Origin of the sequence: Citrobacter sp. Cb004, assembly GCF_030337065.1 — a bacterium.
Taxonomy (GTDB): domain Bacteria; phylum Pseudomonadota; class Gammaproteobacteria; order Enterobacterales; family Enterobacteriaceae; genus Citrobacter; species Citrobacter braakii.
In genome coordinates this window covers 173014-288356 of sequence record NZ_JAOWCH010000066.1, presented here as the reverse complement: position 1 = coordinate 288356, position 115343 = coordinate 173014, and the positions used below count along the sequence as shown (strand labels likewise).

Sequence of the window (115343 nt, the reverse complement as noted above, 5' to 3'; positions counted from 1 at the left end):
GATAAACACCCCTGCCATTGGGAGTAAAAAGTCCGATCGCCAGCTATCGATTTTACTGATCAGATAGCCAATTGAGACCACGCCAATGATTTTGCCATCGTCATCAAAGATGGGCGTTTTGGCGCGCATCGCCATCCCAATCGACCCTTTGCCGGTAATAAAGTAACTTTCCCCTCTTTCCAGCGCGCCGGGTTTGGTGAACTGCATCGGGTAGCCAATTTTTTCCGGATTTGGGTGGTAAAGGCGGACAGAATTGGTATCCCCGATAACCACATAGTCGAAGTCAGTCCCGCTCTGCAGTTTGTCGGCAATGGTCGCCAGACGCTTGTAATCACGATGCTTCACCGCCGCGATGATACTGTCGTTAGAGGCGATGATTTTGGCCTGGTTCATCGCCATATCACGGACATGCGTTGCCAGATAATCTTCAAAACTGGCGGTAAAGTATTGTGCTAACGCGGCGATAATAAAAACAGAAACGACCAAAATAAGCAGAAAGATACGCAATGGAAACGCCAGACTGCGAAAAAAAGGAAACCGTGTTTTATTTTTCTGCTCTGCCATATTTCTTCCTCAGCGACGATACCCGAAACTTATTTCTCATTGTAGTTGTAATAAAAATGTTTTATTTGCAAGTCGCGGTATAAAACAGGATCGTTGCAGATTCCCCACCTTAAATCAATTAAACAAATTAAAACCACACGCTATTTCGGAGTTAAATTAATTAAAAAACTTAAAACCATAAAACACATTAAAACCTTCTAACTTATTGTGAAATAAATCAAAAATTACCTCCAAAATACTCCTTACGATGTATGCAGCAGGGAAAAAAAGAAATACTCCGTAATAAAAAAACATTCCCTTCAATTGCAAACAAGAAGTTATCAGGTTGCTAAACAGAGCAACAAAAACAGAAACCCAGTAACAAATATAGCATCGGGGCTCTATTCACTATGTTCGGTAATAATATATTCACGCAAGTTAAACGCTCAGAAAATAAAAAGATGGCGGCTATCGCGCAATTTCTGAAAGAGAATGATTTGAGCGTTGATACAACTGTCGAAGTATTTATCACCGTCACCCGTGATGACCGCCTGATTGCCTGCGGCGGCATTGCCGGCAATATCATAAAGTGCGTCGCCATCTGCGAATCCGTAAGGGGTGAAGGCTTAGCGCTGACGCTGGCGACCGAGTTAATCAACCTCGCCTATGAGCGCCACTGTACTCACCTCTTCATCTATACCAAAACCGAGTACGAGTCGCTGTTTAAGCAGTGCGGTTTTTCTACGCTGACCAGCGTTCCCGGCATTATGGTGCTGATGGAAAACAGCACCACACGTCTGAAACGCTACGCTGAATCACTGGCGAAACAGCGCCATGAAGGGAAAAAAATTGGTTGTATCGTCATGAACGCCAACCCCTTCACCAACGGACATCGTTTTCTGATCCAACAAGCAGCCGCGCAATGTGACTGGCTGCATCTGTTTTTGGTGAAAGAAGATACCTCGCGTTTTCCGTATGAAGACCGACTGGATCTGGTGCTTAAAGGGACAAAAGACATTCCACGTTTAACCGTTCATCGCGGTTCGGAATACATCATTTCCCGCGCCACATTCCCGTGCTACTTCATCAAAGAGCAGAGCGTTATTAACCACTGCTATACCGAAATAGACCTGAAAATCTTCCGCCAGTATCTGGCCCCGGCTCTTGGCGTCACGCACCGCTTCGTCGGTACCGAGCCGTATTGCACCGTCACCTCCCAGTACAACAACGATATGCGCTACTGGCTGGAGACCCCAACGCTTCCCGCCCCACCGATTGAACTGGTGGAAATTGAGCGGCTGTGCTTCCAGGAGATGCCGATTTCTGCCTCCTGGGTGCGCAAGCTGCTGGTTAAAAAAGATCTCACGGCTATCGCATCCCTGGTCCCTGACGCCACGCTGCACTATCTGCAAAGCATGGTTGAGCGGGCCTCATCGGGTGCGGCAGTCCGCCAAAATACCCCCGCATTAGCAACAGGTGAAAAATGAAAATAAACCAGGCAGCCGTCGCAGGCACACTCGAGTCCGGTGATGTGATGATTCGCATCGCCCCACTCGATTCGCAGGATATTGACCTGCAGGTTAACAGTAGCGTCGAAAAGCAGTTCGGTGATGCCATCCGCGCCACCATTCAGGACGTTCTGTCCCGCTACAACGTACGCGGCGTGCAATTAAATGTTGATGATAAAGGCGCACTGGACTGCATTTTACGTGCGCGACTGGAAGCACTACTGGCCCGCGCTGGCGGTATTCCTGCACTGCCATGGGAGGATTGCCAGTGATTAGTGAATCTTTGCAGCAACGTAAAACCCGTACCCGCCGCAGCATGCTGTTCGTACCGGGCGCCAATGCCGCCATGGTCAGCAACTCGTTCATCTATCCGGCAGATGCGCTGATGTTCGACCTGGAAGACTCCGTCGCGCTGCGCGAGAAAGATACTGCTCGCCGTATGGTGTACCACGCGCTGCAGCATCCGCTGTATCACGACGTTGAAACTATCGTGCGCGTAAACGCCCTCGACTCCGAATGGGGCATTAACGATCTCGAAGCCGTGGTACGCGGCGGCGCTGACATCGTGCGTTTACCGAAGACCGATACCGCGCAGGACGTCATCGACATCGAAAGCGAAATCCTGCGTATCGAGAAAGCCTGTGGCCGTGAGCCCGGCAGTACCGGTCTGTTAGCCGCCATCGAATCGCCGTTAGGCATTACCCGCGCGGTAGAAATTGCCCACGCCTCCGAGCGCCTGATCGGTATTGCACTGGGTGCGGAAGATTATGTGCGTAACCTGCGTACTGAGCGCTCTCCGGAAGGGACTGAACTGCTGTTTGCCCGCTGCTCTATTTTGCAGGCGGCACGCTCTGCCGGCATTCAGGCGTTCGACACCGTTTATTCCGATGCCAACAACGAAGCGGGTTTCCTGCATGAAGCCGCACACATCAAGCAACTGGGTTTTGACGGTAAGTCGCTCATCAACCCGCGTCAGATCGAGCTCCTGCACAACCTGTACGCGCCGACACGCAAAGAGCTGGCTCACGCGCGCCTGGTCGTGGAAGCCGCTGAAGCCGCCGCTCGCGAAGGCCGTGGCGTAGTTTCCCTGAACGGCAAAATGGTCGACAGCCCGGTTATCGAGCGCGCCCTTCTGGTTATCTCCCGTGCAGAACTTTCCGGCATTCGCGAAGAATAAGGCAAAAAAATGACGCAGAAAATCGAACAGTCTCAACGCCAGGATCGCGTGGCGACCTGGAGCCGTCATGCAGAAAGTGAGCTTTCCGCTTATCAGAGCACCGCAAAAGTAGAATTACAGGCGCAAAAACCGCGCGACAAAAAGCTGTGCGCTAACCTGGAAGACGCCATTCGTCGTTCAGGTTTACAGGATGGCATGACCATCTCTTTCCACCACGCTTTTCGCGGTGGCGATCTGACGATTAACCTGGTGATGGACGCCATCGCCAGAATGGGCTTTAAAAATCTGACGCTGGCCTCCAGCTCCCTGAGCGACTGCCATGCTCCGCTGGTTGAGCACATCCGTCAGGGCGTGGTCAGCCGTATTTACACCTCCGGGCTGCGTGGCCCGCTGGCGGAAGAGATCTCCCGTGGCCTGCTGGCCGAGCCTGTGCAGGTCCACTCCCATGGCGGCCGTGTACACCTGGTGCAAAGTGGCGAACTCAGCATTGATGTGGCGTTCCTCGGCGTACCGTCCTGTGACCAGTTTGGTAACGCTAACGGCTATACCGGTAAAGCGTGCTGTGGTTCACTGGGCTATGCCCGCGTCGATGCCGAAAATGCAAAACAGGTTGTCCTGCTGACTGAACAGCTGCTGACCTATCCACATAACCCGGCCAGCATTACGCAGGATCAAGTGGATCTGATTGTACAGATCGATCAGGTCGGCGATGCGGACAAAATCGGTGCTGATGCGACACGCATGACCACCAACCCGCGTGAACTGTTAATCGCCCGTAGCGCGGCAGACGTCATTGCTAACTCCGGTTACTTCAATGAAGGCTTCTCACTGCAGACAGGAACCGGCGGCGCTTCTCTGGCCGTTACTCGTTTCCTGGAAGACAAGATGCGCAGCCGCGATATCCGTGCTGACTTCGCGCTGGGCGGCATCACCGCTACCATCGTTGACCTGCACGAAAAAGGCCTGATTCGCAAACTGCTGGACGTACAGAGCTTTGACCGTAACGCGGCTGAGTCGCTGGCCCGCAATCCAAACCACATTGAGATCAGTGCCAACCAGTATGCCAACTGGGGCTCAAAAGGCGCCTCCGTCGATCGTCTGGACGTCGTGGTGCTGAGTGCGCTGGAAGTTGATACCAGCTTCAACGTTAACGTACTGACCGGTTCTGACGGCGTACTGCGCGGCGCATCCGGCGGTCACTGCGATACTGCGGTTGCCGCTGCGCTTTCCATCATTGTCGCTCCGCTGGTTCGCGGACGCATCCCGACGCTGGTTGATAACGTCCTGACCTGCGTAACCCCGGGCTCCAGCGTAGACATCCTGGTCACTGACCACGGTATCGCCGTTAACCCTGCGCGTCCGGAACTGGCTGAACGTCTGAAAGAAGCCGGTATGAAAGTGGTGTCCATTGAATGGCTGCGCGAACGTGCACAGCAGCTCACCGGTCAGCCACGCGCTATCGAATTCACCGACCGCGTGATTGCCGTTGTGCGTTACCGCGATGGCTCGGTGATTGACGTTGTGCATCAGGTGAAGGAATAAGCCATGCGCCTGCTCCCTGAACACGCCACCCAACACGCGGTTTCGATTCCCGAGCTGCTCGCCAGCCGGGATGAGAGACAAGCAAGGCAACATGCCTGGCTGACGCGTCATCACGCGCCACTGGTCTCATTTACCGTGGTCGTACCGGGTCCGATTAAAGACAGCGCATTAACCCGTCGCATCTTTAATCACGGCGTAACCGCCCTGCTCGCGCTGGCGGAAAAATCCACCTGGATTATCAGGGAGCAAACGGCGCTGGTTTCTGCCAGCGGTCCGGAAGGTCTTTTGTCTATTGAGGCCCCTGCCCACGATCTCAAGCTCGCCACGATTGAACTTGAGCATTCACATCCGCTGGGACGGCTATGGGACATCGATGTCCTGACCCCTGAAGGGGAAATTCTGTCCCGACGTCATTTCGCACTCCCTGCCCGCCGCTGTCTGCTGTGCGAGCAAAGCGCTGCCGAATGCGCGCGGGGTAAAACCCACGCGCTTTCCGACTTACTCTCTCAGATGGAGGCTCTGCTGCATGATGCCGATTCCCGCAACATCAACCAATAACGCAGTCCTTCCTCTGGATCTGCCTGACGCTTACGCAACGCTTGCGTGGCGGGCCATGTTGACTGAAGTCAACCTGTCGCCCAAACCGGGTCTGGTGGATCGTATTAACAACGGCGCACATAAAGATATGGCGCTGGAAGATTTTCATCGCAGCGCTGAGGCAATTCAGGCCTGGCTGCCGCGTTTTATTGAATATGGGGCGTTTAGCGCACAGCTGTCGCCTGAAGATGTGTTGAAAGGACTGCGCCCACTGGGCATGGCCTGCGAAGCCGATATGTTTCGCGCCACCGAGGGGGTAAACACCCATAAAGGGAGCATCTTTTCACTGGGGTTGCTGTGTGCCGCCATTGGCCGCCTGCACCAGCTCCAACTGACTGTTACCGCTGAAACCCTTTGCTCTACGGCAGCAACATTTTGCCGTGGCCTGACCGAGCGCGAACTGCGCCAGAACAATCAACAACTCACGGCTGGCCAACGTCTTTATCAGCAACTGGGATTAACCGGCGCACGGGGCGAAGCCGAAGCGGGATACCCGCTAGTCATCCAGCATGCCCTGCCGCACTACCGCGCACTGCTGACTCAGGGCCGCGATCCTGAACTGGCGCTACTCGACACATTATTGCTGCTGATGTCTATCAATGGCGACACCAACGTGGCTTCACGTGGCGGCGCAGAAGGTCTGCGCTGGCTACAGCAGCAGGCCACAACTCTTTTGCAGCAAGGGGGGATTCGCACCCCTGCCGATCTCGAATACCTGCGCCAGTTCGACCAACAGTGCATTGAACGCAACCTCAGCCCAGGAGGCTGCGCCGATCTGCTGATCGTCACCTGGTTCTTAGCTCAGATTTCACAAGTTCATCATTATCACAATTAAAGATCCTTTCCGGAGAATCACACACATGTCTTTAGCAAAAGATAAAATATGGAAATTACTGGCCCCATTGGTCGTAATGGGCGTCATGTTTCTTATCCCTGTCCCTGATGGAATGCCCCCGCAGGCCTGGCACTATTTTGCCGTTTTCGTGGCAATGATTGTCGGGATGATCCTGGAGCCAATCCCGGCAACAGCGATAAGCTTTATCGCCGTAACGATCTGCGTCATCGGCAGCAACTATCTGCTGTTTGATGCTTCAGAGCTGGCCGACCCGGCGTTTAAAGCGGGTAAGCAAGCGCTGAAATGGGGTCTGGCAGGCTTCTCCAGCACTACCGTGTGGTTGGTGTTTGGCGCGTTTATCTTCGCGCTGGGCTATGAAGTCACCGGTCTGGGTCGTCGTATCGCGCTGTTCCTGGTAAAATTCATGGGTAAGCGCACCCTGACGCTGGGCTACGCGATTGTCATCATCGACATTCTGCTGGCGCCGTTTACACCGTCCAACACCGCGCGAACCGGTGGTACCGTATTCCCGGTTATCAAAAACCTGCCGCCGCTGTTTAAATCATTCCCGAACGATCCGTCCGCGCGCCGTATCGGCGGATATCTGATGTGGATGATGGTAATCAGTACCAGCCTGAGCTCCTCTATGTTCGTTACCGGTGCTGCACCTAACGTGCTGGGTCTGGAATTCGTCAATAAAATTGCCGGTATTCAAATCAGCTGGTTGCAATGGTTCCTCAGCTTCCTGCCGGTTGGTATTATTTTGCTGATCGTTGCTCCGTGGCTGTCCTATGTTCTGTACAAGCCAGAAGTTACTCACAGTGCTGAAGTTGCCGCCTGGGCTGGTGATGAACTGAAAACCATGGGTAAACTGACGCGTAAAGAGCTGACCCTGATCGGTCTGGTTCTGCTCAGCCTGGGTCTGTGGGTCTTTGGCGGTAAACTGATTGATGCGACCGCTGTGGGTCTGCTGGCAGTCTCGCTGATGCTGGCGCTGCACGTTGTCCCGTGGAAAGACATCACCCGTTATAACAGCGCATGGAACACCCTGGTTAACCTCGCCACGCTGGTCGTTATGGCGAATGGTTTAACCCGTTCAGGCTTCATCGACTGGTTCGCCAACACGATGAGCTCGCACCTGGAAGGCTTCTCGCCTAACGCGACCGTGATCGTTCTGGTGCTGGTGTTCTATTTTGCTCACTACCTGTTTGCCAGCCTTTCCGCACACACCGCCACCATGCTGCCGGTTATTCTGGCCGTCGGTAAAGGCATCCCGGGCGTTCCGATGGAACACCTGTGTATCCTGCTGGTACTGTCCATCGGTATCATGGGCTGTCTGACTCCGTATGCAACTGGCCCTGGCGTTATTATTTACGGCTGCGGTTATGTGAAGTCCAAAGACTACTGGCGTCTGGGTGCTATCTTCGGCGTTATCTACATCTCTATGCTTCTGCTGGTCGGCTGGCCGATTCTGGCAATGTGGAGCTAATCATTCGGGTTCCCGCCTGATGAAAATGATGCCAGTCAGCTAAACCTGACTGGCATTTTTTATGATTAAATAGATGATATTCAGAATTTATATAAGTATCCGAAATCATCATGACATCAACATGGCGTTATTCTTCGCTGCTGGCAGCACTTCTGCTCCCAGTTTCTGTAGCTCAGGCCGATGAACTTCAGGCAAAACAGTACGCTGATTTTGACAGCTACGTGCTGGCCCTCTCCTGGCAAACCGGATTTTGTCAGAGCCAACACGAGAGAAATCGTCAAGAGCCCGACGAATGTCGTCTGCAAAAAGAGAGCGCGGATAAAGCAGATTTCCTGACCGTTCACGGTTTATGGCCCAGCCTGCCAAAATCCATCGCCGCCCGTGGAGTAGACAACCGCCGCTGGATGCGCTTTGGCTGCGCGACTCGCCCTATTCCCAACCTGCCTGAAGCGCGCGCCAGCCGTAAATGCGCGGCTCCCGAAACGGGCCTGTCGCTGGAAAGCGCGGCAAAACTCAGTGCCGTAATGCCCGGTGCCGGCGGGAGATCCTGTCTGGAACGTTACGAATATGCCAAACATGGCGCCTGTTTCGGTTTTGATCCCGACGCATACTTCGGCACGATGGTACGGATGAATAATGAGGTTAAGAACAGCGAGGCTGGCAAATTCCTCGCTGAAAACTACGGCAGAACCGTCAGCCGCAGCGCATTTGACGCCGCCGTCGCTAAAAGCTGGGGCAGAGAGAACGTTAAAGCCGTGAAGCTAAGCTGCCACGGCAATCCGGCCTATCTCACAGAAATCCAGTTGTCCCTGAAAGCCGACACCATTAACCAGACGTTATCCGCACAGTCATTCTTACCGCAACCGCATCCGGGTAACTGCGGTAAACAGTTTATTATCGACAAAGTGGGATACTGAAAATAACGACCGGCGCGGCAAGCTGGCGTCGGTCCATATAGTTAGCGTTTTGAACGGGCATCCGGGCGAACTAAATCAAAGCGGTGTGTTTCACTGATCGAATAATACGCCGTTGGCCCGCCCGCACGCAGTACCGGTTTTGCTTTCGCCGTCTGGTAGATGCCGCCTTCCAGTAGCGTTTCATCAATATGAATGCCCACCACTTCTCCCAGCACCAGCCAGGTTTCAACAGGCGAACCATCAGCGGTGGTCAGTTGCAGACTTTGCGATAAACGACACTCAAAATTGACCGGGCTTTGCGCCACCCGCGGCACGCTGACTATCCGACTATCTGCCTTACTAAGCCCGGCGGCAAAAAACTCATCCTCGCCGTGAGGCAAGCTGGCTGACGTTTCGTTCATTGCACTGGCCAACTCAAGAGTCGTCAGATTCCAGACAAACTCACCGGTGTCGATAATATTCTGCACGCTGTCTTTCCAGCCGCTGCTGGCGAAACCAATAATCGGCGGGTGATAATTAAAGCAGTTAAAGAAACTGTACGGTGCAAGGTTATGCCGACCGTCGCTGTCGCGGGAGGCAATCCAGCCAATAGGGCGCGGTCCAATGATGGCATTCAGCGGGTCATGCGGTAAGCCGTGTCCTTGTGATGGTTGATAGAAATACATAGCGTTCTCTGTTGAAGTTAACATCAGCGCAGCACAAATTATGCTTCGCTCATCTCCCTGGAAAAAGAAGATCAGCGTAGAACAATCCGCTAAAGATTACGATTGAATAAAGTTGAGCAGATCGCCGTTGATCTGTTGTTTATGGGTAGTGCAAATGCCATGCGAACCGCCAACATACACCTTCAACTGCGAGTCCGGCAGTATTTGCGCCGCAACCTTTCCGCAGGTTTCAAACGGGACAATCTGATCGTCATCACCATGGATCACCAGCGTCGGGATAGTCATCCTTTTGAGATCCTCACGCAGGTCAGTTTCTGAAAACGCGTGAATACAGTCGTACAACGCTTTGATGGAACCTTGTAAGCCCTGTTCAACAAAGCTTTCACGAACGGCTTTCGACGCATTTACGCCCGGGCGGTTGTAGCCATAAAATGCAGCGGTCAGTTCATAGAAGAAAGCAGCGCGATCGTTTATCACTCCCTCACGGATGCCATCAAACACCTCTTTCGGCACACCATTTGGGTTAAAGTCTGTCTTGATCATTATGGGCGTCACCGCGCCGATTAACACCGCTTTGGCTACCCGCTGCGTTCCATGGCGTCCAATGTACCTCGCCACTTCCCCGCCCCCGGTAGAGTGTCCGACATGTACGGCATCTTTAAGATTGAGATGCGCGGTAAGTTCAGCCAGATCGTCAGCATACTGATCCATATTGTGACCATCCCAGGGTTGGGCTGAACGCCCATGCCCGCGCCTGTCATGGGCGATCACCCGAAATCCTTTCGACCCGAGGAACAGCATCTGATCCTCAAACGCATCTGCCGTCAGCGGCCAGCCATGGCTAAAGACGATAGGCTGCCCACTTCCCCAATCTTTAAAATGCAAATAGCTGCCGTCTTTCAAGGTAAGTTTGTCGTACTGGCTCATGAGATCTCCTGTCGCGGAACACTGAGTTGTTTGACGCGCCCGCAGCGAGCGCTTAAAAAGCATAATGCAAATTGGAGAACGATCGCGTTTTTCGGCTAAAATCACACCATACGCAACAATATTGATGATTTGCCTGAATGTGAACTAAATCACTTCAAACCTGGGGTAAGTCTCAGTATCATCATAAAAGCTAAACCCTTGCCGCCTGACGGTGAGGGTTTTCTTTTGGGATTATTTACCTGCGCACCCGCAGTATCGACGACATGGAGTAACAAATGTCCAGACCAACTATCATCATTAACGACCTCGATGCGGAACGCATTGACCGCCTGTTGGAGCAACCTGCGTTTGCTGGTTTACCGATTGCCGACGCCCTGAACGCCGAGCTGGATCGTGCCCAAATGTGTTCACCAGAAACCATGCCGCACGATGTCGTGACCATGAACAGCCGCGTGAAATTCCGCAATCTGAGTGATGGCGAAGTCCGTGTGCGTACCCTGGTGTATCCGGCCAATATGACTGACAGCAGCACACAGCTTTCGGTAATGGCACCTGTTGGCGCTGCACTTCTGGGCCTGCGCGTTGGCGACACCATTCACTGGGAACTACCAGGCGGAACCTCAACACACCTCGAAGTCATCGAGCTTGAGTACCAACCTGAAGCTGCGGGCGACTACCTGCGCTAACTCTGTCTTATCAAAGCCACTCGCTTTATCTTACAGGGGATGCATCCGCATCCTCTTTCCGGTTAGCCCCAACTCCTGACCCTCACCTTATCTCCTGTTCGCAAAACATAAATCTGTGTCGTGACTGACAGAATCATTTTTAATACTATGCTGATATGTGTTCATGTAATGACAAGGAGAATGTTTATGTACAACACAATCATAATGCCTGTTGATGTATTCGAAATGGAACTGAGCGACAAGGCTATTCGCCATGCAGAATTTCTGGCACAGGAAAACGGGGTTATCCATCTGCTGCATGTGCTGCCAGGCTCAGCAAGCTTAAGCCTGCACCGCTTTGCAGCCGATGTCCGTCGTTTTGAAGAGCATCTACAACACGAAGCGGAAACCCGTCTGCAAACGATGGTCGGTCACTTCAGCATCGATCCTTCCCGTATTAAACAACACGTCCGCTTTGGCAGCGTACGTGACGTCGTCAACGAGTTGGGTGAAGAGTTGAATGCGGATGTGGTCGTCATTGGATCGCGCAACCCATCAATCAGCACTCATCTGCTCGGCTCAAACGCTTCCAGCGTTGTTCGCCACGCTACTCTGCCAGTGCTGGTTGTACGTTAATAGCCTCTAATTTGCTAAAGAAAACCCCTGCCAGGTTAACGCCTGACAGGGGTGACCATGAAAACGTAATGCAGGTTGATATAATAAAGAAAACGCCTCATCTTTCTTTGATGAAACTAATGGTCAGACTCATTAAATGAATGTGTTATGCGGTTTATTGTTTCAAGAATTGACAATCTGAAAGCGTGGAAATAAAAAACCGCCAGCGGATGGCTGACGGTTTTGGCATTGCAGGTGTGTCTTACTTTTTTTATGCTACTGTCGTGCGAATCAGATAATCAAACGAACTCAATGAGGCCTTCGCGCCTTCACCGGTCGCGATGATGATCTGCTTATACGGTACGGTGGTGCAGTCACCAGCGGCGAAAACCCCCTTCACGCTGGTTTCGCATTTGGCATCGATGATGATTTCACCCATGCGATTACGCTCGACGGCACCTTCCAGCCAGTTGGTGTTTGGCAGCAGACCTATCTGTACAAAGATACCCGCCAGTTCCACACTGTGAACGTCGCCACTCACGCGGTCGCGATACTCCAGGCCGGTGACTTTGCTGCCATCGCCTTTCACTTCTGTCGTTTGCGCATTCAGAATAATATCGACGTTTTTCAGACTGCGAAGCTTATTCTGCAGCACCTGATCAGCCTTCATTTCAGGTGCGAACTCCAGCAGCGTCACATGTTCAACAATGCCTGCCAGATCAATAGCAGCTTCAACACCGGAGTTGCCGCCACCAATCACTGCAACGCGCTTGCCTTTGAACAGCGGGCCATCGCAGTGCGGGCAGTAGGTTACGCCTTTGGTGCGATACTGATCTTCGCCCGGAACGTTCATGTTGCGCCATTTCGCACCGGTGGCAATGATAATGCTGCGTGCTTTGAGCACCGCACCGGATGCCGTTTCAATCTGATGTAAACCGCCTTCCTGTGCCGCCGGAACCAGTTTACTTGCGCTCTGGCTGTCGATCACATCAACATCATAATCATCAACGTGTGCTTTCAGCGCACCCGCCAGTTTCTGGCCTTCGGTTTTCGGTACCGAGATGTAGTTTTCAATATCAACGGTATCAAGAACCTGACCGCCAAAACGTTCGCCCATCAGACCGGTGCGAATACCTTTACGTGCAGAGTACACTGCCGCTGCCGCCCCCGCAGGACCGGAACCGACAATTAGCACGTCATAAGCATCACGTTTGTTCAGCTCTTGTGCCGCACGTTTTTCTGCGCCGCTATCTACTTTCGCCACGATCTCAGTCAGCGTCATACGCCCCTGACCGAACTCTTTGCCGTTCATATACACCGCCGGAACGCCCATCACGTTGCGATCGGTAATTTCGTTCTGGAATGTACCGCCATCAATCGCCGTATGCTTGATGCGTGGATTCAGTACCGACATCAGGTTCAGCGCCTGTACCACGTCCGGACAGTTATGACAGGAAAGCGAATAATAGGTTTCAAACTCAAAATCACCGTCAAGATCGCGGATCTGCTCCAGCAACGCCTGCGCCTCTTTTGACGGATGACCACCGGTCCACAGCAGCGCCAGCACCAGGGAGGTAAACTCATGGCCCAGCGGAGAACCGGCAAAGCGCGGCCCCTGGTGAGAACCTGGATTGGTGATCAGGAACGATGGCTTGCGTACCGCCAGAGTATTGTCTTCTTTAAAGGTGACTTTTTCTGACAGTTCAGCAATTTCAGTCAGCAGTTCCTTGATTTCTGCCGATTTGGCGCTGTCATCCAGCGTAGCAATCAGCTCAACAGGTTTGGTCAGTTTCTCAAGATAAGCCTTGAGCTGGGTTTTCATATTTGTGTCGAGCATTATTCTTCCCTCTCTGAAAACATCATCATGCAAGCCGACTTTGCGGGACTGCATTAATGCAACTTGCGTCATGGTGCTGGAATGAAACAGGCGCAAACTGCGCCTGTGGAATGGCCGGATGCACTGCGTTTATCCGGCCGACAAATTATGCGACTTAAATCTTACCGACCAGATCTAAGGATGGAGCCAGAGTCGCTTCGCCTTCTTTCCATTTCGCCGGGCAAACTTCACCTGGGTGAGAGGCAACGTACTGTGCGGCTTTAATTTTACGCAGCAGGTCAGACGCATCACGGCCGATACCTTCAGCGGTAACTTCGATTGCCTGGATGATACCCTGCGGGTCTACAACGAAGGTTGCGCGGTCAGCCAGACCTTCATCTTCACGCATGTTGTCGAAGTTACGGGTCAGGGCGCCAGTCGGGTCGCCGATCATCGCGTATTTGATTTTCGCGATGGTGTCAGAGCTGCTGTGCCACGCTTTGTGGGTGAAGTGGGTGTCAGTAGATACGGAATAGACATCTACGCCCAGTTTCTGCAGTTCTTCGTAATGGTCAGCCACATCACCCAGCTCGGTCGGGCAAACGAAAGTAAAGTCAGCCGGGTAGAAGAAGAAGACGCTCCAGCGACCTTCGGTATCTTTCTCGGTTACTTCGATGAACTCACCGTTTTTGAACGCCTGGTTTTTGAAAGGTTTAATTTTGGTATTAATCAAAGACATCTGTACTTCCTCCGTGTTTTCGTTGAGAGATAAGTTAACGAAAATCTCTTCGCAGGGCTAATGCGTTTCCTTTATCAAATCAATAAGCGTTAACTAACAACCCACTCAAACTCATGTTGTGAACCTAAAGATAAAAGTAAAAAAGGCCCCCTTTGCAGGGAGCCTCATTACCCGAGCTACCCGCAGGTAACGTCAGTGCCAGCAGGGCTGGCTATGTGTTGCGCTCTACATTACCTTAACAAAGGTCGTAACAGCGATTGGGATTACATCACCCCACTCAAGAAAGGGCAATCGACAGACGGTCGATCTTACCTATGGCTGCGATAGGTTTTGCAACTTAGCCCCCTTTCCTTCTGATTTTATAAGGAAAATCAATGTTTAAACGTACCTTACTCTTAACCCTGCTTCCTGCCGTGGTGCACGCCGAAGAACTTCCTGCTCCCGTTAAAGCTATTGAGAAACAGGGCATTACTATTCTGAAACCCTTCGACGCGCCCGGTGGAATGAAGGGCTACCTGGGAAAATACCAGGATATGGGCGTTACTATCTATGTTACGCCTGACGGCAAACACGCCATTTCCGGTTATATGTATAACGAAAAAGGCGAAAACCTCAGTAATACGCTGATAGAAAAAGAGATCTACGCCCCTGCCGGGCGCGAAATGTGGCAGCGAATGGAAAAAGCATCCTGGATTCTGGACGGGAAAAAAGAGGCTCCGGTCATTGTCTACGTGTTTGCCGATCCCTTCTGTCCCTATTGCAAACAGTTCTGGCAAAAGGCTCGCCCGTGGGTGGACTCAGGTAAAGTTCAGTTGCGCACATTACTGGTTGGCGTAATTAAACCCGAAAGCCCGGCTACCGCCGCAGCGATTCTGGCCACAAAAGATCCGGCCAAGACCTGGCATGACTATGAGGCATCCGGTGGGAAAATGAAGCTAAAAATCCCGACTTCCGTCTCACCGGAGCAGATGAAAGTGTTGAATATCAATCAAAAGTTGATGGATGATTTAGGCGCCAACGTCACGCCGGCTATCTATTACATGAGTAAAGACGATACGTTACAACAGGAAGTCGGCTTACCGGATAAGGAGAAATTAAACATTATCATGGGTAATAAATAAATGTGAAAAAATGAGTGGTTGTTATCATTCCCATGTCAATCACTCATTTAAATTAACTTTTTTGGTCAAAATTACGCAACATGTGCTATTTTTAGTTTAAATTAATAATTCATTAAGCACACAAACATAAATCACAAGAATATTCACAACTTAAAATATTTCAGAATTAAATTTTTCAAAACATGACCATCACAGGAAGGTATGTATGGCTAACCTCTATGACCTTAAAAAGTTCGATCTCAATCTATTGGTTATCTTTGAGTGTATTTATCAACATTTGAGTATCACTAAAGCTGCCGAAACTTTGTATATCACCCCCTCTGCCGTTAGTCAGTCACTGCAACGGCTACGCACACAATTTAATGACCCACTGTTTATACGCTCCGGAAAAGGCCTAACGCCAACGATTATGGGGATTAACCTCCATCATCATCTTGAGAAAAACCTCAACAGTCTGGAGCAGACACTAAACATCATGAATAACTCCAGTCTGAAGAAAAAATTCGTTATTTACTGTCCACAACTGCCAACCATTATCAACATCGAGGAAGTTATTCATTTTCTCAGAGAAGACTCGCATGTCGAAATTGAGCACCATAACATACTCATCACTGCTGAAAGTACGGAAAATCTGTTGGCTTACAGAAAAGCAGATTTAGTCATTGCTACCGCTCCAGTGAGTAATCGTTCGATAATATGCTCGCCATTTAAAACTGCTGAAACAATATTAGTTTGCAACAAAAACCATCCGAGAATTAATGGAGAAAGTACGCTTGAAACAATATTAAAAGAACAGTTCACGCAACTTATCTCTGAAGATCCTGGCGTTAAAGAATACTGGCAAAAAACCAGCGCATTGCTGGCTAATCGAGATATTGGCTTCCGCAGCGACTCATTAATAACGATCATTAATATTATTTCAAACACAGATATCATAGGTCTGTTACCAAGAGATGTTTACGAACAATATATCGGCTCATTTAATTTAAAAGAGATCCGTATCGATATCCCCTTACCCAAAATAAATTTATTTTTGATGTATAACAGAGCGTCACTCAACAATACTGGCTTCGTTAATTTAATTAATAAAATAAATGATAAAAATGACCAAAGGACTAACAAGTAGAGCTTTACCTATTCATTTTATATTTTTATGAATGAAGGCAATTCAAAATAACCATGAATGTATTAAAACGTTGCACCTGGAAAAAATTAGCATATCTTATTGTCAGCATTTCTTATTGTTTTAAATAATAATTTTGATATGAGTTTAATATGTCTATTTATAAAATCCCGCTTGATCAAAACGTGCTGGACGCCGCTCTGGAGCGCATAACCTGGGCGCTGGAAACTCTGCCTCGGGTTTGTGTCTCTTTCTCCGGCGGGAAAGATTCAGGACTGATGTTACATCTGACAGCTATGCTTGCACGCCAACTGCATAAAAAAATTGACGTACTATTTATCGACTGGGAAGCCCAGTTTTCCTGCACTATTGATTATGTTGAGGCGCTTCGTGCACGTTATTCTGATGTCATCGAGCGCTTTTATTGGGTGGCTTTACCGCTCACCACCCAGAATTCACTCTCTCAATTTCAGCCAGAATGGCAGTGTTGGGAACCAGGTACTCCGTGGGTTCGCCAGCCTCCCACGGATGCCATAACCGATCCAGAGTATTTCTCCTTCTATCAACCCGGCATGACCTTTGAACAATTTGTTCGCGAGTTCGCAGACTGGTATTCAGAGAAACGTCCAGCCGGCATGATGGTCGGGATCCGCGCCGATGAGTCATATAATCGTTTTGTCGCCATTGCCAATTCGCAAAAGCAGCGCTTTGCCGATGATAAACCCTGGACCACCAGCGCCCCCGGCGGGCATACCTGGTATATTTACCCGATTTATGACTGGAAAACTGCCGATATCTGGACCTGGTTCGCAAAAACCAGAATGTCGTGCAATCCCTTATACAATCTCATGTATCAGGCCGGTGTCCCAACACGTTACATGCGTATTTGTGAGCCCTTTGGCCCGGAACAGCGTCAGGGATTATGGCTATATCACGTCATTGAACCCGAGCGTTGGGCAACCATGTGCGCCCGTGTCAGCGGTGTAAAAAGTGGCGGAATTTATGCCGGTCAGGACAACCATTTTTACGGGCACCGCAAAATATTGAAACCCGAACATTTAAACTGGCAGGAATACGCCATGCTGCTGCTCAACAGCATGCCGGAAAAGACCGCTGAGCATTATCGCAATAAAATCGCCATCTATTTGCAGTGGTATAAGAAAAAGGGCATGGACAATATCCCGCAAACTCAGGAAAAAGATATTGGCTCAGCGGATATTCCGTCATGGCGGCGTATCTGTAAAGTCCTGCTGAATAACGACTACTGGTGCCGGGCGCTGTCATTCAGCCCCACAAAACCCAAAAACTACCAACGTTATAATGAACGCATGAAAATAAAACGCCAGCAATGGGGAATCTTATGCAACACCGACTAACTCAAGAACTCACTGGTTTTCTTTCTGGGCTGTCAGAAGAAGAACGAATTGAAGCAATCAACCAATTCAGAATGGCTATCCACAGCGTCAGCCCTTTTCGTGAAGAGCCAGTAGACTGTGTACTATGGATTAAAAACGAGCATATCTCACCCAATGATTATAACCCTAATAACGTTGCGCCTCCGGAGAAAAAGCTGCTGCAGAAATCCCTCGAAGCAGACGGATTCACGCAGCCCATCGTGGTAGTTCACTCCACGGCGGAAGAATACGAAATTGTCGATGGTTTCCACCGTCATGAGCTAGGTAAAAGCAAACCGTCGCTGAAATCACGCCTGCATGGCTACCTGCCGGTCACCTGTTTACAGCGTGAGCGTCATGAACGCATGGCAGCGACAATTCGTCATAACCGTGCCCGTGGGCGGCATAAAATTCATGCCATGTCGGAAATCGTTCGTGAATTATCACTACTGGGATGGAGCGCAGAGAAAATCAGTAAAGAGTTAGGTATGGACGACGATGAGGTTTTACGTCTGAAACAAATTAACGGTCTGCAAGAGTTGTTTGCCGACCGTCGCTTCTCCAAAGCCTGGACAGTAAAATAACTACAGCGCAACCAGACGTTCGGCTGCCGCCAGCAGCGTCGATTCTTGCTTGGCAAAACATAGGCGAATCAGCTTATGCGGGAAAGGATCGGCGCAGAAAACCGACAACGGGATCGCGGCAACGCCCACTTCTTTGGTCAGCCACTGGCAAAACTCAACGTCGTTAAGCGTGGAGACGGCACTGTAATCGACCAGCAGAAAATAGGTGCCTTCACACGGCAAAATTTCCAATCGGCTGTCACGCAGCGCGTTCACCAACACATCGCGTTTTTTCTGATAAAAGGCTGGCAACTCACGATAGTGTGTTGGATCCTCCCGCAGCATATCCGCCAGCGCCAGCTGAGCCGGCGTATTCACTGAGAACGTCAGATACTGGTGTACCTTGCGTAATTCAGCGCTAATGGCGGCAGGCGCAACGCAGTAACCGACTTTCCAGCCGGTCATATGGTAGGTCTTCCCAAACGATGAAACGGCAACGGCGCGTTCGCGCAGCTGTGAATGCGCCAGCACGCTGGCATGTCCTTGTCCGGCGAAGCAAATGTGCTCATAAACTTCGTCGCTGATGACAAAGATCTCGCGTTCTCTAATCGCCTGCCACAGGGCATCAAAATCGGCGTGATGCCATACGGTGGCGGAAGGATTGTGCGGCGTGTTAAGGATCACCAGTCGGGTGCGTTCGCTGAGTACAGCGCTAAATTCCTGCCAGTCGACGCGAAAAGACGGCGGTTGCAGCGCGATACGTTTAACTACGCCGCCGGATAATTCGACCGCGGGTGCATAGCTGTCGTAGCTCGGGTCAAAACAAATCACCTCATCGCCAGGACGCACCAGCGCCGTAATTGCGGCGAACAGCGCTTCTGTGGCCCCCGCCGTCACGGTCACTTCACTATTCGCATCAGGTTTATAGCCGTACAACTGCGCGGTTTTATCCGCAATGGCTTCGCGCAGCGGCTGTACGCCCGTCATCGGCGCATACTGGTTTGCGCCATGCGCGACGTGATACGCCAGGCGTTCCTGCAAAAAGAGTGGCCCGTCAAAATCAGGAAATCCCTGCGAGAGGTTAATGGCCTGATGCTGCTGCGCCAGCGCGCTCATTTGCGTGAAGATAGTGGTGCCAAGACTAGGCAGTTTGCTTTGCGGAATCAGCGGGTTATTACTCATTATTGTTATCCCAGCGGGTGATGTTGTGGTTGAAGCCACTATAGCACGATGCTAGTATTTGGCAATCAAGACGTTCAGACGTCTATATAAAAATAACCTGCATTGACAGGACAGCCAAAAGGACAACACAACATGAGTAATACCGAGATTCGCGTCGTCACCGGCCCGGCCAACTATTTTTCCCATCCCGGCAGCCTGTCAAGACTCAACGATTTTTTCACCGCAGAGCAACTCTCACGCGCCGTCTGGGTTTACGGTGAACGCGCCATCGACGCGGCCCGCCCTTATCTGCCTGAGGCATTTCATCTTGCCGATGCCAGGCACCTGCTGTTTACGGGACATTGCAGCGAAACCGATGTTACTCAACTGGCAAAAGAGTCAGGAGAGAATCGCAGCGTGGTGATTGGTGTGGGCGGCGGGACATTGCTCGACACAGCCAAAGCGCTGGCTCGTCGTCTGGGTCTGCCTTTTGTCGGTATTCCTACTATCGCAGCGACCTGCGCCGCATGGACACCGCTCTCCGTCTGGTACAACGATGCAGGCCAGGCGCTGCATTTCGAAATTTTCGCTGACGCCAATTTCCTCGTGCTGGTCGAGCCAGAGATCGTTCTCAATGCGCCTGAAGAATACTTACTGGCGGGGATCGGCGACACGCTGGCGAAATGGTACGAGGCCGTCGTGCTCGCACCTGAGCCGGAAAACCTGCCTCTGACCGTACGTCTGGGTATCCATGCTGCGCAAACGATCCGCGACGTCCTGTTGGAAAGCAGCGAGCAGGCGCTGGTCGATAAGCAACAAGGCACGTTAAGCCGCACGTTTTGCGATGTGGTGGATGCAATTATTGCCGGAGGCGGCATGGTCGGCGGTCTGGGTGAGCGCTACACCCGCGTGGCGGCGGCGCATTCGGTACATAATGGCCTGACCGTGCTCCCGCAAACGGAGAAGTTTTTGCATGGCACCAAAGTGGCGTACGGCATACTGGTGCAGAGCGCGCTGCTGGGACAAGATGATGTGCTGGCGCAGTTAATTACCGCCTATCAGCGCTTCAACCTGCCAACCCGGTTGGCTCAACTGGACGTGGACTTCAACAACCGCGCCGAAATCGACAACGTGATTGCACACACCCTGCGCCCGGTGGAGTCCATTCATGCGCTGCCGGTAACGTTAACGCCACAGACGCTGCGCGCAGCGTTCGAAAAAGTAGAATCGTTTACGGTGTGATTATGGTGTGGGATGCCTGATGGCGGCAACGCAGCGAAACCCCTGGAGCTTACAAAGGTAAGTGACCAGGGTGAACACGCCTGCAGCTTGAATGATGAAGTGCATTAACAGCAGCGCGCGCCGCCTTTCCCCCCGTAGCGCGCATCCTGGCGTTCGCGGAAAAATTCTTCGTAGGTCATTGGCGTCAGGTCCGGATGCGTGACGCGCATATGCTCAACATAGTTGTCGTAATCCGGCACACCTATCATTAATCGGGCGGTTTGACCTAAATACTTCCCGGCTTTAGAGAGCGTTTCAAACATAGTGGTTCCCTGTCGAACAAACGCCCTCCCCATTCAGGAGAGGGCTCGTTGGTTAAGAGAATATTAGTGCGCGCCTTTCGCCTGCGCCACGATCTCTTCGACATTCTCAGGCATCGGTTCGTATGGCGTTTCTTTCGACGTAGGTTTGTCCTCTTTCAGTGCTGCCAGTGCAGTTTTGATGGAGAACAGACCCAGCACCACAACGACTACCATGAAGAAGATAGTGAGACCCGCATCCAGGCGGTTGTTAAACACCAACTGCGTCAGCTGCGACTGAGTGTACTGCGCCGGAATATTACCGCTGTCGATCATCGCCTGGAACTTGTTAGCGATGGCGAGGAAGCCAATTTTCGCATCCGGGCTAAACGCTTTCTGCCAGCCGGCGGTCAGGGTACAAATCAGCAGCCAGGCCGTTGGCACCAGCGCCACCCACGCGTAGCGCTGACGTTTCATCTTGAACAGCACCACCGCGCAAAGCATCAACGCCATACCGGCCAGCATCTGGTTGGCGATACCAAACAGTGGCCACAGGGTATTAATACCACCCAATGGATCCACCACGCCCTGGTGCAAGAAGTAACCCCAGGCCAGCACACACAGCGCCGTTGCCAGCAGGTTCGCAGGCAGCGAATCGGTACGTTTCAGACCCGGTGACACCACGCCCAGCAGATCCTGCAGCATAAAGCGTGCGGCACGGGTACCGGCGTCTACCGCCGTCAGAATAAACAGGGCTTCAAACAGAATGGCAAAGTGATACCAGAACGCCACATCCATCATGCCGCCCAGCGCACCATGCAGAATATACGCCATGCCCACCGCCAGCGTCGGCGCACCGCCTGCGCGGGAAATAATGGATTGTTCGCCGACATCGTTCGCAATCTGATGCAGCGTATCAGGCGTGATAACAAAGCCCCAACTGCTCACAACCTGTGCCGCTGACGCAACCACATCGGTGGTTCCGGCTGGTGCCAGTACAGCCATCGGGCTGTTCATCGCAAAGTAGACGCCCGGGTCGATAACGCAGGCCGCCACCAGCGCCATAATGGCGACAAAGGATTCCATCAGCATCCCGCCGTAGCCAATAAAACAGGCCTGACCTTCATTCGCCAGCATCTTCGGTGTGGTGCCGGAGGCAATCAGCGCGTGGAAACCAGAGACCGCACCGCAGGCGATGGTAATAAACAGGAACGGGAACAGGTTACCGCTCCAGACCGGGCCTGTACCGTCAACAAACTTGGTCAGCGCAGGCATGGTCAGCGTCGGACGCATGATCAGAATCCCTACCGCCAGACCAACAATGGTACCGATTTTCAGGAAGGTAGAGAGATAATCACGCGGTGCCAGCAGCAGCCACACCGGCAACACAGCGGCGACAAAGCCGTATCCCACCAGCATCCAGGTCAACTGTACGCCGGTAAAGTCAAAGTACGGTGCCCAGGTCGGGCTTTCAGCCACCCAGCCGCCGGAAATAATAGCAAACACCAGGAATACCAGACCGATGACCGACACTTCACCAATGCGGCCCGGGCGCAGATAACGCAGGTAAATCCCCATGAAGATCGCCAGCGGGATAGTAAAGGCGACGGTGTAGGTTCCCCACGGGCTGTGGGTCAGCGCTTTCACGACGATCATCGCCAGTACCGCGAGGATAATCACCATGATCATAAAACAGGCCACCAGCGCAATGACGCCCGCCGTTGGGCCCATCTCTTCTTTCACCAGTTCGCCAAGGGAACGACCATCGCGACGGGTAGAAACAAACAGCACCATAAAGTCCTGCACCGCCCCCGCCAGTACCACCCCGGCAAGCAGCCAGATCATACCCGGCAGATAGCCCATTTGCGCCGCCAGCACCGGTCCAACTAATGGACCCGCTCCAGCAATCGCCGCGAAATGGTGTCCAAACAGCACTTTTTTATCGGTAGGAACATAGTCCAGACCATCGTTATGACGCACGGCAGGCGTCATACGCGTCGGGTCCAGCGCCAGTACATTTTTCGCGATGTACAGGCCGTAGAAACGGTAAGCGATAAGGTAGACACAGACCGACGCCACGACTATCCACAACGCGTTGATCTGTTCGCCACGATTTAATGCGATATAGCCGAGGGCAAATGCTCCCATAACGGAGAGCACTGTCCAGACGAGGTACTTCCCTGATTTATTCATACTTGGTTTTCCGTTGTCCTGGTCAGAGAGATGTTACATTTTGTTTCTATAACATCTTTTCTGAATTTAACAACCTGACAACCATGTAAACCCGAAGTATCACTGAGTATTTACATTGCATTGTTAACTGGATCACTTCATTTAGCCGTTAACCCTGCAATTTCATTTTACTTTGTCGGGCGACTCACCCCATCACCGCAGTGCCTAAACGACAGGTGCAACAGCGTCGTCCCTGCTCATCAAAGATGACGATTTCCCAGCTTTGACTCTGACGCCCGAGGTGCAGCGGCTGGCAAACGCCGCGCACTTTCCCCTGCGCAACCGCCCGATGGTGCGTGGCGTTCAGTTCCGTACCCACCACACACTGCCCGTCGCGAGTCATCAGATAACCCGCCATCGAACCCAATGTTTCCGCCAGGGCCGCCGACGCGCCGCCGTGCAGCAGACCAAACGGCTGATGCGTCCGGCTATCCACCGGCATTTCGGCTTCCAGCACATCATCCCCCAGTCGGGTATAGACCATGCCTAAATGCGCCACCATCGTGTTCTGACTGGTGGCATTCAGTTCATCCAGCGTTAAATGACGTTTCCAGATCATCGTCATGCCCCCAGCGTGGAGCCGCCGTCCACCACGATATCCTGAAGCGTGATGTGGCTCGCCAGATCGGAGGCGAGGAATAAAATCGTGTTAGAGATTTCCTGTGGACGAGCGATTTTCCCCAGTGGAATGCCGAGCTTAAACTGCTCGCCAAACCCACGAATGCGCTGTTGCTCCGCATCATCGCTGACCCACAACGTACGCTGCATGTCGGTATCGGTCGAGCCTGGCGAAACCACATTGCAACGCACACCGCAGCCTGCCAGTTCAAGTCCGACGGTCAGAGCCAGGTTTTTCAGCGCGGCTTTTGACGCACCGTATGCGCTCATACCGATACGCGGCGTGTGCGCCGCATCCGACGCGACGGTCACGATTGCCCCGCCCTGCTGGCGACGAAACTGCGCCATCGTCTGCTGAAACAGATTGAACGCCCCACCAACGTTAACCGCAAACGTCTGCTGCCACTCCTCAATGCTCAGCGCATCGGTGGCCCCCATACGCAAAATACCCGCCGCATTGACCAACACATCCAACCGCTCGCGCGTTTGCAGGACGCGCTGACACACCTCAGCCACCTGTTCAGCATTCGCCACATCCAGCACTTCGGTGGCAAACGGGTAATTATCCTGAGAAAATTCACGATCGAATCCTGTCACCTCAGCACCCGCTTTCACAAACGCCAGCGCCGTGGTGTAGCCAATCCCTTTTCCCGCGCCGGTTACCCAGACGGTTTTCCCTGCGAAGTCAAATCCAGACATTACTTCACCTCGCGAGAGAGCAGCGTCCACCAGGCGTCAATGGTCGGGTTTTTCGCCAGCATCACGAAGTCAATATCGCCATGAACCTTACGCCAGCGCGCCGCCAGCGCCATCATGCGCACAGAATCCAGTCCGTAGTCGATCAGGTTTTCGTCATCCATCGGCTCTTCGGACTCATCGAGCAGCGGCAGAATAACGCTGCGTAACGCATCTTTGCTGGCCGGTACCGGCGTCGGTAATAATTCCTGAGTCATCACCACACGCCCGGAGCGTCCCGCCACGTATTTCAGCGACATCAGATGTTCGTCACGGCTAAAGTCTGCCAACGCATCGGCAACCATAAACGGCTTGATGTCGCGCATAAAGGCGTCTGTTGCGGTGGTCATACAGCCAATATGCGCATACACGCCGGTAATGATCAGTTGATTACGTCCGGTTTCCTTAAGCATCTGTTCCAGCGGGGAGCGATGAAATGCGCTGTAACGCCATTTCACCAGAATGGTATCCGCTTCATCCGGCGCCAGCGCCTCTACGATTTTTTGCTGTTCCGGCGAACGCGTCAGTCCCGGTCCCCACATATCATTGAGCAGTGCGCGGTCTTCATCACTCTGTTCTTTCGGCTGAGCGGTGTAATACACCGGAATGTTATGCTCTTTGCAGTACTGACGCAGTGCGGCGATGTTAGCGACGACCTGCTCCATCATCGGGCAGTTATCGCCCCAAAAACCGATAAAATAGTCCTGCATGTCGTGGATCAGCAGTGCGGCACGTTCGGGGTCAAACGCCCAGTCCACTTTGTTCACCGGAACATCAAGCGCCGTGGGTAGCGCATAAGCCTGCAGTTTAGGAATTGCCATCTCTTATTCTCCTTCAGGCCAGTGAACGTGATGCCAGCCACTGACGTAATTGTTTTTTATCTACTTTCCCAACCGGAGTCAGCGGTAACGACTCAACGCACTCTACGCGGTCAGGTAATTTAAATTCCGCTACGCCCTGTTCGCGTAGAAAACGACGCACCTGCACCGCTCGCAGCGGCTCTTTTACCACCAACCAGGCACAGCTTTTCTCGCCCATCAGTTCGTCATCCATACTGACCAGCGCGGCATGGATCACCATCGGGTGGCGCAGCAGCAGGTTTTCAATCTCTTCTGCAGCGATCTTCTCCCCACCGCGGTTGATCTGATCTTTCTCGCGTCCCTGGACGGTGATGTAGCCATCTCGATCGATGGCGATCAGATCGCCGGAGCAGTAAAAACCGTTGGCGTCAAAGGCGCTGGCATTGTGCTCAGGACTGTTGAAGTAGCCGCGGAAGGTGTATGGGCCACGCGTCATCAGGCGCCCGGTTTCTCCCTCGGCTAAAGGGTTGCCGTCAGCGTCTGCTACCCAGACTTCATCATCGGGACACATCGGGCGGCCCTGGGTATTGATGATGCGTTCAGGACTGTCGTCCAGACGGGTGTAGTTCACCAGCCCTTCCGCCATGCCGAAGACCTGCTGCAGCTGGCAGCCGATCTCCGCCGGAATACGCGCCGCAAGCGAGGCGGAAAGCCGAGCCCCACCGACCTGTAGCAGCGTCAGCGAAGCCAATTGCGCATTGCTCCCCCACTCCGCAATTGCTTGCAGCCACAGGCTCACCGCTGGCGGCACCAGCGCCGTGACGTTAACCTGATGCTGTTCAATCAGAGGGAAGCACAGGGTGGCGCTCGGGTCAGCCGCCAGCACGACGGTGCCGCCAGCCAGGAATACCCCCAACGCGCCAGGCGAACTCATCGCGTAGTTATGCGCCGCCGGGATCGCGCATAAATAACGCGTTTCCCCGGTGAAGCGGCAAATCTCATTGCTGCGACGCACGCTGTAGTAGTAATCGTTATGGGTACGAGGAATCAGCTTTGGCGTCCCGGTAGTACCGCCAGAAAGCTGGAAATAGGCCACCTCATCAGCAGGCGATGGCGTGACGGAAAAATCAGTCGCAGGCTGGCTTATCGCCGTTTGCAGATTGTGTTCGCCTTCATCATTGCGCAGTTGCACCACGCGCACTGAATTGTGTTCAGCCACAAAAGCGTTAAGAAAATCGTCCCCGCTAAACAGCGCATGCTGACGATCGGCAATCAGCAGCGCCGGTTCAATCTGTTTGGCATAGGCGTTAAGTTCGTTACGCTGATGGCTGAATAATGCCAGCACCGGAGCTACGCCCAGCTTGAGCAGCGCAAAGAAAGTGATATACAACTCAGCCACGTTGCCCAGTTGTACCAGCGCGGTTTCGCCGGGTTTGATCCCCTGACGACGCAGGCTGCAGGCGAGATTGTCAGTGGCCTGATTCAGTTGGCGATAGCTCAGATGGCGTTCGCCATCGATCACCGCCGTATGGTCGCTGTCGGCGTGACGGGTCAGAATGTCGGTCAGCGGCAAATCCTGCCAGTAACCTTTTTCACGATAGCGGCGGGCAAACTCCTCCGGCCAACGGGTGAAAGGAATACTCATTATCGCTCCTTAGAGGCCTGGTCAATAAGGCTCTTAATGCAGTCCAAAAACATTCAACATCGTGGAGAGTTTGGCTCCCGTTTCACGCCATTCCGCAACCGGGGACGAAGCCGGAACAATCCCGGCACCGGCAAAGAAACGTACCTGATTACGCAGCAGCTTCGCACAACGGATCGTCACCACCCATTCGCCGTTGCCTTGGGCATCACACCAGCCGACAATGCCACCGAACAGTTCGCGATCGAACGGCTCCAGCTCGGCGATCAGTTTGCGCGCAACCTGATGCGGGAAGCCGCTCAGCGCAGGCGTCGGATGCAGCAGGCACGCGAGCGTCAGGGCGTTTTCTTGCGCGTTGGCTTTACCCTCAAACGGCGTGCCGAGGTGCCAGAGCGTAGGCGTGGTGACCAGTTGCGGAGAAGAAGGGAGTTGCAGTTCACGGCTGCGATCGCGCAGGACATTTTTCATGGCCTGCGTCACCAGTTCGTGCTCATGGCGATCCTTTTCGGACGCCAGCAGGCGGATGCCCGCCTCACGGTCCAGCACATCGTCCGGTTGACGTCGTGCCGAGCCTGCCAGCGGTAATGAGCTGAAACGATCGCCTTCTTTGCGTAACAGCAGTTCCGGACTGGCGCCAATCAATACGCCACCGTCTTCAAGGGGAACGTGAAAGTTGTAGCTCGCCGGATTTTGCGCCACCAGGCGCTCCAGCAGCGCCCCGCTGTCAATATTGGCATCAGCGGTGATATCGATCAGGCGTGACAACACCACTTTGTCGACTTCCGGGGTTGCCGTCAGCGCAGCCGCGCGAGTGACCATATCTTCAAAGAAGTTCTGTTCCGGGATCGATTTACGTTCAACAACGTTCAGCGACTGATGCGCGTTAAAGTAACGAGATGATTGCTGCTTCGCCGTTCGGGAGAACGTCTGCCATGACTGGGGAATAAACAGCGATGACGGCTGGCGGGTGTCAAAAGGAATCGCTCCGACCATGATGGGGTTAGCGATACCCTGCGCTTTGGCATCAGCAAACAGCGCATGCATTTTTTGTTGGAAAGGGCTGTCTGGCGAATCGCCATCAATTGCCGGTTCCGCATAGCGGGCGAAGCATCCTGACGTCGTAAAACTACGGTACGGCGACATAAAGAAAAAACTGTCGGGAGCGAGCGTCGGCATAGTCTGCGTTTTTTCCTCGGCCAGTGACGTTTCCATATCATCCTCCAAAAATGATAAAAGCTCTAATAATGATTATCATTTATATTTTCGGTCGCTAACCTAAAAGCAAAGTGGCGGTATGTCAACTCTTGTGGCAGCACAATGTGCGACTTTGGCTTGCATCCTTGTCCACTAACAATGAAAATGAGAAGCATTACTTATACTGATAACAGGATGCTGATTCGTGAGTCTCCCCTCTTTTTGCCGCACCGTGCTCTTACTGGCAGGTTTGTCTATTTCAGGAATTTCTTCAGGTTATGCCGCCGACTGGCCGCGTCAGGTTACCGACAGTCGTGGTACGCATACGCTGGAACATAAGCCGCAGCGAATTGTCTCCACCAGCGTCACCCTCACCGGCTCGCTGCTGGCAATTGATGCCCCGGTCATCGCCAGCGGCGCTACTACGCCGAACAATCGCATCGGCGATGCACAGGGCTTTTTACGCCAGTGGAGCGAAGTGGCAAAGGCACGCAAACTGAGCCGCCTGTATATCGGCGAACCGAGCGCTGAGGCCGTGGCAGCGCAAATGCCGGATCTGATTCTGATCAGCGCCACCGGGGGAGATTCAGCCCTCGCGCTATACGATCAGCTGTCCACCATTGCGCCAACGCTAATCATTAATTACGACGACAAAAGCTGGCAGGCGCTGCTGACGCAGTTAGGTGAAATTACCGGTCAGGAGCAACAGGCGGCTGCGCGTATTGCCGAGTTTGATAAGCAACTGCAGGCGGTCAAGCAGCGTATTACCCTGCCGCCGCAACCGGTCAGCGCGCTGGTATACACCGCTGCAGCGCACAGCGCCAACCTGTGGACGCCTGAGTCGGCGCAGGGCAAGCTGATGGAGCAGTTAGGGTTCACCCTGGCACCGCTGCCTGCCGGATTGCACACCAGCCAGAGTCAGGGCAAACGCCACGATATCATCCAGCTTGGCGGTGAGAACCTGGCGGCTGGTCTGAACGGCGAAGCGCTGTTCCTGTTCGCTGGCGACAACAAAGATGCCGACGCCATTTATGCTAATCCGCTGCTGGCGCATCTGCCTGCCGTGCAGAATAAACGTGTTTACGCCCTGGGTACGGAAACCTTCCGTCTCGACTACTACAGCGCGACCTTGCTGCTGCAACGTCTGTCAGCTCTCTTTTAATCGCCAGCGCCGGATACGGCTAACGCCTTATCCGGCCTACAAACCGTAGAGGACAACGCTATCCGGCATTCACAGGCATTTGTCGGAATCGACGCACTTCTCCCAGCAACAGCAGCAGTAGCAGACCGACAATCACCAGCCCAAACCCACTTACGCTTGCCGAAGCAACCGGTGTCATCATCGCCCCCAACCCCCCTAACAGCGCCGCGCCGATCGCATCTCCTGTTACGTTCTGCGCAGTCCACAAACCGTTAATTCGCCCGAGCATCGCTTCTGGCGTCTGCGTCTGTAACAGGGTGTACTGCAACAAAGAGCTGACCGCACTCAGCCAGCCGAACAGCGCCAGGCAGACAACGCCAAGCTCCCAGACCGGCATCAACCCAAACAGACCGATAGCCAGGAACGAAGCCACGGTCGATACCAGCATGATCAGTCCCGGACGCACGCTGTGCGCCAGTTGCCCGCTGGTCAACGCGCCCACCGCCGCGCCAAGAGGAATGGCCGCATACAGCAGACCTATTTGCGCGCTCGACATTTGCCAGTTAATCGCCAACGCGGGATACAACACGCGCACGGCGCTCGCCATAGTCAACAGACCGCCAAGCAGCGCAATGCCGCCAATCAGCGGGCTGGCAAGCAGAAAGCGAAATGCTGCCAGCAGCGATTTTAGCGGATGCTCGCGCGGCTGCGGCGGAGGCGGCAGCGCAGGAAGGCTCAGCAACGGCAGCAAGGTAATGAAAGTGCCCGCCGCCGCCAGACCGTAGTTCCACGCCACGCCACCGGTCGCGAGCAATACCCCGCCAAGCATCGGCGAAATAACCGAACCCAGACGTACCGTCAACATGGTAATCGCCCCGGCCTGCATCAAATTCTCCCGCCCAACCAGCGCCGGTGTTGCCGCCAGCAACGCGGTCACGCCCAGCGAGGCAAAGAAACCGTCCCATAAGCCAAGCAAATAAATCGCCAGTAAAGACGGTTCGGGCAGCAGCGCATTCAGACACAGACCAATAAAGCCGATTCCGCAGGTTCCACGAGCCAACAGGATCACTTTTTTACGCTCATAGCGGTCGGCCAGCACCCCGCCCACCATCAGACCAATAAACATTGCGCTGCCGGTCAACGTCACTGACAAACCTACCTGCCAGGTCGACTGGGTCATCATCTGGATCTGTACCGGAACCGCCACGCCGAGTAGCCCCAGAGAGACAATGGAAATAAAACGGGCGAGGAAGACGGCGCGAAATGCAGGGTGGGTCTTTAACAGGCTGAGATTGAGCAGCCAGGATTGTCGATTCATTACAGAGCCTTACCAGGTACTTTTTCAATATCCATTCGATGGCTGCACATGCTAACATATCCAAATAAGATCGATAACGATAATTACTATCATTATCAGGGAAGTTGATATGTCATGCTCTGTTTCCGCGACACGTGCCTTCGCCGTGCCCGGACTATTGTTATTACTTGTTCTCACCACGGTATTAAGTCTGGTTATTGGCGCCAAGTCGCTACCTGCCTCCGTGGTGCTGGATGCACTTACCGGCAGTTGTCAAAGCGCTGATTGCACCATCGTGCTGGACGCGCGACTGCCGCGCACGCTGGCGGGGCTGCTCGCCGGTGGGGCGCTGGGTCTGGCTGGTGCATTAATGCAAACGCTCACGCGTAACCCTCTCGCCGATCCCGGCATTCTGGGCGTTAACTCCGGTGCCAGCTTCGCTATTGTGCTGGGAGCCGCGCTGTTCGGTTTTTCCTCTGCGCAAGAGCAACTGCTGATGGCCTTTTCAGGGGCGCTGGCCGCGTCGCTTATAGTGGCATTTACCGGCAGCCAGGGCGGCGGGCAGTTAAGCCCGGTACGTCTGACGCTGGCGGGCGTTGCGCTGGGCGCGGTGCTGGAAGGATTATCCACCGGAATCGCCCTGCTCAACCCGGATGTCTACGATCAGTTGCGTTTCTGGCAGGCCGGTTCATTGGATATCCGCAGCCTGCAAACGCTGAAGGTCGTCCTGGTGCCGATACTGATTGCCGCGGCTGTCGCGTTGTTCCTTAGCCGTGCTCTGAATAGCCTGAGCCTCGGGAGCGACACCGCCACCGCGCTTGGCAGCAAAGTCGCTCGCACGCAGTTTATTGGCCTGCTGGTGATTACCGTACTGTGCGGCAGTGCGACCGCGATTGTCGGCCCTATCGCCTTTATCGGCCTGATGATGCCGCATATGGCACGCTGGCTGGTGGGGGCAGATCACCGTTGGTCGCTGCCCGTTACCCTGCTGGCAACCCCCTCTCTGTTGTTAATTGCCGATATCATCGGTCGCCTGATTGTCCCCGGCGAACTGCGCGTTTCAGTGGTCAGCGCATTTATCGGCGCGCCGGTGCTTATCTTTCTGGTACGCCGGAAACCGCGCGGGGGTGGCGCATGATGCACCTCTCCCGCCGCCTGATCGTCAGCAGCCTGCTGCTGGTTGTAGGTTGTCTCGCCGTTGGCTTGTGGAGCCTGCGTAGCGGCGTCGTGACGCTGGAAACCCAGCAAATTATTGCCGCTCTGCTTGGCGATGCGCCGCGCAGTATTACGCTGGTGGTGACCGAATGGCGTTTGCCACGCGTGCTGATGGCGCTATTGATTGGCGCGGCGCTCGGCGTGAGCGGTGCAATATTTCAGTCGCTGATGCGCAACCCGCTGGGCAGCCCGGATGTGATGGGTTTCAATACCGGTGCCTGGAGCGGTGTGCTGGTGGCAATGGTGCTGTTCGGACAGCATCTCACCGCTATCGCGCTTGCGGCCATGGTTGGCGGGGTCCTGACGTCTCTGGTGGTCTGGGCGCTCGCCTGGCGCAATGGTATCGACACCTTCCGGCTGATTATTATTGGGATCGGCATACGCGCCATGCTGGTTGCGTTCAACACCTGGCTACTGCTGAAGGCATCATTAGAAACCGCGCTGACCGCCGGACTGTGGAACGCCGGAACGCTCAATGGCCTGACCTGGGCCAAAACCTGGCCTTCTGCCCCACTGATTATCCTTATGCTGGTGTGCGCCACGCTGCTGGTGCGCCGGATGCATTTACTGGAAATGGGTGATGACAGCGCCTGTGCGCTTGGCGTCAGCGTAGAGCGCTCACGTCTGATGATGATGCTGGTTGCGGTTGTACTGACCGCTGCCGCCACCGCGCTGGCTGGCCCTATCTCGTTTATTGCCCTTGTCGCCCCACATATCGCGCGGCGGATTAGCGGCACATCGCGCTGGGGATTAACCCTGTCGGCGCTGTGTGGCGCGTTGCTGCTGTTGATGGCGGATTTATGCGCCCAACAGCTGTTTATGCCTTATCAGCTTCCGGTGGGCGTTGTCACCGTAAGCCTCGGCGGTATTTATCTTATCGTCTTGTTAATTCAGGAGTCCCGCAAAAAATGATCGAATCAGTAGCCCGTTTGCGTGGCGACCAGTTAACGCTGGGTTATGGCAAATTTACCGTAGCGGAAAACCTCAATGTGTCGATTCCAGACGGTCACTTCACCGCAATTATCGGGCCAAACGGCTGCGGAAAATCAACGCTACTGCGCACGCTTAGTCGTCTGATGACGCCCGCGCACGGTAAGGTCTGGCTCGACGGCGAGCATATCCAGCACTATGCCAGCAAAGAGGTTGCTCGCAGAATAGGTTTGTTGGCGCAGAACGCCACCACGCCGGGTGATATTACGGTACAGGAGCTGGTTGCCCGTGGGCGCTACCCGCACCAGCCATTGTTTACCCGCTGGCGAAATGAGGATGAAATCGCGGTCTCAAACGCAATGCAGGCGACGGGAATCACTCATCTTGCGTCACAAAGTGTGGATACCCTTTCCGGTGGACAACGCCAGCGCGCATGGATTGCGATGGTGCTGGCGCAGGAAACGTCGATTATGCTGCTCGACGAACCTACCACCTGGCTGGATATCAGCCATCAGATAGATCTGCTGGAGCTGCTGAGTGAGCTAAACCGGGAGAAAGGATATACGCTGGCCGCCGTTCTGCACGATCTTAATCAGGCGTGTCGCTATGCAACGCATCTGATTGCGCTGCGTGACGGAAAAATTGTTGCCGAGGGTGCGCCGAAGGAGATCGTCACCGCGCAGCTTATTGAAAAAATCTATGGTCTGCGCTGTATGATTATCGACGATCCGGTTGCCGGAACGCCGTTAGTGGTGCCGCTTGGGCGCAATAAATAGCAAGATTTACCGTCTGGCGGACTGTTCGCCGCCAGACGAAAAGTCATCACACCAGTTGTTGGTCAATAAACGTCATTTTTTGCTTACGCGCCACCATGGCGTAATTCAGCAGAACACCACCGCACGCCACCATGCCACCCAGCAAAGCTGCCAAAATAACGATCATCGATTTTGCCGGACCATCTTTATGCACTGGCAGCGAAGGTGAAAGTTGATATTTAAATGGCGTAAATTTTACATCATTCACATTCATAGCTAACAGCTGTTCAACGTGATATTGGCGGTTACGTAATTCACCGTTAATTTCAGCAACATCCGTTACCGACTTTTCTATTTCTAATTTACGTGCAATGCCATCAGCGCCCAGTGAAATAGAGAAATCAGGGTCATCTTTCACCGCTTGGCCATTACTGTAGACCGGTTTTTTAATCCCAGCGGCATTCGCAATTTCCAGTGAATAATGCAGTCGCTGGATTTTGGCGTCCAGTTGATTCTTAAGCCTGACGCGATCCATCTCCAGTCTTTCTTTCTCAAAGCTGGTTTTGATGGACTGTTTATTACGAATATCTTCCAGCGTTTCTTTCACCACAGCATCAGAAATATACTGGATATAGCCCTTCAGCACAGACTGGGCTTCTTCAGCCTGGGGCGCGGTAAAGCTTAGCGTCCATGCGGTATACAGCGAAGTCTCATTCTTTTTTCCCACATTGCTGTCAACGGCGTTCATTTTTTCACTGAGCCTGACAATTGCCCGATGCAGGTCCATTTCATCGATATCCGCGCCTTTCAGTTGTCCCATCACGTAAGGAGAAGAACGCAGATACTCTTCCAACAATGAGGGCGACTGAAATTTTTTGATAAACAGGTTAAATACATCACCACGGCTAACGTTAATATCCATATCCAGCACGCGCAATTTGGTCAACGTATTTTCGAGGTTCTGCCACTGGACGGGCTCGGCCGGCGTCACGATGGCCTGACTGGTCCATTTTTGCGGTAGTAGAAAAGAGAACAGAATACCCACACAGGCAAAGGCGAAAACGGTCGCCATAATTTTCGTCCTGGCGCGCCATAAGATTTCGATTAGATTAACTAAATCGATTTCGTTAGCATTTACCGCTGGCTGAGGATACGCAGTAAAATCCGAAACGTTATCTTGCTTAATATTTAATGATGACATGTGTGTGACCTGAGATCCGTACCCAAAGAAGAACATTTCCGAAAGAGAAGTCTACCAGTTAGTAAGAATTATCCGAAACACTCTTTGTGCACGAAGCCCTACCAAAAATTATATTCGGAATTTATTCACCCTTTTAATCGCCCTCATCACACCAAAAAAGATCAACCCCATAACATAATTATTACATCATGGGGTTATTTGATTGTCGCGATAGTAAGATTCGCTTTGTTACACCGATTTATTGATCAGGGTGTTTATTATTGGCCCTATCGCCTCAAACAAGCTGGGAGAGATAATATCAACATGCGCGCAGTCCTGCCGATATACATCCAGACTGGATATCCACGGTGACCAACTGCGTTCAGGACTGACCCCCGGCACTAAGGTGCGCTCAGCGACGAACAGCGTGGCGTGACCAGCAAATGGCACGCTGTGTGCCGTGGTGAGCAGGCGAACCGCATCGGCGTAGTTGCCTTCGATAGCATTAAATAAGGCCTCTGACGCATTCCCCTGCTGCGCTGCCAGAAACGCTTCACGTTCACGCTCGATCTCGGCCAGTACCGCGGGATCCAACCCATTAGCCTCCTTTTCCTGCCAGTTTTGCGTTTCCGGCGGCCAGGTATCCAGCAGCCCCAGGAATGCAACTGTCTCTCCTCTGGCATGTAAGCGTGCGGCGATTCCCTGCGCCAACGTCCCCCCCAGCGAGTAGCCTAATAAATAATAGGGACCATGAGGCTGCTGGCTGAGCAGCGTTGCCAGGTGATGTTCGCATACCGCATCAAGGTTTTCCGCCGTCTGCATAGGGCCATCCGGTCGCGGCGACTGAATGCCAATAATCGACCACTGCGGACTGAGGTAACGCGACAGCACGCTAAACTGCCAGGCGAAACCCGACGCCGGATGGAAGCAAAACAGCGTTGGGCCATGACTTTCACGCAGCGGCAGCAGCGTCTCGAATCCCAGACGCTGCGACTGTTCATCATCATTGCTCTCCAGCAGTGCACTCAGTTGTTCAACAGTAGAAGCCACCATTATCTGCCCAGGCGTTACCTGACGCTCAAAAATCCGGCTCAACTGCGCTGCCAGCTTCATCGCCAGCAGCGAATGTCCGCCAAGCGCAAAGAAGTCAGCCTCTACGTCATTAACCTCGCAATCCAGCAAAGCCGCAAAAGACTGCGCGATGGCGGTTTCAGTCCCTGCTCGCGGCGCACGTCCTGACGTACGCGACGTCAACTGCGGCATCGGCAGCGCTTTACGATCCAGTTTACCGTTTGCACTCAGCGGCAGCTCCGCCAGTTGCAACAATACCGTCGGCACCATATGCGCAGGCAGTTTTTCACGCAGAGTTTCTCGCAATGCAGACGTATCCAGCGGTAACCCCGATTGCGACACCAGATACCCCACCAACTGTCGTGCATCGCCGCCTGTCGCCGCCGCCTGGTTGAATACGCAGGCGTGGGCAACGGCATGTTCGACATCTGGCAGTTGCTGCATCACCCGATCAATCTCACCGAGCTCAATGCGCTGTCCGCGAATTTTAAGCTGGTCATCGCTGCGCCCGAGGTATTCCACTGCGCCATTCTCCAGCCAGCGCGCCACATCCCCGGTACGGTACATGCGTTCACCAGGGTTAAATGGATCGGCGATAAAGCGGCTCGCGGTTAGATCCGCTCGCCCCAGGTATCCTTGCGCCAGTTGGATCCCCGTCAGATAGAGATCACCTGCCACGCCAAAGGGCACCGGGCGCATCATGGCGTCCAGGATCCGTAAACCGGTATTCCATACCGGATAGCCAATCGGCACGCTATTGCCCGTTACGGCAGCGAGATCGTCCCCCCAGGCCGGATACCAGCTCACATCGACTGCCGCTTCCGTTGGCCCGTATAAATTGTGCAGTGGCGCATGAGTCAACTGTTCCCATTCGCGGCATAAATCTGCAGGTAAGGCTTCGCCGCTGCAGAATACCCGTTTCAGCGAGGCACAGCTCTCCCGCGCGGTTTCCGGCGTCAGTGAAGCAACAAAAGCGGCCAGCATAGAGGGAACAAAGTGCGTGGTCGTCACCCCTGACTGCGCAAAGAACTGCTGCATCGCCAGCGGATCGCGGTGCGCTTCAGGTTCTGCCATGACCAGTTTTGCCCCGGCAATAAACGGCCAGAAAAACTCCCATACCGAGACGTCAAAACTGCACGGCGTTTTTTGCGCCACCACATCATCCGCGGTCAGTGGATAGTGATTTTGCATCCACAGCAAACGGTTAACGATGGCTGTTTGCCCAACCATCACCCCTTTTGGTCTGCCGGTAGAACCGGAAGTAAAAATAATATAGGCCGTATGATTAGGTTGAGATAGCGCCAGCGGTGCAGCATCCTCTTCTGGCAGCGGCGCGTTGTAGCACAGACTTTCCAGCTCCGGAATATCGCTAAAGCGCGCCAGTTGCTCTTCGGTCGCGATCAACAATTTTGGCTTCGCGTCTTCGAGCATCATCCGCAGGCGATCGTCCGGGTATCCGGTATCCAATGGCAGCCAGGCGGCTCCCGCCTCAACAATACCGTGCAGTGCCAGCGTGAGGAACACGGAACGCGGTAATGCCACGGCAACGCTGTCACCAGGCTGTACGCCACGTTCGCGCAGGCGGCGCGCCAGCGCCACGACCTGTTGGCGCATTTCACGATAGCTAAACTGATAGCGGGCATCAGCCAGCGCCGGGGCATCCGGCGTTTTATCGGCCTGCTGTGCCACCAGCGCGCTCAGCGTGGTGGACGGGATCGCCACGGTCGTGTCGTTAATCTTCGCCAGCCGCTCATGTTCTGTCGGCAACAGCATCCCGGCATCGCCGCAGCATAGCGACGGATTGTCGGCAAACTGCGCGATAAGCGCGGTTAAACGCGATGCATGTTGCGCCAGCGTCGCGGCATCGTAGCGCTGTTTATTGGCCAGGATTTCAATACTCAGCCCGCCGTTTTCATCCGGGAACAGCGCCAGCTCCAGATCGTTCACCGGACCTGTCGCCAACGTATGGGTTTGCGCCTGAACACCAGGAATATTCAGTTGATAGTCGAATATTTTCACGTTCAGTACCGGGCCAAACAGCGGTTCGGCACCGGCTGCGCGCCCGCTGTCGCGAACAATTTGCTCAGCATCATATCGCTGATGTCGGCGCATTTTCTTCAACTGTGCGGCCAGTCGTTGGGCAAGTGCAGGCAAGCTTTCTGCCGCATTCAACTGCACGCCAAATGGCAGGACGTTTAAAACCGGTCCGGTGGACGTGAGCGCCGCCGACCCCATACGCCGCATAAAGATAAACCCGGCGGCATATTCCATTCGGCTGCATAAACGTCCGAGCCACAACGCCACCAGCGCAAGGGCCAGATCCGCACGCTGAACGTCTGGCATACGTGCCGCAAGCCGGCGAAACACCCCTTCAGGCGCGGTTAACTTCAGACGAATAATATCCGCGCTGGCCGACCGCCCTGGCAGGGGTTTGTTAGACAGCGAAGCCGGAGGTGGGAGTTGCTTTCGCTGCTCGGTCCAGAAGGCGCCGTCGCGTTGCCAGGCATCGCTTTGCCGATACTGTTGATACTCTTCCACCACCTCAGAAAATGGCGTAAAAGGTGATTCCGGCGTGGGCTCGCCATGCAGCCATGCGCGGTAAATTGCGGCTATCTGGCGGGTAATGGCCGGGAAACTGAAGCCATCAACCAGCAGATGATGGTAACGCTGATACCAATACCAACGCTTTTCTCCCACCTGAATGAGCAGGTGAAAAACCAGCGGCTTAGTGCCATCAGCACGGATGTCCTGCTGCAGGTCTGCCTGCATCAAGGCGCGCGCTGCCGCATGCGGATCGGATTTTTCGCGCAGATCGATAATTTCTGGTGGCGCAAAGGCAAGCGCAGAGTCTACCCATTGCCAGACCTCGCCGTTATCTTCGCTAAACCGCATCCTTAGAGTATCGGCCTGCTGCAGACCCGCCACTACCGCTTTCGCCAGCAACGGTGCGTCCAGTTCGCCGGTTAATTCTACGTAGTGCGCCACGCTCCACGCTGAGGGCAATGTGGAGAGTTTTTCCGCCATCCAGATCCCCGGCTGAGCCGCAACTAACGGTAAACGTTGAGTCATGGAGCCTCCTGCACATCGACGTAGTTCGCTGGCGTCAGCGTGGTCCAGTTTGCATCCAGCCATTGCTGGCAGGCTTCCTGTGATTGGGGTGCGCACGCGACCGTCCAGCCAGCAGGAAGTGAGCATTGCTGCGGCCAAAGGCTAAACTGACGTTGGGGATTTTGCAGAATGTAAAACTGGCCCTGCGGATTATCGAAGGGGTTACTGAATTCCATACTCAACTCCTGTCGTGGAACATCGTCCGGTTAAATCGTGTCGGTAAGCGGTTGCCAGAGCGTGATCAGCCCTTGCATCAGTCCGCCGCGCCAGCAAAGCGCATCGTGTCCACCATCAACCTGACGCCAGAAAATAGACTGTGGTACAGAGGGTAACTGGGCATATAGCATCTGATTGGCGCGATAAATAATGGGTTCGCGGATCCCGGCTTCCAGGACAATACGCAGCCCCTGGGCGCTTATCTTTCCGCTCTTCAGTTGCTCAACGATCGCCCCATCCTGATGACCACCACGATGCGGCCACCAATAAGAGCCCGACTGGCTGAGCACACAGCCAAAGCGCGCGGGCCAGTTCAGCCCGGCATACAGCGATGACAGCCCGCCAAAACTTTGCCCGGCGACGACGGTACGCTGCGGGTCGTCACTGAACGCGGTCGTGGTCTTCACCAGCGGCAATAACTCCTGCTGTACCGCCAACCAAAAATCCGCATTACACGGCAATTCGCGGCTGCGGTGAGCCGTGTCGATGGTATCAATCAGGAGATAAACGGCGGGCGGGAGGTGTCCGCGATGGGTGAGTGAAGTCAGCGCAGGCCAGACCGGCATACTCTGTGCCCAAAACTGTCCGTCCAGCAGGATAGCCAGCGGACGCGCTTCCGGCTGGGCTTCACCAGTGGTAAACACCCACACGCGGCGCGTATTGCCGAGCCTGGCGCTACGCCATTGCAGGCAAACTGCGGGCGAGTCGGGGTTTTCAGGTCGATCCCATCCCGGTTGTACGGGTGCATCAGGCATTTCCAGCGCAGACACCGCATGGCCACGACCGCCCTGCCAGCTCTGCGGATTGAGGGGATCGGCAATAGCCTGCGGCAACAATTGCCGCCAGCCTTCACGCAGCACGGTTCGGTCAGGCGCTTCGCCCGGCGTCTGCGCGGCAAAAATATCATTTCGTTCTGTTGGGATAAAACAGTAACTGCCGCGCCAGTTGGCGCTAAGGGAAACACTCCAGCACCAAACATTTGTTCCGTCAATGCGTTGCATCGACTGCGGGGTGGCATTTTGATGGTGGTCGGTGACGCCGGTGATATAGACCCATACGCGATGAATGGCTGACTCTTTTTCCGTTCCCTGCGGGTCGCGCCACCAGAAGGTTACCCGATAATTTCCGTTGTCTTCACGCTCCCACTCCGGGCCTTTTTTTGACTGCCACCACGCCTCGCTTCCCATCTTTAACGTCGTCACCGCCATAACCCCATGTTTATTGTCAAATTTTATGATCTAGCGTGAAATATATTGATAATATTATTGATAACTATTTGCATTTGCAATAGCGTATTGTCGCGCTGTGGGAAGCGCGCACAGTTTTTCACCACTTATAAACCGGCCTGGCGCTGCGTACTTTTTCTGGAATGGAGGGTTTACGCGGATGCGGGCGACATCAGACCAAATGCCGCACCACGGCACATTGGTACTCGTGGCTAAAAGAACAGCAGGACATACAATGAACAACAAGATTCATTCACTGGCCTTATTGGTCAATTTAGGGATTTACGGGGTAGCCCTGCCAGCGATGGCAGAAGATCAAACCGATAGCGCCGCTGTCTCTCATGAAGACACCATCGTGGTTACCGCCGCCCAGCAGAACCTGCAGGCACCGGGCGTTTCAACCATTACCGCTGATGAAATTCGTAAGAATCCTCCCGCTCGCGATGTGTCGGAAATCATCCGTACCATGCCAGGCGTCAACCTGACCGGTAACTCAACCAGCGGTCAACGCGGCAACAACCGCCAGATCGATATTCGCGGCATGGGGCCGGAAAACACCCTGATTCTGATCGACGGCAAACCGGTAACCAGCCGTAACTCTGTGCGTCAGGGCTGGCGCGGCGAGCGTGATACCCGCGGCGATACCGCATGGGTGCCACCAGAAATGATCGAACGTATTGAAGTGCTGCGCGGTCCTGCCGCGGCACGCTATGGCAACGGTGCGGCTGGCGGCGTGGTGAATATCATCACCAAAAAAGGCAGCAACGAATGGCACGGCTCCTGGGATACCTATTTCAACGCCCCGGAACATAAAGACGAAGGTTCAACCAAACGCACCAACTTTAGTTTGAATGGCCCGCTGGGCGGGGATTTCAGCTTCCGTTTGTACGGTAATCTCGATAAAACCCAGGCCGACGCGTGGGATATCAACCAGGGTCATCAGTCAGAACGTACCGGCACGTATTCAAATACTTTACCGGCTGGTCGTGAAGGGGTGATCAACAAAGACATTAACGGCGTGGTTCGCTGGGATTTCGCCCCGCTCCAGTCACTGGAACTGGAAGCTGGCTATAGCCGTCAGGGCAACCTGTATGCGGGCGACACTCAAAACACCAACACCAACCAACTGGTGAAAGATAACTACGGGAAAGAGACCAACCGTCTTTACCGCCAGAACTACTCTCTGACCTGGAACGGCGGCTGGGATAACGGCGTCACTACCAGTAACTGGGTGCAGTATGAACATACGCGCAACTCCCGTACGCCGGAGGGCCTGGCGGGGGGTACCGAAGGGATTTTCGACCCGAATGCGTCACAAAAATACCTCGACGCCGACCTGAGTGACGTCATGCTGCACAGTGAAATCAGCATTCCGTTAGATCTGCTGGTTAACCAAAATCTGACGCTCGGTACCGAATGGAACCAGCAGCGCATGAAGGACATGTTGTCCAATTCGCAGACCTTTATGGGCGGTGATATTCCAGGGTCCAGCAGCACCAACCGCAGCCCGTACTCAGACGCAGAGATTTTCTCTCTGTTTGCTGAAAACAACATGGAACTGACCGACAGCACCATGCTGACGCCAGGTTTGCGTTTCGATCATCACAGCATTGTGGGCGATAACTGGAGTCCGTCCCTGAACCTGTCCCAAGGTCTGGGCGATGATTTCACCCTGAAGATGGGGATTGCGCGCGCCTATAAAGCGCCAAGCCTGTATCAGCTCAACCCGAACTACATTCTGTACAGTAAAGGTCAGGGTTGCTACGCCACCGGCTCCGCGACCGGTATTGGTTGCTACATGATGGGCAACGATGATCTGAAGGCCGAAACCAGTATCAACAAAGAGATTGGTCTGGAGTTCAAACGCGACGGCTGGCTGGCTGGGGTAACCTGGTTCCGTAACGATTACCGTAACAAGATTGAAGCAGGTACAGTCCCGTTCGACAGAACGTCTATCACCAACAAAGGGAAAACGACTTATACCGATATCTATCAGTGGGAAAACATTCCTAAAGCGGTAGTTGAAGGTCTGGAAGGAACGTTGAACGTGCCGGTTAGCGAAACCGTTAACTGGACCAACAACATTACCTACATGCTGCAAAGTAAGAATAAAGAGACCGGCGAGCGTCTGTCGATTATTCCTGAATACACGCTGAACTCGACCCTGAGCTGGCAGGCACGTGAAGATCTGTCATTGCAATCCACCTTCACCTGGTACGGCAAACAGCAGCCGAAAAAATACGATTACCAGGGTAAACCCGTTACCGGTAGCTCGGCCAGTGAAGTCAGCCCATACAGCATCGTCGGCCTGAGTGCGACCTGGGATGTGACGAAAAACGTCAGCCTGACCGGCGGCGTGGATAACGTCTTTGACAAACGTTTATGGCGTGAAGGGAATGCCCAGACCACGGGCGATATCGTGACCGGGAACTATATGGCGGGCGCAGGCGCGCACACCTATAACGAACCGGGCCGGACGTGGTTCATGAGCGTTAACACACACTTCTGATAACGTTTTTCCCTCTCCTCGCTGCGGGGAGAGGGAAAGCGTAAGAAATCATGCACACAACGCACATCCCGCTCCCTTTCGCAGATCATACGCTGCACATTGTCGAATTTGATCCCGACACTTTCCATGAGCACGACCTGCTCTGGCTCCCCCACCACACTCAGCTCCACTCCAGTGGGCGTAAGCGTAAAGCTGAGCACTTAGCGGGGCGTATTGCTGCAGTCCACGCACTGTGTGAATTTGGCCACAAAACCGTGCCCGGCATCGGTGTGCAACGCCAACCATTGTGGCCGCAGGATCTGTTTGGCAGCATCAGCCATAGCGCAACAACGGCGCTGGCGGTCGTATCAACGCATCCCATTGGGCTGGATATAGAAGCTATTTTTACACCACAAACCGCAGTTGAGCTGGCTGATAGCATTATTGATAACCACGAACATCAGATTTTGCAGCATACCTGCCTGCCCTTTCCGCTCGCCTTAACCCTGGTATTCAGCGCAAAGGAGAGCCTGTATAAGGCGTTTTCCAATCAGGCATCGGGGCTACCAGGTTTCACCAGCGCAAAAATCACCGCACTCACGACTCAGCAATTAACATTACAAATCATGCCGTCATTTTCGGCAAACCTCGGCAATCAAGAAGTTAACGTTCATTGGTTTCAGCGTGATAAAAATATCGTGACGCTATTTCCATTCTCACCATCAGGATCGTGATCCTTTTCTCTTTTTAAGAAATTAGCTGCGCAAATCGTAGACAGTTCGATTATCTCGACTTATCGTTAACTTGAATAATAAATCATATTTGAATAAATATTCAAAGTGGAGAAAGAGATGAACAAGACCTTGATTAAATCCGTATTACTGGCCTCGATCCTTACCGCATCGGGTTCGCTGTATGCTGCCGACAACGGACTGATTGCGATTATTACCCCTTCTCACGATAACCCGTTTTTTAAAGCCGAAGCCGACGGTGCAGTCGCCAAAGCAAAAGAGCTGGGATACGCCACGCTGGTTGCCTCTCATGATGATGACGTCAATAAACAAAACCAACTGATTGAGACTGCTATTGCTCGTAAAGCGAAAGCGATCATTCTCGATAATGCGGGTGCAGATGCCACCGTAGGGCCGCTGGAAAAAGCCAAAGCAGCGGGTGTAGCTGCTTTTCTTATCGATCGCGAAATCAATAAAACCGGCATCGCGGTGGCGCAAATCGTGTCGAATAACTATCAAGGCGCACAGCTCGGCGCAGAGAAGTTCGCCAGGTTACTGGACGGAAAAGGGAAGTACGTTGAACTGCTGGGACGTCAATCCGACACCAACGCCCATGTACGCTCGCAGGGGTATCACGATGTACTCGATGACTATCCGGACATGAAAATGGTAGCCCAGCAGACGGCAAACTGGAGCCAAACCGAAGCCTTTACCCGAATGGAAGCCATTCTACAAACCAACCCAGATATCGTAGGTGTGATCTCAGGTAACGACACTATGGCGCTGGGTGCAGAAGCCGCATTAAAAGCGGCGGGGAAAAATAATGTCATCGTGGTCGGTTTTGATGGCAGCGACTACACCCGCGATTCAATCATTAATAAAAGCAATATTAAAGCGACAGTACTGCAGCCCGGCTGGCAGCAGGCGCAAATGGCTGTTGAGCAGGCGGATTACTATCTGAAAAACGGCAAAGCCCAGAAAGAAGAAAAACAGCTCATGGATTGCGTGCTGATTGACGAAACCAATGCCAGCAAGCTGAACAAGTTCAACCTGAGCCACTAAGCGGAGGCACTATGTCGTTAACACAATGGGGTGCCGCGCTGGTTGGATGCGCCACCCTGTTGCTGACGGCCTGTACGGTAGTTGACCTCGACGAAAACGGCAAACCAATTATCCCGGCCGATCCTCAGGCCAAAGCCAGTTTCGACAACCAGACTCCCGATCAGATCGCGCAACAAACCTGGCAATCCCGCGTCCTGGAAGCGGCACAGCAACATGTTCTGGATGCTTCAGCGCTGACCACTCGCCTGAAGGCCCCCTCACCCGCTCCCGAAAGCGTGTTTGTACGCCTGACCAGCCAGATTGATAGCGTCGACACCACCAATGGGCGAGAGCACACCATCGTGGTGAGGGTCAATGATATGCCCGTCACGATTCAGATTGGCCCGGTAATGCGTGGCAATGCTATTCGCGATGCCAGTGGTTTCAAGTTTGAAGATTTTACTAACCAGGTTCAGTTTGCTCAACTGTCACGGGCTTATAACCGTGAAGCGGCGAAACAGTTACCCGCCGTAGACACTAGCTGGCAAGGGAAAACTGCCACGGTGCTGTTCGCCGTGACGTTGAATGCTGGAAAAGCGGAAAACGCAGCAGCACTGACGCTGGAACAGGAGGCTCACTAATGCGCAATACCTCAGCTGATGACATCATCCTGCGCACGCATGCCATTTCAATGCTGTTTCCCGGCACAATTGCGCTGGACAGCGTCGATTATCAGGTCTGGCGTGGCAAGGTGAATGTGATTATTGGTGAGAATGGTGCGGGGAAATCGACGTTGATGAAGATCCTCGCTGGCGTTCAGCAACCCAGTAGCGGTGAGATATCGCTCAATGGAAATCCCGTGCGCTTTGCCAGCACCCGGGATGCTGCGGCACATGGAATTGGTATGGTGCATCAGGAGCTAAACCTGTTTGAGAACCTCTCCGTCGCGGAAAACATTTTCCTCGGTCGGGAGATTCAAAAAGGCATGGCTCCCATTAATGAGGCCGAGCAAGAGAAACGCACCGCGGAATTATTAACCCGGCTCGATCAGCCGATATCACCGCGCGACCTGGTTGGCAATCTCAAAGTAGGGCAGCAACAGCTGGTCGAAATCGCCAAAGCACTGGCTGAAGATGCAGATATCCTGATTCTTGATGAACCCACCTCAGCGCTCAGTAAAACTGAAGTCGAGATTCTGTTTCGCGTGATCCGTGAACTTACTCGCCAGGGCGTGTCGATAATCTATATCTCCCATCGCCTCGAAGAATTGATGGCAATTGGCGATGTGATCACTATTTTACGCGATGGTAAATTTCAAGCCGAAGCCAAGGTTAGCGACATCGATGTCCCGTGGATTGTGCGCGAGATGTTGGGCAGTGATCCGGTAAGCAACTTTCTCGAACCCGGCCGCACGTTTGGAGCTCCGGTTCTGGAAGCTGAACATATCACCTGCGTGAATACCGCTGGCAGCGCAGTCGTCAATGACGTCACCTTTAACGTTCATGCCGGTGAAATTGTCGGTATCTATGGACTTATGGGGGCTGGGCGAACCGAATTGTTCGAGTGCTTGTTAGGTACTGAGCGCAACTACCTCGGAAAACTGTGGCTCGACAGCAAACCGGTCCCGCAGCGCTTAACCACCGCCGATCGCATCCGTATGGGAATGAGTCTGGTGCCGGAGGATCGCAAGCGCACAGGGATTTTCCCCATTTCATCCGTCGCCACCAATCTGACCATTGCCAGCCTTTGGCGGCGTCTGCAACGTGGCTTTGCCATTGCCCGCAAAGATGAAGAGGCCGTGGTCGCCAGCACAATTGGCAATCTGTCGATAAAAGTCTCCTCGCCAGAGGTTGAAATTCAGGCGCTGAGCGGGGGGAACCAGCAAAAAGTGGTGATTGGTCGCTCTCTGCTCACCAATCCCAAAATTCTATTTCTTGACGAACCCACACGCGGCATCGATGTCGGGGCGAAAGCCGATGTGTTCCGCATGATGGTCCAGCTTTCCCAGCAGGGTATTGCTGTGGTCTTCTCCACCTCAGATTTAAAAGAAATTATGGCGGTTTCTGACCGCATTCTGGTGATGTCCGGCGGCAAGCTAACTGCCGATATCGCCCGCGATCGTGCCGAAGAATCGGCGCTGGTAACCGCAAGTGCTCAGGGGTTCTGATATGAAAACACTACAATCTGCCGCCATCGCGCCTCGCTCCACAGTCGCCTTCTCTCGGGAAAATATCCTGCTACTAATCCTAAAACTGCGCACTTTTATTGCACTGTTTTTAATCGTCGGGTTCTTTGCCTTCACCGTACCGGGATTTCTCTCTGGCGGCAGCATGGTCATTATGATCAAGCATATCGCCATTAACGCCTTTCTGGCGCTGGGGATCACGTTTGTCATTATTACCGCCGGGATTGATCTCTCAATTGGCGCTACGCTTGGGCTGTGCGGCATGGTCGCGGGATGGCTAATCACTAAAGGCATTGTATTGCCAATGTTCGGCATCGCAATTTTCCCCAGCGTCTGGGTGATTGTGCCTGTCGTCTTGTTGATTGGTGGGCTGATTGGCGCGGCGAATGGTTGGATCATCACCCACTATAACGTCGCACCGTTTATTTGTACGCTCGGAACCATGTACGTTTTGCGCGGGGCGGCGATGCTGACCTCCGATGGGCAAACCTTTCCTGGGCTTTCCGGCAATCCGCAGCTCGGCAATACCGGTTTTGATGAGATTGGTGCCGGTACACTGTTTGGGATTCCGTGGGCCATCTGGATGATGATTGTGCTGGCACTGGTCATTGCTTACGTCGCTCGTCGTCTACCCTTTGGTCGCCACGTTTACGCCATCGGGGATAACGAGCGCGCTGCTGAGCTGTCAGGGGTAAAAGTAAAACAGGTGAAAATCTGGGTGTATACCCTATCCGGACTGTGTGCCGCGATTGCTGGAATTGTGGTCTCGGCACAGCTTTCCGCCAGCCATCCGGCCAACGGTACGGCATTTGAGATGAACGCCATTGCCGCAGTGGTTCTCGGCGGTACGTCACTGGCCGGTGGACGGGGCACGATTTTAGGCACGCTGATTGGCGCTTTCGTTATCGGTTTTCTGGCCGATGGTCTGGTGATGATGGGCGTCAGCGAGTTCTGGCAAATGGTGATTAAAGGTATCGTGATTATCGTCGCGGTCATCATCGACCAGATGCAAAACCGGATGCAGCAAAAAGCCGCGGTGGTAGCACAAAAGGCGGCGATGGAAAGTCAGTAATCCCCTCTGAAAAGTCTGATATGTACAACCAGACAGCTCCAGGGGCCTCCTGGGGCTGTCAATTGTTTAACTCACCGTGACATCACCCTTTCACCAGACTGCGGGCTGTCGGGTAGTCGGTGATCAATACGTCAATATAATTCCCCTGCAATGCCCCGCGTATCGCATTCTGTTTTTCCACACCACCAGCCAAAGCAATCACGTGGTTACACTCCCGGATCTGCGAAAGCTCCATTCCGATGACCGGGTCTTCCTCATGGCTGAGTACCGGGTTACCTGCTGCATCGTAATAATGCAGACAGATATCGCCTACCGCGCCGCGCTCGGCGAGCAGTCGCAACATTTCTTCGTTGTAGTAGTTGCCTGAGTTTTTCAGCAATTGAGAAGGCTCCAGTTCGCCAATACCGACAATTGCCACATCCACTTCAGCAAACTTTTCAACCACCGCGGCAACGTCAGGGCTGTTAACCAACCGTGTACGCTCTTCAACCGAATGCTCAATACTTTGTGAAGGCAGCAGCCAGGCCGGACAGCCAAGGTGCGCTGCCAACTGTTGCGTAAGAATCGTGGCCTGCACGTTACCATTCGGCCCTACGCCGCCCAGCAGTTGGATCACACCCGCCGCACGGATATTTTGCGGGTGCATCTCATCGACCATACAGCGAATGGTGCTACTCCAGGAGGAAATTCCAACCAGGTCCTCGGCTCGCAAGCGGGTTTCAACGTAATGCGCCGCCGCGCTGCCAATAGCATGCTTAATTTGCGTATTGCTGGGGTTGTCACCGACATCCACGACAATCGCCTGACGAATACCAAACTGCTCTTCAATGGCTTTTTCCAGCGCCACAAAGATATTGGTCGGCTGTACGACGGTGATTTTCACCAGCCCTTCTTTCTGACAACGCGTTAAAGCACGGGAGACAAAGGACTGCGACAAATGCAGCAGCGTGGCGATTTCAGACTGTTTTTTATTTTCGGCGTAGTAAAGCGTGGCAATCTTAACCAGCAACCGCTGTTCATCCTGCTTTGACATGGCATTCCCCCTGATAAACTGCCTGTTATTTTTATTCATACCTGAATAGATAACAAGTCATCAGTACCTTTCCAGTTATCACGTTAGTGTGATCCTTTTCTCTTTTCTCCAAAATTTGGTGGCACAAGCCGTAGACAAACCGCCAGACAAGGCATATCTTTAATCATGAATAATAAATCAGTAGTGAATATTTATTCTAACCAATAACGACTGACTGTTTTATCTGCAGATTACGTGGTGGGTAGAGAGACAGTTGCACTACTGCACTCACATGGAATATTTATTCATTCAAGATTAAACATTCAAGAGGTGTCTTATGAATCCGTTTTCGCTCTCAATACCTGAGCTAGAAAAGAAAGCACGTGCCGTGCGTCGCCGCATTATCGTGTTGAATGCTGAAAGCCCGGCTGGCGGGCACACTGGCGCAGACCTGTCGCAGGTTGAACTGCTGACAGCACTCTATTTTCGCATCCTGAATTGCTCCCCGGAGATTAAAGAGAGCGACGAGCGCGATATCTACATCCAGTCAAAAGGTCACGCTGTGGGCGGTTACTACTGTGTCTTGGCAGAAGCCGGTTTTATTCCTGTGGACTGGCTGGCGACCTATCAACACGCTGATTCGCATCTGCCGGGGCATCCGGTAAAACATAAAACGCCAGGAATTGAATTGAATACCGGAGCTCTTGGTCACGGTCTGCCGGTTGCAGTAGGGATTGCGCTGGCGGCTAAACGCAGCAACAGCAAACGCCGGGTGTTTGTCGTCACCGGTGATGGTGAACTGGCCGAAGGCAGCAACTGGGAAGCGGCACTGGTCGCTGCCCACTATAAACTGGATAACCTGATTATCATCAACGACAAAAATAACCTCCAGCTTGCCGGATCAACCAAAGAGATCATGAACACCGATCCGCTGGATGAAAAATGGCGAGCCTTCGGTATGCAAGTCACAGAGTGTCGCGGGAACGATATGAGCGATGTGGTGCGCACGCTGGAAGGATTAACCCCTGAAGGCAAGCCATATGTCGTCATTGCACACACCACCAAAGGAGCCGGGATCTCTTTTATCCAGGGCCGCCCGGAATGGCACCACCGCGTGCCAAAAGGAGAAGAAGTTGAACTGGCGCTGGAGGAACTGAAAGATGCGTAATAGCGAACACCTCGCCACCGTCATGGTGAACACGTTAATTGCCGCGGTCAAACGTGGAATGGATGTTGTGCCGGTGGTGGCTGACTCAACATCAACAGCAAAAATCGCCCCATTTATGAAGGAATTTCCCGGTCGTCTGGTCAACGTGGGTATTGCCGAACAGACGTTGGTCGGTGCTGCTGCCGGACTGGCGCTGGGCGGTAAAATCGCCGTCACCTGTAACGCTGCGCCCTTCTTGATTTCTCGGGCCAATGAGCAAATTAAAGTCGATATTTGCTACAACAATACCAACGTGAAGTTGATTGGCCTGAACGCAGGGGCCAGCTACGGACCGCTCGCCAGTACGCACCACAGCATTGATGATATTTCCGTGCTACGCGGTTTTGGCAATATTGAGATTTACGCCCCGTCCTGTCCGGTGGAATGCCGACAGATTCTCGACTACGCCTTAAGCCACATAGGTCCGGTTTATATTCGCCTGGATGGCAAAGCCTTACCCGAATTACACGACGAAAACTACCAGTTCGCGCCGGGTAATATCGATATTTTGCGCAAAGGAAAAGATGTCGCACTGGTGGCAATGGGCTCAACTGTGCATGAAATTGTCGAGGCTGCCACAGTGCTGGAACAGGCGGGTATTGACGCCAGCGTAATCAGTGTACCGTCAATTCGTCCCTGCAATACCCAACAGTTACTGGCGGCTTTAACCCACTGCAAGGCAGTGGTTAGCGTGGAAGAACATAACATTAATGGCGGCGTGGGAAGTCTGGTGGCTGAAGTGCTGGCAGAAGCTGGCTGTGCCATTCCACTGCGTAGATTGGGGATTGCCGATGGCCAATATGCAATCGCAGCCGATCGTGCAGCAACGCGCGCGCACCATGAAATTGACGCGGCGGGTGTCGTGAAAAACGCCACCGCACTGTTGCTGGCAACACGATAAACAATAACAACAACAGAACACTTACTGGAGAAAGCGATGTCACGAATTCCTCATCAGTTGACCATGGCGGTGATTATTGGCAATCGGGGATTTTTCCCGAGCTATCTGGTTGCTGAAGCCCGCGAACAAGCCAGCGTGCTCTTTGAACGGCTGGGCATTAACACCATTATGCTCAACGATACGCAGACAGAACTCGGCGGTGTTGAAACCCGTCAGGATGCGAAAGTTTGTGCTGAACTTTTCCGCGCTCACCGCGACAAGATTCACGGTGTGGTGGTACTACTGCCGAACTTTGGCGATGAAAAAGCGATAGCGGAAACGCTGCGACTTTCCGGTTTAGATGTCCCGGTTCTAATCCAGGCGCAGGAAGACAACCTGGATAAAATGGGGCTTGCCACTCGCCGTGACAGCTTCTGCGGCAAGATCTCCCTGTGCAATAACATGCGCCAGTACGGTATTCCGTTTACGCTAACCACCCAGCATGTCTGCGACCTGTCAGGAGAGGTGTTTGCACAAGACCTGAAACGTTTCGAACAAATCTGTCGCGTGGTCGCCAGCATGCGCGGAGTTCGCGTCGGCGCTATCGGCGCACGTCCAGCTGGGTTTAACACCGTCCGCTACAGCGAAAAATTGCTCGAAAGACTGGGTATTGCCGTCGAAACACTGGATCTGTCTGAAGTCTTTACCCGCATCAAACGACTGCGCGACGACGATATCCGGGTGGATGAAAAACGCCGCCTGTTGATGGATAACGCCGACGCCAGCGCCATTCCAGCAGACAAACTGGTCACCATGGCAAAACTGTTTGTCGTTATCAGCGAATGGGTCATCGCTAATGATATTGATACAACTGCCATCCAGTGCTGGACCTCGCTGCAGGAAAATTTAGGCATCAACGTGTGCTCAATCATGAGCGTGATGTCCGGGCAGTTAATGCCCAGTGCCTGCGAAGTGGATGTGATGGGCGCGTTGTCAATGTACGCCCTCGCCAGCAGCAACTTAAGTCCAGCGTCCATTGCCGACTGGAACAATAATTTCGGCGACGATCGTGATAAATGCGTTCTTTTTCACTGCGGTAATTTCGCATCAGCCAGTCTGGACAGCCCGAAGATGGGGACGGCGGATATCATCGGTACCACCGTCGGTAAAGAGAACACCTGCGGTGCAGTTCACGGTCGTATGAAAAGCGGTGCCTTGACCTACTTCCGCCTGAGTACCGACGATTTAACCGGCGAAATCAAAGCCTACGTCGGTGAAGGGCTATCGGTTGACGATCCGCTGGACACTGTCGGCTGCCGAGCGGTAATCCAGGTGCCTCATCTGGAGAACCTACTGGCCTGGATTTGTCGTAATGGCTTTGAGCATCACGTGGCAATGAACCATTCCGCCAGCGCAGAGGTACTGCATGAAGCTTTCACCCGCTATCTCGGGGTGGATACCTTTTTCCATCGCTAATACTCAGGGAAACCGAAGGGCTGGAGAAAACAATGTCAGCACAAAAAGACATTATTATTGCGCTTGATGAAGGCACCACCAATGCCAAAGCCGTAGCGCTGGATGGTCAGGGAAACGTGGTCGCGAAGTTCTCCCGCGCGCTGGCGATCCACACGCCCCGTGAAGGCTGGGTTGAACAGTCAGGTGATGCACTTCTGGACGCATCACTGGATGTTGTGGCACAAGCCATTACCTGCGTCGGCGCACAACGCGTCGCAGCGCTGGCGATCAGCAATCAACGTGAAACGGCGATAGGCTGGTATCGTGCCAGCGGTCGCCCTCTCGGCCCTGCTATCACCTGGCAATGTTCGCGCACGGCCGATTTTTGCCGTGCATTACGTGAACAGGGGCACGAGGCGTACATAAAATCCATCACCGGATTACCCGTTGCCCCACTCTTTTCCGCCTCTAAAATACGCTGGCTGCTGGAGTCAGTTCCCAACGGTATGACGCTCGCACAGCAAGGGGAAATATGTCTCGGGACCATCGATAGCTGGTTACTGTGGAACTTAACGCACGGCAAGGAATTTCGTTGCGACATCTCCAACGCTTCACGCACGCAGTTGCTCAATCTCAACAGCGGACAATGGGATAGCGAGATGTTGGATCTATTCGGTATTCCGCAGCAGGCGTTACCCGAAGTTTGCCCTTCCAGCCACCATTTTGGCGTAACAAAAGGTCTGGAGAGGATACCTGATGGAATCCCTATTCTGGCGATGATTGGCGACTCTCATGCTGCGCTTTTTGCCCATGGGCTGGGTATGGAAGGCTGCGTCAAAGCGACCTATGGCACCGGATCTTCCGTTATGGCTCCCGTATTCTCGGCGCAGTCCGAGGTGAGCGCGCTGGCAACGACCATAGCCTGGCATGACGCTGACACCCTGGTCTACGGACTGGAAGGTAATATTCCGCATACGGGAGATGCCGTCGCATGGATGGCCGATAGCACAGGTCTTAGCGAATTACCGGAAGAGCAACTGCTTCATGAGCTCAATACGCTGCCCGCGACGGTTGACTCCACGCTGGGCGTCTATTTTGTTCCGGCCCTTACCGGGCTGGGCGCGCCCTGGTGGGATGAAGATGCCCGGGGGTTGATTCACGGTCTCAGCCGCGGAGTGAAACGCGCACATCTGGTACGTGCTGCACTGGAGTCGATTACCTATCAGATTGCCGATGTTGTTTTAGCGATGCGCCAGCACAACGGTTTTCGACTCAGCGCGTTAATGGTTGATGGTGGGCCAACAAAAAATGACTGGCTAATGCAGTATCAAGCCGATTTATTGGGCTGTCCGGTGATGCGCAGCGATATCCCTGAACTTTCCGCTATCGGTGCCGGATTGCTGGCACGCAAGAAGCTGCAAGGTGCATCTACCTGCCAGTTGCGAGATTATCTGCCCGATCACGTATCGTTCCAGCCAGACATGGCGCGCCATGGGAGATTGCAAAAACGCTGGCATGAATGGCAAGGGGCCGTCGAACGCACCCGTTGGCAAACCCGTTAATAAATCAACGCTAATGATAAATGCGCCCGCAGCCATAACTGACTGTGGGTGCACTGTTAATTCTTCAAAAGCGAGCTACTGCGGCTGACACGCCGCCAGCGATCTGCGTTGCTGTCCTTTTTCATCGAAGTTGTCGGCAGCCAGCCAGCGCTGCAAAACAGCGTCGCACTGGGGCCATTCGCTATCAATCATCGATAACCAGTCGCTGTCGCGATTACGCCCCTTGCGCACAATCTTCTGGCGAAAACGTCCTTCGAAGATAAACCCAAGGCGCTCCGCCGCCCGACGGGAAGCCGTGTTCAGAGAGTCACATTTCCACTCCACGCGACGATGGCCCAACGCAAACGCCTGGCGCAGCAACAGCCAGATGCTTTCGGTGCCGAGTACCGTATTTTTCATGCGCGGTGACCAGGTCACATGACCAATTTCAACCGAACCATGCTCCTGTTCGATCGCCATAAAGCACACCAGCCCCACCGCACGACCGGAACGCTGTTCAATGACAGCATAGGGAACCAGAGATGCATCCGTGGATTTGCCCTCTACCCAGCAAGCTGTGGCCTCAACGCTCGTGGGGCGAGAACTTGCAAGCCAGGTCCAGTCGCGATCGTCTGGCGCCTGCGCGTAAGCATCAAACAGATCGGCGGCATGGCTGTCGGCATCCAGGGGAACCAGTCGACAATATTGCCCTGCAAGTTCTTCCCGCGGCAGTACGGCGGCACCATTCCAGTCAGGCACAATATCGCCGACGGTCTGTCCATAAAGATTAATTTCCGGCACGATTCAACCCCTGTTGCGAAGTAAAAAATAGTTATAACACCGGCCATTTCGCCTTCAAAGCATCGCGGGGGGATTTCTGACATCGAACAGAAAATCAGCGGCCCTTCTATATGCAGCTTGCAAGATGACGCGTCTATACTGATTAAAAATCAACGCTGAAGAGAACACTATGTCCCTACCCGATTTTCATGTTTCAGACCCTTTTACGTTAGGCATTGAACTGGAAATGCAGGTGGTCAATCCTCCGGGCTACGACCTGAGCCAGGACTCTTCCCGACTGATTGACGCCGTAAAGCCGCAGCTCACCGCCGGAGAAGTAAAGCACGATATCACTGAAAGTATGCTGGAGATGGCGACCGGGGTTTGTCGCAATATCGACCAGGCGAGTGCTGAATTATCCGCCATGCAGCAGATAATCTCGCGGGTTGCTGCCGAGCATCACCTCGCCATCTGTGGCGGCGGTACGCATCCGTTTCAAAAATGGCAACGTCAGGAAGTCTGCGATGACGAACGCTATCGGCGCAACCTGGAAAATTTTGGCTATCTTATTCAGCAGGCGACGGTATTCGGCCAACATGTGCATATCGGCTGCGCAAACGGCGATGATGCTATTTACCTCCTGCACGGCCTGTCGCGATTTGTTCCCCATTTTATTGCGCTCTCTGCCGCCTCACCTTATATGCAAACGTCCGACACGCGGTTTGCCTGCGCGCGGCTGAATATTTTCTCTGGATTTCCCGATAATGGCCCGATGCCGTGGGTGAATAACTGGCAGGAATTTGAGGGGTTATTTCGTCGACTGGCTTACACCAACATGATTGATAGCATTAAAGATTTACACTGGGATATCCGTCCCAGCCCGCACTTTGGTACGGTAGAGGTTCGCGTCATGGACACTCCGCTAACCCTTGAACACGCAGTCAATATGGCGGGACTTATTCAGGCTACCGCCCACTGGTTGCTCACTAAACGGCCATTCAAGCACCAGGAGCGTGATTACCTGCTGTATAAATTTAACCGTTTTCAGGCCTGCCGCTTTGGCATGGCGGGAATCATCACCGACGTCAATACCGGCGATGGGCACCGCCTGTCAGATGACACGCTACGGCTACTGGAGAATGTCGCCGCTTCTGCGGACAAAGTAGGCGCGACCAGCGCGATTGAATCCTTACGCCTGCAGGTTAAAAATGGTCATGATGAAGCGCAGAGCATGCGTGATTTTGTCGCCGATGGCGGATCTCTGAGTGGTCTGGTGAAAAAACATTGTGAGATTTGGGCCGAGCTGTAAGCGTGGCGTTTGCGTTGCCCACAGAGATCCCGGACAATGGCTTTTTAACTCAAGTTTAACAATGCCATGAAACACCCGCTTGAATCACTGATGACCGCCGCAGGGATCCTGCTGCTGGCTTTTTTGTCTTGCCTGCTGCTGCCCGCCCCCTCACTGGGCATTGTGCTGGCGCAAAAACTCGTCGCCACCTTTCATCTAATGGATCTCAACCAATTTTATACTTTGCTGTTTTGTCTGTGGTTTTTACTGCTGGGGGTGATTGAATATTTTGTACTGCGTTTTATCTGGCGGCGCTGGTTCTCGCTGGCGGATTAGACCCGCGAGAACCCTTTGCCGTTAATGCGTTCGGCTATGATTTTCTTTGCGATACGCGCCCGGCGGCTGGCTGAACGTACGGGTGAAAATTCGCGTAAAGGTCTGCTGCGAATCGAATCCGTATTTCAAACAGATGTCATACACTTTCTGGTCGGTATCGCGTAGATCGCGCGCCGCCAGTAGCAGCTTACGCTCGCGGATGTAGCGCCCGAGGCTTTCACCTTTGTACTGCATAAAAAGACGCTGCAGGTGCCATTTGGAATATCCCGCATGGCGTGCAATATCATCAATGCGCAATGGCTGATTCAAATTATCATCAATCCATTCAACAATCGTATCAATGACCTGAGCAGAAATCGTCATCATGCTCTCCCCTGTATTCATTGAGTCGCCTGTTGCCACCAGGCCGTAAACGGTTGGTCCGGTTCGGACAGTATTACCGGTTCACCCAGCATTGGCGTCAGTAGTCGGTAATCCTGACGACGGCTGGCAAGCGCCAGTCGTTTGTAGGGATCATCCCAGGTATGTTTCGCCAGAACGAAACGGCCGGCATGCCCTGGCAACACGGCTTTCGCATGCAGATCGGCCGCGGCCTGCGCCGTCTCTTCTGGCATCATGTGAATAAACTTCCAGTCCTGGTCATATTGACCGTTCTCCATAATCGCCAAATCAACCGAGCCAAACTGCTCACCGATGGCTTTAAAATGCGGTCCATAGCCGGAATCTCCGCTGTAATAAACGTTCTGCTCCGGCGTTTCGAACATGAAGCTCGCCCATAGCGTCTGGTTGCGCTTGATACCGCGCCCCGAAAAATGACGAGCAGGCAGCACATGAACGATCAGTGAATCCGTCACTCTGACGGACTGATTCCAGTCCCGCTCTTCGATTATCTCGCTGCGCATCCCCCAGTAACGCAGATGCGACCCTACGCCGAGCGGCGTAATCACTCGCTTAATTTTCGGCATTAACGCCTTGATAGTGGCGAGATCCAGATGGTCATAGTGATCGTGCGAGATAATGAGCAGATCGATCTCCGGCATCGTCTGTGCAGTCCACGGATAATCCCCGGCAAAGGCTTTGTTCAGGAATGAAAACGGTGCGGCATAATTGCTAAATACCGGATCAATCAGGATACGTTGACCCGCCAGCTGCAAATACCATGAGGAGTGGCCCAGCCAGACCAGAGTATCCTGCTGTGGCGAAAGTCCGGCGAGATCGGTTGCCACCAGCGGTAACGGCTGCGCCGGGCGCGCATTATCACGCTTAGCGACCAGAAACTCCCACCAGGCCGCCAGCATACCTTTGTTGCCGGTATAGCCCGGTGTCGGCACCTGGTTATGAAACTGCCCTTCACGATAGTGAGGTGACTGTTCAACCAAACTCAGTTGTGCCCCTTGCGGGGCCTGACCAAACCCGGCATTGAGTACAAACGGTAAACTTGCAGCTGCGGCAATAAGCATAATAACAACCACACAAACTGTGAGACGCTTCATATCCTGACCTTAAACGCGCCCCTTTCCGCTGGTTTGCGCGACTGACTCTTGATTATGAGTGAGTAAGCACTCATTATAGAAATCGAAAGTTCGCCGTCAAGATGATTTTCAATCTTTGACATTCGCCGTTGCGGTGCTGCAAAGGCCGTGATTCAATCATGTTTTTTACAGACTTAAGGGTAAAGTGTAGTGGCTCGTCCGAAGAGTGAAGACAAAAAACTGGCATTACTGGAAGCTGCAACCACAGCATTTGCACAATCAGGCATTGCGGCATCTACCGCCGTGATAGCCCGCAATGCAGGGGTTGCGGAGGGGACGTTGTTTCGCTATTTCGCAACCAAAGATGATTTGATCAACGAGCTTTACCTCTTTTTGAAGCAAGACCTTTGTCAGTCGATGATGGCAAATTTGGATCGATCGGTGACCGATGCCAAAACCATGACTCACTACATCTGGAACAGCTACATTAGCTGGGGCCTGAACCATACCTGCGGGCATCGCACGATTCGCCAGTTGGCCGTCAGCGAGAAAATCAGCAAAGAAACGGAACAGCAGGCTGACGATATGTTCCCGGAACTGCGCGATCTTTGTCATCGCTCCGTACGACCTGAGTTTATGTCTGACGAGTATCGCGCCTTTGGCGACGCGCTGTTTCTTTCTCTGGCAGAGACCACCATGGAGTTCGCCGCCCGCGATGCGGCTCGCGCAAAAGAATATATTTCGATGGGATTTGAGGCGATGTGGCGCGCACTCACCCGTGAGGAAAAATAATGGACGGCCAGACCTTACATGCCTGTGCAAAGCGCCTTGCGCTCGAACTGCCTTTTACCGAGCACTGCTGGCCATTCGGCCCGGAATACGATGTCTTCAAAGTCGGCGGCAAAATTTTTATGCTGGTCTCAGAGCTTCGCGGACGCCCGCTGGTTAACCTGAAAGCCGATCCGCAAAAGTCACTGTTAAACCAGCAGATCTACCCCAGCATTGAACCCGGCTATCACATGAATAAAAAGCACTGGATATCGGTCTACCCAGGCGACGACATTACCGAGTCATTACTGACGGAGTTGGTAAATGATTCATGGCATCGCGTCGTAGACGGCCTGGCGAAGCGGGATCAAAAACGCCTGCGTCCAGGTTGATTTATCGTTAACTCCGATAAGTGTTTTTGCATTTTCCTGTCTTATCTTTTTCTTGCTAACCCTGTACCCTGCTGAAACAAAACGCACCCGCAGGGTATGAAAAATCACCAGGAGTAGTTATGGATATTGTTTCTGTCGCCTTAAAACGTTACTCCACTAAGGCATTCGATCCGAATAAAAAACTGACCGCTGAGCAAGCCGAAAAATTAAAAACGCTGCTGCAGTTTAGTCCGTCCAGCACCAACTCTCAGCCGTGGCACTTTATCGTTGCCAGCACTGACGAAGGTAAAGCGCGCGTAGCGAAATCCGCAGCCGGCGGCTTTGTATTCAACGAACGTAAAATGTTGGATGCTTCCCACGTCGTGGTGTTCTGCGCCAAAACGGCGATGGACGATGCCTGGCTGGAGCGCGTGGTGGATCAAGAAGAGCGCGATGGCCGTTTCGCCACCCCTGAAGCCAAAGCCGCAAACCACAAAGGCCGTACCTTCTTTGCCGACATGCATCGCAAAGAGCTGAAAGATGACAACCACTGGATGGCAAAACAGGTGTATCTGAACGTCGGTAACTTCCTGCTGGGCGTGGCGGCGATGGGTCTTGATGCGGTGCCGATCGAAGGCTTCGATGCGGCGGTGATGGATGCAGAATTTGGCCTGAAAGAAAAAGGATTCACCAGCGTAGTTGTGGTCCCGGTGGGTCATCACAGCGTAGAAGATTTCAACGCCGCGCTGCCAAAATCTCGTCTGCCGCTGGAAACAACACTGACGGAAGTTTAATCCCCGCATTTGCATAAGCTCTACACAGCGGTCATCATAGACCGCTGTTTATTAAGGAGACGTTATGCAGGAATTGATATCTCAGGTAGAAGAACTCGGCATTGAAATAAATCATACCACCTCACTGGTGATGATTTTTGGCATTATTTTTATCACCGCCATTATTGTTCACGTTATTTTGCACTGGGTGGTATTACGCGCATTTGAAAAGCGCGCCAACGCCAGCTCCCGCCTGTGGCTACAAATCATCACGCAGAACAAGTTATTTCACCGGCTGGCATTCACCCTGCAGGGTATCATTGTCAATATACAGGCCGCACTCTGGTTACAGAAAGGCAGTGAAGCAGCAGAAATATTAGTAACCTGCGCACAGCTGTGGATCATGATGTACGCCCTGTTGTCCTTGTTTTCCCTGCTGGACGTCATTCTCAATCTGTCGCAAAAATTCCCTGCCGCATCGCAATTGCCGCTAAAAGGCATATTTCAGGGCATCAAGCTCATCAGCGCTATTGTCGTCGGAATATTGATGATTTCCCTGCTGATTGGTCAGTCACCGGCAATATTGATAAGCGGTCTGGGTGCCATGGCCGCCGTGTTAATGCTGGTGTTTAAAGATCCGATCCTCGGGCTGGTGGCTGGAATACAGCTTTCAGCCAACGATATGTTGAAGTTGGGTGACTGGCTGGAAATGCCTAAATACGGCGCAGATGGCGCGGTGATTGATATTGGCTTAACCACCGTAAAAGTGCGCAACTGGGATAACACCATCACCACTATCCCAACCTGGTCACTGGTATCGGACTCTTTTAAAAACTGGAGTGGGATGTCGGCTTCCGGTGGGCGACGCATTAAACGCAGCATCAGCATTGATGCTACCAGCATTCATTTTCTTGATGAGGATGAGCGTCAGCGGCTGCATAAAGCGCACCTGCTGAAACCGTATTTGACCACGCGCCATCAGGAAATTGACGAGTGGAATCAGCAGTTAGATGCGCCTGAATCGGTATTAAACCACCGTCGGATGACGAATATTGGCACCTTCCGCGCCTATCTGAACGAATATTTGCGTCATCATCCGCGGATTCGCAAAGATATGACGTTAATGGTGCGCCAGCTTGCGCCAGACGATCACGGCTTACCGATCGAAATTTATGCCTTTACCAATACGGTGGTCTGGCTGGAATATGAAAGTATTCAGGCTGATATTTTCGACCATATATTCGCCGTGATCGAAGAATTTGGCTTGCGCATTCATCAGTCGCCCACCGGAAATGATATTCGCGCGCTGTCAGGCGCGTTTCAACGCTAACGCTCAGGTACTGGCGCGTGAAATATAGCGCCAGTCCATCATCACCCTTTCCGTCTGCGCGTCAGGATTTTCTATTTTATTCAGCAGCAATCCTACCGCTTTGCGGCCTATATCCCGCGAGGGCTGCTCAATGGTCGAAAGCTGTGGGGAAACCATTTCTGCCAGTTCCGTACCGTCGAATCCCACGACGGCGATATCCTGCGGGATCTGTAATCCGGCATTGAGAATAGCACGCATCGCGCCAGCGGCCAGCGTGTCCGATACGGCAAACACCGCGTCGGGTTTCACCTCTGCGGCAAGCAATGTTTTCATCGCCGCAATTCCTGCGCTGGAACTTAATTCCCTGGCGTATTCTACGGCCTGATACTCAAGCGACAGCGCATGCAGCGCCGCTTTATAGCCACGTTCGCGCAACCGGGCGTATTTATAACTCAGATCATGATTGATTAGCGCAATGCGTCGATAGCCCTTTTCCACCAGGTGAGATATTACCGACTGCGCAGCGTCAACATCGTTAATCCCTACGCAGGAAACCGCGCCTTTATCAGCATATTCCGCACACTGAACCCAGGGAGCGTCGCCAATCAGCGTGGTCAGTTCCGGTAATTTTGAGAATGCATCCATGGTGATAATGCCATCAACGATTTTCCCAGACAGCAGCTTTAGCGCCGATTTTGAGCGGGCGGTATCCGAGCCGGAATTACACAGCAAAATGCGATAGCCATTCTTTTCCGCCTCTTCTTCAATGCCTTTAACAACCTCTGCACAAAAAGGGTTGGCAATGTTGGAAACCATCACCAGAATCATCGAACTGCGTGCCGTACGCAGCTGACGAGCCAGCAGGTTGGGCTGATAATTGCTTTCTTTAATAGCCTGTAGCACGCGCTCGCGATTTTTGGCTTTGACGGTATCACTGTGATTCAGCACACGCGATACCGTCGCCACCGACACACCGGCAAGCTGGGCGATTTTTTGAATAGACATAACGACGACAAGTCCTGCGGTTTAGGCTTTACGTTGAGGCTACCATAAAATCACTGCCCGGCGAACCGGGTGCGTGTTTAGCGCTGCACTGATACCCAGCGCTGCTGCTGATGGCTTTTTATAATCGCATCAATGATATACATCACATCCGCACCATCAGAAAATGACGCAAATCGACGCTCAGCCGTCGCGGGCATTTTGCCTGCCTGCACCGCCTGATAGAACTGCTGCATCATATTCTTGAACGCATCCGGCCAGCCCTCAATATGCCCACCCGGAAAGTGCGCACTGGCAGCAACATCCGCATTCATCAATCCTGGGTCATCGGTCAGGATCTGGTTCGCCTGCTGACGGTGCCCGATCCAAAGTTGTTGCGGCGTTTCCTGATCCCAGTGCAGTGAACTCTGGCTACCGTTAATTTCAAAGCTCAGGTGATTCTTGCGCCCGGCACTCACCTGTGAAACGCTAAAGCAGCCTTTGCTACCATCGTCAAAACGTACCAGCACCGATCCACAATCTTCCGTCGTCACCGCTTTATCCTCAAATTGCAGGTCAGCCGTTTGCTGGCCAAACGTAGCGTTACTGGCGATGCTGGCTTTTCGTACCGGCCAGACGATAGCCAGATCGGCCATCACCTCGACAATACGTTTTCCAGTGACGAATTGCACCGTGTCACACCAGTGGGAACCGATATCCGCAACCGCCCGTGAGTTGCCGCCCTGTTTGGCATCGACCCGCCAGTTGTAGTCAGTTTCCAGCAGCATCCAGTCCTGCAAATAGCTCCCCTGGACAGCAAACAGACGCCCTACGCTACCGCGCCTGACCATGCTGGCAGCCTGTTGTACCATCGCAAACTGACGATAGACAAAGCTCACGCCGTGCACCACTCCTCCCTGCTCCGCCAGCGTTTCCAGTTCACGAGCCTCATCAGGCGTCATACACAGCGGCTTTTCTGAAAACACGTGCAGACCCGCGCGTAAAATCTGCCGATTGATGTCGGCATGCAGATGATTCGGCGTACAGTTATGCACCACCTGCAGTCCGGGATGCGCCAGCAGCGCCTCAACGCTGCCGTACGCCTGAGGAATATGAAGAGCATCTGCACGTTCCTGAGCAACCGCCAGCGAGCTATCACAGAGCGCCACCACGTTCACACCGCCGAGTCGACGCAACGCCTCGATATGTGCAGGCCCAATAAAACCGCTGCCAATAATGCCAACCTGTATCATTTGCGTACCTCATCGCCAGCGGCGAAATCATCAAATGCGCGTGAAGAAACCGGAATAATGTGGCGGCGTATAAAATCGCTCCCCTCACGCGCCCCGGTTTGCGCGTCTTTCAGGCAACACTCCCATTCCAGTACCGCCCAGCCAGGGAAATCATATTGTGTGAGCTTGCTGAAGATGGTTTTGAAATCGACCTGACCGTCCCCCAGGGAACGGAAACGCCCAGCGCGATCGAGCCACGGCTGATAACCGCCATAGACACCACTGCGGCTACTGGCGTGGTACTCAGCGTCCTTGACGTGAAACGCTTTAATGCGCGAGTGGTAAACATCGATAAACCCAAGGTAATCCATCTGCTGCAATAACAGATGGCTCGGGTCATAGAGAATGTTGCAGCGAGGATGATGATTAACCAGCGCCAGAAAGCGCTCGAACGTTACGCCATCGTGCAGATCTTCACCGGGATGGATTTCAAAGCAAACATCCACCCCATGATGATCAAAGCGATCGAGAATGGGTCTCCAGCGGCGCGCCAGCTCCAGAAAAGCCTCTTCGAAGCGCTGACGGTTATGCGGTGGCCACGGATAAAAGAAGGGCCAGGCGAGCGAACCTGAAAACGTAGCATGCGCCGTCAGCCCCAGTCTTTGCGAAGCCGCAGCAGCCTGGTGGAGGGTTTCGACGGCCCACGCCTGCCTGGCCTGCGGATTAGCGCGTACAGATGGCGGAGCAAATCCGTCAAAAGCGTCATCGTAAGCCGGATGGACGGCAACCAGTTGGCCTTCAAGATGGGTAGATAGTTCGCTAATCACCAGCCCATGCCCGGCCAGCATCCCACGAATATCATCACAATAGGCCTGACTTATGGCTGCTTGTTCAACATCAAACAAAGACTTGTGATTACACGGGATTTGTAATGCCTTATAGCCCAGCTCCGCCGCCCATTTTGCCACGCCTTCCAGGGTGTTAAATGGGGGACGATCCCCGATAAATTGCGCCAGAAAAATGCCAGGCCCCTTGATGGTTTTCATAACCCCTCCTGAAAATTACGCCTGCTCTTTGTCGTCATACTTGAAAGAGAAAAGGAAAATCACGGCAATCACTGCGGCAGCCACTGCCGGGATCCACCAGAATGTGGTCCACGCCTGAGGCACCGTTTGCCCCGCCACCAGACGGTTGTAAAGTGCGCCTGAAATTTGCGAACCAAGCAGCATACCGATCCCATAGGTAAACATAACGATCATGCTTTGCGCCTGACCTTTTACTTTCTCCCCGGCAATACGATCGGTGTAAATAAAGCCGACCACGAAGAAGAAGTCGTAGCACACGCCGTGCAGCAGAATGCCGAGATACAGCAGGAATCGGCCCTCTTCGCTGATGCCGAGGGCAAAGAATGCGTAGCGCACAAACCAGGCGCACATCCCGATTAACAACATGTATTTCACGCCCAGACGCCTGAACAGGAACGGGATCACCAGCATGAAGAAAATTTCAGACATCTGACCAAACGACATCGCCGTACTGACATCGCCAACGCCCGCATCAGCAAGAAACGACGCGGTATATGCGTAATAGGTTCCCAACGGTACAGAAATAAGCGTCGCGCAGAGCGAGAAGACAAAAAAGTGACGAACCTTGAGTAAGGCGAAAGCATCCGCACAAAACAGATCGCGCACTTTTACCGGCAGTCCTTTCGCCGGTGCGGGCGTGTTGGGCAACGTCAGGCTGTAGAGCGCCAGAATCACAGAAATAACCGCCGCCAGCGTAAAGATGCCGGTAGTATCCGAGATTCCGGTTACGCCGATAAAAATCCCCGCGACAATCCAGCCAATGGTGCCAAACACCCGCACCACCGGGAAAGTTTTGTCTTTATCCGACAGGCTATGAAAAGCAATGTTGTTGGTAAGCGCCAGCGTTGGCATGTAGCACAATGTGTAGCCAAACAGCAGACCAATCAACAGCGCACCGTTTTGCGCCACCAATGCCTGCGGAACAAACCAGAGGATCGCCGCGCCTGCAAGGTGCATCACCGCCATCACCTTTTGCGAGGCAAAGAAGCGGTCTACCAGCATCCCTAAGACGAACGGCGACAGAATAGAGGCAATGGGCCCGGCTGAAAAGGCATCGCCAATCAGCAGCGACATGTTGTGCTGGCTCATCACCAGCCCCAGCGTGACGGACCAACTTCCCCAGATAAAGAACTGTAAGAACATCATTAGCGACAGCCGGGGTACCAGCAGCCGGTACTGTACGTTCTGTTTTCCACTACTTTCGGTTGTTGACACCATTTTTTGCCTCACCTTTAAAAAGTAATCGATTACAAAATAGATTCAATAGAAAAGTAATCGATTACAAAACAAAGATCCTGCCAGCAAAGGCAAAATTGCGAGAGCGGTCACGATAAACATTGAGAGAAGATCCGATCCCATCCTGACGATGGGATCGGTAGAAACTTAGCGGGACTTACGACACAGCAGTTTGAAGGCAACGAACAGGAACAGGATCCACACCGGCAGGAGGATAGCTGACAGGCGCATATCGTCCATCGTACACATCAGCACCAGAATCATGCCAAGGAAAGCAATACACAGATAGTTCCCTGCCGGGTACAGCAGCGCTTTGAACTGCGTCTCACGTCCCTTACGACGCATCGCCGCCCGGAATCGCAGATGGGCCAGGCAGATCATAATCCAGTTCAACAGCAGCGTCGCCACCACCAGCGCCATCAGCAGACTAAAGGCCTTTTGCGGCAGGACATAGTTGATCAGTACGACCAGAGAGGTAATAGCACCGGAGAGGATCAGTGAATTCACCGGTACGCCGCGACGGCTGACGCGGGTTAAGAACTTCGGCGCGTTCCCCTGGACAGAGAGACCAAACAGCATACGGCTGTTAGAGTAGACGCCACTGTTATATACCGACAGCGAAGCCACCAGAATGACAAAGTTCAGCGCAGAAGCCACCACGTTGCTATCAAGATTATGGAAGATCATCACAAACGGGCTGCTGTTGGATTTCACTTCCACCCACGGGTACAGCGCCAGCAGCACCACCAGAGAACCGATGTAAAACAGCAGAATTCGGTACACCACCTGGTTTACCGCCTTTGGAATGCTTTTCTGCGGATCCTGCGCTTCTGCGGCAGTAATCCCGATAAGCTCAAGTCCGCCAAAGGAGAACATAATCACCGCCAGCGACAGGATCAACCCGTTCCAGCCGGTGGCAAAAAAGCCGTTGTAACGCCACAGGTTATCAATGCTTGCATGTTCCCCGCCGTGACCGGAAAACAGCATCCACACGCCAAAACCAATCATGCCGATAATGGCCAGCACTTTAATCAGCGCAAACCAGAATTCCGTTTCGCCATACAGACGTACGTTGACCAGGTTAACCGCGTTGATGATCACGAAGAATGCCGCGGCCCAAATCCAGGTCGGGACATCGGGCAGCCAGTACTGCATGTATATCCCAGCCGCGGTCAGTTCCGCCATGCCAACCAGCACAAACATCACCCAGTAGTTCCAGCCGGACAGAAATCCCGCGAACGGTCCCCAGTATTTATAGGCAAAATGGGCAAACGATCCGGAAACGGGTTCTTCCACCACCATTTCGCCCAGTTGACGCATAATCAAAAAAGCGATGATCCCGGCAACGCCGTAACCCAGTAACACCGCAGGTCCCGCCATCTGAATAGCCGGGCCAATGCCCAAAAACAGGCCGGTACCAATTGCGCCGCCCAGCGCAATTAATTGAATATGGCGGTTTTGCAACCCCCTCTGAAGCGTCGGCTCATTCGTTGACGCGGCATCAGACACGCTGGTGTCAGATGCAGTTGACGCGTTTTTCACGCCCTTCCCCTGTGTCGTTTTTATTGAAGGGGCTTCTTTTAACATTTCAACCTGGTTGTCGCAAGGCGCAATAAGGACCCGCTGTGCCCGTGGCATTGCGTTTGTTCATAATTACAGTGAATTATTCTGGACGAAAAGGCATCGCAGGCCACAGAATGCGCTTTACTGTTTTTCTAACATTTTCAAACGGGTGAACCCGCTGTGTTTCAGCCACTCGTTTTTGAGCCAGGCCAGGCAACGACTGTCATGAATAAGATCATCAAACGACTGGAAATCGTCAAAAGCGCTATTGAACTGGAAGATGAGGAGATTATTTTCCAGCAGGTAGATCATCTGAAAAATGAGCCTATGTCAGTCTTGCCAGGCACCATCGTTCAGGCGCTCGAAGCACGGCGCTTTAGTGACGCCCTACGTGAAATCACGGCCTGGCTGCAATCTCAACGGGCAGTCTCAACGTGGCAGGATCCTGCCATTGCCGCCAGTAAACTGGAACTAAAGGCGCTCGAAACACAGCTGCGTGACCTGATCGATAAGCGCAACACGCGCATTCAAATCCTCGATGATTTCAACGATCTGTATCATCTTCGCCTTGGGCCTCTGATGAGCCGGATCCTCGAGTTGCGTAAACAGCTCGCCGCCAGCGCCCAGCGCAAACAGGAAGCGGAGCGAAAACGCCGGGAACAAGACTATCAATCCTGCCAGCACTATATTTCCCAGGCCGTTGATCAACTGGCCAGGCTTAAGCAGCTCTGGATGAACCAGAATTCAGATTCGCGCGAATCGGTGGAAACACGTCAACGAATTCAGCAACAAACGGAGCTTATTACCGCCCTGCTGGCGGAGATTCGTGAGCTGGAAAACGACTTTTCTCGCCAGGACGACAGCGCAGCCCGTCAGGCACAGGAAGAAGCCAGCCATGAATATGATGAATATCAGGAGCAGCAGCAGGATGCGCAACATCGTTTTAGCCGGGACCAACGACTTTCTTCTGAAGAGCGTAATGAGTTAAAACGCCTGTGGCGTCAGGCCAGCCGTCTTTGTCATCCGGACGTGGTGGCGGACGATCTGAAAGAGAAAGCGCATCAGATGATGGTGCAGCTTAACCAGGCGCGCCAGAATGCCGACCTTGCTGCCGTTCGGGCGCTACTGACTCAATTGCAAAGCGGCCTCGAACCGATGATGGCGAGTGACCGATTGAACGATCTGCAGCATTTACGCAGCAAAATACAGCAGCTCAGAGAACAAATTAACGCACTACTCAAAGAGATTACCGAACTGGAAGCTGAGAACGCCTGGCGCCTTGCCACCTCCGTGACGGATAAAGAGGCTTACTTCTCCGATCAACAACGGGCGCTTACGGAAATCCGCAATACGCTGGAACAACAGGTGCAACAGGTTGAGCAGGAGCTGTTGGCGGGCTAAGCGCTATCAGCGATAGCAAGCAGAAAATACAACATCTTCAAGCGAGATTTGAAGGTTAAGCACCAAATGATAAAAATAGCACAAAATGCTTAGTTATTAAGATAAGTCAGAGTTATCAACTTAAATACTCGAGTTTTAGGTCGATAACTGCAAATAAGACAATATTTCTCTCTCCCACCGCTCTCCCTCTCTCTTTATCCTGGCCTTGATTAAGAATTCTCCTACCTGGCAATAGTCCCATTAAGAAGAATGATTATCTGTTTGAAATATAAGGTTTTTCATATAAATCCCCTCCAGTATAAATAGGAATACCCTGTCTTTATAGAAATGGCTGAAACATTATTCGCGTGATCCATAAGCGAAATCTATCAATCATTTACTCAGAGCTGAAATAAACGATTTATCTTAAATTTTAACAAAGTGTAATATCTACTTTAAGAATAGTTAATGATTCAAATTAATACAGAAAATATCTGTTGAATCTGCAATAAATAAGGATGCGTTCACACCAAAGAACGTCATACGAGATTTAATTAACATTTCATGCGTCGCAAGAAACTCTTTTTTAGCCTAAAAAAAGAGGCGACCGCCTGCACCAAAATTTCAAGGAGATCGTTATGTCTAAGGCTATTTTTTTGGGTGAATCAATTTATCCCTGGCTAGGCATGCGAGAAATCCTACGTGGTTCATCATTATATATTGATATCGCGTACTACTCCTCTCAGACGCTTTCTGCCGTCAACATAATCCCTTATGAAATGGATTGCATCATTATTAATCCTGACAACTCAGATTTTTTAAAATATGCCAGGATTATCCGCAACATGGCTTTACGCCCTGCCACAAAAATTATTGTTTTGGCAGATGAAGCTACTTTTTCTATTTTTCAAACCGTTTGCGGGAGGAACATGCTGTTCCTCGATCAAGACGCCAGCCTTGATCGGTTACTGCATGCCGTGACGTGCATATCACAAAACAAAAAACCACGTAATATCAAAGAAATAAATAACAAAATCACAGCAAACGAATTTAACGTAATGATGATGCTTGCCCGGGGGTGGTCACTGACTCAAATCGCTGGGGCATCACAAAAAAGTGAAAAAACCATCGGGGCGTACAAAAGCAACATTGCCAGAAAACTCGGGAAAAATAACTCCCGACTCAAGTACACCATTTCTCACTATAGCCAGCCGTAACTGACTTATTTAAGGACAATTATCACGGTTATTATTTAAAAGATTTCCTTTCGGCTCACTTTTTAATTCCGCATCGCACGGAAGGGAATCCTATTTCCAAAAATCTATTACCGGGTAGCACATCCGCGTGCCAACCATAGCCAACAACTCAATGTATTAACAATACACATAACAGGAATGTAGACGAGGGTTATATATGAACAAAGTTTACAGCATTATTTGGAACGCGGTGCTCGGTATCTGGGTGGTCGTTTCCGAATTAACCAAAGGAAAGAAAAAAAGCAGCTCGCGTAAAACTGTCGCCGTACTCACGGCCGGCGCATTAAGCGCTGCTTCAATGCAAGCTTCAGCAACTCCGATCATCGACATCGGTGAACATAATATTTTCACCGACTACCAGACAGGTATTTCTGTTGGGGATTATGAAGGTGTCCACGACTACGGATTCTTATATGAAGATATCACTGCTGGTCAGGCGCTCAATATCAGCGGCGCGATCCCAACCATCAGTCCGGGTCAAAGTGGCGTTGTTGAATCAACGACCATCAGAGAGCTACTGCAAACCGGTAAAATCACCCTACAGGCCACCAGCCCTGACCAGGGCGTAAAAACGATTACTACCGCCGAGGAGCTGGCGGAATACCTGACTTATAACCAATCATCAACGCCTTCGCAGAGCACAGAATTTGAGATTAACGACCCGGCGTTCCCCGGCGAAAAAACAACCATTAAAGTCTTTGATACTAACGCGTTAAGTAACTTTCTTACCGAATCACAGATTGGCGATTCGGCATTAAACACTTACGATCCGACGCAGTCTAAAATCTACAAACAATTTGGCATCGCGCTGGCGACAAACGGCTCCACGGCCAATCTGAATTTGGGCGACGACACGCTCAATGTACGCGCCAAAACCAATACCATCGAATTACTGGCCAAAGACTCCTCCTTACTGGAGGCTCAGGACGCGGGTAGCCAGGTTTACTGGCAATCCGATAACTTTATCAAATTTAACGCCGCCCCGGTTATTCCTGAAAAAACCTTCGCCGGCTCAGCGCAAACCTCCGTGTTTGGCGATGCTGTCACGCTCATGACCTACGGCTATGATACGGACGGCAAAGTCGTCGAAACGGGTGAGCGCACATTTAACATCACCAACACGCAGGAGTTGGCCGAATTTAACGACTGGCTGTTGGGCAATAGCAGCGACGCGGCGGAAAACCCGGAAGGCGAAAAAGTCAGCCAAATCCAGCTGTGGCTGGAAACGGATGAAGTCACTACCGTCACCGCAGCACAAACGAAGTATGCCGAGCTGATTGATGGTCTGATCAATTCCAGCAAGCCCTCTGACGTGCTCAGTTGGGATTACGACGTCTGGACAGACGGCTTATCGCATGCCAATAACGCGACCGCTGACCGCGGTGAGCTGCATGCTATTTACGCCAACGGCGCAGGCACCTCCGGCACCCTGAACAAAGATGCGATTCTTGCCGTTGACGGCAGTATTAATGGCGTCATGAAAGCCGTTGATGGCGGGGTTATCACAAACTTTGGCGAACTGAACGCATTACGAACGTCTACCGGGCAGAGCCTGGCGATTGGCATGCTGGCAAAAGACGCGACGGCAACCAACAACGGGATGATCAACTCCGGGCTGTTTATCGATAAAGACGGCAACCAAAACGTCAACAGCTATGGCGCATTTGGTATGCAAGGTCAAGGCACCAGCCAGATCGCTAACAACGGCATCATCAACCAGGCGATCACCACCGATAACTTTGGTACCGCTTCGGCAGCCGATCCCTGGAGCAAAGACGTCCCCGCTTCTTCGCTGACGCTGGCGATTGGTATGCAATTGTCTGACGATGCGCAAGGGGTCAACAATGGCGAGATTAACGTCGTAGACGGACGTAAAAGCGGTACATCCTTTGCCAGCGGCACCGCTTATGGCGTAGAAGTCGCCGGGAATGCCACCTTTACCAACGCTCAGAATGCCTCTATTTCTCTTGGTCGCGACGCAAGCGATCCGGCTAAAGATGTCACCATGGCAGGCGGTTCCAGCCTGAGCGCCGGTATTATGATCAAGAGCGCCAAAGAGGTGATTAACAACGGCCTTATCACGCTGGGAACCGGCGTCCGTAACGCCGCGGGGATTTTGGTCGGAAATGCCACGGGCAACGTCCTCAATACCGGCAATATCGTGATCAATGGCGGTTCTAAAGGGGGCAGCAGTAAAAACTACGGCATCTCCGTACACGACAGCGGCGCAGAAAATAATCAGGAAATCCGTAACGACGGCAAGATTAACGTGAATGGCACCAACAACGTAGGGATCCACGTTAGCGCCAATAACAAAAATGCCGAAGTCACCACCAGCGCTGCAGGCTCTATCGTGGTGGACGGTGAAGGCGGCGTCGGTAACCGTAACTACGCCATCTGGGCGGAAGGTGACGCCAACGGTCAGGCAGTGGTTAACGTCTATTCCAATATTACGCTGGATAAAGCCGGTAACATCGGCGTCCACGTGCGTGATAACGCCATCGCTAACGTTGACAGCTTAAGTAGCCCCTCATTTAACAGCACCGATCAGATTGGTTATTACCTGTATGGTAAGGGCGCTACCGCCAATATTGGTCAGGCGGTGATGAATGACAACGGTCAGGATCGCACCACCATTTTCCGTATCGCCAATGGCGCATTGCTGGCCGGTAATACCACTAACCCGAAAGATCAGTCCACCTCCAACCTGGATTTGACTCTCAGCGGTAACAATTCCGTGGGCGTACTCGCCACCGGCGCAGGCAGTAACGTAGATACCGGTGAAGCAACGTTCACCGTTAAGGGCACTGACTCTGCGGCGCTGGTTATCGAAGGCGGCGCGAAAGGGACCATCAGCGATAAAACCACCATCAATTTAACCGGTGAAAGAACCGTTGCCGGGGTTGTGGATGGTCAGGCGCATCAGTTGAATGGTAATACGCAGGGCAATGCCACGAGCACGACCCTCACCTCAAACGCGAAGATCACCTCTGAAGCCAGCGGCAACAAGGTAATCGCCTATGTGGCGAGGAATCTGGGCAACCTGATCCTCGATACCAAATCGATTATTGATCTGGCCAGCGTCGACAGCATCGGTGTCGATGTTCAAAAAGGCGGTAGCTTAACCAATAACTCCTCCCTCGCCCTGCATGTCAGCAACGGCATCGGCGTACGCGCCTCAGGCTCCAGCGCGCAGATTAATAAGCTGGGCAAAATTCAGGTTGATGATGGCACCGCTGGCGTTCTGTTAACCCAAGGGGCAAGCCTGCTGATTAACGGTATGACTGGCGACAGCATTACCACCGATGGCTCCGCTGACGGTATTCGCCTGGCCGAAGGCGCTGGCGCTCTGGCCGCGCAAAGCGTGATGATCCGCGCTGATGGTACCGGTGCCGGTATTCAAAACGATGCCAACAACACCAATATCACGCTGCGTGATGTCACCATCGACTCCAACGATGGCCCAGGGATCCGCACCAGCGTGGCGCTGACCATGAACGATGGGCTGAACAACATCCTCAACGTCAACGGTAAAGGTACCGGCTTCGCCTTTGAACAACGTAATGGCGACGCGGTGACGGGCAATCTAACCATCGGCAAAGGCTATACCATTGAGGTACTCAACAGCGAAGGCAGCGGTATCCGCGCCAATACGGACGGTCGTATCACCACCAATGCCGACATCAACGTGCATGACAGCGCAGGTGGTTCAGCAATCATCGCGAAAAATGTTAGCGCATTGACCAACAGCGGCAAGATTATCTCTGCCAGTACCACCTCACCGGTAATAGACGCCAGCGGCGACAGCAGTAAAGCCATCACCAACACGGGAACCCTGCAGGCCATCAACGACTCGGCCGTGGCAGTTCAGTCTGGTAAAGGCAATGACACCATCGATATCAGCGGCGGTGTGACCAGCGGCGTAATCAACACCGGTGAAGGTACGGATACCTTCAACTGGCGTAGCGGCTCTTATGCTGGCGAAGTGAATTTCGCGGGTACTGGCGGTAACAATAAAGCCAACATTGGCAATGTGACGCTGGATAAAACGCGCCACATCCTTACCGCAGCGGGTACGGGCAACGCCCTCACCTTCACTGATACAAAAGATGCGAAGATTGGTACGCTGGCTAGCGACAACCTGAATACCGGTACCAACATTGGCACCGGCTGGGATTCACTGACCATCAGCGGGTCAAATGCAGATGTACGCATCGTTGAAAACCTGAATCTGGCGAGCGAAACCCTTACTGTAAACAATGGTGCCACGCTGCGTACCGGCGACCACGTCGAACCAACCAGCACTGCCGCAAGCATTGGCGATTACAATGTCACCACCCAGGGCGCAGACAGCAAGGTTATCTTCGATACTCAGGGGGATACCTCAGCAGCACAGATCTATCGCGGCATCATCAGCGGCGACGGAAAATTTGAACGTGCGGCGGGCGGCACCACGGTGTTTACCGCTAACAACAGCTACACCGGCTCTACCACCATTGATCAAACCGGTACGCTGCAGTTAGGTGACGGTGGAAATGAAGGCGAAGTGAGCGCCGTCTCTGACATCATCGACAACGGCGTATTGGCGATTAATCGCGCCAACAACGTGCTGCTCAACGGTGTGATCTCCGGTATCGGCGCGCTACAGCAAATCGGTGGCGGCATTACCCGTCTGAACGGCAACAATACCTATACCGATAACACCACCGTTACCAACGGCACGCTGCTGGTGAATGGCGATCAAAGCGCGGCGCGCGGCGTCACCACCGTCAGCGGCACGTCCACACTTGGCGGTAAGGGCATTATCGGCGGTAACGTGCTGATGAACGATGCCACAACCATCAGCGCCGGTGACGGCGGTGCGGGTACGCTATCTGTTAACGGTAATCTGCAGCTTGGCAGCAAAACGACCTCCGCTTTCGAACTGGGCCAGGCCTTTACGCCAGGCGGTGCGCTAAACGATCTGGTGAACGTGGCAGGCGATCTGCAACTGGACGGGACCCTGGATGTTACCACTTCGCAAGGCGGTAACTTCGGACCGGGCGTGTACCGTATCTATAATTACGGCGGTACGCTGGATAACCAGACGCTGGAGCTGGGCGCAATACCGGAAAGTCAGGATAAGAGCTATATTTTTGTCCAGACCTCTATCGACAAACAGGTCAACCTGGTGAACGCCAACGGCGTTACCCTGCAGTTCTGGGACGGGGCGACGGTAAGTCAGAGCCACGGCGTGTCGGGCATTGAGGGCGACAGCAAAATTGACGGTGGCGATGGCAAATGGATGGCGATCGGCAGTCAGGGTGATAACAACTGGACCACGGCAACGGGCGAAGGTAACGCACCTTGGGCGCAGAAGTCCTTTGCCGTCTTCACCACCAAAGGTGGCACCGTTACCGTGGATAACGCCGCGGGAGAAGTTAACTTCTCCGGGGCACAGTTTGACGCCGATGGCTATGTCGTTAAAGGCGACGCACTTAACGCTTATGCCACCACGGAAAACGCGACCCACGCAGGCCAGACGCCGGGAACCGGTGAACTGCTGCTGCGCGTTGGCGCTGGTGGCGCGGGGCAAAACTATACCGCGACCATTGAGTCCGTCATCCGCGAAGCCAGCACGACTGACAAGCTGACGCTGGTGAAAACCGACCTTGGTCGTCTGATCCTCAGCGGTGATAACGCGTATCGCGGCGGCACACGCATTGATGGCGGTACGTTGCAGATTTCCGCCGACAGCAACCTCGGTCAGAGCGGAACCGACCTGGCTATCAACAACGGCTCCACGCTGCAGATGGGCGCGGACCTGACCAGCAATCGCACCATTGTGCTGGGCGCGAATGATAACGCGGCGGTGTTTGACCTCAATTCACATGATTTCACGCCAACAGGTGAGATTACCGGCGACGGTAAACTGAAAGTCACCAGCAGCTCAAGCGATGCGGGCAGTACCCTGTCGCTCAATCGCGCGAACAGCTATAAAGGCGACACAGAAATTGCCGGTACCGGAAATGCCAACAATGTGACGGTCAACGTCAGCAAAACCGGGGCCTTTGGTAGCAATGAAAGCAGCACCGTGAACGTCAATAACGGGGCAACGCTCAATGTCAGCGGAACAGAGACCAGCCTGAAATCCCTGACCATGAACATCGCCGACAGCCTGTTAACACTGGCGGATAACGTCACCGCCGCGAGCGCAAAACTGAACCTGACGGGCACAGCGAAAGCGCTGTTAACCGATAACGCCACCGCGGGCGAGGCGACGGTTAACGTGTCAAAAGACAGTACGTTGGCGCTGGAAGAAAACGCCAGCGGTGGTTCTGCTAGCGTGAATAACAGCGGACTGATGACCTTTGCGGACCAGGCGTTAGCAGAGAATACCGTCGTTAAAAACCTGGCGGGCGGCAAGGTCGATATCAGCGCAGTCGACAGCGCAACATCTATCGGCTCGTTGTCCGGCGCGGGGAATGTCGAACTGGGCAATAAAGAATTATCGCTGGGTAATCTGCATCTTGATGACACCATCAGCGGCATTATCAGCGGCAACGACGGCAGCCTGGTGAAAATCGGTGACGGCACGTTAACGCTGACCGGCGATAACACCTGGACCGGCACCACGGACGTCAATGAAGGCGTACTGCTGGTCAACGGTAATCAGTCTGCCGCGACCGGTCAGGTGACGGTGAAATCTGGGGCAACGCTCGGCGGGAACGGTATTATCGGCGGCGCGGTTGATGTACTGGATGACGGCCATATTACCGCGGGTGCGGCCATCAATAGCGTGGGTAAACTGACTACCGGTTCACTGACGCTCAGCGATAACGCACAGCTTGATTACCAGTTTGGTCAGGCCTATACCCCAGGCGGAGCCTTCAATGACCTGATAGATGTGAATGGCGATCTGACGCTCGACGGTAAGCTCAATATCCAGACCTCTCCAGGCGGAAGCTTTGACGTTGGTGTTTACCGCGTCATCAACTACACCGGCACACTAACCAACAATGTGATGGACATTGCCGACGCGCCGGAAGCTGCGGACAGCCTGTACGTACAAACCTCGGTTAAAAACCAGGTTAACCTGGTCAACCATGCCGGGCTGACGCTACGTTTCTGGGACGGCACCGGCGGTGAGAATGGCGAGCTGAAAAACAACGGCGTCATCAACGGCGGCGACGGTATCTGGCAATCCAGCCAGGGTAATGACAACTGGACAACGGATGAATCAACGCCAGAAGGCGCGCTGAATGCACCGTTTACCGATGCCGCGTTCGCCGTCTTCCAGGGTGAAGCGGGCAATGTAACCGTCGATAACAGCAAAGGCGACGTCATCATCAGTGGCGCACAGTTCGCCACCGATGGTTATCGCGTGGGCGGTGAAGCCATTACCACCGATACGGCTAATACGCTGATTCGCGTCGGCGATGGCACAGTAGACGGCGCTAACTACACCGCGACTATCGACAGCGTGATCCGCGGCACCGGCGGCTTGAATAAAGGCGACCTCGGTACGCTCATCCTCACTGGTGACAACACCTACAGCGGTGGAACCACCATCACCTCAGGTACGCTGCAGGTGGCGGGTGATACCAACCTTGGCGCACCAGAGACGGGAATTACCTTTAATGGTGGTACGCTGAAATATGGTGAAGCGTTTGATACCGCTCGTCAGGTGACTCTGGAATCCGGCGGCGGGACATTCGACACCAACGGACATAACGTTTCTCTGCTGACGGAAGTCGAAGGTAACGGTCAGTTGACCAAAACCGGTAAAGGCTCCCTCACCCTGACGCTGGATAACACCTACACCGGTGGCACCACCATCGAACAAGGCGTTTTACAGCTGGGTAACGGCGGTGATATCGGCAGCATTCAGGGGGATATCGTTGATAACGGCGTACTCAACGTCAATCGTGGCGATACCCTGGCGCTGACCGGTAATATCAGCGGCGAAGGCCAGCTGCATCAAACCGGCAGCGGTGTTACGGAGTTGCATGGTGAAAACAGCTACAGCGGCGCAACGCTGATTGCCAACGGTGTACTGCAGGCGGGTAATACCAACACTCTGAGTAGCGCATCACACCACTACGTTGTCGCTGACACTACCCTCAACACGCAAGGTTACAACCAGACGGTAGCGGGACTGAGCAACGGTGGCGATGTTTCACTCATCGGCCAGCAGACTGGCACAACGTTAACCGTCAAAGGGGATTACACCGGCGAAAAAGGGACTATCAACATGGCGGCCACACAAAATGGCAGCGGCGCAGGCATTGCCGACCGTCTGATTATCGATGGCGGTAAAGCCAGCGGTAGTACGCTATTGGATGTCGATGGTTCTGGTCTCGGCGCACCAACTATTGGTGATGGTATCGAAGTGGTAACCGCGCTCAATGGCGCAACCACTACGGCACAAACGTCACGAGACGCCTTCCATCTTGCCGCCGATCGTATGGCTGCAGGCGCATTTGAGTATAAACTGCATGCGGGCAACGCTCAGGGTCAGGGTGAAAACTGGTATCTGAGAAGCGAATATCGTCCAGAAACTATGCTGTATTCTGGTCTCGCCAGCGTCGTTCGTCAGGGCGACATCAGCCTGTTAGGCAACATGCACCAGCGTATGGGGGACGAGGTTAAACCGGGTATTGATGAAGACAATCGCGCCTGGGCAAGAATGATTGGCTACTCCGGTAAAACCAAACTGGATGATGCGGCTGGAACGCAAACCAGCTCCCACACCATGGGGATTCAGGTTGGCGTCGATATGTATGCCAACGAAAGCTGGAAAGCCGGGATGTATACCAGCATTCTTGATATCGACAGCAACGTGAAAGGCACGAAGACAGGCAGCGACGGCAAAGGCGGCAACATCGACGACAACGCGTTTTATGTCGGCGGCTACGCCACCTGGTTCTCAGGCGACGGGATGTATGTTGATAACGTCCTGCAATACGGTAACCATAAATCCCGCCTGGCGGCGACCGGTAACAACGGCTCGTATACCGTCAGAGGCAACACGCTGACGGCGTCGACAGAAGTGGGTAAATCGTTCCGTTTAGGCGCCAGCGCATGGAGTCTGGAACCTCAGGCTCAGTTAATCTATCAATACAGCGACTTTGATAACGGGCGGCTTGATGGTGTAACCCAAACGAAAGTGAAAATGGATACCGCGGATTCCTTTACCGCCCGTCTGGGCGTGCGTCTGGTCGCTGACTATGACACCAACCATGGCAAATTCCAGCCTTACGGCAGGGTCAACGTCTGGCAGGGTCTGGGTTCAAAAGACAAAACGCACTTTAGCAATGCGGTAGCCACCACCACGCTTGAGTCTTCACAACAGTACTCCAGCACTGAAGTTGCAGCCGGTCTGTCATGGTCTATCGACAGAAACCTGCAGGTCTACGGAGAGTTGGGTACGCAATTTAGCAACGGTGGCAGTAAGTCGCAGGTTGAAGCGCCGGTTAATGCATCAATTGGCTTTAAGAAATCGTTCTAAGCTGACATAAACTCGCTAGCCCTCTGTTTAACAGGGGGCTTTTTTTTGCCTGTCACGGATACAAAGCTACCTGATGCGCTTAACGTATCAGGCCTACGGACTTATTTTTATAGGCAGGAAAAGCGCGGGAGCGGCCCTCTGGCAACGCGAAACAAACGAGATTCAGGGGAACAACAGAGAGGGAGAAGATTAAGGATTATACTGCATCAGGAGTAACGGGATCTCTTCTGCCAACACCGGGGGAGAAATGAAAAAGCCTTGAATTTTGTCACAACCAATCTGCATCAGCCGGTCCAGTTCGGACTGGGTTTCCACCCCTTCAGCAAGAACTTCAATACCAAAATTGTGCGCCAGTGAAATTATACCCTCAACAATCTTTGTTGAACGGGTATCGGGTTCAATGCCGGCGATAAATTCCTTATCAATTTTTAAGGTATCAAAAGGATATTTCAACAGATAGTTAAGATTGGCGTGGCCGGTTCCAAAATCATCAAGGGCAATTTTGACCCCGATCGCCTTCAGCTCCGTCATATTTTTAGCCGCGACCTGACTGTCGCACAGCGGCGACGTTTCCGTGACCTCTATCTGGCATCGATGGGGCGGGAGACCACATACAGTAAGATTTTTTCTGACACGTTGGGGTAACAGCGGATCGCAGAATTCAAGCGCGGAAATATTGACGGACAATACAAGGGGCTCTGGCCAACGGGTTGCCACATCCCAGGGAGTGTGGGTAACCATATCTTCAATTGATATGATATTGCCGCTGTCTTCCAGCAAGGTAATAAAAACATCGGGAGAGATCATCCCCATCTGGGGGCTATTCCAACGCATTAATGCTTCAAACCCGCTAATACGCTGATTACGCAAATTAAAAATTGGTTGATAAACCATATAAAGCTGACTGGTATTCAATGCCTTTTCAAGCGCGGTTAACACCTCACTAGAATTAAACATTCCTCTCTCCCTCAACAAATCATAAAAATTAAAAACCAGTCAATATCACTCCCGAATTGTATCTACTATTAGGTGTGTTACATCAGAATAGAATGGCCAGGTTAGGGTAAAAAAGACATACGATGGGTAAATCTGACAATTAATTTATTTAATTCCGAGGTATTGGTCAGTCCCAGCTTGGTGACGACCCTCATTTTATGCGCCTGGATAGTTTTATAATTCAGGCTAACTAACTCTGAAATTTCTCTGGCGGTATATCCGTTTACCAATAAATTCAGAATCTGCTGCTCTCTCTCGGTTAATCTTTTCTGTGAGCGATACAGCCGGGGATTCCATTTCCCGGCTGTTAACGACGCCAGTTGACCGAAATCGCGCAGTGAAGATTTCTCCGTCAAAACTATCGTTTTTTCAACATATAATAACTCTACACATAATTTCGCCACCAAACTATCAGCAATAATTACCACGACATTATTATAAAACTTGAAGCGGTTTTTATTCAAAAACTGCACGATAGTTGAACATGGTTGTTCGTTATCAATGATATTAAAAACCATGGTTTGATGCTGGCATAATGATGACTGATGCAACATATCCTCAAACTGGAATGTTTGTATCGGTACATGTTTACTTGTCAGGTAGGCGAACAAACCGTTGCCCACAAAATTATCACTGCCACACATCAACATCCTGTTCATCGCTCCTTATCAGCATCAAATCTTGTTACTCATTAAAAATTTAATAATAATCTTCTCGACCTCTGCCTCTTCACGACGATTTTTAAAATCGAACTCACATGAAATCTGATGACAGGCATACAATTGATTATCCTCATCAAATTCATTGATCATGACGACATCGATCACTTTCAAATCCAGCTGTAAACTGCCAAACGTATCAAAATCCAGCGCGGCATTTTTAATCACCGCATCTTTATAGAGAAAACGGGAGTTCACATCTTTAACAATTAATGCACAACCGCCCTGCGAGATGTTTTTAATCTTCAGAGAGTAGTTTTCTCCGTTTTTGTAACGACCAAAACAGAAAAAGTCGTAACCCTTCAGGAAGGAAAAACGCTGATTTTGTCGCTGCTGGGCAAAGAAAATCATATCCGGGATGAAGTAGGATAATCCTGCTTGTACACCTGCTGATAAGGTTTGTTCGAATCTGGCACTAAATTTTACAATCCCACTCTCACTGTGCAGGATAAAGTACTGGACCTTTTCAGGAACAATGTCTTCGTGTCCGGAGATGACAAACCGCTCGAAATCAATCTTCTCTAACTGCGTGATAACACTATGGTTTTCACATAAAACTTCAAGTTTCGTTTTCTTGTGCAACTCTTCACGAAGGGTAGCGATGATTTCAAACTTGTTGTCCTTTGCTAATCCAAAGCTCATTCTAAAACCCTTATTTCCATATTTAAGATATGTCTCGCTTTTGGTTACTCACAAAACGCAAGATCAGCATCCACCCCTGGTGCTTAATTACCATAGTGGATTCCATGTCGAACAGTTGGTTAAAAATTAAGTTTTTAACTATCTTTAGCCATTTATTGATACGTAAAAACATTTAATCAAAGTTAATTCTAGCTGAAGCCATGCCTAAAACCACATGAAGTTGTTGGCTAACTATAACAAAAGAGAATAATAAAATTTTTTGAGATGTCATTTTGAGATAACAAATAGCAAGAACTACACAGAAAAAAATAGAGGGAAATGAATGGATTTTGATGGAAGGACCACGCAGTATGCGGACTGGCGTGCTATCGCAAGAAGAAGAGAAAATGCTTACTGCACTATATCATTAACCAGGAATATAGCTCCGACTAGTTATTGTGAAAAAGTGAATAATTATATTTCACCTGTAAAATAAATTTACCTTAGGGCAGAAAAAAGGCCAGCATCCTGCTGGCCCGGTAATTACCGAATCGAACTATAGAGGCTTACTGTCTTACAGAGGGTACAACGTTAAAAATTCAATACTTTTGCTTAATAATTGATCGCGATGAATCTGCGATGATCATCACCGCTCCCGCCAGCATTAATGTGTCTTTCAACACCAGACGCCCGGCTCCGGACAAGTACGGAAAACCGTGGTGCAAATCGCCCAGTGGCATCACCCATGCTTCCGGTGTGGTAATTAAAAATGATAACGTCACAATCGGAGTAGCAAATGCCAGTACGCCACCAATTAATCCCAACCAACGGCTAACAGGATTAGCCAGCACCAGCAATGCGATCAGCACTTCGACTACGCCCAGGCCATTGGAGAACGTATAGGTGTTATTCGCCTTCTGCCATTCCCGCTCCTGCGGTTTAAACTCACCTTCGTGGGTTAAATGCTGCTTATATTCTTCTGGATGTTCATAAAAAAATGACATTACCGGACTATTGGCAACAAATGGCGTAATACTATCGGCTTCGTAAGGTACAAATTTCATTAAGCCAATCCAGATAAAAACAATGGCAATACTCAGGCGAATCAATGTTAATCCAATTCTATCGCCCTTGCTGAGTAAACGCAGATACTTTTCCATTCAGACTCTCCTCACTTGTACAAAATTGCGGTTGCGTGAGTGCTGCTATCAATGCGCATTGAGGTGATTTTCCAGGAAGTTGCCTTATTTTCCTGCGCCAGTCTGGCGATTGCATGTTCAACAACAGAAGGTGCGGCGGCAATTGCCGACACGCTGACGCGGGCTACTTCGACTGGCTGCTGTGCCAGTGCAGAAAATGTCACCGGCGCAGTCAGTAAAGCAGTCAACAATAATGAAGTTTTAAGCATGTTCATTTCTATTTCCATTAACAAGTGATTTCACTCGTAATAGAATAAAACATTGTTGCTTATCTTATTTCCTCCATAACGCCAGAATAACTGTTCATGAGTATTTCTTTATATATGATAAAAAAAAGCCCCACACAGGTGGGGCAATCATGCAAACTATATTATTATTTTATTAGAGAGAAGAGATCGTTCAGTGATTCGCTCATGCTCGGATGAGTAAATATTTGATCGCGCAATGTCGTGTAAGGTAAACCAGCATCCATAACGGTTTTAATGATATTAATCATCTCATGAGAATCCACGCACAGCAGCGATACGCCTAATATCTGTTTCGTTTCGCGATTTACCACCGCTTTAAGTACGCCACGCGTGTCATTCATCACCCGTGCACGCGGGATAGCCGCGACAGGCAGGGTGACAACCTGGACCGCCGCGCCGCTGGCGCGAGCTTGTTCTTCTGTCATCCCCACACGGGAAAGCGGCGGCGTCATAAAGACAGAATACGGTACGTTTTGGCGATCACCGGTGTTACGTAATCCCTCGCCTAACAGGTTGTCGCGCACAATACGGAAGTAATCCAGCGAGATATAGGTAAATTGTAACCCCCCCGTCACATCGCCCATGGCCCAGATATTGTCTGCCGAAGTACGCAGATATTTATTCACCACAATGGCACCGCGCTCGTTGACATCCACACCCGCATTCTGCAACTGCAGATTTTCAGTTGCCGGTTTGCGGCCCGATGCCACCAGTAGCGCATCCACAGTCTGGACGCCTTCCGGCATTTGCACCTGCACCGCGCCGTCATGGGACGAAACCGCCTGCACCCTGGCATTGAGGATAATCTCAACCCCTTTGTCGCGTAAAATGTTGGCGATAGCGTCGGCAATATCCCGATCTTCGCGGGCTAAAAACAGTGGGGCGGCTTCATAAATGGTGACCTTACTGCCAAAGTTGGCAAACATTGATGCGAATTCAATACCAATATAACCGCCGCCCAAAATCCCCAAACGTTCCGGACGTTGCGTCAAATTTAACAACCCGGTACTGTCAAACACACCCGGTGTAGTCATTAACCCTGCCACGTTTGGCATCGTTGCCTGTGCGCCGGTATTAATAAAGATCTTTTCGCCGCTTAGTTCAATCTCGCCTGTTGGCTGCACGACCCGCACCGTATGGTTATCAATGAATTCAGCACGGCCTTCAATCACATCTACATTTTCCAGATCGGCAAGATTATGGAAATTTTTATCACGCAGAAAGCTGACAACGGAGGCCTTGCGCAGCATCGCCGCAGCAAAGTCATGCTGAAGTTCAGCATCGTGTACCAGGGTTTTGGTGGGAATGCAGCCGATATTGATACATGTCCCGCCATACATGGTGTTTGACTGTTCAATAATCGCCACTCGCCAGCCCGTTTTCGCCAGGGTAGCCGCCAGCGTTTTACCCGCTTTGCCAAATCCGATAATAATCGCCTGATACTGATTCATGCTGTCTCTCCGCCATGTCACTGTTCGTTTGTTGAACTGAAGTATAGGTTTAACGATGCATGAACAATGTATCCATATCGCGCAAATTACTGTCAAATCGTCTAAATCACTACTATCTCTCTTCCACTCAATCCATCGGGACAATAAACTAACACCATAAATTTATTTAAGAAATAATGAGTAACAGCGTTACTTTATCTCGACAAGCATCAACAAGAACTGCTCAGGAGTCTTTATGGATGCACTTAGCCGATTACTTATGCTTAACGACCCGCAGGGCTCGATTGATCAAAACTGCCTGCTGAGCAGGGACTGGCAACTGCCGCACGCGGCGGGCGAGCTGTCCGTTATCCGCTGGCATACGGTAACCCAGGGATTTGCTCAACTGGATATGCCAGACGGAACGTCTTCTACGTTACGCCCTGGAACAATAGTCATTCTGCCTCAAAACTCCGCGCATCGGCTGTGCCAGACAGGGGAAGAACAAACGCATATTGTCTGCGGAAGCCTGCGATTGCAGGCATCTTCACGCTATTTTTTAACCGCCCTTCCGGAAGTATTAATACTGGCACCAGAAGATGACAGTCCCATTAGCCACTGGCTGAAGGCCATGATTGCGCTGATGCAGCAGGAATACATCAACGATCTGCCTGGCTCCAACATCGTTTGCAGCCAGCAATGCGCTACGCTGTTCGCGTTAGCCGTTCGCGAGTGGCTAGCCCAGCCGACACCCGCTAAAAATGTGCTGAATTTACTGCTGCACCCAAGGCTGGGTGCCGTTGTCTTCATGATGCTGGAGTCACCGGCTTTTCCCTGGACTGTCGAAGAACTCGCAAAGCGTGCCCATATGTCGCGGGCCAGCTTTGCGCAGCTATTCCGTGAAGTATCAAACTCCACGCCGCTGGCGGTGTTAACCGAGCTACGCCTGCAATTCGCCGCCCAGATGCTGTCACGCGGATCGCAGCCGTTGATCGTTATTGCCGAGTCGGTGGGTTACGCCAGCGAATCATCGTTTCACAAAGTCTTTTTACGGGGATTTGGCTGCACGCCGGGCGAGTACCGCAAACGCGTGAAAGCGCTGGCGGCATAACGCACCGCCTGCTTCGGCAACAAAACCGACGCAGGCGAGCGCTTCAAGGCATTACTTTTGGCTGCGATGCCTGTGCAGCCACATCAGCTTATAAGCTGCCGGAATAATAAACAGCGACAGCAATGGCGCGGTAATCATGCCGCCAATCATCGGCGCGGCAATGCGGCTCATCACTTCTGAGCCCGCCCCTGTCCCCCACAAGATTGGCAACAGGCCCGCGATAATCACCGCCACGGTCATCGCTTTCGGACGCACGCGCAGCACCGCGCCGTGATACAACGCTTCATCCAGCTTATCCGCCGTAAAGGTTTGCGGATTTTCCAGCGCAGGCTCGGCTTCAATAGCATGGCGCAAGTACATCAGCATCACTACGCCAAACTCCGCGGCAACGCCAGCCAGGGCGATAAACCCGGTTCCGGTCGCAACCGACATATGGAACCCCATCCAGTAGAGGAACCAGATCCCCCCTACCAGCGCAAAGGGCACGCTGGTAATAATCAGCAGCGCTTCACCAAAGCGACGGAAAGCCAGATAAAGCAGGACGAAGATAATCATCAGCGTCATCGGCACCATCAGTTTGAGCTTATGGCTGGCGCGTTCAAGCAGCTCGAACTGCCCGGAAAACGCCACGCTGGTCCCCGGCTTTAACTGTACGTTTTCAGCGATCGCTTTTTTCAGATCGTTCACCACCGAAACCATGTCACGGTCGCGGGCGTCGATATAAATCCAACTGGTGGGTCGCGCATCTTCGGTTTTCAACATCGACGGACCAGAAACCACTGTCACATCTGCAACATCAGCCAGCGTGATTTGCTGCTTCATGGGCGTCAGAATGGGCAGATTACGCAGCGCTTCCGGGCTATCACGATAGCTCTGCGCATAGCGAAGGTTAATCGGATAACGTGCAATCCCTTCCACCGTTTCGCCCACCATCGCGCCTCCGACCGCGGAGGTGACAAACAACTGTACCGCGCCGACGGTCATACCGTAGCGGGCTGCGTTCTCCCGATTAATGTCCACATTAATATAGCGCCCACCCACCAGCCGCTCAGCCAGCGCCGAAGCGACGCCCGGCACGGTTCTGGCTACCTCTTCGATTTGTTCCGCCGTGGCGTCGATATCAGCCAGAACGTTACCTGACACCTTTATCCCAATCGGGCTTTTGATGCCGGTAGAAAGCATGTCGATACGGTTACGAATAGGCGGAACCCACAGATTCGCCAGCCCTGGCAAGCGCACGGTTTTGTCGAGTTCGGCGATGATTTTGTCCATCGTCATCCCCGGACGCCACTGATCCTGCGGCTTCAGTTGGATCGTTGTTTCGACCATTTCCAGCGGCGCGGAATCCGTTGCGGTTTCCGCCTTACCGGTTTTACCAAACACACGCGCCACTTCCGGAACGGTCATGATCAGCTTGTCGGTTTTTTGCAGCATATCCGCCGCCTGCGCCGCCGAAATCCCCGGCAGAGTTGACGGCATATACAGTAGATCGCCTTCGTTAATCTGCGGCAGGAATTCACCACCGACTTTATTCAGCGGGTAGATAACCGTCAGTATCGAAAGCACCGCCACCAGCAGGGTGGTTTTAGGCCAATGCAGCACCTTCAACAACAGCGGATGATAAATACGGATCAGGAAACGGTTAAGCGGGTTACTGCTTTCCGCCGGAATTTTGCCACGGATCCAGAATCCCATCAGGATCGGAATGACGACAATAGCCAGAAACGCCGCGCCTGCCATGGCATACGTTTTGGTGAACGCCAGCGGGCCGAACAGTCGCCCCTCTTGCCCCTCGAGCGTGAAAATAGGGATAAACGACAGGGTGATAATCAGCAAGCTGATGAACAATGCCGGGCCGACCTCTACCGAGGCATCGGTAATGACCTTCCAGCGCGTTGCGTTATCCAGTTTTTCATCCGGATGCTGATGTCCCCACTCTTCGAGCCGCTTATGGGCGTTTTCAATCATCACAATCGCGGCATCGACCATGGCCCCGACGGCAATGGCAATGCCCCCAAGCGACATGATATTGGCGTTCAGCCCCTGGAAATGCATCACGATAAACGCGATACACAGTCCCAGCGGTAGGGAAATAATCGCCACCAGCGCCGAACGCAGATGCCACAGGAACAGCGCACACACCAGCGCAACAACGATAAACTCTTCCAGCAGCTTATAGCTCAGGTTATCAATAGCGCGATCGATGAGCTGACTGCGATCGTATGTTGTAACTACCTCAACGCCTTCCGGCAGGCTGCTTTTCAGGGTGTCGAGTTTGGCTTTAACGGCGGAGATCACTTCACGCGCATTTTTACCGGAACGCAGAATTACCACCCCGCCCGCCACTTCGCCTTCACCATTCAGTTCGGCGATCCCACGGCGCATTTCCGGCCCAATCTGCACACGCGCGACATCGCGCAGATAAACAGGTACACCGTCGGCCCCTGTTTTCAGGACGATATTATTGAAGTCATCAAGCGTTTGTAGATACCCACTGGCACGGACCATATATTCCGCTTCAGCCATCTCAACAGACGAGCCGCCCGCCTCCTGATTCGACGTATCCAGTGCAGATTTCACCTCCGCCAGGCTGATGCCATATTGCGTCAGCTTCATCGGGTCGATAACAACCTGGTACTGTTTAACCACGCCGCCTACCGAGGCCACCTCTGCCACGTTCGGAATCGTTTTTAACTCATACTTTAAAAACCAGTCCTGAAGAGTACGTAACTCTGCCAGATCGTGTTTACCGCTGCGATCGACCAGCGCATATTCAAAGATCCAGCCGACGCCCGTGGCGTCCGGTCCCATCTCCGCGCTGACCCCTGCCGGTAATTTTCCCTGAACCTGGTTGAGATACTCCAGTACGCGCGAGCGCGCCCAGTAAGGATCGGTGCCATCTTCGAAAATGACGTACACATAGGAATCACCAAACTGCGAGAAACCACGCACGGTCTTCGCGCCCGGTACCGACAGCATGGTGGTGGTCAGCGGGTAAGTCACCTGATTTTCAACGATTTGCGGTGCCTGCCCTGGATAGCTGGTTTTGACGATCACCTGAACATCAGAGAGATCGGGCAACGCATCAACCGGGGTATTAATGATGGTCCAGGTTCCCCAGATACTGAGAAACAGCGCCCCCATCATCACCAGAAAACGGTTTGCCACCGAACGGCGGATAATCCATTCAATCATTTATCATGTCCTCAGTGTGAATGGGTCGCCTGGGCTGGCTTTGCGGATGCGTCTTGCGCACCACTGTTCTGCGCGCGCATACGGTCCAGTGCGCCAGAGATATTCGCCTCGGAATCAATCAGGAACAGACCACTGGACACCACTTTTTCACCTTCAGTCAGGCCTGAGCGGATAGCCGTCAGCCCTTGAGATTCATGGAATACCGCAACCTGCTTCGGTACAAATCGACCTTCGTTATCGACGGTGATCACCCGTTGCTCGGTGCCTGTATCAATCAACGCCTTAGAGGGGATCAGCAGCATCGGTTCACTTTGCGTTTTCAGTTGCAGGTAAGCATTCATCCCCGGCTTGAGCGCCTCATCAGGGTTATTGACCTGCAAACGGATCTGCAGCGTACGCGTGGTGGCATCGACACTAGGCAAGATATTCCACTTGCTAATGGTGAAAGGCTTATCCGGCCAGGCGGGCACAGTGATGGTAAATTGCGAGGCGTCGTTGATCAGCCAGGCGATAGATTCCGGGACCGACGCGCTGACCCATACCGGGTCCATCCCCTGAATTTTCGCGACCACATTGTCTTTGGAAATGTTCATGCCGGTACGCAAATCGAATGCGGTAATCACCCCATCAATAGGGGCTTTCAGGGTAAAGCGGGTCTGAATTTTACGCGTCGATTTTAAGCGCTGAATATCCGCTTCCGGCATACCGGCCAGACGTAATCTCTCCAGAATCCCTTCCACCTGCGTCGCACTGCCGCCGGTCTCCCGCAGTAACAAATATTCGCTCTGCGCCTCAACCCAGTCGGGAATCGTCAGATCGATAAGCGGCGCACCTTGCTTAATTTTGTCGCCCACGGTTAGCGGGTAAACCTTCTCGATAAAGCCTGCGGAGCGAGCCTGGACAATAACAAACTGGTATTCGTTATAGCTAACGTTAGCCGGGAAAGTTTGCGCATAGTGCAGCGGGCCACGGCGCACAGGTTCTGTTTTCAGACCCAAATTTTGGGTCTGAGTAGGATCGATACGCACGCCAGGCGCTGACGCGCTCGCGGTCTCTTCATCGGCATATTTGGGGATCAGATCCATATCCATAAACGGTGATTTACCCGGCTTATCAAAGCGCGTGTTCGGGTACATGGGGTCATACCAGAACAACACTTTTCTGGCTTCTTTTTGCGAAGCCTGCCCGGTTTCAGCCGTTACGTTTGCTGATGAATAATAAGTATAAATACCGACAGAAATAACCCCACCGGCAATCATGCCAGCGAGAATAAGCGCGGTATTTTTAATATTTAAAGACGCCATAGTGATTTCCATTGCGCGATAGTCTCACCCGAATTTCGAAGAATCCGGGCAAGAATAAAAGAGACCAGCGAGAACGTTATTTACTGATGTGAATATCGCGTAACACAGAGATATTTCCCTGCTGAACAAACGTAAACGCAACCTTATCGCCGGGTTTAATATCGTCAGCCTTGGTGTCGGCAACCCGCGTAAAACGCATCGTCATGGCAGGCCAGTTCACCGCGGGAATGGGATCATGCTTGATCGTGATTTTTTTACTTTCTTTATCAATAGCTTCAATCACCCCGGTGGCGCTAATGACGTCTTCCTGTTGGGCCGCTGGCTGCATGTTCATCATCTCGCCATGCTGATGCTCATTGGCCTGAGCGTTAAACATGACCACAGAGAAAAAGCTAAACAACACGGCTTTGGCGGTAGTATTCATACTTGATGCTCCTGAAAAGTTAATATTAAGGATTACTCCACCCAACCGCCGCCTAAGGCAGCAAACAGCTTAATTTCATTAACCTGTTGGGCGTAATTAAGATCGAGCAGCGATTGCTGCGTAGCGAATAAAGAACGTTCGGCGTCCAGTACTTCGATGTAGCTAACCGCACCATTTTGATAAAGCGCTCTGGCGCGTTGTAAGGTGATTTGCAATGACGTCAGGTAGCGCTGCTGACCGCTAATTTGATCGGCAATGCTTTGGCGCAACACCAGCGCATCCGCCACCTCTTTAAACGCGTTCTGAATTTTTTGTTCGTAATTCACCACCGACTGCTGTTGGCGAATTTCAGCGAGGTCGAGATTGGACTGATTACGTCCGGCGTTAAAAATGGGAATATCTATTTTGGGGACAAAATTCCACATGCCGCTGGTCGCATTAAATAAGCTGGAAAGATCGCTGCTGCTGCTGGAAACCGAACTGGTCAAGGTAATCGACGGGAAAAACGCTGCCCGTGCGGCGCCGATATTGGCATTCGCCGCCATTAATCCGTGTTCAGCTTCCAAAATATCCGGGCGCTGCAACAGGATTTGCGACGAGAGTGATGGCGGCAGCGTTACTGGTTTAATATCCCCGCTGCTGCGCATCTGGTCGTTGGGTAATTTCCCGTACGTACCCAGCAACAGTTGCAGCGCGTTGTTGGCCTGCGCCAGTTCACCTTTACGCTTCGCGATTTCGCTGCGCGTGCTTTCAATCACGCCCCGCGCCTGTTCCAGCGCCAGCACGTTGGTGCTTCCGGTCAGCAACTGCTTCTCAACAAAAGCGTAAGAACGCTGATAGTTTTGCAGCGTTTCTTCGGCAATTTGCAGTTGTGCATAAGCCAGACGCTGATTGAAATAACTTTGCGATACGTTGGAGATTAATGAGATGTGTACCGCCCGACGCGCCTCTTCGCTGGCAAAGAAATTCTGTCGCTCAGCTTCACTCATATTCTTCAGCCGCCCAAAGAAGTCCAGATCGAAACTGAGATTGAGTCCAGCTTCGAATTCACGATCGGTGCTGCTATCACCTTTTAATTTACCGCTGTAAGTACCGCTGGAACCTGCCGTGAGTTGCGGGTAGCGGTCAGCGTCCGTGACGCCATATTGCGCTCTCGCTTCCTGAACTTTTAGCACTGCCATACGTAAATCGCGGTTATTGACCAGCGCCTCGCCAATCAGCGCCTTTACCTGGGAGTCAACGAAGAAGCTCCGCCAGCCCGTGTCCTGATATCCCACCGGTGCAGAAACCAGGGCGTTCTGGCTTAAGGAGAATTGCTGCGGCACAGGCAATGTCGGACGCTGATAGTCCGGCGCCAATGAACAACCGGCGAGAACGAATACAGCGCTGAGGGTAAGAAGCTTAAATTTGCTCATAGTTCTTCTCGTCCTGACCGGACTGATGGCCCTAAAAAATGTAGGAATTTATAGCGTTGTACTTTAACGAAGTGACTCTGTTTAAGCGGTGACAGGAAAATGACAAAACTGTCATTTTCCCAATAACCGATTGCTATCCGATCCCGCTTCCCTAGAATTGAAAGTCCGCACAACCCGTGTGAGAAGGAGAATGCGATGAAGGTGTTGATAGTCGAAGATGAGAAAAAAACCGGTGAATACCTGACGAAAGGCCTGACGGAAGCGGGTTTTGTCGTGGATTTAGCGGATAACGGCCTGAACGGGTACCACCTGGCGATGACCGGCGATTACGACCTGCTCATACTCGACATCATGCTGCCGGATGTAAACGGCTGGGATATCGTACGGATGCTGCGTTCCGCTAACAAAGGGATGCCCATTCTTCTCCTCACCGCGCTGGGTACCATCGAACATCGGGTTAAGGGTCTGGAATTAGGCGCTGATGATTATCTGGTCAAACCGTTCGCCTTCGCCGAACTGCTGGCGCGGGTCAGAACGCTGCTGCGCCGCGGGGCGGCGGTGATTGTCGAAAGCCAGTTTCAGGTCGCGGATTTAATGGTCGATCTGGTCAGCAGAAAAGTCACCCGCAGCGGGACGCGTATTACCCTGACCAGCAAAGAGTTTACGCTGCTTGAGTTTTTCCTGCGTCATCAAGGGGAAGTTTTACCCCGCTCACTGATCGCTTCCCAGGTCTGGGATATGAATTTTGACAGCGATACCAATGCCATCGACGTCGCCGTTAAGCGTCTGCGCGCCAAAATTGATAACGATTTTGAGCCGAAACTGATTCAGACCGTACGCGGCGTGGGATATATGCTTGAGGTTCCTGATGCCCAGTAAACGATGGCGGCGCCCTTTTTCGCTGGCGACACGACTGACCTTTTTTATCAGTCTGGCGACGATCGCTTCATTTTTCGCCTTTGCATGGATAATGATCCACTCCGTGAAGGTCCATTTCGCCGAGCAGGACATCAATGATTTGCAAGAGATCAGCGCCACGCTGGAGCGGATTATTAACCAACCCAACGAGCCAGAATCACGCCGTCTGGAAACGCTAAAAAACGTGGTAGAGGGCTACTCGAACGTCATTATTTCTCTGGAAGACAGTAAGCAGAAAGCCATTTTTCATTCGCCAAATGCGCCGGATCTCCGGCAATTTATCGCCAGCGCAAGACCGGATAAAAATGCCCATGCCAGCGATGTTTTTATTATATCCGGCCCTACACTGCAAACGTCCAAACATATTCACGGACAAAAAACGTCGTCTAACTGGCGAATGATTCGCCTGCCGGTAGGAAAGCTGACTGATGGAAAAGCGGCATATACGTTGTATTTGGCGTTATCGATCGATTTTCATCTGCACTATATTAACGACCTGAAAAACAAACTGATTATGACGGCATCGCTGATTAGCATGATGATTGTATTTATCGTGCTGTTCGCTGTGTATAAAGGCCATGAACCGATCCGTAATGTCAGTCGGCGCATCCAAAATATCACCTCAAAAGATCTTGATGTGCGCCTCGATCCGCAAGCGGTCCCTATTGAACTGGAACAACTGGTAAGTTCGTTTAATCACATGATCGAACGCATCGAGGATGTATTTAAACGTCAGTCGAACTTCTCGGCGGATATTGCCCATGAGATCCGCACGCCAATAACCAACCTGGTCACGCAAACGGAAATTGCGCTCAGCCAAACCCGTAGCCAAAAAGAGCTGGAAGACGTGCTGTATTCCAATCTTGAAGAGTTTGGTCGTATGTCGAAAATGGTAAGCGACATGCTGTTTCTGGCGCAGGCAGACAACAATCAGCTTATCCCGGAAAAGACAGCGCTTAATCTGGCCGATGAGGTTGGTAAAGTGTTCGACTTTTTCGAAGCCTGGGCAGAAGAGCGCGAGGTGGGCTTACGTTTTGAAGGACGCGCATGCTGGGTTTCAGGCGATCCGTTAATGCTACGCCGGGCAATGAGTAATCTGCTTTCAAATGCCATGCGCTACACGCCAAAAGGCGAGTCGGTAACCGTGCGGGTGAAAGAGGCGGATGGCCTGGTCCAGATAGTCGTGGAAAATCCCGGCCCCCCCATTCCCCCACAGCATCTATCGCGGCTATTTGATCGTTTTTATCGGGTTGACCCTTCGCGACAGCGTAAAGGCGAAGGCAGCGGTATTGGCCTGGCGATTGTGAAATCGATTGTTATCGCCCATCAGGGGAAAGTCTCGGTGACATCCGATCAGCTTGCCACCCGTTTTATTCTGACGCTGCCCAAGCATGCGATGTAATTTATGATAATGGCGTTGATACCTTAAACAATTCGAGTTACAGGAAGGCGGCAAGAGAGGGAATCCCCGGTCACTTACTTAAGTAAATGACTGGGGGTGAACGAGCGCAGCCAACGCATATGCAGCTTGAAGTATGACCGGTATATATATCATCACCGATTCTCTGACGTAACCGTCATAGTCCTGTCACGCCGCTGACAGCCCTCACCAATTATAATTTCTTCCGTAAACCCCAACAGGAGAAATATGATGAATAAGATATCCTCTTTTTTCGCTATCGCGTTTTTTATTTCAGCTGGCGTTAATGCGGCCGACACACCCAAAATGCATCAGCAGGCCGCAGCGGCCCATGAAATGATGAATAACAGCGGTGCCCCTGCACATCAACAAATGGCGCAAGAACACGTCGCGCAGACGAATAATTCAACGTCAACGCCATCCCAGGCACGCCCTTTTTCACAAATGAATAAACATGAAAAAGCGATGGTCGTTCACCAGTCAGTGAATAACGGTCATTCATATGCCCATGAGGTTCAGGCCAGGCAGCACCGCGCACAGATCCCCTCGCAAGGGTAACGTTGCCCTGTGTTGAATAAAATGTCCATCAATACGCTATGTATGAATATTGCGGACAAAACGCGCCAGGCAGGCCTGTACATTTACAAGCCTGCGTTCCTGCCGTTAATGTCAATATTAATATTTCTTTAAACACTTCATTAAAAAGTAAATATAATTAAGCGTTTTATCTCACTTGTATAAACTACGTAATTCACCTGCTTGTAATGTTGCATATTACAGCCCCCACACCCTCACCATTAATATAAATTAGGATTCCCCCTGGTATGCGTCATTAATATTTAATGGGAGACTGCCGTCGTCGTAAACATGACATTCGAACAGTTCGTATTCCTATAAATAAACTTAATGATGATAGTGAGCAAAAAAATGAAAAAACGTCTGCTGACCCTCTTTGTCCTCGGCCTGACAACGGCCACAACAGCATGCGCAATTACCCCGGCAATGCAGAAAAAGTATGAACATTCAGGTTGTACACAAATGAGTGAACTCAATGGCTGCGATATCAATAAATCCTATCAGTGGAACCGCGATCATGGTTTTATTGAGAACGGCAACAGCCAGCAGAGCCGTCATCATCATCATGGTGAAGAGCAGCAAAATACCGCTGACCGGGATAACCACGATAATGCCGATATTTACGGCAAATTCAGCGGAAATTACGTAGCCAAATTTGCCAATGGTCAACGCAGCGTTGATATTCACGTCGAGGGTTCCAGCGTGTACGTCAATGGTAATGAAGTGCGTGACGTAAATACCTATCAGGATACGATGACCTTCCGTGTCGGCTATGCCACTTACACCATTAAAACGAATGGTCGCGGTAGCTGGAATGACAGCGATGCCGGGAATGCTGGCAAAATTGTGCGCGAGTAACGGATACCGCCACAATGAAAAAACTGATTTCCACGTTGGTTATTATGGCTAGTCTGTCGGGCTGTGCCGAACATCCTTATCTTTCTGCAGCCGCTGCTGGTATTGGGGCCGCAGCAGTTGCCACGGCGATCGCTAATCACAAAAACCGTGAAGCCAACCGTGATAAAGAGCATGAACGCCAGGAGCGTGAGCAAAGGGAGAACCAGCATGCGTGGCGGCATAGTCACCATCACTCCGATGATGACGGCCATTACTATCACCGCTAAGTCAGCACAAAGAGCGCTGCGATCACAGCGCTCTCAACGGTCATGTATTACAGTATGCCGTTTTAATACTGGAGTCAGGCATGGCATTAACCCTCACGGTATTGCTTGAAAACAGGCGCGCTGCGAGCGCAGATAAATCATTACGGGCAAAGCCTGGATTAAGTCTGTTAGTTCAGGATGAAACCACCACCATACTATTTGATACCGGCCCGGACGACAGCTTCATACTTAACGCCGCGCAAATGGGCGTAGACCTGACGCAATTGACCGCCGTGGTTCTTTCGCACGGCCATTACGATCACTGTGGCGGCGTGCCGTGGCTGGCGGATAACAGTCGTATCATTTGCCATCCCCAAATAGCTTGCGAGCGGTACGCCTCAATAACCCTGGCGGGAACGCCAAGAAAAATAAAAAAACTCTCGCGTGATAACGACTACTCTCGACTAATCATGGAATACACCCGTGAACCGTTGGCGATCAGCGATCGATTTTTGTGGTCCGGGGAAATTAGTGTCGCCACTCCACAGGCCTATGGCGTTATTAGCGAGAAAATACCTCAACCGGATTACATCAGCGACGAAGGCGTATTGATCTATAAATCTGATCGCGGGTTAGTCATCATTACCGGATGCGGGCATCGTGGAATAGAGAATATCGTACGCCATTGTCAAAACATCACCGGCGTTAACCAAATTTACGCCCTCGTCGGTGGGTTCCATTTACGCACTGCCTCCCCCGCTAAGCTATGGCGAACCCGACAATTTATTAAGCAACAACAACCAGAAAAACTACTCGGCTGTCATTGCACCGGTTCGTGGGGTCGATTGTGGCTACCGGGAACTGGCGCCCCAGCAACGGGAGATGTGATTGTGCTGGCAGAGTAACGGCGGTAAGACATTGCCATACCAGCAATAAAAAGCGGGAGCCTTACGGCCCCCGCTTTTCAACCATCATTACAGAGTGACGATTGCTGGCTCATCAAAGACGGTGAGTTTTGGCGCTTCGCCGGTGAATTTCTCTGCGTATACCAGGCTGGTATTCCCCACGCAGCCATTCGCCAGCCTTGAGGTTGGGATATCCGCCGTCAGCACGTTCGCGCCGCCATTTTTGCAGATACCGTTCTCAATATCTGGCCATGCGCCTTCATGGATACAGATAATTCCCGGTTTGATACCGTCACTGATGTGTGCCCCCACCAGCACCTGTCCACGCGCGTTCCATACGCGTACCAGATCGCCTTCGGCAATACCTCTGGCTTTCGCATCATCCGGGTGAATCGTTACCGGCTCACGATTGGCAATCGCGTACTCTTTGCGCAGCGAAGCGTAATTCAACTGACTATGCAGACGATGTGCCGGGTGCGCCGTCAGTAGCTGCAGTTGATCTTTATCCGCAGTTCCTTTCCATTCATCGGGTTCAATCCATGACGCATGCGGCGGACAATCTTTGTATTGATAGCCTTCAATCGTTTTTGAGTAGATTTCTATCTTACCGCTCGGCGTTCCAAGCGCATTCATCACCGGATCGCTGCGGAAATCCGCGTAGCGTACATATTTGTTATTCTTTTCATTCTCACGCATTTCGATCAGTTTGTTTTGCTGCCAAAACGCGTTGAACTGAGGCATGGCGATACGCTGGGCGCGGGCGGCTTTTTGTGCGGCATCATAGAACTGCTTCAGCCACGCCATTTCATCTTTGCCCTCGGTGTAGACCGCCTTACCGCCAGGCTTGAGCATCTCCGCCAGATCGGCAAAGACGTCAAAATCACTGCGTGCTTCAAACTGCGGCTCAATGACCTGCTTCATCGGCACCAGATGTTGGTTACTGTAATCACCGGTCATGGTCAGATCGTTGCGCTCAAACGACGTGGTTATCGGCAGAACTATATCGGCATGTTTGGCCGCTGCGGTCCAGTAGCACTCAGAGATGACAACCAGTTCAGGCTTCTGCCAGGCTTTGATTAAACGGTTAGTATCCTGATGATGGGTAAAGTTAGCGCCGCCCGCCCACCAGATCATTTTGATATCCGGGAAGGTTTGCTCTTTACCGTTATGCTGATATTTGCCGCCTGGATTTTCCAGCGCTTCGACAATTCGCGCTACCGGCAGGCTGATCACCGCATCGGAAACCGCCCAGTCGTTACCCGCAGATGACCCACCCTCAATTTGGGCGGAGATGGCTGGCAATACTCCCCCGGTACGCGTTGGGTTACCGCCGTTGGAATAGTGATAAGAGAATCCGAAACCACCGCCTTCGGTACCAATTTGCCCCAGCATCGCCGCCAGAGTCACCAGCATCCAGTGTTTTTGCTCACCGTATTGCTGGCGCTGAATCCCCCAACCCGCCATGAGCATGGTTTGATTGCTGGAGAAAATTTCCGCCAGCTTCTCCAGTTGCTCCGCAGGCACGCCGCACACGCCGGAAGCCCACTCGGCGGTTTTCTCTATTTTGTCGCTCTTGCCGAGCAAATACTCTTCAAACTGCGGATATCCGGTGGTGTATTTTTCCAGGAAGGCTTTGTCATGGAGATTTTTCTTCACCAGCGTATGGGCGATCCCTAACATCATCGCCACATCGGTCCCCATATGTGGCGCAATCCAGGTTGCATTATCACCAAAGAACTCAATGGTTTCGGAACGCATCGGATCGATGGCGATGACGCTTTTCCCTGATTTCTTCAGCAGATTAAAGTATTCAATCCCCTGTTCATCCGTGCTGCTCCAGGCAATCTTGAGGGTATTGAGCGGGTTCATCCCCCACAGCACCACGACCTGACTGTGTTCAAGCACCATCGGCCAGGTGGTTTGCTGCTCATAGACTTCAACCGATCCCACAACGTAAGGCATGATCACCTGCGCGGCACCGGTTGAATAATCGCCGGTATGACCTGCGTAACCACCGGCCATGCTCATATAGCGTTGCAGTAAGGTTTGCGCTTTATGCAGAACGCCGCTGGAGCGCCAGCCATAAGAACCAGCAAATATCGACGCCGGGCCATAGCTGCTACGGATCCGGCTATGCTGCTCATGTATCAGTTTCAGTGCCTGCTCCCAGCTAACCCGCACGAAAGGATCGCTTCCACGTTTACCATCCGCATTACCCGGGTTTTCCAGATAGCTTTTGCGCACCATCGGATATTTTACGCGGATATTGGTATGGACCTGATCCGGCGCGGTTTGCTGTAACGAGTTCGGCACCGTTTTAGGCAACGCGCCTTTTGAGGAAACCACTTTGCCATCTTTTACTTCCACGTATACCGCGCCCCAACGCGCTGCCGTCAGAATCGCTCCGCCATTTTGGCCTTCGGCCCAGGCCGGCATTGGGATCACCGAAGAAATCGCCATTGTCCCGGTTGCCGCGCCGGCCGTCTTAATAAAGTCACGTCTTGTGAGTTTCATGATTTCTCCTGATTTATCGCTTATTTGTTCATGTCTTTAGCGTTGTACTGGAAGTAACGGCTCAGGATATCCAGTTCGTTTTCACTGATATTGGTGCGAGCGCCCATCCCTTTTGCTACTGAAGGCCAGGCGTTGAGGGTGAAATGATTCGCCGGAATTGGCGCATGGCAGCCCGCGCAGTACACATTGTCGAGTTTGCGTGCGTAATCCCACATCGGTTCACGGCTGGCGAGAGCGGAACCGCTCCATTCACCCTGCAGCACGACATCTCGCCACACATTGCCGTAATCATCTTTTTTCCAGTCGGAGAGGATCTTCAGCGATTGCTGACCTTTTTCACTCAGGCTGGCAAGAATCAAACGCTGTCCTGCCGCGTAGTAAATGACCTGTTCATTTCCCTGCATCTGGCTACCGCGAATCTCGACCTGTCGCGTATTGTCCGTTGTTTTCAGAACCTGCATTTTTGTTGCCGGGTAAACGGTTCCCAAATCGCCCAGCGCAGTGTTGCTTACGGCATAAAGCTCTGTTGCCGAAGCAGGGGTGGAGGCGGACTGCGCTTCAAGCCCTTTGAGCGCGCTGTCATCCATTTTTATTTCAGGTGGGAAATGGGCGACGCCTTTGTGGCAATCAATACAGGTTTGCTTTTCCTCGATGCCCATTTTGTGCATTTTCTGGGCCTCTGCGCTTTGTGCGGCAAGATCCATCGCGTCCATGCTGTGACAGCTACGGCAGGTCGCAGAATCGCTCGCTTTTAGCTGTGCCCAAACGGTTTGCGCCATCTCCAGACGGTGTTCTTCAAATTTTTCTGGGGTATCGATTTTTTTGGTTATGAACTGATGATAAACATCTTTTGAGGCCCGCAGTTTAGCCACCAGATAATCCAGGCCGCCCTGGGGGATATGACAATCAGCACACTCTGCACGAATACCTTTCTGATTCTGAAAGTGAACCGAACCGGTATATTCCTCATACGGTGCCTGCATCGTATGACACGATAAACAGAATTCCGTGCTTGAGGTTTTGTGCAACGTCCATTGCCCTGCCAAAACGATAACAGCACCAAGAACAATGCACAGCAGCATCGTCCCGAGGATGGTTTTATTTATTTTTCTCATCTTTTATTCCCACAAGATGAATACCCTTTAATGGGTAGATAATAATTACCCTAACGCGGCTACTTATTGATATTCATCAAACGCAGAGGGAAATGAGAATCAGCATGTGGGTAAGTTTGAAGGCGCTCGCATAATTAATACGAACGAAATTAAATATAAAATACCTTTTTAAATTCAGATAATTAAACCAAATCCAAGGTTTAATTAACCATTAATTATGGAAACGTCAGAATAAAAGTTTGATGAGTGCTGAATGGCATTAAAATTATGCCCTTGGCAATAGTCGCTATATAATAAAATATATAATGAAAAAACATAAAAACGAACCCTTTTCTATTACGTGATAACACGTATTAATGAAGATACCCCTCTTGTGGTTGTGCTCAGATATACATTCACGACAAGACTTGTGACACACACCTATCATTGACGCGCATTTATGCATGCAACCTTGATCTGGTCACTTATTAAACAGATTCGATTTTCGCTACACTCTGGGTAGAGGTAAACAAACAGGAGGTAGTGAATATGTATCGCTCAATTCTGGTGCCCATTGATATCTCTGAAACCGATTTAACCCGCCATGTTGTTCCACAGGTCCAGGCGCATGCCAAAACCGCTAAGGTCCACTTTTTAGCCGTTATTCCTACCGTTCCGTTCTATGCCTCGCTGGGGCTGGCTTACTCAACAGAATTCCCGGACAGAAGCGGTCTGCAGGCCAAGGCCAGCGAAAAACTCGAAGAGATTATTAAGCAGTTCAATATTCCTGCAGGCAGGAGTCAGACTCACGTCGTTTACGGCCCGCCGAAGGATCAGATCCTCAAACTGGCGGAGGCGGTAGACGCTGAGCTTATCGTCATTGCCTCACATAAGCCTGGTTTTAGCACTTATCTGCTGGGTTCAACGGCGGCTGCCGTAGTACGCCATGCAAAATGTCCCGTGCTGGTTGTGCGGTGATAGGGCTAAAATGGGGGCGAATTTGCACTAACGTTTATAAGTTAAGCATTATTGAGCACATGTGATTCTTGCTCAGGGTTCCGTTCACCTCAGTGGTAAATGTAGCAATATACCGGAGGCAACAGATTCATTGCCTCCGGATGTCCCACTCTCAGTTACTCATTACGCCCTTTCATTTTCGTTAAAATGGCAAGCATTAGAGCGAATGTATTCCCGTTTTTCTGTGGCTTAGGCCATCACTCAGTTCTGAATATCCAGCCTGACCAGTGCCAGCAACAGCTGACTCAGCGCACCGTAGAAACCAAAGTCATCATAGCGGCGGCATTTGGCGGTGAATTCCGGTAACCAGCGTAACAGCCCCGCCAGCGTTTCTCTGCGCAGCGCATCAATACGCTGGCGGCTAAACCCGGACTCTCCCAGAGAAAAATGCAGATGACTCAGCAGTTCGATAAAAATTGCCAGATGATCGGCTGACTCGCTAAACGTTTCGCTTACCTGCATGCCAGCATCGGCTAACAATCGTTTAATGACCCCGTAATTCGGCCCTCCTTCAAGATGGGCCGACGCATAGGGTAACGCCGCGTGTTTTTCCGACATCAGAAACAGGCTACAAAAATCAGCCGCCAGTTCGAGGGTTGCGTCCTCACGCACCTGAAGCGCAGCAATTTTCTCCTCCAGCTGAAGGACTTCCGCTTCAAGCGACGGTTCACCTTTTAGCACCGCGAACCACTCAGCCATTTCGCTGGACTGCAAAAGTGCCAGGCTGTCATCGTCACGTTCCCGGGAAAACAACTGCGCCAGCCAGGCGTAAACGCAGGCCATCTGTTCTGTTGTCAGGGAAGAGTGTTTTATCATGACGATACCTTCTCCGCCGGAACATATTCGCACTGCGCCACCATTTTTATCGGGCCGCTGAACGCCGTCACGTTATCCACCTTGCCGGTATATTTCTCAATTTCCACCAGCGTGGTATGAGCGCTGGTCGCCTGTGCCAGTTGAGACGTGCCGATATCGATTGTTAATACGTTTGGATTGCCGTATTTACACAGCGCCCCAGTTTCTCCGCCGTTATCAGGGTCGTACCAGGCACCTTCATGAATACGCGCCACGCCTGGCGAGTAGAGATCGGAGACAACCGCCCCGGCCAGTACTTGTCCACGTGCGTTAAAGACACGGACAATATCACCGTTGCGAATCCCCCTGACGCTGGCATCCTGCGGGTTGATAAACACCGGCTCTTTACCACTTACCGCATAATGCTTACGCAGCGCTTCAGATTCACAAAGCTGCGAGTGCAGACGGAAATCAGGGTGAACAGATTGCAGATGCAGTGGCCAACGCTGCGACCCGGGTCCACCATGTGAGCGTTCGATTTTCTCAAACCACATCGGATGCCCCTGGCAGTCGTCATACTGCATACCGGCAATGGTTTTCGAGAAAATTTCGATCAATCCGCTCGGCGTGCCCAGCGGCTCAAGATCGGGGTCTTCGCGGAATGCCTGATGACGTACAAACATCTGCGGATGTTCGAATTCAACGTACTCTTGCTGATTCCAGAAAACGTCAAAAGCGGGGAGATGAACGCCGCGCCCTTTCCCCTGCTGGCTTCCTTCCTGCCAGATCCGTTTCAGCCAACCCATCTCATCCAGCCCTTCGGTAAAGGCTTCTTCACGATTAAAGCGGCGGCAGAGATCGCGGAAAATATCGAAATCATTACGTGCTTCAAATTGCGGCTGCACCAACTGTTTCATGGCGATAATACCGCGGTTGGAGTGGTTGCCATACTGGTCAAGATCGTTACGCTCAAACTGGGTCGTCGCGGGCAATACGATGTCAGCGAATCGACAGGTCGAGGTCCACTGATTATCGATGGCGATAACGGTTTCCAGCTTACGCCAGCCCTCAATAATACGATTGATCTGCTGGTGACGATGGAAAGGGTTGGTCCCGGCAAAAACGCACATCTTCAACGGCGGCAACTTGACGGTTTTGCCGTTCCAGTTAATTTGTTTACCCGGCTCAAGAATCGCATCGATAAAACGCGCGATCGGGATGGTGCTGCTGTACCCCTTATAATCAGTGCTGTCATGCACAGGAGGTACGGTGGTGGAGCCAGAAAAACCGCTCAGGATAATCCCTTTTCGGCTTGGCGTGCCCGCGCCGTTGTAGTGCCAGCCAAAGCCGAAGCCACCGCCGGGTAAGCCGATTTGTCCAAGCATTGAGGCCAGCACCACGATCATCCACGCCCACTGTTCCCCGTGCTGCATACGCTGGACGCACCAGCCGGCAATAATCTGCGTTCTTCCGCCCGCCATTTGCCGCGCCAGTTCACGAATCGTATCGGCATCAATCCCGCATATTTTTTGCGCCCACTGGGCATCTTTAGGCTGTCCGTCACTTTCCCCCAGCAGATAAGGCAGAAACTGCTCAAACCCTACGCAGTAGTTATCGAGAAAATGCTTATCGTAGAGCTTCTCGGTATAAAGCGTGTGCGCCAGCGCCAGCTGTAGCGGCACATCGGCCTGCGGATTCACGGCGACGTGTTTAACCTTGTCGCGGCCCAGGTAGTCGTGCGTCGAGGTGATGACCGGATCAACGCTGATAACCGAGATCTCGCCGCGCGCCACTTTTTCTTTCAGTTGTTCGTAGTATTCATAAACATCATGATCCGGGCACCACCAGTTCGCCTGCTGGTTTTTAATCAGGTCGGAACCCCACAGCACAATCGTTTTGCTGTTTTTCAGCACCAGCGGCCAGGAGGTCTGCTGTTCATATACCTCCATTGACCCGACCACGCGCGGCAGAATCACCTGGGCTGCACCAGTGGAATAGTCGCCCCCGGTACTTACGCTGTTGCCGTGCAGCGCAATGGCGCGCGCCAGCATCCCCGAGGCGTTATGGAACATGCCGGTTGATTGCCAACCGCTGGCCGTCAGCAGCGCGCTCGGGCCATAGGTCTTCTGAATTCGCTCCAGCTCCTGATAGAAGAAGTCCAGCGCTTCATCCCACGAAACGCGCACAAAGCGGTTATCTCCACGCTGCGTGGTATCGCTCTGATGGCGTTTACGCAACCAGTCGACGCGGACCATTGGATAGCGAATACGCGCCCCACCATGCACGTGATCCGGCAGTCCGGCGATCATTTTTGACGGGTACTTATCACGCTCAAACGGTTTGGCTTCAATAAAACGCCCATCAACCACGGTGGCGCGGATTGCCCCCCAGTGAGATCCGGTCAGGATCCCCTCTTTGACGCCAGTTCCCTGCACCTCTGCGGCGTTGGCGCTGCGCGGTGTGAGCAGCGAAGGTCCTAACATACCAGCGACGGTCAAGCCGCCCAACTGCAGTAGAAAACGACGGCGAGATGCCTGAAAGAGATCGTTATTTTTCATTGCTTTCTCCCTTATCGCCATGCGGCTTGTCCGTGGTGTCAGAGGCATTCATCTGCAGATATTTCAGTAAGGTACGTTCTTCACGTTTATCCAGACTGGTAAATCCAATCATGCCGTTCAACGTGCCAATCCAGCCGTTGGCGTCAAAGTGTTCTTTCTCAGGTGCGCCGTGGCACTGGTTACAGGTTCCGTTATAGAGCGAGTCGGCATAAGCCCAGATTGGCTTAATGTCGTTAACCATATCGCCCTTCTGCATCCAGGCGGTGGCCTGCAGCTTGCTCCACTGCGTATTCGTTTCCGCGACGGTCGTTTGCTCCAGGGTTTTCACGTGCTGCTGAATGTCGCCACGAATGGAGGCCACAAAAATGCGTTTACCTGGCAATTGCGCCAGCACGCGCTGACGCCCGTTACTCTCTGTCCAGCCCACAATCTCAATTTGCAGCCAGTCGCCGTCACGCTTTAACACTTTTACTTCAGAAGCAGGCAGCAGTGAGCCCGCAGGTTCTTTATCCCCTTTGGCGGCATAAATAGGTTTGATGTCCAGGGAATAGAGCGTATCGCCATCGTCGTTTGCGTTGGCGCGTAACTGGTCAAACTGCTTGCGGAAACCGCTGCTCATATCGGGAAGCTGATGCGCAATACCTTTATGGCAGTCAATACAGGATTGATTGTCCTTGGCCGCAATCTTCATCTGACGCGCAGCTTCAGGGTGCTGTTTCGCGTGATCCATCGCATCATAGTTATGACAGGAACGACAGGTCGCGGAGTTGTTCTCTTTCATTCGCGCCCATTCGCGCTCCGCCAGCTCGGCACGTTTGGCTTCGAATTTCTCAGGAGTATCAATAGAGTGGGCAACAAAGGTCTGGTAAATATCGTTGCTGGCCTCCAGCTTACGTTTCACCATGCCAGGGATATCGGATGGAATGTGGCAATCATGACACTCTGCGCGCACCCCGGAGGCATTCTGAAAATGCGCAGACTGTTTATATTCTTCATAAACCGGCTGCATGCTGTGGCAGCTCACGCAAAATTCGGTTGAACTGGTTAATTTAATGCCAACGTGCGGTAAGACGATCAGCGCGATACCGACCACCATCCCGATGACGACCAGCGCCAACACTGACCAACGTGCGCTCGGTCTGAGCAGCGCCCTCCATAGTTTCCGCATAATAGCCCCTGTAAATATATGGTTTAGTTACAGAGGATCTTATTTCGCAAATGTGAACGGCAACACTGGTCAGGATGAATGGCTTACGGCACAATGTGAACAGATATGAACAGAAAGAGACAACAACCAGGATGTCGCATCACATTGTCATTGTTGAGGATGAACCCGTTACCCAGGCACGATTACAGGCTTATTTTGAACAGGAAGGTTATCACGTCTCGGTCACAGCCAGCGGAGCCGGCCTGCGTGAAATCATGTCACAACACTCTGTCGATCTTATTCTGTTAGATATCAATCTCCCGGATGAAAATGGCTTAATGCTGACCCGCGCCCTGCGTGAACGCTCAACGGTGGGGATCATCCTGGTAACGGGTCGTAGTGACCAAATTGACCGTATCGTTGGCCTGGAAATGGGGGCTGATGATTATGTCACCAAGCCGCTGGAGCTACGTGAACTGGTGGTGAGAGTGAAAAATTTACTCTGGCGTATCGACCTTGCCCGCGAGGCGCGACCGGAGGCCAAAGACAACTGCTATCAGTTTGCCGGGTATTGTTTGAACGTCTCCCGTCATACTCTGGAACTGGGCGACGAGGCAATCAAACTCACCCGCGCCGAGTATGAAATGCTGGTCGCGTTTGTCACCAATCCGGGGGAAATTCTCAGTCGCGAACGTTTACTGCGCATGCTTTCGGCACGACGGGTAGACAATCCGGACTTACGCACCGTGGACGTACTGATCCGCCGTTTACGCCACAAGCTGCGGGCTGATTTACTGGTGACACAGCACGGGGAAGGCTATTTTTTAGCGGCCGACGTGTACTGATACAGATAAACAGGACGGAATCCGCCGGGTGACAACGAGCACTTTACATGCTGGCTGTCGGCATTTTTCGGGGTGAGCACCAGGATCGGGGGACTGATATTTTCCGGCACCGGTTGTCCTTGTAATACTCTGATAGCCTGCTGAATCGCCAGTTCACCTTGCCAGACCATTTGATCGCTGGCAGCCATAATGATTCTTTCGCGTTTAAGCCCGCGATACACCTGATGCGACAGATAAAAAGAGACGACAGTTAACGGCGCGCCCTGATTGCGCTTCTCCCCCATCGCCGCTTCAGCAGCAATTGCCGTACCGGCCACCACGTCGACATCCGGGTGACGCTCAAGCATCTCCTGCAGCAGGTTACGCTGTATTTCAATATCATTATCGCCCAACGCCACATCCACGATGCGCACCTGACTGCCGGCAATCGCCTGACGGAATCCGGCCACCATCTCACGACTGCCCCCGGCGTCATCAGGTCCTGGCAATAATAAGACCTTTAGCGGTTTGCCCGCGCTCCACTTAACCAAATAGCGGCCTGGCTGATAACCCATCTGGAACCACGGAACCCCAACCCGGGCTTTTACCGTTGCGTCATGGATAGCATTCACCACCTCGATAACCGGTAGCGTGCCAACCTGTGCCTGCAAATCCGGAAAAGTCGTCGTGCTGCTGCCCAACAAAATGGCATCCGCGCCCCATTGCTGGCATTGAGCGATTTGTGATTTTTGCGTGTCGAACTGGCGATACCCTCCCGCCTCGAGCACCTTCAGGCTTACGCCGTATTTTTTCGCCGCCTCCAGCATGCCGTAATTCACGGAAAGCCAGTAGGAATCCTTCAGGCTGGGATACAGCGCGCACAGTTTCCAGACTTTGTTTGCAGTAACGTCCGTTAGCGGCTCCGGCACTGCCTGCTGGGTATCCGGCCAGCGCAGCAGTGCGGACCCGGTCGCGTGACCTAAGCCGGGAAAAAGTGTGATAAGCAGGAAAACCAATACGCGCATGATAGCCTCAACATTGATAAGGCTTTATCCTAGTTGCTTTCCTCTTTTGGACTCAACCTTTTTAATCTGTGGCGACCCGACAGTGAATTTATCTCTGACCAAACGACTGTGGATAGGCTTCGGGCTGATGGCGGCACTGACCCTCATTAGTACGCTGGTTGGCTGGTATAACCTGCGTTTTGTCAGCCAGGTTGAGCAGGCCAATACCCAGGCGCTGATCCCGACCATGGACATGGCGCGCCAGCTCAGCGAAGCCAGCGCCTGGGAACTGTTTTCCGCGCAGAATCTGACCACCGCAGATAATGAAAATATGTGGCTGGCTCAGGGGCGTATGTTAACCGCCCAAAGCCTGAAAATAACCGCTTTACTGAAAACCCTGCGCGAGCAGGGCTTTGACACGTCGGCCATTGAACAACAGGAAAAAGAGATCGCCCAGTCGTTAAGCCATCAGGGGGAGTTGGTTGGCGAACGTCTGAAACTGCGCGATCGGCAGCAACAGCTCAGCCAACATATTGTTGAGGCTACCGCCGACGTTGCCGAAATGGCGCGCGGTCAGGCCAGTAATGCCGCCACCTCGGCGGGCGCTACGCAGGCAAGCATTTATGATTTGATTGAGAGCCATCAGGGACAGGCGGCAGAACACGCTCTCGACAGGCTTATCGATATCGATCTGGAATATTATAACCAGATGAATGAACTGCGCCTGAGCGCGCTACGCGTGCAGCAAATGGTGATGAATCTGGGGAATAACCAGGCGCAGAATAACCTTGCAGCGCTGGAAACCCAGCTTAATGCCGCCGTCAGAGTGCTTCACCGCCGACAAATACGCATTGAAGATCCGATGGTACGCACTCAGGTTGCCGGCGCTGTAAATTCGATAAGCCGTTATGTCGATCTGCTGGCCCTGTATCGTCAGGATAATGACATCACCACCCGCTTACAGATCTTATCGCAGAACAATATCGAGCAATTTACCCGTTTCAGTAGCGAAGTCAGTCAGTTGGTAGAAATCATTGGCCAACGCAATCAGACCGGGCTGGCGCATCTCAAACAGGCCAGCCAGCGCGGGCAAACGCTGCTGCTGCTGTTAGGTGCGGTGTCATTGTGCTTGTTAATTCTCATTCTTTGGCGCGTAGTTTACCGCTCGGTCACGCGCCCGTTGGCGCAGCAAACCCAGGCGTTACAGCGTCTGCTTGAAGGTGATATTGACTCCCCATTTCCGGAAACCGCGGGCGTTCGCGAACTGGATACCATCGGGCGGTTAATGGACGCCTTTCGCGGCAGCGTTCACGCCCTTAATAGCCATCGCGAACATCTGGCCGCTCAGGTAAAAGCTCGCACCGCCGAACTGCGTTCTATGGTGTCTGAACACCGGCAGGCGCGGGCAGAAGCCGAAAAAGCCAACCAGGCAAAATCGGCGTTTCTGGCCGCCATGAGCCATGAAATACGCACCCCGCTGTATGGGATCCTCGGCACTGCGCAGTTGCTCTCAGACAATCCCGCTCTGGCGCAGCATCAGGAGAATCTGCGCGCAATCACTGACTCTGGCGAGTCTCTGCTGACCATCCTCAACGATATCCTGGACTATTCCGCCATCGAAGCGGGCGGAAAAAATGTGGCGATCGGCGATGAACCTTTTGAGCCCAGACCCTTGCTGGAAAGTACGCTTCAGCTCATGCACGGTCGCGTTGTGGGTCGCCCGGTCGTGCTGGTTACGGATTTTGCCGACGATGTCCCCGACTCCCTACGCGGCGATCCGCGCCGTATTCGGCAAATCATAACTAACCTATTAAACAACGCGCTGCGCTTTACCGATCGCGGACACATCACCCTGCGTAGCCGATGTAAAGATCAGGACTGGTATATTGAGGTTGAGGACACGGGATGCGGGATTGATCCTGTCCATCAGCGCGATATTTTTCAGCCGTTTGTTCAGGTTAGCGGTAAACGTGGGGGGACCGGGCTTGGACTCACTATCAGTGCCAGCCTTGCGCAGGCGATGCAGGGAGAACTGAGCGTCACCAGTACGCCGGGAGTCGGAAGCTGCTTTCGTTTGCGTCTGCCATTACGGGCTGGCGCGATGCCGGTAGCTAAATCCGTTCCACGTGCCATATCGTTACAGGGTTTACGCTTACTGCTAATCGAGGATAACCCCCTCACGCAGCGCATCAGTACAGAAATGCTCACCCTCAATGGCGCCCAGGTCACCGCTGCCGACAGTGCAGCTGCGGCGCTCACCATACTGCAGCAAGACGCCCAGTATAATGCCGCGCTGGTTGATTTTGATCTTCCGGATATCGACGGCATCACGCTGGCGCAACAGTTAACCCGCGAGTTTCCGACGTTAAAGCTAATAGGCTTTAGCGCACACGTCATCGACGAAACGCTAAGCCAAAGAACCAGCACCCTGTTTCTCGGCGTTATTCAAAAACCGGTTCCCCGGGATGAACTCAGTCGGCTCATTACCCATTATCTGCACGGTAACGCCCCTCTCCCGGTTGCATTAGAAAATGACAACCAACGGTTAGATACCCAGCAATTAGCCGGGGATATCCAGCTAATGGGATGGCAAAAGGTGCACGAATGGTTAGCGCTCTTTAAGCAACACACCCTTCCTGTATTAGATGAGATTGACGCAGCGCGCGCAACATGTGAGTACGAGAAGATAAAACGTCTGGCACATCAGCTAAAAAGCAGCTGCGCCAGCATGGGGATGCGTTCTGCCAGCAGGATGTGCGCAGCGCTTGAACAGCAGCCGCTAGCTGATTTTTCACTCAGAGAGGAAGTACAACTAAGTCTTACAGAAGTGGAAATGTGGTTGGCAAAAGAAAATTTGTCGCGATTAGCCGAAGCTGAACATCAGAAGTGACGTTGAAATGGTACGCCCTGTAGGATTCGAACCTACGACCTACGGCTTAGAAGGCCGTTGCTCTATCCAACTGAGCTAAGGGCGCATTGCGAAGTGATTACTTCATGCAGATGAAACGCGTGAATTATACGGTCAGCGCTTGCTGAGTCAATGCCTTTTGTTTCGGTTGCTGGCGAAGTGTACGAATGTTGATTTTTTCTGCTCGTTCAAAGGTATCCAGGAAATCACCTGGTAACAACTCAGCCCGCAAAACGTCAGATTTAGGGATGCATGTATTTAGAATATTTATGATTTTGCTTAACATTCCTTTATCCCCTCTCCAGTGGTTCAGGAACTCTTTAATGTTAAGTATCGCCATCAAGGAAGAAAACAGTCACTTCGAACATGGACTGAAAATCATCATCTCCCATCTGGCAAATCAGTGGCATCAGGAGATTAGCTTTTTACCTGTCGAAGATATCGATCGCGCTGAAATCGCGTTTATCTCACTGGATGAAGATTGGCTCAGCGCCGATTGTTACATGGTTCCTGTCCACACCAGGCGCCAACACCGGGTGGTCATCTGTAGCAAAAACGACAAAGATAAGCTGATGTTCCGCCCCTGCCTGTACATGTTGCCACTGATTTATCGGGAAGATGACGTAGACGAGATAACCAAAAAACTGGTCCTCATCCTGCAAAAACGCGCACTGCGCACTAGCGTGCCCGCGACTATCTGCCATTACTGCACCACCCGCAACTTTTCTATCGAAGAACGCCAGTTCTTAATGTTTCTCGCCAGCGGGTATACGTTAGCCGAAACGGCTCACCTGCTCTCAGTCAGCGATATCCAGGCCAAAGCGACCCGCCGCAGCATTATGAAAAAGCTGCATGTGAAAAACGATCAGCAATTCTTAAGATACATCCGCGCACATCTGAACTTTCTGCAAAATTAGACGGGGTATCTCTGCCTAATTTTTATTGAGAAATATCTCATCATCGATTAAGCATCGGCTCCTACTGTACCTGGCTTCAGGCTGCGAGAATAATCCGGCCATACTATTTCCGGGGAAAAAGAAAGACACACCCGGTAATATTTTATCTAATCTCAGAGAGAGGTTGAACTGGATAAAACGATCTTTTGGGCATTGAGTAAGACATCAGAAAACTTCCGGCAAATTATTCTGATGGGGTACGCAATCGCCAGTCTGATGATTGTTGAAGCACTGAAACCCAACGGCATAAGTCAACTCACCTTTGCGCTGACAAAAGTTTGCTTCAGGGATGTCTGTAGTCAGCAATTTATCCAGACCTGCCGCAACAGAAATGGAATGGAAAAGGATGCACAGTGCAAAACGCCGGGACCGCTATCGCCGTATACGAAACGCTAACTGTAGCTGGCAATTTCCCCACTGTACCTCACAGGTATTTGACCGGATCGAGTATCTGGCGCAAAAACTCGAATGCACCTTACCAGACGGCACTATATCTCAGGCGATAATTACGACAGACTACTATCTGGCCTATGCGCTGAGTCGACATTTATTCTCAGGTACTCGCACGGCGATCTTCCAGAGCGTTGAATCGACCTTGCTCAGCATGCAAGAGCCGGTAATTAGCCAGTTAGTGATTGACATTGAAAGCTTAACAACCCCTTATTTCGATATACTTGAAAGCCTGCGCCAGCTAATTAAGAAGCATAATGACATCCAAATCTTCATAATGCTTTCCAGTCGCGATGAAGACCTCACTACATTTATTACACTGTCCGGTCCATTTTATATCTTGCCACGCAATTTGCGCCTCCCCGAGATGCGTCATGCCTTATTATCTCCGGTTCTTAGCTATATTCATTCCAGACGCATAAATCAGCTCGACTGGGAGCTGATTACCTTACTATTACAGGGTAACTCCTTAAAAAAGATTGCATTGTTACAGACACAACCCTATCACCGTATCATTTATCGCCTGAATCAGTTGATTACGCGCCTTGGATTACCCAGCAGGCAGCGCTTTTTGCATCTGATACACCGCCTCAACGTTACCTCTACCCATTTAATTTAACACCATAACTCATTGTGCTATAAGATTTTTTAGGAAATTACTTATTTTCAAATAAGAAAACAGATCTAATTTTTACAAATATTTAATATTTACAACTATTCCTGGTATTATGCCTGGAGCCACTCCCACACTTAACCTTACTGATCCTGTGCATTTCAATAGAAAATAGTCCCATTGCAGTCTTAACAAAACCTAAACAATTGGTTTATTGTGTCGTTTTTACTGTTTAAAAAAAATTTTCAATCTGCCATAATTCGAACCGCAGATAAATAATACCAATAGTCATTAACACATCTGGATCTTTCAGAATATCCTAACTGACATTAACAACCAGGATGTTGTAAGTCTTTTCCGAATGAGCAGAGCAGGTATAATCCCCACAGTTTCCTGATTAATTGTTAGTTTTCCCGGTGTGAAATGGATTTTCCACAAATTCATTGTTCTGCAGAAGAACAACCGAATAAACAAGGATGAAATAATATTTATTCGGCTCTCCCTCAGAACAATTCTTGGCTATTTGACAATATTATAACGCCTGATGTTTTATCAAATTCGCAAGATACGCAAACAGTTTGAGGCATACAACAATGAAACCAGCATCCGTTATCATTATGGACGAACACCCTATTGTCAGAATGTCGATAGAAGTACTACTCGAGAAAAACAGTAATATTCAGGTAGTGTTGAAAACCGATGACAGCCGTACGGCAATAGAACATCTGCGCACGTACCCGGTCGATCTTGTCATCCTGGATATTGAACTGCCTGGTTCTGATGGGTTTACATTACTCAAAAGAATAAAATCATTGCAGGAGAAAACTCGGGTACTGTTTCTGTCCTCAAAATCCGAGTCGTTTTATGCCGGGCGTGCTATCCGGGCCGGTGCAAATGGGTTTGTCAGTAAACGAAAGGATCTCAATGATATCTACAATGCGGTAAAAATGATTTTATCGGGATATTCCTTTTTCCCTTCGGATACCCTTAATTTCATTAACAATATAAATGCACAAAAGGGCGTCTTACATGACATGCCGCTCTCTAACCGTGAAGTTACCGTTTTGCGTTATCTGGCAAACGGGCTATCCAATAAGGAAATTGCTGAGCAGTTGTTACTCAGCAATAAAACGATTAGCGCTCACAAGGCTAATATCTACTCCAAGCTCGGGTTGCACACCATCGTTGAGCTGATCGATTACGCAAAAATGCATGAATTAATGTAATAACACTCCCGGCGAGATTTCGTTCGGGAGTGTTTTGTTAGCGCATTGATTAGTTATAGTTAATCATGAACGTGGCATCAGCCCTGGCAATGCCAGGCTGAACCCCAGCAGCTAACGCGATATAGTTTGCGAAAAAGGTCAGCGTGGCGTTGCCGTTGTCATCAATCCCCACGGTCTGGCTGGCCTGCTCGAGCGGCAATCGCGTACGGTCGCTGTCGTGCAGTTCGATCGCCACCTTTTGCGCCATCACCGCGTCATCAAGCGCCAGCAACGTCGTGCCTGGGGCCGGAGTTCCGGAAAACGTTATCGAAGCGGATCCCGGCGGGCAGCCTTCTAGCTTCAGCGTAAACGCGACCGGTTGAGTGGTATCTCCGCTGGTCTGAAGCTGCTTTGTCGGCCAGGTGCCTAGCTCCACAGACTTATTGCTGTCGCCGGCAATTACCGCGCAGGTAAAGTCCACCACGTTACCGCGCAGTTCAATATTGATTTCCCCCAGCGACGAAGCGGCATGGCACAACGAGCTGAATGTCAGCAGGCACACTATTGCCAGAAGTGTCCCTGCGGCTGGCGTTTGTTTGTTAGTCATAATCCACTCGCAGATAGCCACGGGCTGTAAAAGGTCCTTCGGTAGGCTTATTGCCCGTTACGCTGACCGGCCATGTTCGAATACCCACGCTCGCCGCGGCGTTATCATCCAGTTGAAACGGGATAGTGCTGGACAGATTATTGGGCGTTAGCGGTTTACCGCTGCTGTCGGCGACAATAAAACCTAAATCCGGGTTGTCAGATACCATCATTTGCCCGGTGGCTTTCTCGGCCTCTACACGCATGGTTAAGTAGGCCTGTGCAGCGACGTTGGTGCATTTTATCGCCACCGTTTTGGTCTGCGGATTGATGCCTTCAGGCCGGTTTCCCGCTCCTGCCTTGCTAAACAGCGATGCGCCAATATCACCAAAATCAAACTCAACAATCTGCCCAGCGTTTACTTCGCAGTTTTGTGGAACCTCCACCTTGCCGCTGTAGCTGATGGTATAAACCGGCACGCTTAGCGCATCTCCGGTACTGGTCGTGACATAGACGCTGAACATCGTCTGCCGCGGAATCGGCACCATGTTAATAAACGGGCGGATCACTTTGAGCTTAAACACCAGCTTTGAATCCATCACGCCAAAAGGCTGCTGCTTAGGTACGTTTGGGTGAGTCCCCATGCGAATGTAATTACGCGGGGGATAAAATAACCCGGCATAGTCATCAGTTATGCTCATGGCCCCCAGCAGGTAGTCATTGAGCTTCAGATACTGAAAACCGCCTTCGGTACTTTGCACCGGAAGTTCAGTGGCATAGCTTCGATAGGTGTAATTTACCGTTGTCCCGGCCGGACAGGTGGCCTTCACGCCAACCCAGCCAGATTTTTCCGGTAACGTCACCACCTGTCCCGGCTGGT

At 52.2% G+C, this 115343-nt stretch carries 97 protein-coding genes and 1 tRNA gene (2 of these 98 only partly in view); 51 read left to right on the top strand and 47 right to left on the bottom strand.

The window, feature by feature from the left end:
* A protein-coding gene (dpiB, locus tag OGV65_RS18575) for a sensor histidine kinase DpiB (RefSeq protein WP_046274583.1) crosses the window boundary here: on the bottom strand, nucleotides 1–564 show its start. It extends 1098 nt beyond the left edge of the window; only the first 564 of its 1662 coding nucleotides appear in the window; it begins with the start codon at nucleotides 562–564; its stop codon lies beyond the left edge, outside the window.
* A 389-nt stretch (nucleotides 565–953) separates the two neighbouring features.
* Here dpiB and citC point away from each other — a divergent pair, with 389 nt between their 5' ends.
* From citC to rna, 8 genes are all read left to right on the top strand, one after another.
* Nucleotides 954–2030 carry a [citrate (pro-3S)-lyase] ligase gene (gene citC, locus OGV65_RS18570; protein ID WP_016152224.1) on the top strand — a complete coding sequence of 359 codons (1077 nt, stop codon included), beginning with the start codon at nucleotides 954–956 and terminating at the stop codon, nucleotides 2028–2030.
* Nucleotides 2027–2323, top strand: coding sequence for a citrate lyase acyl carrier protein (gene citD, locus OGV65_RS18565; protein ID WP_286455314.1), 297 nt, complete (start codon nucleotides 2027–2029; stop codon nucleotides 2321–2323). Before citC ends, citD begins: the two co-directional genes overlap by 4 nt.
* On the top strand, nucleotides 2320–3228 hold the full coding sequence (locus tag OGV65_RS18560; protein ID WP_053388581.1) for an aldolase/citrate lyase family protein: 909 nt from the start codon (nucleotides 2320–2322) through the stop codon (nucleotides 3226–3228). The genes citD and OGV65_RS18560 overlap by 4 nt, the downstream gene beginning before the upstream one ends.
* A gap of 9 nt (nucleotides 3229–3237) precedes the next feature.
* Nucleotides 3238–4770: a citrate lyase subunit alpha gene (citF, locus tag OGV65_RS18555; protein ID WP_016152222.1), complete on the top strand. Its 1533-nt coding sequence runs from the start codon at nucleotides 3238–3240 to the stop codon at nucleotides 4768–4770.
* 3 nt (nucleotides 4771–4773) lie between these two features.
* The gene (gene citX, locus OGV65_RS18550; RefSeq protein WP_047359501.1) at nucleotides 4774–5328 is read left to right on the top strand and encodes a citrate lyase holo-[acyl-carrier protein] synthase; all 555 of its coding nucleotides are present in this window, start codon (nucleotides 4774–4776) and stop codon (nucleotides 5326–5328) included.
* On the top strand, nucleotides 5297–6202 hold the full coding sequence (gene citG / locus OGV65_RS18545; protein WP_016152220.1) for a triphosphoribosyl-dephospho-CoA synthase CitG: 906 nt from the start codon (nucleotides 5297–5299) through the stop codon (nucleotides 6200–6202). The genes citX and citG overlap by 32 nt, the downstream gene beginning before the upstream one ends.
* Before the next feature lie 25 nt (nucleotides 6203–6227).
* The gene (gene citT / locus OGV65_RS18540) at nucleotides 6228–7691 is read left to right on the top strand and encodes a citrate/succinate antiporter CitT (protein ID WP_016152219.1); all 1464 of its coding nucleotides are present in this window, start codon (nucleotides 6228–6230) and stop codon (nucleotides 7689–7691) included.
* 110 nt (nucleotides 7692–7801) lie between these two features.
* A complete protein-coding gene (gene rna, locus OGV65_RS18535; RefSeq protein WP_131348012.1) occupies nucleotides 7802–8608 on the top strand; it encodes a ribonuclease I in 807 nt (268 codons plus the stop codon).
* 41 nt (nucleotides 8609–8649) lie between these two features.
* Here the strand turns inward: rna and OGV65_RS18530 are convergent, their stop codons facing one another.
* Together OGV65_RS18530 and OGV65_RS18525 are read right to left on the bottom strand one after the other, a co-directional pair.
* Nucleotides 8650–9273: a flavin reductase family protein gene (locus OGV65_RS18530; protein WP_016155958.1), complete on the bottom strand. Its 624-nt coding sequence runs from the start codon at nucleotides 9271–9273 to the stop codon at nucleotides 8650–8652.
* 96 nt (nucleotides 9274–9369) lie between these two features.
* Entirely contained in the window at nucleotides 9370–10200 is an 831-nt protein-coding gene (locus OGV65_RS18525; protein WP_141874962.1) for an alpha/beta fold hydrolase, read from the bottom strand.
* 275 nt (nucleotides 10201–10475) lie between these two features.
* Between OGV65_RS18525 and rnk the strand changes: the two genes are divergently transcribed.
* Both rnk and uspG read left to right on the top strand, forming a co-directional pair.
* The gene (gene rnk, locus OGV65_RS18520) at nucleotides 10476–10886 is read left to right on the top strand and encodes a nucleoside diphosphate kinase regulator (protein WP_005120853.1); all 411 of its coding nucleotides are present in this window, start codon (nucleotides 10476–10478) and stop codon (nucleotides 10884–10886) included.
* Nucleotides 10887–11072: 186 nt separating this feature from the next.
* A complete protein-coding gene (gene uspG / locus OGV65_RS18515; RefSeq protein ID WP_016152215.1) occupies nucleotides 11073–11501 on the top strand; it encodes a universal stress protein UspG in 429 nt (142 codons plus the stop codon).
* A gap of 250 nt (nucleotides 11502–11751) precedes the next feature.
* Here uspG and ahpF read toward each other — a convergent pair whose 3' ends face one another.
* Nucleotides 11752–13317 carry an alkyl hydroperoxide reductase subunit F gene (ahpF, locus tag OGV65_RS18510; protein ID WP_016152210.1) on the bottom strand — a complete coding sequence of 522 codons (1566 nt, stop codon included), beginning with the start codon at nucleotides 13315–13317 and terminating at the stop codon, nucleotides 11752–11754.
* 154 nt (nucleotides 13318–13471) lie between these two features.
* The gene (gene ahpC, locus OGV65_RS18505) at nucleotides 13472–14035 is read right to left on the bottom strand and encodes an alkyl hydroperoxide reductase subunit C (protein WP_004859485.1); all 564 of its coding nucleotides are present in this window, start codon (nucleotides 14033–14035) and stop codon (nucleotides 13472–13474) included.
* Nucleotides 14036–14409: 374 nt separating this feature from the next.
* Here ahpC and dsbG point away from each other — a divergent pair, with 374 nt between their 5' ends.
* The 4 genes from dsbG (at nucleotide 14410) to OGV65_RS18485 (ending at nucleotide 18257) form a co-directional block, all read left to right on the top strand.
* A complete protein-coding gene (dsbG, locus tag OGV65_RS18500; protein WP_279265169.1) occupies nucleotides 14410–15156 on the top strand; it encodes a thiol:disulfide interchange protein DsbG in 747 nt (248 codons plus the stop codon).
* A 205-nt stretch (nucleotides 15157–15361) separates the two neighbouring features.
* Nucleotides 15362–16282 carry a DNA-binding transcriptional repressor CitR gene (gene citR / locus OGV65_RS18495; RefSeq protein ID WP_049282450.1) on the top strand — a complete coding sequence of 307 codons (921 nt, stop codon included), beginning with the start codon at nucleotides 15362–15364 and terminating at the stop codon, nucleotides 16280–16282.
* Nucleotides 16283–16431: 149 nt separating this feature from the next.
* Complete coding sequence (locus OGV65_RS18490; protein ID WP_049282451.1) at nucleotides 16432–17655, top strand: phosphoadenosine phosphosulfate reductase; 1224 nt, start codon at nucleotides 16432–16434, stop codon at nucleotides 17653–17655.
* Nucleotides 17640–18257, top strand: coding sequence for an IbrB-like domain-containing protein (locus tag OGV65_RS18485; RefSeq protein ID WP_046275109.1), 618 nt, complete (start codon nucleotides 17640–17642; stop codon nucleotides 18255–18257). Before OGV65_RS18490 ends, OGV65_RS18485 begins: the two co-directional genes overlap by 16 nt.
* On the opposite strand, the gene OGV65_RS18480 is transcribed toward OGV65_RS18485, so the two are convergent.
* Complete coding sequence (locus tag OGV65_RS18480; RefSeq protein ID WP_279265170.1) at nucleotides 18258–19418, bottom strand: pyridoxal phosphate-dependent aminotransferase; 1161 nt, start codon at nucleotides 19416–19418, stop codon at nucleotides 18258–18260.
* Nucleotides 19419–19550: 132 nt separating this feature from the next.
* Between OGV65_RS18480 and OGV65_RS18475 the strand changes: the two genes are divergently transcribed.
* Complete coding sequence (locus OGV65_RS18475) at nucleotides 19551–20639, top strand: oxidoreductase (protein ID WP_286455313.1); 1089 nt, start codon at nucleotides 19551–19553, stop codon at nucleotides 20637–20639.
* A gap of 104 nt (nucleotides 20640–20743) precedes the next feature.
* Here the strand turns inward: OGV65_RS18475 and OGV65_RS18470 are convergent, their stop codons facing one another.
* The 7 genes from OGV65_RS18470 to entC all read right to left on the bottom strand — a co-directional run bounded on the left by OGV65_RS18470 (nucleotide 20744) and on the right by entC (nucleotide 28156).
* A complete protein-coding gene (locus OGV65_RS18470; RefSeq protein ID WP_019076244.1) occupies nucleotides 20744–20941 on the bottom strand; it encodes a YbdD/YjiX family protein in 198 nt (65 codons plus the stop codon).
* 63 nt (nucleotides 20942–21004) lie between these two features.
* Entirely contained in the window at nucleotides 21005–23110 is a 2106-nt protein-coding gene (gene cstA / locus OGV65_RS18465) for a pyruvate/proton symporter CstA (RefSeq protein WP_016152202.1), read from the bottom strand.
* A 184-nt stretch (nucleotides 23111–23294) separates the two neighbouring features.
* Nucleotides 23295–23708, bottom strand: coding sequence for a proofreading thioesterase EntH (entH, locus tag OGV65_RS18460; protein ID WP_029139447.1), 414 nt, complete (start codon nucleotides 23706–23708; stop codon nucleotides 23295–23297).
* 2 nt (nucleotides 23709–23710) lie between these two features.
* Nucleotides 23711–24466 carry a 2,3-dihydro-2,3-dihydroxybenzoate dehydrogenase EntA gene (gene entA / locus OGV65_RS18455; RefSeq protein ID WP_141874958.1) on the bottom strand — a complete coding sequence of 252 codons (756 nt, stop codon included), beginning with the start codon at nucleotides 24464–24466 and terminating at the stop codon, nucleotides 23711–23713.
* Complete coding sequence (locus OGV65_RS18450; RefSeq protein ID WP_019076241.1) at nucleotides 24466–25323, bottom strand: isochorismatase; 858 nt, start codon at nucleotides 25321–25323, stop codon at nucleotides 24466–24468. Before OGV65_RS18450 ends, entA begins: the two co-directional genes overlap by 1 nt.
* 13 nt (nucleotides 25324–25336) lie before the next feature.
* On the bottom strand, nucleotides 25337–26947 hold the full coding sequence (gene entE / locus OGV65_RS18445) for a (2,3-dihydroxybenzoyl)adenylate synthase EntE (RefSeq protein WP_200107538.1): 1611 nt from the start codon (nucleotides 26945–26947) through the stop codon (nucleotides 25337–25339).
* A 33-nt stretch (nucleotides 26948–26980) separates the two neighbouring features.
* Nucleotides 26981–28156, bottom strand: a complete 1176-nt coding sequence (entC, locus tag OGV65_RS18440; protein ID WP_047501782.1) for an isochorismate synthase EntC — start codon at nucleotides 28154–28156, stop codon at nucleotides 26981–26983.
* A 187-nt stretch (nucleotides 28157–28343) separates the two neighbouring features.
* Between entC and fepB the strand changes: the two genes are divergently transcribed.
* Nucleotides 28344–29300: a Fe2+-enterobactin ABC transporter substrate-binding protein gene (gene fepB, locus OGV65_RS18435; RefSeq protein ID WP_016155944.1), complete on the top strand. Its 957-nt coding sequence runs from the start codon at nucleotides 28344–28346 to the stop codon at nucleotides 29298–29300.
* 58 nt (nucleotides 29301–29358) lie between these two features.
* Here the strand turns inward: fepB and entS are convergent, their stop codons facing one another.
* Nucleotides 29359–30597: an enterobactin transporter EntS gene (entS, locus tag OGV65_RS18430; protein WP_016152195.1), complete on the bottom strand. Its 1239-nt coding sequence runs from the start codon at nucleotides 30595–30597 to the stop codon at nucleotides 29359–29361.
* 109 nt (nucleotides 30598–30706) lie between these two features.
* On the opposite strand from entS, the gene fepD reads away from it, so the two are divergent.
* The 3 genes from fepD to fepC are packed head-to-tail and all read left to right on the top strand — an operon-like array spanning nucleotide 30707 to nucleotide 33497.
* Entirely contained in the window at nucleotides 30707–31714 is a 1008-nt protein-coding gene (gene fepD, locus OGV65_RS18425; protein ID WP_200079473.1) for a Fe(3+)-siderophore ABC transporter permease, read from the top strand.
* Complete coding sequence (fepG, locus tag OGV65_RS18420; protein ID WP_279265174.1) at nucleotides 31711–32703, top strand: iron-enterobactin ABC transporter permease; 993 nt, start codon at nucleotides 31711–31713, stop codon at nucleotides 32701–32703. Before fepD ends, fepG begins: the two co-directional genes overlap by 4 nt.
* Nucleotides 32700–33497, top strand: coding sequence for an iron-enterobactin ABC transporter ATP-binding protein (gene fepC, locus OGV65_RS18415; protein WP_046275116.1), 798 nt, complete (start codon nucleotides 32700–32702; stop codon nucleotides 33495–33497). Before fepG ends, fepC begins: the two co-directional genes overlap by 4 nt.
* Nucleotides 33498–33543: 46 nt before the next feature.
* Here fepC and wzz(fepE) read toward each other — a convergent pair whose 3' ends face one another.
* The 4 genes from wzz(fepE) to fes all read right to left on the bottom strand — a co-directional run bounded on the left by wzz(fepE) (nucleotide 33544) and on the right by fes (nucleotide 40259).
* Entirely contained in the window at nucleotides 33544–34677 is a 1134-nt protein-coding gene (gene wzz(fepE), locus OGV65_RS18410) for an LPS O-antigen length regulator Wzz(fepE) (RefSeq protein WP_279265175.1), read from the bottom strand.
* A 228-nt stretch (nucleotides 34678–34905) separates the two neighbouring features.
* Complete coding sequence (gene entF / locus OGV65_RS18405) at nucleotides 34906–38796, bottom strand: enterobactin non-ribosomal peptide synthetase EntF (RefSeq protein WP_286455312.1); 3891 nt, start codon at nucleotides 38794–38796, stop codon at nucleotides 34906–34908.
* The gene (locus tag OGV65_RS18400) at nucleotides 38793–39011 is read right to left on the bottom strand and encodes an MbtH family protein (protein WP_153690635.1); all 219 of its coding nucleotides are present in this window, start codon (nucleotides 39009–39011) and stop codon (nucleotides 38793–38795) included. Before OGV65_RS18400 ends, entF begins: the two co-directional genes overlap by 4 nt.
* Before the next feature lie 30 nt (nucleotides 39012–39041).
* On the bottom strand, nucleotides 39042–40259 hold the full coding sequence (gene fes / locus OGV65_RS18395) for an enterochelin esterase (protein ID WP_200079468.1): 1218 nt from the start codon (nucleotides 40257–40259) through the stop codon (nucleotides 39042–39044).
* A gap of 253 nt (nucleotides 40260–40512) precedes the next feature.
* Here fes and OGV65_RS18390 point away from each other — a divergent pair, with 253 nt between their 5' ends.
* From OGV65_RS18390 to OGV65_RS18365, 6 genes are all read left to right on the top strand, one after another.
* Nucleotides 40513–42786: a TonB-dependent siderophore receptor gene (locus OGV65_RS18390; RefSeq protein WP_016155941.1), complete on the top strand. Its 2274-nt coding sequence runs from the start codon at nucleotides 40513–40515 to the stop codon at nucleotides 42784–42786.
* 50 nt (nucleotides 42787–42836) lie between these two features.
* Complete coding sequence (entD, locus tag OGV65_RS18385; protein ID WP_046275120.1) at nucleotides 42837–43499, top strand: enterobactin synthase subunit EntD; 663 nt, start codon at nucleotides 42837–42839, stop codon at nucleotides 43497–43499.
* A gap of 117 nt (nucleotides 43500–43616) precedes the next feature.
* Nucleotides 43617–44558 (top strand): D-ribose ABC transporter substrate-binding protein, encoded by a 942-nt coding sequence (locus OGV65_RS18380; protein WP_049282465.1) that lies wholly within the window; start codon nucleotides 43617–43619, stop codon nucleotides 44556–44558.
* 11 nt (nucleotides 44559–44569) lie between these two features.
* Nucleotides 44570–45178 (top strand): DUF2291 family protein, encoded by a 609-nt coding sequence (locus OGV65_RS18375; protein WP_016152185.1) that lies wholly within the window; start codon nucleotides 44570–44572, stop codon nucleotides 45176–45178.
* On the top strand, nucleotides 45178–46704 hold the full coding sequence (locus OGV65_RS18370; RefSeq protein ID WP_286455311.1) for a sugar ABC transporter ATP-binding protein: 1527 nt from the start codon (nucleotides 45178–45180) through the stop codon (nucleotides 46702–46704). The genes OGV65_RS18375 and OGV65_RS18370 overlap by 1 nt, the downstream gene beginning before the upstream one ends.
* A gap of 1 nt (nucleotide 46705) precedes the next feature.
* Nucleotides 46706–47794, top strand: coding sequence for an ABC transporter permease (locus OGV65_RS18365; protein ID WP_016152183.1), 1089 nt, complete (start codon nucleotides 46706–46708; stop codon nucleotides 47792–47794).
* 82 nt (nucleotides 47795–47876) lie between these two features.
* Here the strand turns inward: OGV65_RS18365 and OGV65_RS18360 are convergent, their stop codons facing one another.
* Nucleotides 47877–48827 carry a sugar-binding transcriptional regulator gene (locus OGV65_RS18360; protein ID WP_047358065.1) on the bottom strand — a complete coding sequence of 317 codons (951 nt, stop codon included), beginning with the start codon at nucleotides 48825–48827 and terminating at the stop codon, nucleotides 47877–47879.
* Nucleotides 48828–49143: 316 nt separating this feature from the next.
* On the opposite strand from OGV65_RS18360, the gene OGV65_RS18355 reads away from it, so the two are divergent.
* Genes OGV65_RS18355 through OGV65_RS18340 form a run of 4 tightly spaced genes read left to right on the top strand, consistent with a single transcriptional unit; the run spans nucleotide 49144 to nucleotide 53910 of the window.
* A complete protein-coding gene (locus tag OGV65_RS18355) occupies nucleotides 49144–49974 on the top strand; it encodes a transketolase (protein WP_016152181.1) in 831 nt (276 codons plus the stop codon).
* Nucleotides 49967–50914, top strand: a complete 948-nt coding sequence (locus OGV65_RS18350; RefSeq protein WP_016152180.1) for a transketolase family protein — start codon at nucleotides 49967–49969, stop codon at nucleotides 50912–50914. Before OGV65_RS18355 ends, OGV65_RS18350 begins: the two co-directional genes overlap by 8 nt.
* Nucleotides 50915–50950: 36 nt before the next feature.
* On the top strand, nucleotides 50951–52369 hold the full coding sequence (locus OGV65_RS18345; RefSeq protein ID WP_016152179.1) for an L-fucose/L-arabinose isomerase family protein: 1419 nt from the start codon (nucleotides 50951–50953) through the stop codon (nucleotides 52367–52369).
* A gap of 32 nt (nucleotides 52370–52401) precedes the next feature.
* Nucleotides 52402–53910, top strand: coding sequence for an FGGY family carbohydrate kinase (locus OGV65_RS18340; protein ID WP_286455310.1), 1509 nt, complete (start codon nucleotides 52402–52404; stop codon nucleotides 53908–53910).
* 75 nt (nucleotides 53911–53985) lie between these two features.
* On the opposite strand, the gene OGV65_RS18335 is transcribed toward OGV65_RS18340, so the two are convergent.
* Complete coding sequence (locus OGV65_RS18335) at nucleotides 53986–54690, bottom strand: GNAT family N-acetyltransferase (RefSeq protein WP_200079462.1); 705 nt, start codon at nucleotides 54688–54690, stop codon at nucleotides 53986–53988.
* 169 nt (nucleotides 54691–54859) lie between these two features.
* Here OGV65_RS18335 and OGV65_RS18330 point away from each other — a divergent pair, with 169 nt between their 5' ends.
* Nucleotides 54860–55978, top strand: a complete 1119-nt coding sequence (locus tag OGV65_RS18330; protein WP_286455309.1) for a YbdK family carboxylate-amine ligase — start codon at nucleotides 54860–54862, stop codon at nucleotides 55976–55978.
* 66 nt (nucleotides 55979–56044) lie between these two features.
* On the top strand, nucleotides 56045–56293 hold the full coding sequence (locus tag OGV65_RS18325; protein WP_016152175.1) for a DUF1158 domain-containing protein: 249 nt from the start codon (nucleotides 56045–56047) through the stop codon (nucleotides 56291–56293).
* Between the two features lie 21 nt (nucleotides 56294–56314).
* On the opposite strand, the gene OGV65_RS18320 is transcribed toward OGV65_RS18325, so the two are convergent.
* Nucleotides 56315–56656 carry a RamA family antibiotic efflux transcriptional regulator gene (locus tag OGV65_RS18320; RefSeq protein ID WP_003021996.1) on the bottom strand — a complete coding sequence of 114 codons (342 nt, stop codon included), beginning with the start codon at nucleotides 56654–56656 and terminating at the stop codon, nucleotides 56315–56317.
* 17 nt (nucleotides 56657–56673) lie between these two features.
* Nucleotides 56674–57786, bottom strand: a complete 1113-nt coding sequence (locus tag OGV65_RS18315; RefSeq protein WP_200046378.1) for an MBL fold metallo-hydrolase — start codon at nucleotides 57784–57786, stop codon at nucleotides 56674–56676.
* A 189-nt stretch (nucleotides 57787–57975) separates the two neighbouring features.
* Between OGV65_RS18315 and OGV65_RS18310 the strand changes: the two genes are divergently transcribed.
* The 4 genes from OGV65_RS18310 (at nucleotide 57976) to OGV65_RS18295 (ending at nucleotide 61007) form a co-directional block, all read left to right on the top strand.
* Entirely contained in the window at nucleotides 57976–58557 is a 582-nt protein-coding gene (locus OGV65_RS18310; RefSeq protein WP_016152173.1) for a TetR/AcrR family transcriptional regulator, read from the top strand.
* A complete protein-coding gene (locus OGV65_RS18305) occupies nucleotides 58557–58925 on the top strand; it encodes an MmcQ/YjbR family DNA-binding protein (protein WP_016152172.1) in 369 nt (122 codons plus the stop codon). The genes OGV65_RS18310 and OGV65_RS18305 overlap by 1 nt, the downstream gene beginning before the upstream one ends.
* Before the next feature lie 119 nt (nucleotides 58926–59044).
* Complete coding sequence (gene nfsB, locus OGV65_RS18300) at nucleotides 59045–59698, top strand: oxygen-insensitive NAD(P)H nitroreductase (protein WP_016152171.1); 654 nt, start codon at nucleotides 59045–59047, stop codon at nucleotides 59696–59698.
* 64 nt (nucleotides 59699–59762) lie between these two features.
* Complete coding sequence (locus tag OGV65_RS18295) at nucleotides 59763–61007, top strand: mechanosensitive ion channel family protein (protein ID WP_016152170.1); 1245 nt, start codon at nucleotides 59763–59765, stop codon at nucleotides 61005–61007.
* Between the two features lie 3 nt (nucleotides 61008–61010).
* Here OGV65_RS18295 and OGV65_RS18290 read toward each other — a convergent pair whose 3' ends face one another.
* From OGV65_RS18290 to pheP, 5 genes are all read right to left on the bottom strand, one after another.
* Entirely contained in the window at nucleotides 61011–61991 is a 981-nt protein-coding gene (locus OGV65_RS18290; RefSeq protein ID WP_286455308.1) for a LacI family DNA-binding transcriptional regulator, read from the bottom strand.
* Nucleotides 61992–62068: 77 nt separating this feature from the next.
* A complete protein-coding gene (locus tag OGV65_RS18285) occupies nucleotides 62069–63220 on the bottom strand; it encodes a Gfo/Idh/MocA family protein (RefSeq protein ID WP_141874945.1) in 1152 nt (383 codons plus the stop codon).
* On the bottom strand, nucleotides 63217–64245 hold the full coding sequence (locus tag OGV65_RS18280) for a sugar phosphate isomerase/epimerase family protein (RefSeq protein ID WP_279263484.1): 1029 nt from the start codon (nucleotides 64243–64245) through the stop codon (nucleotides 63217–63219). The genes OGV65_RS18285 and OGV65_RS18280 overlap by 4 nt, the downstream gene beginning before the upstream one ends.
* 15 nt (nucleotides 64246–64260) lie before the next feature.
* The gene (locus OGV65_RS18275) at nucleotides 64261–65502 is read right to left on the bottom strand and encodes an MFS transporter (RefSeq protein WP_016155933.1); all 1242 of its coding nucleotides are present in this window, start codon (nucleotides 65500–65502) and stop codon (nucleotides 64261–64263) included.
* Between the two features lie 165 nt (nucleotides 65503–65667).
* The gene (gene pheP / locus OGV65_RS18270; RefSeq protein ID WP_047415083.1) at nucleotides 65668–67062 is read right to left on the bottom strand and encodes a phenylalanine transporter; all 1395 of its coding nucleotides are present in this window, start codon (nucleotides 67060–67062) and stop codon (nucleotides 65668–65670) included.
* Between the two features lie 246 nt (nucleotides 67063–67308).
* Between pheP and OGV65_RS18265 the strand changes: the two genes are divergently transcribed.
* From OGV65_RS18265 to OGV65_RS18255, 3 genes are all read left to right on the top strand, one after another.
* A complete protein-coding gene (locus OGV65_RS18265) occupies nucleotides 67309–68484 on the top strand; it encodes a coiled-coil domain-containing protein (protein ID WP_200013851.1) in 1176 nt (391 codons plus the stop codon).
* Nucleotides 68485–69101: 617 nt separating this feature from the next.
* Nucleotides 69102–69680: a helix-turn-helix transcriptional regulator gene (locus OGV65_RS18260; protein ID WP_047501815.1), complete on the top strand. Its 579-nt coding sequence runs from the start codon at nucleotides 69102–69104 to the stop codon at nucleotides 69678–69680.
* Nucleotides 69681–69876: 196 nt separating this feature from the next.
* Complete coding sequence (locus OGV65_RS18255; RefSeq protein WP_286455307.1) at nucleotides 69877–79209, top strand: autotransporter outer membrane beta-barrel domain-containing protein; 9333 nt, start codon at nucleotides 69877–69879, stop codon at nucleotides 79207–79209.
* A 189-nt stretch (nucleotides 79210–79398) separates the two neighbouring features.
* Here the strand turns inward: OGV65_RS18255 and OGV65_RS18250 are convergent, their stop codons facing one another.
* The 6 genes from OGV65_RS18250 to rclA all read right to left on the bottom strand — a co-directional run bounded on the left by OGV65_RS18250 (nucleotide 79399) and on the right by rclA (nucleotide 84443).
* Nucleotides 79399–80166 (bottom strand): putative bifunctional diguanylate cyclase/phosphodiesterase, encoded by a 768-nt coding sequence (locus OGV65_RS18250; protein ID WP_286455306.1) that lies wholly within the window; start codon nucleotides 80164–80166, stop codon nucleotides 79399–79401.
* Between the two features lie 101 nt (nucleotides 80167–80267).
* A complete protein-coding gene (locus OGV65_RS18245) occupies nucleotides 80268–80855 on the bottom strand; it encodes a helix-turn-helix domain-containing protein (RefSeq protein WP_019076223.1) in 588 nt (195 codons plus the stop codon).
* 24 nt (nucleotides 80856–80879) lie between these two features.
* Complete coding sequence (locus OGV65_RS18240; protein ID WP_047501820.1) at nucleotides 80880–81566, bottom strand: flagellar brake protein; 687 nt, start codon at nucleotides 81564–81566, stop codon at nucleotides 80880–80882.
* A gap of 578 nt (nucleotides 81567–82144) precedes the next feature.
* A complete protein-coding gene (gene rclC, locus OGV65_RS18235; protein ID WP_286455305.1) occupies nucleotides 82145–82705 on the bottom strand; it encodes a reactive chlorine resistance membrane protein RclC in 561 nt (186 codons plus the stop codon).
* A gap of 11 nt (nucleotides 82706–82716) precedes the next feature.
* Entirely contained in the window at nucleotides 82717–82953 is a 237-nt protein-coding gene (gene rclB, locus OGV65_RS18230; protein ID WP_049282516.1) for a reactive chlorine resistance periplasmic protein RclB, read from the bottom strand.
* A 164-nt stretch (nucleotides 82954–83117) separates the two neighbouring features.
* Nucleotides 83118–84443, bottom strand: a complete 1326-nt coding sequence (gene rclA / locus OGV65_RS18225; RefSeq protein ID WP_286455304.1) for a reactive chlorine resistance oxidoreductase RclA — start codon at nucleotides 84441–84443, stop codon at nucleotides 83118–83120.
* A 235-nt stretch (nucleotides 84444–84678) separates the two neighbouring features.
* On the opposite strand from rclA, the gene rclR reads away from it, so the two are divergent.
* Entirely contained in the window at nucleotides 84679–85533 is an 855-nt protein-coding gene (rclR, locus tag OGV65_RS18220; RefSeq protein WP_047415069.1) for a reactive chlorine-specific transcriptional regulator RclR, read from the top strand.
* Between the two features lie 51 nt (nucleotides 85534–85584).
* On the opposite strand, the gene OGV65_RS18215 is transcribed toward rclR, so the two are convergent.
* The 4 genes from OGV65_RS18215 to OGV65_RS18200 form a co-directional block, all read right to left on the bottom strand.
* The gene (locus OGV65_RS18215; protein ID WP_047501828.1) at nucleotides 85585–88728 is read right to left on the bottom strand and encodes a CusA/CzcA family heavy metal efflux RND transporter; all 3144 of its coding nucleotides are present in this window, start codon (nucleotides 88726–88728) and stop codon (nucleotides 85585–85587) included.
* A gap of 11 nt (nucleotides 88729–88739) precedes the next feature.
* A complete protein-coding gene (locus OGV65_RS18210; protein ID WP_286455303.1) occupies nucleotides 88740–90032 on the bottom strand; it encodes an efflux RND transporter periplasmic adaptor subunit in 1293 nt (430 codons plus the stop codon).
* A gap of 76 nt (nucleotides 90033–90108) precedes the next feature.
* Complete coding sequence (gene cusF / locus OGV65_RS18205; RefSeq protein WP_016152151.1) at nucleotides 90109–90456, bottom strand: cation efflux system protein CusF; 348 nt, start codon at nucleotides 90454–90456, stop codon at nucleotides 90109–90111.
* Between the two features lie 32 nt (nucleotides 90457–90488).
* Nucleotides 90489–91871, bottom strand: coding sequence for an efflux transporter outer membrane subunit (locus OGV65_RS18200; RefSeq protein WP_065554217.1), 1383 nt, complete (start codon nucleotides 91869–91871; stop codon nucleotides 90489–90491).
* Nucleotides 91872–92066: 195 nt separating this feature from the next.
* Here OGV65_RS18200 and cusR point away from each other — a divergent pair, with 195 nt between their 5' ends.
* The 6 genes from cusR to OGV65_RS18170 all read left to right on the top strand — a co-directional run bounded on the left by cusR (nucleotide 92067) and on the right by OGV65_RS18170 (nucleotide 96793).
* Nucleotides 92067–92750: a copper response regulator transcription factor CusR gene (gene cusR / locus OGV65_RS18195; protein WP_016152149.1), complete on the top strand. Its 684-nt coding sequence runs from the start codon at nucleotides 92067–92069 to the stop codon at nucleotides 92748–92750.
* Nucleotides 92740–94191 carry a Cu(+)/Ag(+) sensor histidine kinase gene (locus OGV65_RS18190; RefSeq protein WP_016152148.1) on the top strand — a complete coding sequence of 484 codons (1452 nt, stop codon included), beginning with the start codon at nucleotides 92740–92742 and terminating at the stop codon, nucleotides 94189–94191. Before cusR ends, OGV65_RS18190 begins: the two co-directional genes overlap by 11 nt.
* A gap of 249 nt (nucleotides 94192–94440) precedes the next feature.
* A complete protein-coding gene (locus OGV65_RS18185; protein ID WP_153690762.1) occupies nucleotides 94441–94767 on the top strand; it encodes a PcoE/SilE family metal-binding protein in 327 nt (108 codons plus the stop codon).
* 369 nt (nucleotides 94768–95136) lie between these two features.
* Nucleotides 95137–95643, top strand: coding sequence for a hypothetical protein (locus OGV65_RS18180; RefSeq protein ID WP_047418251.1), 507 nt, complete (start codon nucleotides 95137–95139; stop codon nucleotides 95641–95643).
* A gap of 14 nt (nucleotides 95644–95657) precedes the next feature.
* Nucleotides 95658–95909, top strand: coding sequence for a membrane lipoprotein lipid attachment site-containing protein (locus OGV65_RS18175; protein ID WP_019076216.1), 252 nt, complete (start codon nucleotides 95658–95660; stop codon nucleotides 95907–95909).
* A gap of 80 nt (nucleotides 95910–95989) precedes the next feature.
* Complete coding sequence (locus OGV65_RS18170) at nucleotides 95990–96793, top strand: MBL fold metallo-hydrolase (RefSeq protein WP_286455302.1); 804 nt, start codon at nucleotides 95990–95992, stop codon at nucleotides 96791–96793.
* Nucleotides 96794–96862: 69 nt separating this feature from the next.
* Here the strand turns inward: OGV65_RS18170 and OGV65_RS18165 are convergent, their stop codons facing one another.
* Both OGV65_RS18165 and OGV65_RS18160 read right to left on the bottom strand, forming a co-directional pair.
* On the bottom strand, nucleotides 96863–99307 hold the full coding sequence (locus OGV65_RS18165; protein WP_191212499.1) for a trimethylamine-N-oxide reductase 2: 2445 nt from the start codon (nucleotides 99305–99307) through the stop codon (nucleotides 96863–96865).
* A gap of 20 nt (nucleotides 99308–99327) precedes the next feature.
* The gene (locus OGV65_RS18160) at nucleotides 99328–100422 is read right to left on the bottom strand and encodes a NapC/NirT family cytochrome c (protein ID WP_016155916.1); all 1095 of its coding nucleotides are present in this window, start codon (nucleotides 100420–100422) and stop codon (nucleotides 99328–99330) included.
* A 528-nt stretch (nucleotides 100423–100950) separates the two neighbouring features.
* Between OGV65_RS18160 and uspF the strand changes: the two genes are divergently transcribed.
* The gene (gene uspF / locus OGV65_RS18155) at nucleotides 100951–101379 is read left to right on the top strand and encodes a universal stress protein UspF (RefSeq protein WP_003021923.1); all 429 of its coding nucleotides are present in this window, start codon (nucleotides 100951–100953) and stop codon (nucleotides 101377–101379) included.
* Between the two features lie 240 nt (nucleotides 101380–101619).
* Here the strand turns inward: uspF and torD are convergent, their stop codons facing one another.
* Genes torD through torC form a run of 3 tightly spaced genes read right to left on the bottom strand, consistent with a single transcriptional unit; the run spans nucleotide 101620 to nucleotide 105939 of the window.
* On the bottom strand, nucleotides 101620–102234 hold the full coding sequence (gene torD / locus OGV65_RS18150; protein WP_047501842.1) for a molecular chaperone TorD: 615 nt from the start codon (nucleotides 102232–102234) through the stop codon (nucleotides 101620–101622).
* Entirely contained in the window at nucleotides 102231–104771 is a 2541-nt protein-coding gene (gene torA / locus OGV65_RS18145) for a trimethylamine-N-oxide reductase TorA (protein WP_286455301.1), read from the bottom strand. Before torA ends, torD begins: the two co-directional genes overlap by 4 nt.
* Nucleotides 104761–105939 (bottom strand): pentaheme c-type cytochrome TorC, encoded by a 1179-nt coding sequence (gene torC, locus OGV65_RS18140; RefSeq protein WP_016152138.1) that lies wholly within the window; start codon nucleotides 105937–105939, stop codon nucleotides 104761–104763. The genes torA and torC overlap by 11 nt, the downstream gene beginning before the upstream one ends.
* Nucleotides 105940–106070: 131 nt before the next feature.
* On the opposite strand from torC, the gene torR reads away from it, so the two are divergent.
* Nucleotides 106071–106763, top strand: coding sequence for a two-component system response regulator TorR (torR, locus tag OGV65_RS18135; protein ID WP_016152137.1), 693 nt, complete (start codon nucleotides 106071–106073; stop codon nucleotides 106761–106763).
* Here torR and torT read toward each other — a convergent pair.
* Nucleotides 106736–107767 carry a TMAO reductase system periplasmic protein TorT gene (gene torT, locus OGV65_RS18130; RefSeq protein ID WP_095715165.1) on the bottom strand — a complete coding sequence of 344 codons (1032 nt, stop codon included), beginning with the start codon at nucleotides 107765–107767 and terminating at the stop codon, nucleotides 106736–106738. The genes torR and torT overlap by 28 nt on opposite strands.
* An 82-nt stretch (nucleotides 107768–107849) precedes the next feature.
* Here torT and torS point away from each other — a divergent pair, with 82 nt between their 5' ends.
* Nucleotides 107850–110636, top strand: coding sequence for a TMAO reductase system sensor histidine kinase/response regulator TorS (torS, locus tag OGV65_RS18125; protein ID WP_286455300.1), 2787 nt, complete (start codon nucleotides 107850–107852; stop codon nucleotides 110634–110636).
* Between the two features lie 8 nt (nucleotides 110637–110644).
* Here the strand turns inward: torS and OGV65_RS18120 are convergent.
* Both OGV65_RS18120 and OGV65_RS18115 read right to left on the bottom strand, forming a co-directional pair.
* A tRNA-Arg gene (locus OGV65_RS18120) sits at nucleotides 110645–110721 on the bottom strand.
* Nucleotides 110722–110760: 39 nt separating this feature from the next.
* Nucleotides 110761–110940 carry a hypothetical protein gene (locus OGV65_RS18115; protein WP_016152134.1) on the bottom strand — a complete coding sequence of 60 codons (180 nt, stop codon included), beginning with the start codon at nucleotides 110938–110940 and terminating at the stop codon, nucleotides 110761–110763.
* A gap of 37 nt (nucleotides 110941–110977) precedes the next feature.
* Between OGV65_RS18115 and fimW the strand changes: the two genes are divergently transcribed.
* From fimW to fimZ, 3 genes are all read left to right on the top strand, one after another.
* A complete protein-coding gene (gene fimW / locus OGV65_RS18110) occupies nucleotides 110978–111571 on the top strand; it encodes a fimbria biosynthesis transcriptional regulator FimW (RefSeq protein ID WP_016155913.1) in 594 nt (197 codons plus the stop codon).
* Between the two features lie 385 nt (nucleotides 111572–111956).
* Entirely contained in the window at nucleotides 111957–112679 is a 723-nt protein-coding gene (fimY, locus tag OGV65_RS18105) for a fimbria biosynthesis regulator FimY (protein ID WP_047501853.1), read from the top strand.
* A 587-nt stretch (nucleotides 112680–113266) separates the two neighbouring features.
* On the top strand, nucleotides 113267–113899 hold the full coding sequence (gene fimZ / locus OGV65_RS18100) for a fimbria biosynthesis transcriptional regulator FimZ (RefSeq protein WP_016152131.1): 633 nt from the start codon (nucleotides 113267–113269) through the stop codon (nucleotides 113897–113899).
* 49 nt (nucleotides 113900–113948) lie between these two features.
* Here fimZ and sfmF read toward each other — a convergent pair whose 3' ends face one another.
* Nucleotides 113949–114485: a fimbria assembly protein gene (sfmF, locus tag OGV65_RS18095; protein WP_286455299.1), complete on the bottom strand. Its 537-nt coding sequence runs from the start codon at nucleotides 114483–114485 to the stop codon at nucleotides 113949–113951.
* On the bottom strand, nucleotides 114478–115343 hold the 3' portion of the coding sequence (gene fimH, locus OGV65_RS18090; protein ID WP_047501858.1) for a type 1 fimbria D-mannose specific adhesin FimH. The gene runs 142 nt beyond the window's last position; only the last 866 of its 1008 coding nucleotides appear in the window; its start codon lies off the right edge, out of view — the gene reads right to left on this strand; its stop codon occupies nucleotides 114478–114480. Before fimH ends, sfmF begins: the two co-directional genes overlap by 8 nt.

What these genes read in the sequence shown, in the direction of transcription:
- citC (WP_016152224.1), top strand. Translation starts at nt 954, where the DNA reads ATGTTCGGTAATAATATATTCACGCAAGTTAAACGCTCAGAAAATAAA.
- citD (WP_286455314.1), top strand. Translation starts at nt 2,027, where the DNA reads ATGAAAATAAACCAGGCAGCCGTCGCAGGCACACTCGAGTCCGGTGAT.
- citF (WP_016152222.1), top strand. Translation starts at nt 3,238, where the DNA reads ATGACGCAGAAAATCGAACAGTCTCAACGCCAGGATCGCGTGGCGACC.
- citX (WP_047359501.1), top strand. Translation starts at nt 4,774, where the DNA reads ATGCGCCTGCTCCCTGAACACGCCACCCAACACGCGGTTTCGATTCCC.
- citG (WP_016152220.1), top strand. Translation starts at nt 5,297, where the DNA reads ATGATGCCGATTCCCGCAACATCAACCAATAACGCAGTCCTTCCTCTG.
- citT (WP_016152219.1), top strand. Translation starts at nt 6,228, where the DNA reads ATGTCTTTAGCAAAAGATAAAATATGGAAATTACTGGCCCCATTGGTC.
- rna (WP_131348012.1), top strand. Translation starts at nt 7,802, where the DNA reads ATGACATCAACATGGCGTTATTCTTCGCTGCTGGCAGCACTTCTGCTC.
- OGV65_RS18530 (WP_016155958.1), bottom strand. Translation starts at nt 9,273, where the DNA reads ATGTATTTCTATCAACCATCACAAGGACACGGCTTACCGCATGACCCG.
- OGV65_RS18525 (WP_141874962.1), bottom strand. Translation starts at nt 10,200, where the DNA reads ATGAGCCAGTACGACAAACTTACCTTGAAAGACGGCAGCTATTTGCAT.
- rnk (WP_005120853.1), top strand. Translation starts at nt 10,476, where the DNA reads ATGTCCAGACCAACTATCATCATTAACGACCTCGATGCGGAACGCATT.
- uspG (WP_016152215.1), top strand. Translation starts at nt 11,073, where the DNA reads ATGTACAACACAATCATAATGCCTGTTGATGTATTCGAAATGGAACTG.
- ahpF (WP_016152210.1), bottom strand. Translation starts at nt 13,317, where the DNA reads ATGCTCGACACAAATATGAAAACCCAGCTCAAGGCTTATCTTGAGAAA.
- ahpC (WP_004859485.1), bottom strand. Translation starts at nt 14,035, where the DNA reads ATGTCTTTGATTAATACCAAAATTAAACCTTTCAAAAACCAGGCGTTC.
- dsbG (WP_279265169.1), top strand. Translation starts at nt 14,410, where the DNA reads ATGTTTAAACGTACCTTACTCTTAACCCTGCTTCCTGCCGTGGTGCAC.
- citR (WP_049282450.1), top strand. Translation starts at nt 15,362, where the DNA reads ATGGCTAACCTCTATGACCTTAAAAAGTTCGATCTCAATCTATTGGTT.
- OGV65_RS18490 (WP_049282451.1), top strand. Translation starts at nt 16,432, where the DNA reads ATGTCTATTTATAAAATCCCGCTTGATCAAAACGTGCTGGACGCCGCT.
- OGV65_RS18485 (WP_046275109.1), top strand. Translation starts at nt 17,640, where the DNA reads ATGCAACACCGACTAACTCAAGAACTCACTGGTTTTCTTTCTGGGCTG.
- OGV65_RS18480 (WP_279265170.1), bottom strand. Translation starts at nt 19,418, where the DNA reads ATGAGTAATAACCCGCTGATTCCGCAAAGCAAACTGCCTAGTCTTGGC.
- OGV65_RS18475 (WP_286455313.1), top strand. Translation starts at nt 19,551, where the DNA reads ATGAGTAATACCGAGATTCGCGTCGTCACCGGCCCGGCCAACTATTTT.
- OGV65_RS18470 (WP_019076244.1), bottom strand. Translation starts at nt 20,941, where the DNA reads ATGTTTGAAACGCTCTCTAAAGCCGGGAAGTATTTAGGTCAAACCGCC.
- cstA (WP_016152202.1), bottom strand. Translation starts at nt 23,110, where the DNA reads ATGAATAAATCAGGGAAGTACCTCGTCTGGACAGTGCTCTCCGTTATG.
- entH (WP_029139447.1), bottom strand. Translation starts at nt 23,708, where the DNA reads ATGATCTGGAAACGTCATTTAACGCTGGATGAACTGAATGCCACCAGT.
- entA (WP_141874958.1), bottom strand. Translation starts at nt 24,466, where the DNA reads ATGTCTGGATTTGACTTCGCAGGGAAAACCGTCTGGGTAACCGGCGCG.
- OGV65_RS18450 (WP_019076241.1), bottom strand. Translation starts at nt 25,323, where the DNA reads ATGGCAATTCCTAAACTGCAGGCTTATGCGCTACCCACGGCGCTTGAT.
- entE (WP_200107538.1), bottom strand. Translation starts at nt 26,947, where the DNA reads ATGAGTATTCCTTTCACCCGTTGGCCGGAGGAGTTTGCCCGCCGCTAT.
- entC (WP_047501782.1), bottom strand. Translation starts at nt 28,156, where the DNA reads ATGGAAACGTCACTGGCCGAGGAAAAAACGCAGACTATGCCGACGCTC.
- entS (WP_016152195.1), bottom strand. Translation starts at nt 30,597, where the DNA reads ATGAATCGACAATCCTGGCTGCTCAATCTCAGCCTGTTAAAGACCCAC.
- fepD (WP_200079473.1), top strand. Translation starts at nt 30,707, where the DNA reads ATGTCATGCTCTGTTTCCGCGACACGTGCCTTCGCCGTGCCCGGACTA.
- fepG (WP_279265174.1), top strand. Translation starts at nt 31,711, where the DNA reads ATGATGCACCTCTCCCGCCGCCTGATCGTCAGCAGCCTGCTGCTGGTT.
- fepC (WP_046275116.1), top strand. Translation starts at nt 32,700, where the DNA reads ATGATCGAATCAGTAGCCCGTTTGCGTGGCGACCAGTTAACGCTGGGT.
- entF (WP_286455312.1), bottom strand. Translation starts at nt 38,796, where the DNA reads ATGACTCAACGTTTACCGTTAGTTGCGGCTCAGCCGGGGATCTGGATG.
- OGV65_RS18400 (WP_153690635.1), bottom strand. Translation starts at nt 39,011, where the DNA reads ATGGAATTCAGTAACCCCTTCGATAATCCGCAGGGCCAGTTTTACATT.
- fes (WP_200079468.1), bottom strand. Translation starts at nt 40,259, where the DNA reads ATGGCGGTGACGACGTTAAAGATGGGAAGCGAGGCGTGGTGGCAGTCA.
- OGV65_RS18390 (WP_016155941.1), top strand. Translation starts at nt 40,513, where the DNA reads ATGAACAACAAGATTCATTCACTGGCCTTATTGGTCAATTTAGGGATT.
- entD (WP_046275120.1), top strand. Translation starts at nt 42,837, where the DNA reads ATGCACACAACGCACATCCCGCTCCCTTTCGCAGATCATACGCTGCAC.
- OGV65_RS18380 (WP_049282465.1), top strand. Translation starts at nt 43,617, where the DNA reads ATGAACAAGACCTTGATTAAATCCGTATTACTGGCCTCGATCCTTACC.
- OGV65_RS18375 (WP_016152185.1), top strand. Translation starts at nt 44,570, where the DNA reads ATGTCGTTAACACAATGGGGTGCCGCGCTGGTTGGATGCGCCACCCTG.
- OGV65_RS18370 (WP_286455311.1), top strand. Translation starts at nt 45,178, where the DNA reads ATGCGCAATACCTCAGCTGATGACATCATCCTGCGCACGCATGCCATT.
- OGV65_RS18365 (WP_016152183.1), top strand. Translation starts at nt 46,706, where the DNA reads ATGAAAACACTACAATCTGCCGCCATCGCGCCTCGCTCCACAGTCGCC.
- OGV65_RS18360 (WP_047358065.1), bottom strand. Translation starts at nt 48,827, where the DNA reads ATGTCAAAGCAGGATGAACAGCGGTTGCTGGTTAAGATTGCCACGCTT.
- OGV65_RS18355 (WP_016152181.1), top strand. Translation starts at nt 49,144, where the DNA reads ATGAATCCGTTTTCGCTCTCAATACCTGAGCTAGAAAAGAAAGCACGT.
- OGV65_RS18350 (WP_016152180.1), top strand. Translation starts at nt 49,967, where the DNA reads ATGCGTAATAGCGAACACCTCGCCACCGTCATGGTGAACACGTTAATT.
- OGV65_RS18345 (WP_016152179.1), top strand. Translation starts at nt 50,951, where the DNA reads ATGTCACGAATTCCTCATCAGTTGACCATGGCGGTGATTATTGGCAAT.
- OGV65_RS18340 (WP_286455310.1), top strand. Translation starts at nt 52,402, where the DNA reads ATGTCAGCACAAAAAGACATTATTATTGCGCTTGATGAAGGCACCACC.
- OGV65_RS18330 (WP_286455309.1), top strand. Translation starts at nt 54,860, where the DNA reads ATGTCCCTACCCGATTTTCATGTTTCAGACCCTTTTACGTTAGGCATT.
- OGV65_RS18325 (WP_016152175.1), top strand. Translation starts at nt 56,045, where the DNA reads ATGAAACACCCGCTTGAATCACTGATGACCGCCGCAGGGATCCTGCTG.
- OGV65_RS18320 (WP_003021996.1), bottom strand. Translation starts at nt 56,656, where the DNA reads ATGACGATTTCTGCTCAGGTCATTGATACGATTGTTGAATGGATTGAT.
- OGV65_RS18315 (WP_200046378.1), bottom strand. Translation starts at nt 57,786, where the DNA reads ATGAAGCGTCTCACAGTTTGTGTGGTTGTTATTATGCTTATTGCCGCA.
- OGV65_RS18305 (WP_016152172.1), top strand. Translation starts at nt 58,557, where the DNA reads ATGGACGGCCAGACCTTACATGCCTGTGCAAAGCGCCTTGCGCTCGAA.
- nfsB (WP_016152171.1), top strand. Translation starts at nt 59,045, where the DNA reads ATGGATATTGTTTCTGTCGCCTTAAAACGTTACTCCACTAAGGCATTC.
- OGV65_RS18295 (WP_016152170.1), top strand. Translation starts at nt 59,763, where the DNA reads ATGCAGGAATTGATATCTCAGGTAGAAGAACTCGGCATTGAAATAAAT.
- OGV65_RS18290 (WP_286455308.1), bottom strand. Translation starts at nt 61,991, where the DNA reads ATGTCTATTCAAAAAATCGCCCAGCTTGCCGGTGTGTCGGTGGCGACG.
- OGV65_RS18285 (WP_141874945.1), bottom strand. Translation starts at nt 63,220, where the DNA reads ATGATACAGGTTGGCATTATTGGCAGCGGTTTTATTGGGCCTGCACAT.
- OGV65_RS18280 (WP_279263484.1), bottom strand. Translation starts at nt 64,245, where the DNA reads ATGAAAACCATCAAGGGGCCTGGCATTTTTCTGGCGCAATTTATCGGG.
- OGV65_RS18275 (WP_016155933.1), bottom strand. Translation starts at nt 65,502, where the DNA reads ATGGTGTCAACAACCGAAAGTAGTGGAAAACAGAACGTACAGTACCGG.
- OGV65_RS18265 (WP_200013851.1), top strand. Translation starts at nt 67,309, where the DNA reads ATGAATAAGATCATCAAACGACTGGAAATCGTCAAAAGCGCTATTGAA.
- OGV65_RS18260 (WP_047501815.1), top strand. Translation starts at nt 69,102, where the DNA reads ATGTCTAAGGCTATTTTTTTGGGTGAATCAATTTATCCCTGGCTAGGC.
- OGV65_RS18255 (WP_286455307.1), top strand. Translation starts at nt 69,877, where the DNA reads ATGAACAAAGTTTACAGCATTATTTGGAACGCGGTGCTCGGTATCTGG.
- OGV65_RS18250 (WP_286455306.1), bottom strand. Translation starts at nt 80,166, where the DNA reads ATGTTTAATTCTAGTGAGGTGTTAACCGCGCTTGAAAAGGCATTGAAT.
- OGV65_RS18245 (WP_019076223.1), bottom strand. Translation starts at nt 80,855, where the DNA reads ATGTTGATGTGTGGCAGTGATAATTTTGTGGGCAACGGTTTGTTCGCC.
- OGV65_RS18240 (WP_047501820.1), bottom strand. Translation starts at nt 81,566, where the DNA reads ATGAGCTTTGGATTAGCAAAGGACAACAAGTTTGAAATCATCGCTACC.
- rclC (WP_286455305.1), bottom strand. Translation starts at nt 82,705, where the DNA reads ATGGAAAAGTATCTGCGTTTACTCAGCAAGGGCGATAGAATTGGATTA.
- rclB (WP_049282516.1), bottom strand. Translation starts at nt 82,953, where the DNA reads ATGCTTAAAACTTCATTATTGTTGACTGCTTTACTGACTGCGCCGGTG.
- rclA (WP_286455304.1), bottom strand. Translation starts at nt 84,443, where the DNA reads ATGAATCAGTATCAGGCGATTATTATCGGATTTGGCAAAGCGGGTAAA.
- rclR (WP_047415069.1), top strand. Translation starts at nt 84,679, where the DNA reads ATGGATGCACTTAGCCGATTACTTATGCTTAACGACCCGCAGGGCTCG.
- OGV65_RS18215 (WP_047501828.1), bottom strand. Translation starts at nt 88,728, where the DNA reads ATGATTGAATGGATTATCCGCCGTTCGGTGGCAAACCGTTTTCTGGTG.
- OGV65_RS18210 (WP_286455303.1), bottom strand. Translation starts at nt 90,032, where the DNA reads ATGGCGTCTTTAAATATTAAAAATACCGCGCTTATTCTCGCTGGCATG.
- cusF (WP_016152151.1), bottom strand. Translation starts at nt 90,456, where the DNA reads ATGAATACTACCGCCAAAGCCGTGTTGTTTAGCTTTTTCTCTGTGGTC.
- OGV65_RS18200 (WP_065554217.1), bottom strand. Translation starts at nt 91,871, where the DNA reads ATGAGCAAATTTAAGCTTCTTACCCTCAGCGCTGTATTCGTTCTCGCC.
- cusR (WP_016152149.1), top strand. Translation starts at nt 92,067, where the DNA reads ATGAAGGTGTTGATAGTCGAAGATGAGAAAAAAACCGGTGAATACCTG.
- OGV65_RS18190 (WP_016152148.1), top strand. Translation starts at nt 92,740, where the DNA reads ATGCCCAGTAAACGATGGCGGCGCCCTTTTTCGCTGGCGACACGACTG.
- OGV65_RS18185 (WP_153690762.1), top strand. Translation starts at nt 94,441, where the DNA reads ATGAATAAGATATCCTCTTTTTTCGCTATCGCGTTTTTTATTTCAGCT.
- OGV65_RS18180 (WP_047418251.1), top strand. Translation starts at nt 95,137, where the DNA reads ATGAAAAAACGTCTGCTGACCCTCTTTGTCCTCGGCCTGACAACGGCC.
- OGV65_RS18175 (WP_019076216.1), top strand. Translation starts at nt 95,658, where the DNA reads ATGAAAAAACTGATTTCCACGTTGGTTATTATGGCTAGTCTGTCGGGC.
- OGV65_RS18170 (WP_286455302.1), top strand. Translation starts at nt 95,990, where the DNA reads ATGGCATTAACCCTCACGGTATTGCTTGAAAACAGGCGCGCTGCGAGC.
- OGV65_RS18165 (WP_191212499.1), bottom strand. Translation starts at nt 99,307, where the DNA reads ATGAAACTCACAAGACGTGACTTTATTAAGACGGCCGGCGCGGCAACC.
- OGV65_RS18160 (WP_016155916.1), bottom strand. Translation starts at nt 100,422, where the DNA reads ATGAGAAAAATAAATAAAACCATCCTCGGGACGATGCTGCTGTGCATT.
- uspF (WP_003021923.1), top strand. Translation starts at nt 100,951, where the DNA reads ATGTATCGCTCAATTCTGGTGCCCATTGATATCTCTGAAACCGATTTA.
- torD (WP_047501842.1), bottom strand. Translation starts at nt 102,234, where the DNA reads ATGATAAAACACTCTTCCCTGACAACAGAACAGATGGCCTGCGTTTAC.
- torA (WP_286455301.1), bottom strand. Translation starts at nt 104,771, where the DNA reads ATGAAAAATAACGATCTCTTTCAGGCATCTCGCCGTCGTTTTCTACTG.
- torC (WP_016152138.1), bottom strand. Translation starts at nt 105,939, where the DNA reads ATGCGGAAACTATGGAGGGCGCTGCTCAGACCGAGCGCACGTTGGTCA.
- torR (WP_016152137.1), top strand. Translation starts at nt 106,071, where the DNA reads ATGTCGCATCACATTGTCATTGTTGAGGATGAACCCGTTACCCAGGCA.
- torT (WP_095715165.1), bottom strand. Translation starts at nt 107,767, where the DNA reads ATGCGCGTATTGGTTTTCCTGCTTATCACACTTTTTCCCGGCTTAGGT.
- OGV65_RS18115 (WP_016152134.1), bottom strand. Translation starts at nt 110,940, where the DNA reads ATGTTAAGCAAAATCATAAATATTCTAAATACATGCATCCCTAAATCT.
- fimW (WP_016155913.1), top strand. Translation starts at nt 110,978, where the DNA reads ATGTTAAGTATCGCCATCAAGGAAGAAAACAGTCACTTCGAACATGGA.
- fimY (WP_047501853.1), top strand. Translation starts at nt 111,957, where the DNA reads ATGCACAGTGCAAAACGCCGGGACCGCTATCGCCGTATACGAAACGCT.
- fimZ (WP_016152131.1), top strand. Translation starts at nt 113,267, where the DNA reads ATGAAACCAGCATCCGTTATCATTATGGACGAACACCCTATTGTCAGA.
- sfmF (WP_286455299.1), bottom strand. Translation starts at nt 114,485, where the DNA reads ATGACTAACAAACAAACGCCAGCCGCAGGGACACTTCTGGCAATAGTG.